This window comes from Stenotrophomonas sp. 96582_Sma, from assembly GCF_056480905.1.
On sequence record NZ_CM151122.1, the window covers coordinates 3,540,519 to 3,652,522 of the forward strand.

Consider the following 112,004-nt stretch of genomic DNA (forward strand, 5'->3'; position numbering starts at 1 on the left):
CAGACCGAAGGCGACTCCAGCGTCACGCTTGAATTCGCTGACGCCTCGCGCCTGCAGCTGCGCGAGTACTCCCGGCTGCGCCTGGACCAGCTCAGCCGCTACGGCCACACCGGTATGGTCGATACCCGCCTGCGCCTGCAGCAGGGCCGCGCCAGCAATCGGGTGACACCTGCCCGTGGCCCGGCCTCGCGCTACATCATCGATGCACCTACGGCGACCAGCAGCGTGCGCGGCACCGTCTTCCGGGTCAGCGCCGGTGACACCGGCCAGGTGGCTGCCACCGAAGTACTACAGGGCAAGGTGCAGGTTGGCAACACCCACGGCAAGCGCCTGGTCCAGCCTGGACAGGCCAGCCGCAGCAGCAGCGCCGATGCCGCACCGGACGCTGTCTCCGCCCTTCTTCCAGCGCCGCAGCTGCGTAGCGACGAGGTGCGCCTGGCGCCCCTGCCGACCCTGCTTGCCTGGGACCCCGTCGACGGCGCCGCGCGCTACCGCGTGGAAGTGGTACAGGCAGCGACGCCGGAAATCCTGCTGTTTGCCGCCACCACCGCCGACACCCGGCTGGCGATCGGTGACCTGCCCCCCGGCCAGCTGCGCATCCTGTTGCGCGCGGTGGATGCACAGGGCGTGGAAGGCCTCGACGCCAGCGCCGATTTCGAACTCAGCGACCAGCCCCCGCCGCCGCTCACCGTGGCCCCCCTGCATGGGCAGACCGTCAACAGCGACCGCCCGCGCTTCCGTTGGAGCCAGGCGCCGGGCGCGCGCAGCAGCGTGCTGCAGATCGCTGCCGAGCCGAGCTTCGTGCAGCCACTGCAGGAACAGAGCACCCCAGGTACCGACCTGCGCCTGGCGCAGCCGCTGCCGCCCGGAGAGTACTTCTGGCGGGTGGCGTCGCGCGACGGCAACGGCCATCAGGGCCGCTACGGCCAGGCCCTGCCCCTGCAACTGAGCAATGAACCGGTGGACCCTGCCCTGCAGCCGCCTGAGGCCGCGCATGGCGAACTGACCCTGCGCTGGCAGGCCGGCAGCGAAGGCCAGCAGTACCGGGTGCAGGTGGACCGTCGTGGCGACTTCAGGGCGCCCCTGGTCGACCAGACCGTGAGCGAGCCGCAGGTCAGCTTCAAGCGGCCGTGGAGCGGCACCCTGCATGTGCGTGTGCAGTACATCGACGACGATGGTCATGCGGGTGAGTACTCACCGGCCCAGCAGATCAAGCTGCCCTGCCGCCTGTGCTACGGCGCCGGTGGTGGCGCCCTGCTGCTGTTGCTGTTGTTATGAGGCGCTCGCCGCTGCCGTGGCCGAAGCGGATCCTGCTGGCACTGCTGGCCGGGGTGCTGACGGTGATCGCCAGCCAGGGCCAGTGGCTGTGGCGACAGGACGAAGCGGCCTACGACGCCATGGTCGGCAACTGGGACTACCGCCCCGACCCCAGCGTGCTGATCGTGGCCATCGACGAGGGCAGCCTGCAGCGCATCGGCCAATGGCCCTGGCCCCGCTCGATCCATGCCCGCCTGCTCGACCGGCTGACCGATGCCGGTGCCGAGCGCGTCGCACTGGACCTGATGCTGTCCGAACCTGATCGTCGCGACAGCCGCCAGGACGATGAACTGGCCGCCGCGATACGCCGCAACGGCCGGGTGGTGCTGCCGGTACTCGCGGCACCGGCCGCCGGCGACCGCATGGCCGAGGAAATGCTGCCGATTCCGCAGATCGCGGCCAGTGCCGCAGCGATCGGCCACACCGATGTGGAAGTGGATGGCGATGGTGTCGCGCGCGGCGTGTACCTGCGTGCCGGCATCGGCCAGGCCCACTGGCCAGCACTGGGCCTGGCGCTGGCCGACCTGCCGGCGGGCGCGGTGCACGGCCTGCCCGACCCCGACCCGGAGATCGGTTCGCCCTATCAATGGCGGCGCAACGACTACGTGCGGGTGCGTTATGCCGGACCGCCCGAACGCCTGCCGCAGGTGTCCTATGCCGATGTGCTGGATGGTCACGTGGACATGGCGATGCTGCACGGCCGCCGCATCGTGGTGGGCATGACCGCCAGCGGCATCGCACCGCGGCTGCTGACCCCGACCACCCGCGAGTTCTGGATGAGCGGCAGTGAGTACCAGGCCAACATCGCTTCGATGCTGCTGCAGCACAAGCAGATCGACCTGCTGCCCCGCCTCTGGCAGCACGCCATCAGTGGCGTACTGGTGGCACTGTGCGTGATCCTGCTCGGCCTGCGCCTGCCCTGGCTCTCGGCGCTGTGCTCGCTGCCGCTTCCACCGCTGCTGAGCTGGTTGCTGTTGCGCGCCGGTGACCTGTGGTGGGCACCGGCCAGCGCAATGCTGGGCATCCTGCTGGTGCTGCTGGCCTGGGCGACCTGGCGCGTCTCGGCCTGGCACCGCCTGGCCAACCGCGATGCGCTGACCGGTCTCGGCAATCGCCTGCGTTTCGAGCAGTCGCTGCAACAGGAATGCGATGCCGCGCGACGCAGTGGCAAGTCCTTGAGCCTCGCACTGATCGACGTTGACCATTTCAAGCGCCACAACGACCGCCACGGCCATCAGGTCGGCGACCGCGTGCTGCGCGATGTTGCACGCCTGATCGGTGCGCATGCGCGACGCCCTCGCGACATGGCCGCGCGCTACGGTGGCGACGAGTTCGCACTGGTGCTGCCCGATACCCCGGCCGAGGGCGCGCGCCAGGTCATCGAGGACCTGATTGCCTGCGTGCGCGCACTGCCGGCGCCCGGTGACGGCAGCGAAGCAGGCGTCACCCTCACCATCGGCGTGTTCACCCGCGTACCCGACGGCACGCTGCAACCACACCATTTCGTCGAAGGCGCCGACACCGCGTTGTACCAGGCCAAGGCCAACGGCCGCGACGGGTATGTCATCGACGGCGAGGCGTGACCCTCGCCGCCCGGGGTGCAACATACGCATGCGAATGGTTAGACTGGGCGCCTCGCCCTGCGCCCCCGGACCCGCATGAACGCCCGCCTGTTCCGCTTCGGTATCAATCTCTGGCCGCCGTTCCTGTTCACCGGCATCCACGTCACCCGGGTCTCGCCGGACTACCGGCAGATCGACGTCGAACTGCGCATGCGGCCCTGGAACCGCAACTACGTCGGCACGCATTTCGGCGGCAGCCTGTTTGCGATGACCGATCCGTTCTGGATGCTTGGCCTGCTGCACATCCTCGGCCGCGACTACTACGTGTGGGACCGTGCCGGCGCCATCGATTTCCTCAAGCCCGGCCGCGGTACCGTGCGTACCTCGTTCCGCATCGACGACGCACTGCTGGACGAACTGCGCGACGAAGCCGCCGCTGGTGACAAAGTGCTGAGATGGTTCAGCAATGATGTCGTCGATGAAAGCGGCGAGGTGGTCGCCCAGGTGCGCAAGCAGGTCTACCTGCGGTTGAAGCCGCACGCACGCTGAGCGCGCTTCAGTCGCGTCCCGCAGCAGTCGAAGCCAATTCCTTCTGCAACGGCACCGACAGCCACGGGTTCTCTTCAGCGCTGCGCGCTGGAGAGCGACGCGGCACCTGCAGGTGGCGGCCGTCGGCCGACAGCTGCGGCGCCCGCACCGGCGAGCGGAACTGCATCGGCAGCCGCTGCAGTGCGTCCACCGGATCATCCGTCTGCTGCCGCAGCCAACGCTGCGCCCCCAGCAGCCGCACCATCGCCGCGGCATCCTGTGGCCGTGACGAATAGGCAGGATAGATCGGCGCGGCGATATCGGTCAGCACGCAGCCCATTACGTTCGACAGGCAGCCGAAGTCATGCTGCGGTGGCGCCGGCACTGGCAACGGGCGATCCGCTTCCAGCGCCGACGTGGCTGCCGCGCCACAGGCCCAGCCGAAATTGCCGGCCGCGCGGGCCAGGGTGCTGCTGCGATCCAGCACCAGCACGCCGCCGAACTCCCGCGCCGATGTCTCGATCGCCGCCCGGCTCATCGCGTACTCACCCTGCATGGCACGGCACAGGCTCTGTTCCTCGGCCCGCAGCGGCTGCATGGCCTGTTCGCACTCCGCCGGCAAGGGGTGGTCGGCCGGCAGTTCGACCAGCATGTCGGCCAGCAGCTGGGCATTGGCCTGCACCAGGCTGGCACCGATGATGCTCTCGACCAGATAGCTGCTGCCGGGCAACAGCCGCCGGCCCAGTTGCAGGCCACTGCAGGCACCTCGCAGGGCACCGTCGATATCGCCCTGCACGTACGCCAGCGCGCGTGCACTGGTGGCGTCCATCACCACGCCATAGGTCGGCAACGGAACCAGAACGCCCTCGCCCTTCGGCGGGAACGGCGACATGAAGTAGTCCGCTTCGGCCAGCTGATCCAGCCGCGCATGCAACTGCTGGTGCCCAGCATGGGCCTCCACGAAGCGTTGCGGGTCCGCGCGGACCTGGGCGAGGCAGCCGCTGGCGGCCGGCCCGCAACTGGCACCGGGCCGCGAGCGCAGCTCAGCATGGTTGGCCACCAGGTGTGTCTGGCCGCCGCCGCTGCCCCGCAGGTCGGCCTCCCAACGGCGCACGTCCTCGGCCAACGCCTGCTCGCGCTGGCGGGCATCCAGATCGTCGAACGGCAGCGTCCACAACAGGGCATAACCGTTGTGGCCAGTCGCCGGCAGGCGTGCTTCCAGTCGCTGCTGCGCCTGCAGCCGCGATTCGGGCACCGGCCACATGCGCGAGGCGCACCACACCACGATGGCCAGCACCAGCAGGCCTGCCAGGGTCCAGCCCAGTCCGCGCAGAATCTTCAACACAGCTTCCCTTCCATGTGCCGTTGCCACAGTCGATTCCCCAGCGTAATCGACCGGCAGTGACCGCTACAATGCGCGCATGTCGCTCGAAGCCCCCGCCCTGGTCCCCCGCCCCTCCCTGCAGCGCCTGTTCCTGACCGGCCTGCTCACCCTGCTGCCGATCTGGCTGACCTGGGTCGTGGTCAAGTTCGTGTTCGTGCTGCTGTCGGGCATTTCCAGCCCCTTGGTGGTACCGCTGTCCGAGCAGATCGCGACAAGCTTCCCGCACTACCTCGGCTGGGTCCGCGCCGAATGGATCCAGGACACCATCGCCCTGCTGGCCACCCTGCTGGTGATCCTGGCGGTGGGCGTGGCCAGCCGCCGCGTGCTCGGCCAGCGCCTGCTGCGCTGGGTGGGCGCGGTCATCAAGCGCATTCCGCTGGCCAGCATCATCTACGACAGCGCCAAGAAGCTGCTGGACATGCTGCAGACCGAGCCGGGCAGCACCCAGCGCGTGGTGCTGATCGACTTCCCGCACCGCGACATGAAATCGGTCGGCCTGGTCACCCGCGTGATCAAGGAACACGGCACCGACCGTGAGCTGGCCGCGGTGTATGTGCCAACCACGCCGAACCCGACCTCGGGCTATCTGGAAATCGTGCCGGTGGAACTGCTGACGCCGACCGACTGGACCGTCGACCAGGCCATGAGCTTCATCATTTCCGGCGGTGCCGTGGCGCCGTCCAGCGTGCCGTTCACCCGTGCCGGCGATCGCACCGGCGAACGCACCGAATGACCCCGGCGCCGATCGAGCGCCCGCTGCAGGACCGCGCGGTCCTGCTGTTCATCGTGCTGGCCGCGTTCTTCTGCGGCAATGCGGTGCTGGCCGAGCTGATCGGGGTGAAGATCTTCGCGCTGGAAGACACCCTGGGCATCGCTCCGCTGAACTGGAACCTGTTCGGCCAGACCGGCTCGCTCAGCTTCACCGCCGGCACCCTGTTGTGGCCGGTGGTGTTCATCATGACCGACACCATCAACGAGTTCTTCGGCAAGCGCGGCGTGCGCTTCATCTCGTGGCTGGCGGTGGTGCTGATCGGCTACGGCTTCCTGTTCGCCTTCGCGGCTATTTCGCTGGCGCCGGCCAGTTGGTGGGTCACGTCGATGGATGGCCACGGCGTGCCGGACTACCAGGCGGCATTCGCAGCGGTGTTCGGCCAGGGCATGTGGACCATCGCCGGTTCGCTGGTGGCCTTCCTGCTCGGCCAGCTGATCGACGTGGCGGTGTTCCATCGCATCCGCCAGGCCACCGGAGAACGCCACGTGTGGCTGCGTGCGACCGGGTCCACCGCGATCTCGCAGGTGGTGGACAGTTTCGTGGTGATCTGGATCGCCTTCGTGCTGGGCCCGCAACACTGGCCGACCTCGCTGTTCCTGGCGGTCAGCAGCGTCAACTACATCTACAAGATGGGCTTTGCGATCGCCCTGATTCCGTTGCTGTACCTGATGCGGCGTGCCATCACCCGCTATCTGGGTGCCGAGCGAGCCGCATCGTTGCGCGCCGCCGCTGCGGCTGACTGAAGCCCCAGCAGCAAAAAGCTGACTGCGCCTTCACGCTGGCCGTACGCGGCCGGATCGTGCAAGCTCCACGGTCTGTGTTCCACGGAAGCTCCTGATGCCGCATCCCACCCGCGCCCTGGCCGCCGCCATCGCCGCGTTGTTCCTGTTCAGCGCCGTGCCGTCGGCCGAAGCAGCGAAAAAGAAGGCCAGCCGCCCTGCCGCCGCGCAGACCCGCCAGGCCGCCAAGCCCAAGGCCCGGCCTGCCCGCGCTACCGCGCCGGCCCGTGGCAGTTCGGCGCGCCGCGCCACGCCGCGTCCGGTCGCACCGGCCCGCGCCGTACCCAAGCAGGTGCAGCTGGAGCGCCTGTATGACGAATACTGGGATGCCTCGATGCGGTTGAATCCGCTGCAGGCAACCTTCCAGGGCGAGGCCCGCTACAACGACCAGCTGCCCAACATCCTGTCCGCCGCGTGGCGCCAGCAATCGCACGACTTCACCACCGAGTGGCTGGGCAAGGTCGAGAAACTCGGCAGCGACGGCCTGCAGGGCCAGGACCTGCTCAGCTACGAGATCTTCGTGCGCGACGCGCGCGCTTCGCTGGCCGCCGAGCGCTACCCGAGCTGGATGATGCCGATCAGCCAGTACTACAACGTCGGCAGCATCATGGCGATCCTCGGCGCCGGTGCCGGCGCACAGCCGTTCAACACCGTACAGGACTACGACACCTGGTCGCGCCGTTCGCTCGGCATTCCCGAGCTGTTCGACCAGGCCATCGACAACATGCGCCAGGGCATGAAGGCCGGCGTGGTGCAGCCACGCGACCTGATGGAAAAAGTGCTGCCGCAGCTGGATGCAGTGATCAAGCCGACCGCCGAAGAGAGCATCTTCTGGTCGCCGATCCGCACCATGCCGAACACCATCGCGGCCGAGGACAAGGCCCGCATCAGCGCCGAATACAAGCGCATGATCGAACTGCGCATCATGCCGGCCTATCGCGCCCTGCGCGGTTTCATCGCCACAGAATACCTGCCCGCCTCGCGCACCAGCAGCGGCCTGGGCGCACTGCCCGATGGCCAGGCCTGGTACGCCAACCTGATCGTGCAGACCACGGCCAGCGACCAGACCGCCGCGCAGCTGCACGCGCTGGGCGAACAGCGCGTGCAGGAACTGCAGGCGCAGATCGCCACGGTGATGAAGGACGCCAAGCTGCGCGGCACGCCGGCCAAGCTGCTGCGCAGCATGCGCAACGACCGCCAGTTCCAGTACGGCGACGCCAATGCGTTGATCAACCGCTATCGCCAGGTGCAGCAGCAGGTCAACGCACGCCTGCCGCAGGTGCTCGATACCCTGCCCAAGTCAACGCTGGACGTGCGCGCGGTGGAACCGGAGCGTGCACTGACCGCCGCAGCAGCGGCCTACCAGCCGTCTGCGGCCGGGCAACCGGGCGTGCTGTACGTGAACACCCGCGACCTGCCCAGCCGCAAGCGCTGGAACGTGCCGGTGCAGTACCTGCATGAAGCGATCCCCGGCCACCACGTGCAACTGGGCCTGCAGCAGGAGCTGGCCAAGCTGCCGCGCTTCCGCCGCCTGGGTGGCGATCTCGCCTTCGTCGAAGGCTGGGGCCTGTATGCCGAAACACTGGGTGAGAACCTGGGCATCTACACCGATCCCTACGACCGCATCGGCTACCTGTATTCGCGCCTGCTGCGCGCTGCCCGCGTGGTGGCCGACACCGGCGTGAACGCCCAGGGCTGGAGCAAGCAGCAGGCCGTGGCCTACCTGCAGAAGACCGTGGACATGAGCAGCGATGACGCCAACGCCGAAGTCGAGCGGATCATGGCCCAGCCCGGCCAGGCGCTGTCCAACGTGGCCGGCCTGACCACCATTGTCGCCCTGCGCGACAAGGCCAAGGCACGCCAGGGTGCCGCCTTCGACCTGCGCCGCTTCCACGCCGAACTGCTGAAGGATGGCTCGATGCCGCTGGACGTGCTGGACCGCAAGATGGAGCGCTGGATGGCGCAGCCGGCCAGCGCCACACCCGCGCCTTCACCCTGACCCCTCCGGAGCCGCCATGCGCCCTGCCGTCGCCCTGTTCGCCGCCGTGCTGGGCCTGCTGCCGCTGGCCACCTCCGCCGCACCGGTGCTGACCCCACCGGATGCGGGCATCGACGGCCTGATGCAGGCCTACGATGGCCAGGTACCCGGCGCCGCCGTGCTGGTACTGCACGACGGGCAACCGGTATTCCGCCGCGGCTACGGCCTGGCGGTGCTGGAGGACGGCACCACGGTCACCGCGGCCAGCAACTTCCGGCTGGCCTCGGTCAGCAAGCAGTTCACCGCTGCGGCGGTGCTGCTGCTGGTGGAGGATGGCCGGCTTGGGCTCGACCAGCCGGCCCGGCAGTGGCTGCCCGAGTTGCCGCCGGCTGCAGCGGCCATCACGATCCGCCAGCTGCTCTCGCACACCAGCGGCCTGCTCGACTACGAAGACCTGATGGACCCGGCGGACACACGGCAGGTACACGATGCCGATGTGCTGGCCCTGCTGTCGCGCCAGGACCGGCTGAACTTCGCACCGGGCACGCAGTACCGCTACAGCAACAGCGGCTATGCACTGCTGGCAATGATCGTCGGCCGCGCCTCCGGCCAGGATTTCGCGAGCTTTCTGCAGCAGCGCATCTTCCGCCCGCTGGGCATGGCGCATACCGTGGCCCACCAGGACGGCGAGGACACGGTCGCTGCACGCGCCTATGGCTACAGCTGGATCGATGGCCGTTGGCAACGCACCGACCAGAGCACCACCAGCGCCGTGCTCGGCGATGGCGGCATCTATTCCTCGCTGGACGACCTGGCCCGCTGGGATGCGGCGCTGTACGACGACCGCCTGCTGTCGAAAGCCTCGCGCCGCGCGATGTTCAGCCCGGCCACCGCAACACCCGAACCGGACGTGCCGCACTACGGCTTCGGCTGGCGCCTGAATGGCCCGGTGCAATGGCACAGCGGCGAGAGCATCGGCTTCCGCAACGTGATCGTGCGCCACCCGGAGAAGCACCTGACCGTGATCGTGCTGACCAACCGCAACGACCCCGAACTCTATCCGCTGGCGCTGAAGATCGCCCAGCGCTGGCTGGACACCCTGCAATGACCCGCGATGCCGACGCCCTGCTGGGCATCCACCACGCCGCACTGATCTGCAGCGACTACGCACGCTCGAAGGACTTCTACGTGCGCATCCTCGGCCTGCGCGTGCTGGCCGAGAACCACCGTGCCGCGCGCGATTCCTGGAAGCTGGACCTGGCCCTGCCCGACGGTGGCCAGCTGGAACTGTTCTCCTTCCCCTCGCCGCCGCCCCGTCCCAGCCGCCCGGAAGCCCAGGGCCTGCGCCACCTCGCGTTCCGCGTCGCCCGGCTGGAACCCTTCATCCAGCGCCTGGCCGCGCATGGCGTGGTATGCGAACCGATCCGCGTGGACGAATACACCGGCCGCCGCTTCACCTTCTTTACCGACCCCGACGACCTGCCGCTGGAGCTGTACGAAGTCGGTTGAGCGTTCTTCAATCGAGATTCATCCACGCATGGCGTGGATCTACCGTGTCGACCAAGGTCGACACCTACCAACAGCCGCAGAAATCTGTCGGAGGCGGGGCGGTTTTGCCGTTGCCGTTGCCGTTGCCGTTGCCGTTGCCGTTGCCGTTGAGGTTGCCGGCCAGCGGCCGGCACTACCGCGGGTGCAGGGCGCAGCCCTGCAAAGCCCCCCTTCCCCATACCCCGCCGAATGGGTATACAGTCGACCCATGCCGGCAGCGTGCCGGAATGAACCCTGGGAGGGGACCATGCGCAACACCTTCAAGACCCTGCTGCTGGCACTGCCGCTGTGCCTGGCCGCCCTGTCGGCACAGGCCGCCGACGGCGCCGCCGGCCGCTGGAAGACCATCGACGACAAGACCGGCAAGGTGAAGTCGATCGTCGAGATCAGCCAGGCCGCCAACGGCACGCTGACCGGCAAGGTGGTCGACATCCTGCACTCGGACAAGGGCCCGAACCCGGTCTGCGACGGCTGTGAAGGCGCCAACAAGAACAAGCCGGTGAAGGGCATGACCATTCTCTGGAACCTGAAGGCCGACGGCGCCAACAAGTGGTCCGGCGGCACCATTCTCGACCCGGCCAACGGCAAGACCTACAAGTCGAAGATGGAACTGCAGCCCGGCGGCACCAAGCTGGACGTGTCCGGTTGCATTGCCTTCATCTGCCGCGCGCAGAGCTGGCAGCGCGAATAAGCCCCCAGGCCCGCGCCGTACCCCCGTGACCCGGCCCCGGCCGGGTCACCTCGTTGCAGGCATGCGATAATCTGCGGTTCCCCTCGGCTGCACCCCGCGACCATGACCCGTACCGCGCTCGTCACCACCGCCCTGCCCTACGCCAACGGCCCCCTGCACCTGGGCCATCTGGTCGGCTACATCCAGGCTGACATCTGGGTGCGCGCGCGGCGAATGAGCGGCGGCAAGGCCTGGTTCGTCTGCGCCGACGACACCCACGGCACGCCGATCATGCTCGCCGCGGAAAAGGCCGGGGTCACCCCGGAAGCCTTCATCGCCAACATCCAGGCCGGCCATGAGCGCGACTTCGCCGCCTTCGGCGTGGCCTTCGACCACTACGACTCGACCAACTCGGCGGCCAACAAGGCGCTGACCGAGCAGTTCTACCTGAAGCTGGAAGCGGCCGGCCACATCAGCCGTCGCTCGGTGGCGCAGTTCTACGACCCGGCCAAGGGCATGTTCCTGCCCGACCGCTACGTCAAGGGCATCTGCCCGAACTGCGGCAGCCCCGACCAGTACGGCGACAACTGCGAAGTCTGCGGCGCCACCTATGCGCCGACCGACCTGAAGGAGCCGCGTTCGGTCATCTCCGGTGCCACGCCGGAAATGCGCGATTCGGAGCACTTCTTCTTCGAGGTGGGCCACTTCGATGCATTCCTGCGCGAATGGCTGGCCGGCGATGTCGCCCTGCCGGGCGTGAAGGCCAAGCTGGGTGAGTGGCTCAATGCCGAAGGTGGCCTGCGCGCGTGGGACATCTCGCGCGACGCACCGTACTTCGGTTTCCAGATTCCCGGCCAGCCGGGCAAGTACTTCTACGTCTGGCTGGATGCGCCGATCGGCTACCTGTCCAGCTTCCAGACCCTGTGCGGCAAGCTCGGCGAAGACTTCGAAGCGCACCTGCGCGCCGGCACCACCACCGAGCTGCACCACTTCATCGGCAAGGACATCGTCAACTTCCACGGCCTGTTCTGGCCGGCGGTGCTGCATGGCACCGGCCACCGCGCGCCGACCCGCCTGCACGTCAACGGCTACCTGACCGTGGACGGTGCCAAGATGAGCAAATCGCGCGGCACCTTCGTGATGGCGCGTACGTTCCTCGATGCCGGCCTGGAACCGGAAGCGCTGCGTTATTACTTCGCGGCCAAGTCCGGCGGTGGCGTCGACGATCTCGACCTGAACCTGGGTGACTTCATCGCCCGCGTCAACGCCGACCTGGTCGGCAAGTTCGTCAACCTGGCCAGCCGCTGTGCCGGCTTCATCAGCAAGCGTTTCGACGGCCAGCTGGCCGCACAGCTGCCCGATGCGGCGCAGTACCAGCGCTTCGTCGACGGCGTGGCGCCGATCCGTGAAGCCTACGAGCGCAACGATCCGGCCGCGGCGATCCGCCTGACCATGACCCTGGCCGATGAAGCCAACCGCTACATCGACGACGTCAAGCCGTGGGTGATCGCCAAGCAGGAAGGCGCCGACGCGCAGCTGCAGGCGGTGTGCAGCCAGGGCCTGAACCTGTTCCGCGTGCTGGTCACCGCACTGAAGCCGGTGCTGCCGGCCACCGCCGCACAGGCCGAAGCCTTCCTGGCCGCACCGGTGAACGACTGGACCGAACTGGCGCAGCCGCTGCTGAGCCATCGCATCACCGATTACACCCCGCTGTTCACCCGTATCGACCCGAAGAAGATTGACGCCATGAGCGACGCCTCCAAGGACACCCTGCAGCCGGCCGCCGCTGCCGCCCCCGCCGCCAAGACCGACGCCGCCAAGCCGGCCGCAGCGGCACCGGCACCGGCCAAGGACGAAGCCAAGGGTGCCGATGCTCCGGCCTACATCGGCATCGACGATTTCGCCAAGCTCGACCTGCGCATCGGCAAGGTGCTGGTCTGCGAGTTCGTGGAAGGTTCTGACAAGCTGCTGCGCTTCGAACTGGACGCCGGCGAGCTGGGCAAGCGCCAGATCTTCTCCGGTATCCGCGCCAGCTACGGCGAGCCGGAGAAGCTGGTCGGCCGCAGTGTGGTGTTCATCGCCAACCTGGCCCCGCGCAAGATGCGCTTCGGCCTGAGCGAAGGCATGATCCTGTCGGCCGGTTTCGACGGCGGCGCGCTGGCGCTGCTGGACGCCGACAGCGGCGCGCAGCCGGGCATGCCGGTCCGCTGATGCCCGCAGCGGGCGTGGTTGCGGCCACGCCCGCCGGCAGCACCGGCCTCGGGGCAACGCGATGGGAGGCAACGGAATGGAACTGGCGCTGTTCGACTTCGACCACACCGTGACCACCTGCGATACCTATGGCCGTTTCCTGCGCCGCGTGGCCACGGCCGAACAGCTGGCACAGGCGTGGTGGAAGGTCGGCCCGTGGCTGGCCGCATACAAGCTGAAACTGATCTCGGCCGAGCGCATCCGCGCGCGCGTCACCCGTTTGACCTTCAGCGACCGCCACAGCGATGACATCGCCACGCTGGCCGCCGGCTTCTCGCGTGAGTTCCTGCCCGACGTGGTGCGCCCGGAAATGCTGGAGCAGATCCGCTGGCACAAGGAACAGCAGCACACCGTGGTGATCGTGTCCGGCTCGCTGGACCTGTATCTGCGGCCGTGGTGCGAACAACTGGGCCTGCAGTTGATCTGCAACCGGCTGGAGAGCCAGGACGGCCGTCTCACAGGTCGCTATGCCGGTGGTGACTGTGGCCCGCGCAAGGTCGAGCACATCCGTCGCCAGTTCGATCTGTCACGCTACGTGCGCATCCATGCCTACGGTGACAGTTCCGAAGACAAGCCGATGCTGGCGCTGGCCCACGAGCGCTGGTTCCGTGGCAAGCCCTTGAAGTAACCCCAACGCGCAGCCTTCGCCACGCATGAGCCTGATTCCTCCCCTGACCGAACGCCTCGACCGCCTGCTGCCGCAGACCCAATGCGGGCAATGCGGCTACGACGGCTGCCGCCCGTACGCGCAGGCCATGGCGCGCGGCGAGGCAGGCGTGGACCGCTGCCCGCCGGGCGGCGACGCTGGCGCGCGCGCACTGGCGCAGGTACTGGACGTACCCGCCATTCCGTTTGATCGTTCGCGCGGCGAGCACAAGGCGCCGCAGGTGGCATTGATCGTGGAAGCCGACTGCATCGGCTGCACCAAGTGCATCCAGGCCTGTCCGGTGGATGCCATCGTCGGTGGCGCCAAGTACATGCACACGGTCATTGCCGATCTGTGCACCGGTTGCGAGCTGTGCATTCCACCGTGCCCGGTCGACTGCATCGAGCTGGTGCCAACGTAGCCACCAGACCAACCGGCAGTGGAGCGGCGGGGTAGAGTCGACTGTTTGTCGACTGCTCTTCGTTCCGGCGGCGCAAAACCCCGCGCTGCGCGCGATAGTCGACTAACCGTCGACTCTACCCTCCGCTGGTGGGACCTGACCTTGCCTGCCGTTACGGTACCGCCGCCGTCACTACGATCTCGACCTTCCAGTCAGCGTGGGCCAGCTTGGCCTCGACCGTGGCACGCGCCGGGGTCGCACCCTCGACCACCCACTCATCCCACGCCTTGTTCATGCCGTCGAAGTCAGCCATGTCGGCCAGGAACACCTCGGCGCGCAGCACGTGCTGGCGGTCACTGGCGACCAACGCCAGCAGCTTGTCGATTTCTGCCAGCACCTGCCGGGTCTGGCCGGTGACGTCCTGGCTGGTGTCTTCCGGAATCTGGCCGGAGAGATAGGCGACCTTGTTGTATACGGTCATTTCGGACATGCGCGGTCCGACGTCGTAACGCTCCATCATGGGCGTGGCTCCTGCGGTTGATCAGGCCTGCATTGTCCTCCAAACCGGTCGACGGTGGGTGCACGGGCATCCTCCGCGACACGTCACTACCGGACTCGGACGGTCCCACTGGTCAAATGACGATGACAGGCGCACGATGCGCCACGCCCGCGTTGACACCGCCCTCGCCCCTCCTGCCGCACCCTTGCGCCGATGACCGCCCCCGTCGACTCCACCACCGCCTCTTCCACGCCAACCTGGAAGCGGGTTGCCACCATCGTCATCCCCCTGCTGATCCTCGCCCTGGCCCTGCACGGCCTGGCCAACGAGTTCGACGAGCACGGCTATCGCGCCATCCGCCAGGCGTTCCGGCAGCTCAGCGGCAGGCAGATCGCGCTCACCGTGGTACTCGGCCTGGCCAGTTACGCCTGCCTGATCGGTTTCGATGCCATCGGCCTGCGCCGCAGCGGCATCCGCGTGCACCCCGCGCGCGTCGGCATCACCGCCTTCCTTGCGCACACGCTGGGCCAGACCGTGGGTTTTGCCGCGTTGACCGGCGGCGCGGTGCGCCTGCGTGGCTACCGCAGCGCCGGCCTGGACCTGGCGCAGATCGGCCAGGTGGTGCTGATGAGCACGCTCGGCTTCGTGTTCGGTGCATGGCTGCTGATCAGTGTGGCGCTGTGCATGGAACCGGCGGCGGCGGCCTTGGCCTTGCCGTTGAATCCCGATGCCGTGCGCGTGGTCGGCATCGTCGCCCTGATCGCCTATCTCGGCACCGTGCTGCTGGTCGGCCGCGAAGGACGGCAGTTCCGTGTGTTCGGTCATGCCTTGTGGCTGCCCGACCGCCGCACCATGATCGGTGTCACCGTCCTCAGCGTCATCGAGCTGGTGCTGGCCAGTGCCGCGTTCTACGTGCTGCTGCCGGACTCCACGCCGACCGGCCTGCCGGGCTTCGTCGGCCTGTACCTGGTGGCAGTGCTGGCCGGCTTGGTCTCGACGGTTCCTGCGGGCCTGGGCGTATTCGAATGGAGCCTGTTGAAGCTGTTGCCACAGGTGGCACCGGCTGCGGTGCTGGCGGCGGCACTGATCTACCGCGTCACCTACTACGTACTGCCGCTGGTGCTGGCCACGCTCCTCGCGCTCGCGCCGGCACTGCGTCAGCCGCTACAGGCCAGTGCCGGCGCAACCCGCGCCGGTTGGAACGCGCTGCGCCCGTGGCTGCCGCAGATCATCGCGCTGGCGGTGTTCAGCATCGGCGCCGCGCTGGTCATCGACGGCACGCTGCCGACGCCTCGCCGTCACCTGGTCAATGCCTCGCTGCCGATCCTGGAGACATCCCATCTGATCGGCAGCCTCAGCGGCGTTGCACTGCTGCTGATCGGCCAGGGCCTGGCCCGGCGCAGCCATGCGGCGTGGATGCTGGCGATGGCAGTGTGCGTGATCACCCCGCTGCCGCTGTGGCTGCGTGGTGGCCAGCTGTTGATCGCGGTCTCGGCAGTGCTGGTGGCGATGGCACTGTGGGCCGCACGCCGCGAGTTCTACCGCCAGGGTGCCCTGCTGGACGAAGCCTGGTCGTGGCCGTGGCTGCGCAATCTCGGCCTGGTGCTGGTCGCGGTCACCTGGCTGCTGTTCTTCACTTACAGCCACGTCGAGTACCAGAACGAGCTGTGGTGGCAGTTCGCGGTGTCCGGCAACGCGCCGCGCGCGCTGCGTGCCTTGCTGGTGGTCGCCATCGCGCTGGTGATGTTCGGCCTGGCGCGGCTGCTGCACAGCACGCGCAGTCCGCTGCCAGCCGCCGATGAGGCCACGCTGCAGTCCCTGGCGCCGGTACTGGCCGGTGCCACCGATACCCAGGCCTGCCTGGTACTGACCGCCGACAAGGCGGTGCTGCGCGATGACGCGAAACAGGGCTTCGTGATGATGCAACGCTACGGCGGTTCGCTGATCGCGATGGGCGATCCAGTCGGCCCGCCTGACGTGGCGCGCGCGTTGATCTGGCGCTTCCGCGAGGAAGCCGACCGGCTGGGCCTGCGCCCGGTGTTCTACCAGGTGGGCGAGACCTACTGGCAGACCTACCTCGACCTGGGCCTGGGCCTGGTCAAGCTGGGCGAGGAAGCGATGGTGCCGCTGCATGACTTCGGCCTGGAAGGCCGCGAACGCGCCGATCTGCGCCAAGCCTGGAACCGGGGCAAGCGCGGTGGCCTGTCCTTCCGCGTGGCACCGGTGGAGGAAATTCCCAGCCTGCTGCCGCGCCTGCACGCAATTTCCAACGCATGGCTGGAAGACAAGGCCGGCGATGAGAAGGGCTTCTCGCTGGGCAGCTACGACCCGGACTACCTGGTGCGCTTCCCGGTGGCGCTGGTTGAGGCCGAGGGCCAGATCGTGGCGTTCGCCAACCTGTGGCAGGCACCGGCCGGCGCCGAGCTGTCGGTCGACCTGATGCGCCACGTCAACGAAGCACCGAAGGGCACGATGGACTTCCTCTTCATCGAACTGTTCCTGTGGGGCCGCGCGCAGGGCTATGCGCGTTTCTCGCTGGGCATGGCACCGTTGTCCGGGCTGGCACAGCATCGGCTGGCCGGTCGCTGGAACCGACTGGCCGGTCTGCTGGCGCGGCACGGCGAACGCTTCTACGGGTTCAGTGGCCTGCGCCGCTTCAAATCGAAGTTCGATCCGCAGTGGCGGCCGCGCTATCTCGCCGCGCCCGGCGGCATGCATCTGCCGGCCGCGCTGCTGGATGCCACGCGCCTGATCTCGCTGGATCCGCGGCGGAATTGAAGCCGCGATCCGCCAGGCATGACCCGGCGCTACCTGCCACCCGGTAGGTGTCGACCTTGGTCGACACGCTCATCCCGCGGTGCCTTCAGCCCCGGCGCCGACCAAGGTCGGCGTCTACCAACAGCCGTCGAGCGTGGCTCGACGCTACATGCGCCTGGTAGGTGTCGACCTTGGTGGACACGCTCATTCCACGGCACCTTCAGCCCCGGCGCCGACCAAGGTCGGCGTCTACCAACAGCCGTCGAGCGTGGCTCGACGCTACATGCGCCGGGTAGGTGTCGACCTTGGTCGACACGCTCATCCCGCGGCGCCTTCAGCCCCAGCGCCGACCAAGGTCGGCGACTACCAACAGCCGTCGGGCGTGGCTCGACGCTACATGCGCCTGGTAGGTGTCGACCCTGGTCGACACGCTCAGCCCGCGGCGCCTTCAGCCCCAGCGCCGACCAAGGTCGGCGTCTACCAACAGCCGTCGAGCGTGGCTCGATGCTACATGCGCCTGGTAGGTGTCGACCTTGGTCGACACGCTCATCCCGCGGTGCCTTCAGCCCCAGCGCCGACCAAGGTCGGCGTCTACCGACAGCCGTCGGGCATGGCTCGACGCTACATGCGCCTGGTAGGTGTCGACCTTGGTCGACACGCTCATCCCGCGGTGCCTTCAGCCCCAGCGCCGACCAAGGTCGGCGTCTACCAACAGCCGTCGAGCGTGGCTCGACGCTACATGCGCCTGGTAGGTGTCGACCTTGGTCGACACGCTCATCCCGCGGCGCCTTCAGCCCCGGCGCCGACCAAGGTCGGCGTCTACCAACAGCCGTCGGGCATGGCCCGGCGCTACCTGCCACCCGGTAGGTGTCGACCTTGGTCGACACGCTCATCCCGCGGCGCCTTCAGCCCCAGCGCCGACCAAGATCGGCGTCTACCAAACGCTACACCCCGCCCTTCAGGATCACTTCGGCGAGGCGGTCGTAGTCGCCACCGAAATGGTGATCGCCCGGCAGCTTCACCTTCCTCACGCCGTCATTGGCCGGCAGGTCCGGGCACAGCGCGTCCTCATCCTTGTCGCCGTACACGCACAGCGTTTTTTCCGCCGGCAGCCTGGCCACTTCCGGTGCGATCGGCAGGCCGTCGCCGCCACCGCCCAGCCAGTTGCTGACATGGAATTCGAAGTCGGCCTTCCTGCCCACCGACAGCAGCACGATGCGCTCCAGCGCCTCACGGGTGCCGACGTCGAGCTGGTTGATGGTGGCCGGCAGCACGTCGGCGCCCTGCGAGAAACCGATCAACATCACCTTGTCGCGGTGCCATTGCTGGCGGTAGTGGTCGATGATCTTCTGCAGGTCGCCCGCAAAGCCCTTCGGTGTGCGCTCGCTCCAGAAGTAGCGCAGCGAATCGATGCCGACGACCGCCACGCCATGCTCGTTGAGTGACGACGCCACGTTCTTGTCCAGGCCAGCCCAGCCACCGTCACCGGAGACGAACACCGCCAGCGTATCGCCGCTGCCGGTCGCCGGCATTTCCACCACGGGCAGGCCCTTCAGTGCAGCAGGCGGCGGTGCCAGGCTGACGCCGGCCTGCGCGCCGATCACCCGTGCCGCAGCCACCAGGCCCGGTGACGCATCACCGCGCGCGGTGCGCTTGAACTCGCGAGCCATCGCGACCTGCTGCACGAACGCGCTGGCCTGGCCGACCTTGCAGCCGCGGTCACCGGCCGCGCTCAACCACGGAAAATTCAGTTCAGCCGGCTGCAGCCTGTCGTGCTTCACACCATCGCCGCAGACCATGCGCTGGTGGTTGTGGTCCGGGCAGAAGCCGGTGGTCAGTACGCCGGCGAACACCTGGGTATCGGCCTGCGCTGCCAGCGAATAGGCCATCTCGGCACCTTCGCCATCACCGCCGACCAGCGGCAGGTGGTAGCCGGGCAGATGCAGCGAGGCCTGCAGCCAACGTGAGAAATTCTCGACGTCACCGGAACCGAACGAACAGGTCGGGTCCCCCTCGCGCTTGAGCACACCGCGCAGGTGCGCAATGTCCACTGCCGCGACCAGCGCGCCATCGGCACGCAGGGCCTCGATCGGCAGGCGGCTGGTGTCACCACCGGCCGTGGGTTCGTGGAACCAGATCACCACCCGTTGCGGCGTGCCGGATGGCATGTGCACCGGAATCTGCTCGAACCGCCCATGGCTGAACTGCTGCGGGGTCACGGCCGCCGTTGCCGGCAGCGCGGCCAGCGCCAGTACCACCCCCATTGCCCTGCCCAGCCCTGCACGCTTCATATCGCATCCCCGATGGAATGCGCACACGATACGCCGCCGCCGCGTGCACGGCACGTACCGGCGCAGGCCGTTGGGGATTCAGTGGGCCGCGGCCCGACGGCTGCGACGGTACAGCGCCATCGCCAGATACAGCAGCCAGCCAACGATCACCGCGATCACCACTTTCTGTCCCAGCCCACGCGGTGGTCCACCACGCCACAGCACATGCAGCCACAGCAGCACAAAGGCCAGCCATGCCCAGCCCCAGAGCAGGCCCGCAGCGGACTGCCAACCCGGTTCGCGGCGCAGATACCAGGCCTGCAGCAGCATGCCGACGCTGGCACACAGGAACGCCGTGTTGGCTGCCAGCCCATGGATGAACGGTGCCAGCAGCGGTGTTGCTTCAGGCAGCCAGCTGTCGCCGATGGCGACCGTCGCCAGGCCCAGCGCGGAAACCGTGAACAGCAATGGTGCGGCCGCACTGCGCCGCGGGCCGATGCTGCCTCGATACAGCGCAATGCCAAGCGCCGCAATGGCCAACGCCAGCAGGCAGTAGGCAGCGCGCAATGCCAGCCCCCACGGCCCGTGCAGGTACAGGCTCAAGGTCGCCCGCACCCAGTCCAGATCACTGCGCGCGACCTGAGTCCACAGCGCGGTGGCCACGAACAGCACCAGTGCCACCAGCGCCAGCACCGCCGCCGGGCGTGCACGACTCATGGTGCGGCCTCTGGATGCCGCGTCTTCCACTCGGCCAGCGCCTTGCGGTAGCGCTGCAGCTCATCGGAATACAGGTCCAGCACACACAGTGGGCAACCACTGCCGCAGCACTCGTTGGGGCCGGGTTCTTCCGGTGGCAGCGGGCGGGGATCGGGATCAGGGACGGACACGGTCGGAAACGGCAATCATTGGAAACAGGTCACCAGTGTACCGGGCCGGCTCAACCACCCAGCTGACGTCGCAGGTTGTCACGGGCGGCCGCGTCCAGGCGCTGGTGGAAGAACCCGCTGAGGAAGATCCGAGGAGCGCGCAGCAGGCCCTGCAGGAAGCGGCGACGGCCGGCACGGTACAGGAAGCCCGGCACCACCCCTTTGTATTCTTCGGCCACGCCACGGTCATAGGCAGCGAACACCGGCTCCGGCGCGGCCAGGATGGCCATGTCGCAGTCCAGGAACAGCGCCGCCTCGGCATCCACATCCTCTGGACCAAGCGCGCCGTGGCGGGCGGTCAGCAGGATCAATTGCTCCACGCGAGCGGCGTCGACAGTGGCAAGCTCTGGCGCCTGTGCGATCGCCTGCAGAGCCAGCTGCGCCGAACGCGCCTCGTTGTCCTTGCGCCCCGCCTGGTAGATCGCATCGTGATAGAGCACGGCCAGATAGATCTCGGCCGGCTGCTTCCAGCCGGGGCCATCGGCGACCTCCTGGCAGTGCTGCAGCACCGCGCGCACATGGCCGAAGTGGTGGTAGGCCCGTGGCGGCGTTGCATAGCTGTCCTGCAGCGCCTGCCACTGCGCCGGGGCAAGCGTCAGCGGTGAGAAGTCCATGACCGGATCATCCCGCCTGTGCCGGCGCCGGGCAAGCTGGCGGTTTTTTCACCACGCACTCACAACGCTTGCCGGGCGGGGCCCGGAGCCAGTTGTCCACAGCTTTGTCGAGCGCTGGTCCACACCGGTTGTGGATGAACGCGGCGCCGACCAACGGTCGCTGCAGCCGGACATCCATGGGCATACACTCGCCACAGGCGGGAGCGCCCGCCGCTGCCGGGAACCGTCATGTACCGTTCTGCCGCCCATTGCCTCACTCTTTCGCTGCTGGCCTTCTGTGCTCCTGCCTTCGGCGCAGGCCAGGCACCGCCCGCCGATGTGGTGACGACCCCGACCATCACCGTGTCGGCCGCACGTGTGCCGACCCCGGAAGAAGTGTTCGCCATTCCCGCGGACCTGCGCGCGATGCTCCAGAAGCAGGTGATCCAGCGCAGCTACTCCCGCGACCAGCGGCTGCAGGCGCTCGTGGAGATGATCTTCGACCAGCACGGGCTGGACCTGCAGTACGACGCCAATGCGACCTACACCGTCAGCGATATCTGGCAGCACCGCCGCGCCAACTGCCTGGCCTTCACCCTGCTGTTCGTGACGCTTGCGCGGGAGGCTGGCATCCAGGCCCGCGTGCAGGAAGTCGGGCAGGTGGTGTCCTGGTACCAGGACCAAGATGCGGGCGTGGTCTACAGCGTCGGCCACGTCAACGCCGGTGTCGACGTCGGTGGGCGCTTCGGTACCGTCGATCTGGACCGCAATGTGCTCTATGACCGCCGCGGGCCGGTTCCCGTCAGCCGTGCGCGGGCGTTGGCGCATTTCTACAACAACCGGGGTGCGGAGCGCCTCGCCGACGGTGATTTCGTCGGCGCGCGTGCATTCTTCGACGCGTCCCTGGCTCAGGACAGCGGGTTCGCTCCGGTGTGGAACAACCTCGGCGTGCTCGACCACCGCGAAGGCAACAACGAGGCGGCGCGGCAGGCGCTGGACCGATCGCTGCAGCTGGAAGGCCGCCAGGATGCCGCACTGACCAATGCCTCCGCGCTGTTCCGCAGCCTGGGCTTGACCGCGCAGGCACAGTCACTTGAGCGCCGGTTGAAGTCGGTGCAGCGCGAAGACCCGTTCGCGCAGTACATGTTCGGCGCCAAGGCCGAACGTGCCGGCCAGCTGGACCAGGCGATTCGCTATTACCGGCAGGCCGTGCGCCTGTATGACACCGCGCATCAGTTCCACTTCGGGCTGGCACGCGTCTATTTCCTGGCTGGCCAGCTCAAGCGCGCCGATCGCGAACTGCTGCGTGCACAGGAACTGGGGGGCGCGCCGGAGCAGGCGCGCTACCAGGCCAAGCTGGACAGCCTGGCCCGCTGGCGCGCGCAGCAGCAGGCCAAGCGCTGAAGGCGATCAGGCCTTCTTGAGGAAGCAGGTCTTCAGGACCAGGCCCTTGATCTTGTCCGAGTTGCCTTCGATGTGCTCGGCGTCATCCTCGACCAGGCGGATGTTGCGGATCACGGTGCCCTGCTTGAGCGGGATCGAGGAGCCTTTGACCTTCAGGTCCTTGATCACGGTGACGGTGTCGCCGGCCTGCAGGGTGTTGCCGTTGCTGTCACGCACGACCAGGGTGGAACCGGCGCTTTCCTCGGCGGTCCATTCGAAACCGCAGTCGGCGCAGATCCACAGCGCACCATCGGCGTAGGTGTTTTCCAGGGTGCACTGCGGGCAGGCGGGGGCAGAAGACATCAGCAAGTACCTCAAAGTGAATCAACAGCCGCCATTGTAACCGCCTGGCTCCCTGCCCTTTTCCGGCCAACGCCCGGCGGCTCGCATGACCCGATCCGGAACCCCCACCCAGAACAGAAGGCCGCAGGAACTTGCAGTCGGCGACGAACTGCAGCAGAGTGCGCGGCCCCTGATCGCCCCCGGAACTCCCCATGCGCCTCGGCATCGACTTCGGTACCAGCAACTCCGCCGCCGCCATCGTGCATGAGGGGAAACTGCTGCCGATCCGCTTCGGCGACGCCGAGCAGTTCCGTACCAGCGTGTACTTCCCTGGCGTGGTGCCCGACCCGGACGACTTCCAGCTCGACGCCGGCCAGGAACACGAGCTGCAGCAGATGATCGACAGCGCCGCGCGCGCGGCCCGCGCCGCCGGCCAGGAACGCACGCCGCAGGCGCTGCGCCGCGAAGCCCTGCGCGCACTGCGCCGGGAATGGATGGAAGCCCGCGCCGGCAAGGAGCGCAGCGCCAGCGACCTGCTGCAGAACGCGGTCTACGGCGACGACGCGCTGGAAGCCTATTTCGAGGAACACGAAGGCAACCTGGTGCAGAGCCCGAAGTCGATGCTGGGCTACAACCTGCACCCGCGCGCGAAGCAGACCATCACCGGCATCGCCGCGCACATCCTCGAGCACATCCGCCTGACCGCCAGCGCCCAGCTTGGCCAGCCGCTGCGTGCCGCCCTGCTCGGCCGCCCGGTGCAGTTCCGCAGCTCGATCGGCGCGGCCGGCAACGATCAGGCACTGGACATCCTGCGCGAAGCCGCCACCCAGGCCGGTTTCGACCAGATCGATTTCCTCGAGGAACCGGCCGCGGCGGCCATGCATTACCACGCCGAAAGCCGCGAGCGGCACCAGGCGGTGATCGTTGACATCGGCGGCGGTACCACCGATATCGCCCACGCCGAGGTTGGTGGCGATGCTGCGCCGCGCATCCACCGCGCCTGGGGTATCGCCCGTGGCGGTACCGACATCGATCTGGCGCTGAGCCTGTCCAGCTACATGCCGCTGTTCGGCCGCGGCATCACCCGCGTGCCCGCCCACCACTATGTGGAAGCCGCCACCGTGCAGGACATGACGCGCCAGCGCGACTTCCGCCAGCACAAATACGACCACGTCGACGAACCGTGGGGCGCGCGCCTGCAGGCCCTGCAGGACACCGGCAACACCGCCCGCCTGTACCGCGATGTCGAACGCGCCAAGATTGCCCTCAGTGCCGCCAGCGAACACCGCAGCACGCTGGACTACATCGCCCGCGACCTGCATGCCGACAGCAGCGCCGACGGCCTGGCCGCCGCCGCCCATGGCTACCTGGAGCAGATCCGCGAGCTGCTGGCCCAGGTCCGCAGCGACATCGGCGGCGACCCGGACGCGGTGTTCCTGACCGGTGGCATGTCCCGTGCCGGCTACCTGCGCCAGGCCGTAGCCGAGGCCTTCCCGGGGGCCCGCATGGTCCACGGCGAGCCCTCGCTGGGCGTGGTCCAGGGCCTTGCGCTGGCGGCAGCCAGCCAGGATTAACAAAACGTTACGCGGTCTAAGTTACTCTTGGTCGGCTAGAACCACGCTGCACCTTCCGCCGGCCACGCCGGTGTGTGTCCACAGTGCAGCCTGGCCCGCCCCGCGGGCCTAGCGGCCATGCCTTCCTGGCTCGTTCATGGTCCGCGCAGCACCTGAGCCGCCATCGAGACCCGCTTTGGGCACCCGCCAGGCCCCTGTGGCCTTACAACCTGACGCAGCACCTGCACCCATCGACTGCCGCCGTTGTGACGCGGTCTGTTGCCGGCTGCCCGTGCTGCTGCAGCCCGGCGACCACGTGCCCGGCCAGTTCCTGTCACGCGACACCCACGGCCGTGCCGTGATGGCGCGCAACGAGGAAGGCTGGTGCGCGGCGATCGATCCCTATCACCTGCGCTGCACGATCTATTCGCAGCGCCCGGCGATCTGCCGCCAGTTTTCGATGGGCGGCGATGACTGCCGCCGCGAGCGGCAGGACTACCTGCGCCAGGCCGATGCCTGGGCGCTTTCCTCCCCTTCCACCTGACAGGAGCAACCATGCCCCGCAAGGCAAAGACCCCCGCGAAGGCCAGCAACAGCATCCGCAGCGAACGCAAGGGCGCGGCCGCCAGCACTGTGGTCAGCAGCGATTCGATCGCTTCGGACCTGGCAGCGTTCCGCAAGGCCGGTGGCAAGATCGAAGTCCTCGGCACCACCTGGGCGCTGAAGAAAGCCAGCTGACCCAGTACCGACCGCGGCGGCGCTGCCGCCGCGGCCTGCCGGATCGCGTTCAGCGGTCCAGGCGTACCCGCACACTGCCCGAATGCGACTGGATGCGGATGTCACCATCACCGCCGCCCAGACGCGTATCGAGGTGGCTGCCCGGCCCATAGCGCGGCCGCTCCACCTGCCCGGCGTCACTGTTGATCGAACCACTGAAGCTGTTCACCGACAGCTGTGCCGACACCGTGCGCGGCAGGCTCAGCGTGACCGAGGCACTGACCGATTCGACGTTGATGCGGCCGCCGGGAGCCAACCCGGCCGCTGCCAGATCGATGCTGCCCGAGACGGTCTCCACCGCCAGCCGCTGCACGCGCCCGGCGTCCACCTCGACCCGGCCGGACACCGTCTGCGCACCGATATCACCGGACACGCCGCCGCCGGCCTCGATCCGGCCACTGACCGTGTTCACGTCCAGCTTCGGCGTCTGCAGGCGTGCGCTGACGCTGCCACTGACCGTGTTGAGCTTGCTGTCGCCACTGCGGCCAGCCGCGCTCAGGCTGCCGCTGACCGTGTCGGCCTGCAGCCGTCGCACATCGATGCCACTGATGTCCTGGCTGGCGCTGACCGTGCTCAGCAGCAGCTCCACCGAGCGCGGCACGTTCAGTACCAGCGTCGCGCCACCATTGCTGCTGCGGCGCGGGTATTCGATCTCCCAGCGCACACGGTTGGCACTTTTCTCCTGACGCAGCTGCAGGCCGTCGCTGAGCGTGCCGGTGAGCTGCACGTCATTGCGGTCCCAGCCACGCACGGTCACCTTGCCGGCCACATTGCTCAGCTCGATGCGACCGCCCGCGGCCAGGGTGTGGCGCTCGTCGATGCGGGTGTCGGCCAGCGCCACGGCAGGGGCCAGCAGCAGCGCGACACAGCAGGAAATCAGGGTTCGGGTCATGGGGGTCTCCTCAGGTCGTCAAGCCGGACTCGGCGGCATAGGCCGCCTGCCGGGTCAGTTCCAGCCGCAGCGCGTAGGTGCGCTTGAGCTGGCCAAGCAGGTGCGGCGCACGTGGGTCCTGCGCCAAGGCGGCACGGATCTGCGCTGCGCTTTCATCCAGTTCGTGCAGCGCCGGCTGCCATTCCGGCGCCCGTCCATCGGGCAGCGAAGCGACGGCCTGCTGGTACTGCTCGGTCATCGCCGCCGCCTGCAGCTGCAGCGCTGAAGGTACCGGCACCTCCGGCTGCGCATGCCGCCACGGTGCCACCGCGTAGAGCGCCAGGCTGGCCGCCAATGCCGCACCGACCGGCAGCCACCAGCGACGCCGCGAGCGCGCTGGCAGGGCCACCACGTTGTCGCCCGGCGCAGGTGCCGCCTGCGGTTCACGCGGCGGCAGCTGCGCCGACAGGCGTGCCCAGCCATCGGTGGGTACGCCGCGTTCGGTCGGCAGCGCGCGCAGCCGGGCCAGCAGATCGTGGTCGGAATCGTGGTCGTGTGTACTCATGTCATGTCTCCCAGCCGTGCGCGCAACAGGCCGCGCGCACGATGCAACTGTGCCTTGGAACTGCCGACGGCCATCTGCAGCTGTTCGGCGATTTCCTGGTGTTTCCAGCCTTCGATGTCGTGCAGTACCAGTACCGCACGTGCCCGTGGCGGCAGTGTCGACAGTGCCCGTTCGAGGTCGCGTTCGGTGCCGGCGCAACGATCGTGCACTGCCAGCTCCTGCAACCCTCCGTCCACTTCGTCGAGGCTGTCGTGATCCTGCCCGCCCGCACGTCCGCGCAGCTCCATCAGTGCCGCGTTGACGCCCAGCCGGTGCAGCCAGGTCGACAGGCTGCTCTCGAAACGGAAGCCCGGCAGCGCCTTCCACGCCTGCAGGAACGCTTCCTGCAGCGCGTCCTCGGCGCGTGCCTGCTGGCCGCCACACAACCGCCACAGCACAGCGAATACACGGGGCGCGTGGCGCCGGTACAGCAGTTCATAGGCAGCGGTGTCACCGGCGGCCGCCGCCCGCACCAGGGCGGGTTCATCGACGGCGTCGTTGGCGGCAGGCGGCGCGGGCATGGTGGTGTCGAGCATATCGCTTGGATGCGGCGACCCGGGAAAAGGTTTAGAGCCGATCGATGATCGATGGCATGCAACCTTTTGGGTGGCTGCTGCATCCATGAAAGGTCCTTCGCGAAATTGCCGTCCAGGAGTCCTGCCATGTCCAGCCCATCCTGCGCCGCCCTGCTGGTGATCACCGCCTGTGTCCTGCTGCAGGCGCTGGGCCTGTCACTGCAGCTGCGTCCCGACAATGGCCGCGCCTGCCTGCAGCAGCACCGCCAGGAACTGGTGTGCGTGGCCTGGAACCCGGCGGTCGAATCCCCCGCACGCGCCGGGTAACATCAGGGGCCGTTCCCGCCGCCTGTTTTCGCCCCATGATGTTGTCGCTGAAGGATCACCTGCCCGCCTGGACCCACCCGTGGTTGAACTACGCCGGCGTCGCACTGCAGATCGTACTGGTGCTGCTGGTCGCATGGCTCCTGCGCGTGCTCGCCCGTCGCCTGATCCGCCGCTTCGCCGAGCACTACACGCTGCCGCCGGAAATGGTGATGGGCGCGCGCCGGATCACCAGTTTCGTGGTCTATTTCAGTGCCCTGCTGTACATCCTCAGCCTGCTCGGCGCGAAGCCGTCGGTGCTGTGGACCGCGTTCACCGGCTTTGCAGCCGTGGGCGCGGTGGCCTTCTTCGCGGCGTGGAGCGTGCTGTCCAACATCTTCTGCACGCTGCTGATCTTCACCACCCGCCCGTTCCGCCTGCACGACTACATCGAGGTGCTGGAAAACGGCGAGAAGCCGGGCCTGAAGGGCCGGGTGATCGACGTGAACCTGATCTACACCACGCTGCAGGAAACCGGCGACGGCCACGAGGGCACGGTGCTGCAGCTGCCGAACAACCTGTTCTTCCAGCGCACGGTGCGCCGCTGGCGCGACCCGGCGCAGGCCCCCGGCGGCATCCAGGGCGACGGCTGAGGGTGGTTTTCGGCAGGGCTGCGCCCTGCACCTGCTACGAGCTGGAGCAACAGCAACAGCCGAAGCAACGGCAAAAGCTGGCTTCCTGCGGGATGGCTGGGTGGGTCCGGTTGAGGGAGACGCTGCAAGTCCCCCCTCCGGGGCCCGGCCCAGCCGCTGGCGGCTGTGCGTTCGGGCGCTTGCGAAGCAGTGCTTCGCAAGCAAAGCGCCCTCACCCATGTAAGCTCGGTCGCCGCTTGCTCGTGTGCGCGTTCCTGCGCACACGGCAAGACCGGGGTTGGGCGTCCTGCCCAACCCGCCCGAGGCATGCCTCGGGCCCATGCGGCTCACGCCCCCTCAACCGGACCCACACCGCCTTCGACAGATTTCCGCGAGCTGTCGGAACGACGCATTGCCCTGGTGGGTGTCGACCTGGGTCGACACGGTAGATCCACGCCATGCGTGGATGACTCATTCGATATCTGACAGATGTGTCGACCAAAGTCGACGCCTACCTACAGCCGCGGAAATCTGTCAGAGGCGGGACGGTGTGGGTAGGCAGGACCGTTGGCGCCATGGATGGCGCCATCGAGCCCCCATGGGTGAGGGCGCTTTGCTTGCGAAGCACTGCTTCGCAAGCGCCCGAACGCCCAGCCGCCAGCGGCTGGGCCGGACCCCGGAGGGGGGTTTACGGCGTGTCCTGCCTACCCACACCGTCCCGCCTACCTGCGGAATGCCCGCTTTTGACGTTGAAGTTGCCTTGGCTTGAAGGCTTCGGCAGGTGCAGAGCTGCAAGCCCTGCCGAACAACCTTTACCTCAACTGGCTGTCCTTGCTGCCACGCCGGTTGTAGCCGGCATGCGCCTGCGCTTCGTCGTCATGCGCCTGCTGGCACGCCACGCACAGCCGTACCCCGGGCACGGCCTGGCGCCGCGCCAACGGGATCGGCGCGTCGCATTCCTCACAATGTTCCAGACCAGGCCCCTCGCGCAGCTGGCGCCGCGCGCGGGCGATCGCATCGTCGACGGTGGCGTCGATCTGGTCTTGGACCGCGCCGTCTCCCGCCCAACCGGTGGCCATGGCCATCCTCCGCAGGTGTGTCGCCTGATATGGGGACGATACACCGCGCAGCAAACGGTAGCGCCGAGCCATGACCGGCAGGCCTTCAGCAAGCTGAGCAGAAGGCAGACGGGCCGGAGCAGGCCATTTGCGACTTAATCCCCTCCGTCCCCTTTTTGGCTTACCAGACCAGGTCGTCCGGCACCTGGAACTGCGCGTAGTAGGCGTCGTCCTCGGCATTGCCGGTGGAGATCTCGGCGGTCGAGCCCGGCTGGCCGTGGTCGACGATGATCGCCTCCGGGGCGCGTTCACGCACTTTTTCGGCAGCGGCGCGCGGCAGCAGGGCGTAGCCCTCGCCGTGGGCAACGATGACCAGCACGCCCACCGACAGCGCCTTGCGCAGCTTGGGGTCGATCAGCAGGGTGCGGATCGCCGCGCCATCGCTGAAGCGGTACTCGTCGTCGCCCTTGTGAGGCACGGCATGGGCCGTGATGATCTGCCGGGCCTGGGCCTTCTGTTCAGCCTGCCTGGCCTGGGCATTGCGCTCGGCGGCCAGTGCGCGGTCGCGCTCGACCTTCTCGGCGCGGGCCCGTTCAGCCTCGCGCTGGACATCGGCCGAGGTCGATTCGGCCTTGCCCTGCCGGGCCTTGGCCTGCGCGCTCGCGGCAGCGCTGGCCTGCGACTTCTTGGCCAGGCCGGCCTTGAGCAATTGTTCCTGCAGCGCGTTGGGCTTTGCCATGGTCGATGCGTACCGCGTGTAATCTTGGATGCCCCATTCTACCGACGCCCCGCCGCCCCTGCATGGCAGTCCTGAAGTACCTCACCGGCTATCCCGAACCCCTGGTCGCCCAGGTCAGTGAACTACTGGCGCAGGGCAAGCTCGGCCCCTGGCTGCAGCAGCGCTATCCCGATCCGCACGAGGTGCGCAGCGACCGCCAGCTGTACGACTACACGCAGGAGCTGAAGGACCGCTACCTGCGCAAGTCGGTGCCGCTCAACAAGGTCTGCTACGACAACACGCTGGAAGTGATCAAGCATGCGCTGGGCACCCATACCGCCATCTCCCGCGTGCACGGCGGCCGCCTCAGGGCCAGCCGCGAGATCCGCATCGCCACCGTGTTCCGCCAGGCACCAGCGGCGTTCCTGCGCATGATCGTGGTGCATGAACTGGCCCACCTGAAGGAAGCCGATCACAACAAGGCCTTCTACCAGCTGTGCCAGCACATGGAGCCGGAGTACCTGCAGCTGGAGTTCGATACCCGCCTGTACCTGACCGAGCTGGCCAACCGCGGCCAGCGCTGACCGGCCGCAGCGGCTACACTGCGCGCCCCCTGCCTGACCTTTCCGCCATGGAACCGATCCGTCTCGACAAACGCCTGTCCGCCCTGCTCGGCATCCCGCGCGGTGAAGCGCGGCGCTACATCGAAGGCGGCTGGGTCAGCGTCAATGGCGAGGTGGTAGAGCAGCCGCAGCGCCCGGTCGATGACAGCGCGGTGATCGTCGTGGCCGAGCAGGCCAGTGATGAAAAGGCTGAGCGGGTCGGCATGCTGCTGCACAAGCCGGCAGGCGTTGCCGCTGAAACCCTGTGCGCGCTGGTCAGCAGTGACAGCCGCAGCGAACTTGATGCCAGCGACATCCGTCCGCTTCAGCGTCACTTCCACGGCCTGCAGCTGGCCGCCTCGCTTCCGGCCAGCGACAGCGGCCTGGTGGTGGTCAGCCAGGACCCGGCCACGCTGGCCCATCTGCAGCGCAATCTGGGCCGCACCGAACAGGAATACCTGATCGAAGTGGCCGAAGGCGGTCCCGAGCGCGGCCCGTGGCTGATGGCGCGGCTGCAGCAGGAATCGGGCGGCGCCAAGGTCAGCTGGCAGAGCGAGCAGCGCCTGCGCTTCGCCGGCAAGGGCCTGACGGCCAAGGGCCTGCGCGTGGCGGTCACCGCTGCCGGCCTGCAGGTCGCGGCCGTGCGTCGGCTGCGGATTGGCCGCGTGGCACTGGGACCGCTGCCTGCGGGGCAGTGGCGTTATCTGGGCAGCGACGAGCGCTTCTGACCGCGAAATCCCTGCCATCCACGCATGGCGTGGATCTACTGCAGCGGGTCTATTGGCTTTCATCCACGCACGGCGTGGATCTACCATCGGGGCATGAGCCTGCCCAAGCCCCTGTGGCGACGCCTGCTGCGCGTCGCTGCGATCATCCTCGCCGCGCTGTTGCTGCTGGTCCTGTCCGGGCTGCTGCTGGCCGACCACCTCACCCCGCAGGCACAGGGCGCACCTTCGCATGTGCTGCCACTGCAGCCGGCGCAGACCCGCATCGACCAGCAGATCGTGCCGCTGCAGGACGCACACCCCGGGCAGTCCGGCGTGGCGTTCCTCAGTGATGGCATGGACGCCTTCGCCGCGCGCGCGATGATCACCGCGCAAGCAGGCCGCAGCCTGGACCTGCAGTACTACATCTGGCACGACGACCTGATCGGCCATCTGATGGCCAAGGCGCTGTACGACGCCGCCGAGCGCGGCGTGCGCGTGCGCATCCTGCTTGACGACATGAACGCCAAGGACAAGGACGCGCTGATGATGGCACTCGATGCGCATCCGAACATCGAGATCCGCCTGTACAACCCGTTCCGCAACCGCAGCGGCATCGCGCGCACGCTGGAGCTGGTGCAACGCGCTTTCAGCGTGAACCACCGCATGCACAACAAGAGCTGGATCGCCGACGGCCGCATCGCGATCGTCGGTGGCCGCAACATCGGCGAGGAATACTTCAGCGCGCGCGACGATGTGAACTTCCAGGACCTGGATCTGGTGGTGGCCGGCCCCGCCGTGCAGCAGGCCAACCAGATCTTCGACGACTACTGGAACAGCAGCACGGCGATCCCGATTTCCGCACTGGCCTCGTATACCGATGCACAGTTGCAGCAGCTGGTACGGCAGTCGGACCTGGATGCCATGCATGCCAAGGCACAGCCCTACCTGCAACGCGTGGCCGAGTCGCGCGCGCTGCAGCGGCCCAGCCCGGAACCGCTGCACTGGAGCGCGAACGTGCGCATCGCTTCCGATCCGCCGATGAAGCACCGCGATGACGATCGCCGCGGCTGGCTGGTCAGCCGTCTCAGCGACGAGTTGCGCAGCACGCGGCGCAGTGCGCTGTTGATCTCGCCCTACTTCGTGCCCGGCAACGAGGGGGTCGAGGCGCTGTCGGCGCTGGCCGCACGCGGCGCGCAGGTGGGCGTGGTGACCAACTCACTGGCCGCCAACGATGTGGCAGCGGTACACGGCGGCTACATGGGCTACCGGGTGCCGCTGCTGAGGGCCGGCGTGCAGCTGTACGAACTGAAGGCACACGGCCAGCTGGATGCCAGCCTGTTCGGCAGCAGCGGCGCCAGCCTGCACACCAAGGCATTCGTGGTCGATGACCGCCGCGGTTTCGTCGGTTCGTTCAACCTCGACCCGCGTTCGGCCTACCTCAATACCGAAATGGGCGTGCTGTTCGATGACCCGGCGCTCGGTGCACAGCTGCGCGACGAGTACCTGCGCCTGGCCGGTCCGCAGCACAGCTGGTGGCTGGCGCTGGGGCGCGATGATGACCTGCGCTGGCTGGAGCGGCAGCCACCGCCGCACTGGGTGGAGGCCGAACCCGGGGCCAGCCTGGGCAAGCGCTGGACCGCGCGGGTGATCAGCTGGCTGCCGGTGGAATCGCAGCTGTAGCGCTCAGGGCGCAGGACCCGCCTCTTCCTGTCCGGCGTCATCCCGTGTTTCCACGCTGCGCCCATGCAGGCGCCGCCAGATCCAGCGCAGGGCATGCGGCGGCGCCGAAGGCAACTGTTCAAGCAGGGCCAGCATGCGGCTCTGGCTGGCATGTCCGTGCCGGCACAGCAGGCTGGCCGCTGCGGCCGCGCTGGCCAGGCGCAGGCTGTCGGCCAGCGGGCCATCCGCCTCGGGCGCCAGCGCCTGGTGCACCGGCTCGGGCAGCTCCCAGGCCGCAGCCACGCGTTGCGCCAACGGCAGCGACCACTGTTGGAGCAGCTGCAGCGCCAGCGCCGGTTCCACCGTTTCATCTCGTGCCTGCGCTTCCTGCAGCAGCTGGCGCATCACCAGCGCGGCCCCCAGCCCCTGTACCAGGCCCAGCCACTGGGCGGCGAAGGCATCGCCGAAAGTGACCGTGCGCGCGTGGTCAGCGGCTGCGCGCGAGGCCAGCAGTGCGTGCTCCCAGATGATCGTGCTGAACTGCGGAAACACCTCGCACTGCACCTGCATCACCGGCTGCACCAGAACTGCGCTGATGATCTGTCGCACGCCTTCGGTACCGACCAGCGTCACCGCCCGCTGCAGGCTTTCCACCGGGCGCTCGTGCACCTTGTAGGCCGGGCTGTTGGCGATGCGCAGCAGGTTGCCGGTCAGCACCGGGTCCTGGCCGATGATCGCCGCCATCACCCGCGCCGACGCAGCATCGTCGTTGACCGTCTGGATCAGCTGCGGCAGCAGTTGCGGGCGGCGCGGCAGCTGACGGGCCGCCCAGTCCCGGTCCTGCAGCGCGCGCGCCACCGCCTCGCCCAACCCCGCGGCCTGCACCGCCGTGGATTCACCGGCCAGGCGCGGGTACAGGGCCAGTGCATGCAGGCCACGCTGCAGATGTGCAGCGATCTCGGCCGAGGGCAGAGCCTCGCCCTGCAGGCTGGCCGCAGCCGCCGCCACCGCCTGCCGCGACGCCGCCGCCAACCGGGACGGTGCCGTCCCGGTCGAACGCGCCAGCCAGCCACGCAGTGATCGCCACCAGGCCGGCGTCATCGCCGCCCGCCCTGTCGTTGTGGTGCCCTTGCCGTCACTGACCGCCCTGCCTCTTCACGCGAATCCGGCCACCCGCCGTCGTCGCAGCATCGGCCGAACTTTCATCTTCTTTAACCGGAAGGCCACCGATGTCGACGGCACCGGCCGGGGGAATGGACTAGAATGGCGCCGCGCGACCCGTCCCCCTGCACCGACGACGTCGCTTTTTTTGTTTTGGGACCCTACCGTTCACTGGCCGTTCGCTGCAGTTCGCCGCTGATCGCGCCATCGGAGACGCCATGCTATTCGAAACCCTCGCCACCACCGGCCACGAACAGGTGGTGTTCTGCCACAACCACGACGCCGGCCTGAAGGCGATCATCGCCATCCACAACACCACCCTCGGCCCGGCCCTGGGCGGCGTGCGCATGCGCCCCTATGCCAGCACCGAAGAGGCGCTGGCCGATGCGCTGCGGCTGAGCCGGACGATGACCTACAAGAATGCACTGGCCGGCCTCAACGTGGGTGGCGGCAAGGCGGTGATCATCGGCGACCCCAAAGTGGACAAGACCGAGGTGCTGTTCCGTGCCTTCGGCCGCTATGTCGATTCCCTGGGCGGGCGCTACATCACCGCCGAGGACGTCGGAACCGACGTCAACGACATGGAGAACATCTACCTGGAAAGCCAGTTCGTGACAGGCGTGCACCAGGTCCATGGTGGCTCCGGCGATCCCGCCCCGTTCACCGCCTACGGTGCGCTGCAGGCACTGATGGCGTCGATGCGCTTCAAGTTCGGCCATGAGGAAGTGGGCAAGACCAGCATCGCCGTGCAGGGCCTGGGCCACATCGGCATGGAACTGGTGAAGCTGCTGCGCGACCGCGGTGCCAAGCTGTACGTCACCGACCTGGACAGCGCGCTGGTTGATCGCGCGGTCAGCGATTTCGGCGCCGAAGCAGTCAAGCCGGATGAGATCCACGAGGTGAACGCCGACGTGTTCGCACCGTGCGCGCTGGAAGGTGCGATCAACGCCGACACGCTGCCGCGGATCAAGGCGAAGATCATCTGCGGCACCGCCAACAACCAGCTGTCGAGCCTGGAGATCGGCGACGAGCTGCATGCGCGCGGCATCCTGTATGCGCCGGACTATGCAGTCAACGCCGGTGGCGTGATGAACGTGTCGCTGGAGATCGACGGTTACAACCGCGAACGCGCAATGCGCCTGATCCGCAGCATCTACCACAACCTCACCCGCATCTTCGAACTGTCGCAGCGCGAGAACATCGCGCCGCAGCGTGCCGCCGACCGCATCGCCGAAAGCCGCATCCTGTCGATCGGCAAGCTGAAGATGCCGCTGGGCCGCAGCACCCCGCGCCTGGGCAACCTGCGCGGCGGTTGAACCTGCCGATGTCGCGCCGGGCATGACCCGGCGCGAGCCGTCCTTCAGAAGCCGGTGCTGTAGCGCAAGGCGGCCTGCCGCGCACCTTCGCCACCAACACGCTGGTCGAAGCCCAGGCTCAGGCGGCCATTGCGGCCCCACCACGATTCCAGCGCCACACCGATCAGCGCACTGCCGCGCGGCGCGTTCCAGCCCGCCAATGGCGCCCAGGCATCGACGCCGACGAAGCTGGCCTGCCAGTCCGCATCCGCACCATCAAGCCGTTGCTGCCATTCGGCATGCCCACGCAGCGTCCAACGCCCCCAGCCGCGCTCGCCGCGGATACCGGCCAGCATCTGGCTGCGCTGCACGCGGTTGGCATCGCCCCGCAGGCCGAAACCAAAGCCGCCGAGTTCATTGAAGGCGTCGGTCTCCACACGCGTGGTGCTGGCACCGACGTAGGGCGTCATCGATGCGCCCGCACGCCCCAGCCGGTACCCGCCCTCCACGCTGGCACTGCTGAAACGGCCGCCGTACCGCGCGGAGACGCCATAGGCACCCGCACCGAGCAGCAGCTGACGATCCAGCGCGCGGGTGAACTGACCGCTGCCCACCTGGGCCAACGCGTAGCCACGCCCCAGATTCCAGCCGGCGTACAGCTGCGCCTGCGCCTGGCGATCACGCCCACGATCGCCGCCGAAACTGCTGCCACCAGTGCTGCGTGTCTCACCAAACGCCACGCCCATCAGGCCGTTGCTGCCCAGTGGCAGATCCTGGCCGGCCATCCAGCCCCGGCTGTCGGCAGCGTTGCCGGCAAAGCTGCCCTGCCCCGCCTCACCCAGCGCGCTCTGCCAGCTCCCGCGCATGCGCGGTGCGGCCTGTACACGATCAAAGCGTTCGGCGATCGCACGCCGCGACATGTCGATACTGTCGAAGGTCGCTGCTTCGGCTCGCGCATGCGCTTGACCGGACAGGCTCTGCAGGCTGGCGGCCAGGCCCTGCGGGCCACCGCCGGTCCACTGCAGGGCACCGGCCGCTGCACCAAAGGCCGATCCCTGCAGGCCTGCGTTTTTGTCCAGCGCTGCGAATGCACCCTCCAGGCGCTGTGCTGCCGCCTGGGCGGACGCCCCCAGCCCGCTGGCCGCTGCGGTGACGCTGACCTGGGTCAGGTTCAACCACGCATTGTTGCTGTCATAGCCATAGCTGCTCTGCAGCAGTGACAGGCCCTGCAGGCCGCTGGAGGTAGCCGGCGTACTGAAGGTGCCGCTGAGTCCGCCTGCCGCATGGATCAGGTCCTGCCGGCTGCCGTTCTGTGGCACGTAGCCGGAAACGAAGCCATGCACGCGCACGCCACCGTCGATCGTGGCATTGCCGGTGACCTGCAGCGCATTGGCGCCCAATGCGATCATCAACTGTGCGCCGGCCTGCTGCGTGTAGTTGCCCTCGATGGTGCCGGTGGTGTTGCCGGTGGTGAGGAATACGCTGCTGCCGTTGACCACATTGCCGATCACGCGGGGCGTGCCGCCATTGAACTGCAGGCCGGTCGAATCCGGATCGGACTGGCCGAGGATGGTCACGTTGGAACGGATCACGCCACCGTTCTGCAGCGACAGGATGCCGCGTTCGATGCGGGTGGCACCGGTGTAGCTGTTGTTGCCGGCCAGCACCAGGGTGCCCCCGCCCTGCTTGACCAGCCCGCCGCTGCCGACGATATCGTTGCGCCACGCCGAGCCGGTCGAGGCCAGATCCACGTTGGCGACCACATCACCCCAGTCGAAACGACCCGGACCGTTGATCGCACGACCGATGTCGAGCAGGCCGTAGCCGAACACCGGATCCACGCCCGGCGCACCGATGTCCTTGGCGGTACCCAGCAGGGTCTGCCGCACCAGATCGTTGCTGAAGTACGGGAAGCGCTCCCAGACCAGCGCCGCCGCACCGGAAATCAAGGGCGCCGCGAATGACGTTCCGTAGTTCCAGTAGTAGCTGCCACCGTTGGCATCGGGGTAGACCGCGCTGCCGGGCGCCGCCAGGCAGTAGCGGGCCGCCTGGCCACAGGCATTGGCATAGCTGGCCAGCGTACCGGGCGCATACGGATCCACGGCGGTGGCCACCAGCCAGCCGCGCTCCAGGTCGGCAGCCGGCAGCGTGCCGGCCACGCCCTGCTGGCTGGGCAGTGCGGCCAGGCTGCTCGGCTCGCTGCGGCCGTCATTGCCCGCGGCGAACACCACCAGCCCGCCATGGTTGATCACGAAGGGGCGATATTCGGCGGCCACCTGCGCGGTGGTCGGCAGGTCGGTCCAGTACAGGCCGCCCCACGAATTGTTCATCACCTTCACGTTGTAGCTGATCAGGTCCTGGTGGACCTGGGCCACGCCCAGCGGGCCGCTGAAGGAATTGCCCTTGCCGCTGCCGTCATCGACCGGCGGCTTGTCGGCAATGATCCGTGCCGACACGATCTGCGCCTTTGGCGCGACGCCACCCGGCCAGGAGCCCGTTGCCGCGCCGGCGGCGAGGCTGGCCACGGCGGTGCCGTGGCCGACCACATCATCGACACTCAGATTGTTCCTGGCCGGATCGATGTAGTTGAGGTTGGCCAGCACCCGGCCATTCAACGCCACCGCATTGCGCTGCACGCCGGAGTCGACGATGCCGATGCGCACGTTCTGGCCGGTCAGGCCGGCAGCCTGTGCGGCGCGCGCATTGGTGACTGACAGATGCGCGTCGAAGGCCGGCTCCTGCGGTTTGACCGGGGGCGGCGTCGTCGGTGGCGGGGTAGTCGGTGGCGGCGGTGGTGGCGGGGTATCGATGCGCACGTTGCCGCCCCCGCCACCTCCACCACAGGCCGTCAGCACTACCAGCAGCGCGGTTCCCAGGACAGACCTCACCATCATCGTGCGTTCCATCGATTCCTTCCCATGAACGTTGTCCTGCCTTCATCCCGGCAGGCGTGCGGCCGCGCCCAGCGGCGGCCCTCCCCGACCCTCTATACTTGGGTCGACCCCCACGCAGTCTGCCGGGAAACCGGGGCACATCCAACGGCCCCCGGTCTCCTTTCCGAACATTGCTTACGCATCAACGAGATTGCCATGTCCAACATCGTCATCGCCGCCGCCAAGCGCACCGCCATCGGCTCCTTCCTCGGCCAGTTCAACGGCGTGCCGACCCCGACCCTCGGCGCGGCCGCCATCGCTGCCGCCCTGGAACAGTCGGGCATCCCGGCCAGCGACGTTTCCGAAGTCCTCATGGGCTGCGTGCTGCCGGCCAACCTCGGCCAGGCGCCCGCCCGCCAGGCGGCGATCGCTGCCGGCATCCCGCTGTCGACCGGTGCCACCACGCTGAACAAGGTGTGCGGCTCGGGCATGAAGACCATCATGCTCGGTCATGACCTGATCAAGGCCGGTTCGGCCAGCATCGTTGTCGCCGGCGGCATGGAATCGATGTCCAACGCGCCGCACATGCTGCCGAACTCGCGCACCGGCAACCGCTTCGGCAACTTCCAGGCGGTCGATCACATGGCCCACGATGGCCTGGTCAACGCTTATGACGGCAAGGCGATGGGTGAATTCGCCGAATGCGCCGTGGACAAATACCAGTTCAGCCGCGAAGAGCAGGACGCCTACGCCATCGAATCGGTCAAGCGCGCGCAGGCGGCGCAGGCCAACGGTGCGTTCGCCGATGAAATCGTCGCGGTGAAGGTCGCCACCCGCAAGGGCGAGGTCGAGGTCGCCACCGACGAGCAGCCGGGCCGCTCGGACATCGCCAAGATCCCGACCCTGCGCCCGGCCTTCAAGAAGGACGGCAGCGTCACTGCCGCCAGTTCCTCCAGCATCTCCGACGGCGCTGCTGCAGTGGTCCTGCTGACCGAGGAAGATGCAGCCGCTCGCGGCATCACCCCGCTGGCCCGCATCGTCGGCCACGCGACCCATTCGCAGGAACCGGAGTGGTTCACCACCGCCCCGATCGGCGCGCTGCACAAACTGCTGGACAAGACCGGGTGGTCGCTGGACCAGGTCGATCTGTTCGAGATCAATGAAGCCTTCGCCGTGGTGGCGATGGCGCCGATGCGCGAACTGGGCATTCCGCACGACAAGCTCAACGTGAATGGCGGTGCCTGCGCTTTGGGCCATCCGATCGGTGCCTCCGGCGCACGCCTGGTGGTGACCCTGGTCAACGCCCTGCGCACGCGCGGTGGCAAGCGCGGCATTGCCACCCTGTGCATCGGCGGCGGCGAAGCAACCGCAATCGCCATCGAATTGATTTAAAAAGATTTAACGATGATTTCGCAAAAATGAATGCGGGATCGCTTGACACCCAATCTTGGCTTGTCATCATGTTGTCGGCGCGCAGCATGCGCGTTGCCTAATTCTAACGACGAGGATTTACACAATGAGCATCAACAAGCTGCTGGTCGCGATGTCCCTGGCTCTGGCCCTGGCCGCCTGCTCGAAGCAGGAAGCTGCCCAGGACGCCGCTGCTTCGGCCAACGAAGCCGCCACCGAAGCCCAGGCTGCTGCCGACCAGGCCGCCGCTGCTGGCGCCCAGACCGCCGACGCTGCCCAGCAGGCCGCTGACACCGCCGCCACCGCTGCTGACGCTTCGGTTGACGCTGCTGCCCAGGCTGGCGCTGCTGCCACCGACGCCGCTGCCGGCGCCGCTGCTGACGCTGCCAAGGCTGCTGAAGGCACCGCTGAGAAGGCCAAGGACGCTGCTGAAGAAGCCAAGAAGTAATAACTTCTTTCTTCACGCTGTTCTGGAAAAGCCGCTGGTTCGCCAGCGGCTTTTTTTTTTTTCGAATGCGCGCGACTGAGCCGCTGCATCGCGACCCCGTCTTCACAACGGCATGAATAGGCTGGCGTCCCCATCCATTGCAGTACCGGAGACCGCCATGAAGATTCGTCCGATCACCACCACCCTGCTGGCCGCCTCCCTGCTGCTGGCCCTGGCCGCCTGCAAGGGCCCGGAAGCCGAACAGGCCAAGCAGGACGCACAGCAGGCTGCCGACAGCGCAGGCGCTGCCGCCCGTGACGCCGTGGACAAGGCCGCCGAAGCCACCCGCGACGCCGCCGACAAGACCGCTGCCGCGTCCGAGCAGGCCGCCGCCGATACCCAGCAGGCGCTGGACAAGGCTGCAGACGCCACCGCCAACGCCGCCGACAAGGCCAAGGACGCCGCAACCGATGCCGCCGCACACGCCAGCGACGCCACTGCGAACGCCGCACAGAAGGTCGCCGACAAGGCCCGCGATGTCGCCAATGACGCCAAGGCCAACGCCGCCAAGGAAGAAGCCAAGCACTAACGGTTCGTTCGCCGGGCATGGCCCGGCGCTACCGACCAGCCGAGCATCGGCTCGGCTGCACAGGAAAAGCCGCGGCACTGCCGCGGCTTTTCTGCTTTTCGCTCTCTGCTCTTTCTGTTGATTCCGTGCTGGACGCGTACGGAAAGTGTCCACGGACGCGCGGGTAGGTTGCGCAGGGGCGTAAGCGCCATGGATGGCGCGCCCGAGCTTACATGGACGTACTTGCAGCGCCCCCTGCGCGACCTACCCGCGCGGCCCACCCATCAGTATCAGCGCCCACCACGAGGGGCTCCGCCGTTGGCCGCCTCCTACGGCAGCGCGCGCGCCAGCATCGCCGTCAGCTCCACCCCCGCCGGCAGCGTCCCGAACGCCAGCCCGTGCTCCCCTTCCAGCCGGCTACGCACGAATGCCTCCGCCATCGGGCTGCGCGCACGCAGCAGCAGCGCCGCCTGCAGCAGCAGCGCAGTGCGCTCGCAGAACAGCCGCGCCTGCGCTTCCTCCGGTGGCGGTGCCGCTGCCCAACGCTGCAATGCCGCTGCATAGCGCCCATCACGGTCAGCCACCGATGCCAGCTCACCGCGCAGCGCCGCCATCGCCTCCGGTTCACGCGCCAGCGCACGCAGCACATCCAGGCACTGGATGTTGCCGCTGCCCTCCCAGATCGAATTCAACGGTGCCTGCCGGTACAGGCGCGGCAGCATCGACTCCTCCACGTAGCCCGCACCGCCCAGGCATTCCTGCGCTTCATTGACGAAGGCGGGCGCGCGCTTGCACAGCCAGTACTTGCCCAGCGCCGTCCCCAACCGCGCCATCGCGGCTTCATTGGCATCCACACCGGCGCGATCCACCGCGCGCGCGATCCGCATCGCCAACACCGTGGCCGCTTCCGACTCCAGCGCCAGATCAGCCAGCACGTTGGTCATCAGCGGGTGCTCGACCAGCAGCTTGCCGAAGGTACGTCGATGACGTGCGTGGTGCAGCGCCTGCGCCAGCGCCATGCGCATCTCCGCCGCTGCACCCAGCATGCAGTCCAGGCGGGTCATCATCACCATGCCGATGATGGTGGCCACGCCGCGCCCCTCTTCGCCCACGCGCCATGCCTGTGCGCCGCAGAACTCGACCTCACTGGAAGCGTTGGCCCAATCGCCGAGCTTGTCCTTCAGCCGCATCAACCGGAACGCATTGCGGTCACCATCGGCCAGCCGGCGCGGCATCAGCAGGCAGGTCAGGCCTCCCGGCGCCTGCGCCAGCACCAGGAAGCCATCGCACATCGGTGCAGAAAAGAACCACTTGTGGCCGACCAGACGGTAACGCTCGCCATCGATCGGTTCGGCGCGCGTACTGTTGGCACGGACATCCGAGCCGCCCTGCTTCTCGGTCATGCCCATGCCCAGGGTGATGCCGGCCTTGTCCGCCACCGGCACGTCGCGCGGGTCATAGACCGGCGCAGCGGCCTTGCGCGCCCACTCGGCCAGATGCGGCTGCGAATGCAGTACCGCCACTGCCGCATGGGTCATGGTCAACGGGCAGCTGGTGCCCGCCTCGGCCTGGTGATGCAGGTAGCTCAACACTGCACGTGCCACGTGCGCGCCGGGCTGCGGCTCATGCCAGGACAATCCAGCGACACCGTGCGATTTTGCCGTGTCCATCAACTGGTGATAGGCCGGATGGAACTCCACGGTGTCGATGCGATGGCCCTGTGCATCATGCGTGCGCAGCCGCGGACGATCACGGTTGGCATCGAAGCCCAGCCGGTACAGTTCATCACCGGCGAGTGCACCATAGACACCCAGTCGCGGCGCGAAGCTGGCGGCGCCTTCGCGCTGTACGGCCTCCATCAGCGCCACGTCGTCGGTCCACAACTGTCGCCCTGCGAACGGCGGCGGCTGGTTCAACACCACATGGGTTTCATACGGTGCGTTGCTGCTGAAGCTGGGTCCACTCATCCGGTCCATCCTGGCGGCAAGAGGTCTGCGGCCCGATTGTGCCGCATCGCCTGCCAAGCCCGTGTTCAGGCCGGTTCTCACCCTCTGCACGAGACGCAGGCCACAGTGACCGCATGGCAGGCAACGACGATCTGGTGGTGCTGCGCCCGGAGGGGCTGTACTGCGCCGCCGGCGATTTCCATATCGACCCGTGGCGACCGGTAGCGCGCGCGGTCATCACCCATGGCCACGGCGACCATGCCCGCCCGGGCATGAGGGAGTACCACTGCAGCGAAGGCAGCCTGCCGATCCTGCGCTGGCGCCTGGGTGACGTGCCGGTGCAGGCGCATGCCGAGGGTGTGCCGTTCCGCCTCGGGCAGGTGCAGGTATCGCTGCATCCGGCCGGCCACGTGCTCGGTTCGTCACAGGTACGCATCGACGACGGGCGACAGGTCTGGGTCGCCTCCGGCGACTACAAGCGACAGCCTGATCCGACCTGCACACCGTTCGAAGTGGTGCCCTGCGATACCTTCATCACTGAAGCCACGTTCGCACTGCCGATCTACCGCTGGCCGGACACGCCGGCGGTGGCTGCAGAGATCGTGGCGTGGCGCCGCGAATGCGAACAACGTGGCGAAGCCGCGATCCTGCTGTGCTACGCACTGGGCAAGGCACAGCGGGTGCTGGCCGAGCTGCTGCCGCTGGACGATCGCCCAGCCTGGCTGCACGGCGCCATCGCCAATGGCGTGGCGGTGTACCGGCAGGCCGGGGTGCCGATGCTGGAGACGCTCACCGTGGCCGAGCAGGGCCGCCAGCCTGATGCCGCCGGCCAGCTGATCCTCGCGCCGCCGTCGGCTGCGGGCACGCCCTGGATGCGCCGCTTCGGCCGCCACCAGCTGGGCTTCGCATCCGGCTGGATGCAGCTGCGCGGCAATCGGCGGCGCCGCAATGTCGATCGCGGTTTCGTCATTTCCGATCACGCCGATTGGCCAGCACTGCTGCAGACCATCGAACAGACAGGCGCGCAGCGGGTGATCGCTACCCATGGCAATACCGATGCGTTGATTCCGTTCCTGCGCGAGCGCGGCGTGGCTGCCGAAGCCTTCCGCACCGATTTCGGGAGCGAGGAATGAAGGCCTTCGCTGCGCTCTACCAGCGCCTGGACCGCAGCACCGCGACACTGGACAAGCGTGCGGCGCTGGTCGACTACTTCCGCCACGCGCGTGCGCATGATGCGGCGTGGGCGCTGTACCTGCTCAGCGGCGGCAAAGTGGGCGGTGCACGCCGGAAGATCGCCGCCAGTGGCGAACTGCGCGCCTGGATTGCCGAAGAATCAGCGCTGCCACCGTGGCTGGTCGAAGACAGCTATGCCCAGGTCGGAGACCTGGCCGAGACACTGACCCTGCTGCTGGATGATCCAGCGCAGCCTTCGCTCGACCGGCCATTGGCCGAATGGATCGAACAGCACCTGCTGGCCGTGGCCAACCAGCCCGAACCGGTACGCCGCGAGGCGGTGGTCTCGGGCTGGCAGCAGCTGTGCAGCCGCGAACGCCTGGTGTTCAACAAACTGCTGACCGGCGCCCTGCGCGTTGGCGTTTCGCAGCGACTGGTACAGCAGGCACTGGCGGAATGGTCCGGCCTGGACATCGCACGCATCGCCCAGCGCATGCTCGGCGAGTGGGTCCCCTCGCCCGGGCTGCTGGCTCAACTGCTGTCACCGGACGAACTGCCGTCCGACCGCCAGCAGCCCTACCCCTTCTTCCTCGCCTCCCCTCTGGAAGTCGATCCTGCCGAACGCCTCGGCGCGATCGACGACTGGCTGCTGGAATGGAAATGGGATGGCATACGCCTGCAGCTGCTGCGCCGGCGTGGCGAAGTCGCGCTGTGGTCCCGTGGCGAGGAACGACTGGATGGCCGCTTCCCCGAGATCGAGCACGCCGCGATGGCGTTGCCGGAGGGCTGCGTGCTGGACGGAGAGCTGCTGGCCTGGGACGAGACCGCCAACCTGCCGCGCGCATTCACCGCCCTGCAGACCCGCATCCAGCGTCGCAAGCCAGGAGCAGCGACTCTGCGCAACACGCCGGTACGCGTGCTCGCCTATGACCTGCTGGAGCACGATGGCGCGGATCTGCGTGAGCTGCCGTTGCAGGAACGGCGTACGCGGCTTGCCGCGGTCATCGGTGCATTGGACGATGTGCGGATCCAGCTGTCGCCCGACGTTGCCGCCGTCGACTGGGCGCAGGCGGCGGCGATGCGCGATGTGGCACGCGAGCGTGGCGTGGAAGGGCTGATGCTGAAACGACGCGGCTCACCCTACCTGGCTGGGCGACGCCGCGGTGACTGGTGGAAATGGAAGGTCGATCCGCTCACCATCGATGCGGTGCTCCTGTACGCACAGGCTGGCCATGGGCGGCGCAGCACGCTGTACACCGACTACACCTTCGGCGTCTGGGACGGCGACACGCTGGTGCCGGTGGCCAAGGCGTATTCGGGCTTGGACGACAAGGAGATCCTCGCGCTTGACCGCTGGATCCGCGCCAACACCCGCGAGCGTTTCGGGCCGGTGCGCAGCGTACGCGCCGAACAGGTGTTCGAGCTGGGTTTCGAAGCGGTCAACCGCAGCAGCCGGCACAAGTCGGGGATCGCCGTGCGTTTTCCGCGCATCCTGCGCTGGCGGCACGACAAACCGGCCAGTGAGGCCGACCAGCTGGCCAGCCTGCAGGCGCTGGCACGATGACCCGCAGCCAGGCGCTGCGCCGGCTGGAAGACTGGTTCGCGACGCGAGGCTGGCGCTCACTGCCGTTCCAGCGCGCGATGTGGCGGCACTATCTCGCCGGCGAATCCGGGTTGCTGCATACGCCCACCGGCAGCGGCAAGACGCTGGCGATGTTCGGTGGCCCCCTGCTGCAGGCGATGATCGATCCGCCGTCGGCTCCCCGCCTCGCAAGTGCGGTGCGTCCGCTGCAGGTGCTGTGGGTAACGCCCTTGCGCGCATTGGCCAGTGATACCGCACGCGCGCTCCAGGCCGTCGTCGACGGCTTGGGACTGGGATGGCGTGTCGGCCTGCGCAGCGGTGACGCCAGCAACCGCGAGCGGCGCCAGGCCCGCGAAGGCCGCATCGACGTACTGGTAACCACGCCCGAATCACTGGCGCTGCTGCTGAGCTATCCGGATACGTTGCCGCGCATGCGCCAGCTGCGCTGCGTGGTGGTGGACGAATGGCATGAGCTGCTGGGCAACAAGCGCGGTGTGCTGCTGCAGTTGAACCTGGCGGTGTTGCGCGAAGCTGCGCCTGCAGTGCAGCTGTGGGGGCTTTCGGCCACGCTGGGCAACCTGGATGAGGCGCGCGACGTGCTGCTGCCCGGACAGCCCGACGCGCCGATCGTGCAGGGCGTGCGCCCGCGCGCGATCAGCGTGCGCAGCCTGCTGCCGGAACCCGGCGAACGTTTTCCGTGGGCCGGGCATCTGGGCCTGGCGCAGCTGCCGCGGGTGCTGGACGCGTTGATGCGGGCACGCAGCAGCCTGTTGTTCACCAACACCCGTGCGCAGGCAGAACTGTGGCATCAGGCGCTGGCCGCGGTCTGGCCGGAAGCCCCGGACACGCTTGCGCTGCACCACGGCTCGCTGGATCCAGCACTGCGCCAGCAAGTCGAGGATGGCCTGCGCGCGGGCGCGCTGCGCTGCGTGGTTGCCACCTCCAGCCTCGACCTCGGCGTGGACTTCCCCGAGGTTGAGCAGGTACTGCAGCTGGGCAGCCCGAAGGGCGTGGCCCGCCTGCGCCAACGCGCGGGACGTGCGCGTCACCGCCCGGGTGCCAGCGGTTCCATCCTGTGCGTGCCCAGCCATGCACTGGAGCTGGCCGAATACGCCGCGGTGCGCCGTGCATTGGCCGAGGGCGTGGTCGAAGCGCGCCGGCCGCCGACGCTGTCGCTGGATGTGCTGGCCCAGCATGCGGTCAGCCGCGCGCTGGCCGGTGGCTTCGACAGCGATGCGCTGCTGGCGCAGGTACGGCGTACACATGCCTTTGCGTCGCTCGGCGAAGACCAGTGGCAGGCCGTGCTGACGTTCATCGTGCAGGGTGGCCAGGCCCTGGCCCAGTACCCCGATTTCCACAAGGTCGTGCGTGATGCCGATGGCCGGTACCGCATGCACGACCGTCGCCAGGCGCTGCGACATCGGCTGTCGATCGGCACCATCAGCAGCGATGGCAGCGTGCGCGTGCAGTTCCTGCGCGGTGGTGGCCTGGGTGCCGTGGAGGAACAGTTCGCCAGCCGCCTGCGTCGCGGCGACCGTTTCCAGTTCGCCGGGCGCCTGCTGGAACTGGTGCAGCTGCGCGACATGACCGCCTTCGTGCGGCTGGCACGAGGGCGCGGTGATGGTGTGGTGCCGCGCTGGCAGGGAGGCCAGTTGCCACTGTCGATGCCGCTCGGCCGCGAGCTGGAGTGGGTACTGTCCGGCGCCCACGACAGTGCCGAATCACGCTGGTTGTCCCCCTTGCTGGCACTGCAGCAGCAGTTGTCGACGCTTCCCGGACCAGAGCATCTGCTGGTGGAAGAGGTGCGGCGCCGCGACGGCCAGTTCCTGTTCGTCTACCCTTTTGCCGGCCGTCACGTGCACGAGGCGCTGGCCGCCTTGCTGGCACTGCGCTGTACCCGCCGGCAGCGCAACAGCATCGGCTACGCGGTGAACGATCATGGCCTGGTGCTGGCACCGGCGCAGGCGATCGAACTGGATGCGGCGCAATGGCGAGCATTGTTCACCGCCGATCAGCTGCTGGACGATCTACGTGCCGCGGTGAACCTGGGCGAGCTGGCGCGCCGCCAGTTCCGTGGCATCGCACGCGTAGCGGGCCTGCTGGTCCCCAGCCTGCCCGGCGGTATGCCGCGATCGCTGCGCCAGCTGCAGGCCTCGGCAGGCCTGCTCTACGACGTACTGCGCGAGCATGACCCCGGCCACCTGCTATTGGCATTGGCCGAACGCGAAGTGCTGCATGACAGCCTGGACCTGCCGGGACTACAGCAGGTCCTGGCAAGGATCGGCATGCAGGCCCTCTCGGTGCAGCACCCGACATCACTCACGCCACTGGGCTTCCCGTTATGGGCCGAACGCCTGCGCGGGCAGTTCAGCAACGAGGACTGGCGCACCCGCGTGCAACGCGCGGCCCAGCAGCTGGAGCGCCGCCATGGTCGATGAACTGCCGCTGCTGCGCGCCGGCGAATCGCTGATTCTGCTTGGCGCGCGTGCGCTGTACTGGCCCGCGCGGCAGGCGCTGTTGATCGCCGACCTGCACCTGGGCAAGGCCGATGTATTCCGCCGCGCCGGCATCGCATTGCCCAGCGGCGGCACCGGCGAAGACCTGCAACGCCTGCAGGGGCTGCTGGACAGGCATGCCTGTCGCGAGCTGTGGATCCTGGGTGACATCCTGCATGGACCGGCGCATCGCGCTGCGTGGTACCAGCAATGGCTGGCATGGCGCGAACGCAATGCTTCGCTGGACGTGCATGTCCTGCGCGGCAATCACGACCGCCAGCTGCCGCATGCTCAGTTGCAGGTACAGATCCACGATGAAGTGCGGCTGCAGCCGTTCCTGCTTCGCCATGAGCCGATGCCCGATGCAGAGCTGCATGTGATCGCCGGGCATCTGCATCCGCAGGTCGCCTTGCCGCCATTGCGACGGCGCTTCCCCGCGTTCTGGCTGCGTGAGCGGATGACGGTGCTGCCGGCCTTCTCCGCGTTCACTGCCGGCATCGTGCCCGTGCCCGCCCGCGGCGAGCAAAGGGTCGCCTGCGTGGAAAACGGCCTGGTGCAACTGCCGGTGGCTTGAATCAGGCCGGACGAATGCCCAGCTGCGGCATCAACTGGAAATCAGGCGTGTCGCCCTCACGTCGTCGCGGCAACGCCTGGATCGCCGCCAGCATTTCCTGCGCGCAGGTGCGGATGCGCGCGTGGTGCTCCGCTGATGCATGACTGATCAGGCTGCCGACATGGAACTCGAACACGTCCTCCAGTACGTCGGGCTGGTCCTCGTGCAGCATCTGCAGCAATCCGCGCAGCTTGCAGATTTCCGATTCCAGCTCCTCGACCGCGAACAACATGGCGTCCTCCTCTTCAACATCAGCGGCACATCCGGGCCGCAACAGGCCGCAACGGCAGCGCCGCCCGGGCCACGCGCGATGTTGATCACGGAAAGGAAAACGGGCGACGCGCATTCGCGTGCAACCTACTTCTCGCATATCGGCGGTGAGGCAACCGTTAATTCAGGTGACGACGCGCTTCACGCATTGGCCGAAATCGCGTTGATACGAGGCATTTCCGCTGCAGTGGCCAGTGCGTCGACGAACGCCGGATCCAGTGCAAGTGCACCGAACCAGCCGTGCTGGGTGCCACTGAGCACGCGCAGCATGTGGCCACGGCCACCGGGCAGGCGCCCCATCGGGCCCAGCAGCACGTCACGCGCCTTCGCCCAGGCGTCGCGGTCGGACTGGAACAGCGGCGTCAGCCAACGACTCCAGCGCTGGTACACCGCAACGTGTGCCCTGCGTTGCGCCTGGTAGGCCTGCAGCGCGACCGTGCTGCCGCCGTAGGTGCGCACCGCATCGCGCAGCGCCAGCGCATCGAGCAGCGCCATGTTCACGCCCTGCCCCAGCTGCGGGCTCATCGCATGCGCGGCATCACCGGCCAGCACCATGCGGCCGTGGTACCAGCGCGTCATCACCGCATCACGGTAGACCGCGCGCGCCAACTGGCCGGCATCACGCAGATGGGCGAAGCGCGCACTGGCCTGCGGCCACAGTGCATGCAGTTCATCCAGCCAGGGCGTCATGCCATCGGCCTGCCAGCGTTCGAAGTCAGCGCGTGGCAGGCTCCAGAAGAAACTCAGGCGCGGCGTGTCATCACCGGGGCGCGTGCCGACCGGCAGCAGTCCGATCATCTTGCGCGCGGCCACGTAACGCTGCCGCAGCTCCTGCACGTGCGGCCAGTCCTCGGCCGGCAGCAGGCACCACAGCGCCCCCCACGGATACACGCGGTCCAGCCCGGCACCGCCGGCGATCGTGCCGCGCAGCGTCGACGCGGCGCCATCGGCGACCACTACCAGGTCGAACGGGCCATGCGTGCGCCCGTCGCTGTCGCGCAGACGGCCGTGTTCGGCATCCACCTCGGTAATGGTGGTACCGGCATGCAGCTGGCCCTCGCCTGCGCGCGCCTCGTCCAACAGCGAGAACAAGGCCCCGCGCTGCATGCCCAGGCCGTGCAGGCGCGCATCCAGTCCCTCGTAGCGCATGTCCATCACCGCGCGCTCGCACGGCGTGTCGCCATACAGGCGGTGCACCGGCGCGGCATGTGCGCGCACGGAATCAAGCAGGCCCATCTGCCACAGTACCTGCAGGCCGCTGGGCTGCAGCAGGAAACCGGCACCCACCGGCCCCGGCGTGGGCACGCGTTCGAAGATCTCCACCTCGTGGCCGTCACGGGTGAGCAGGATGGACACTGCCTGTCCAGCGGTGCCGTAGCCGATCACGGCGATGCGCAGTCGTTCCGTCATGGCCGCATTGTGCCCGAGGCGGGTGGATCGCGAGCGGGTCGCGGGCAATCCGCGCAAAAAAAACCCCGCCGAAGCGGGGTTTTCAACGCACTGTCGAGTGGATCACTCGGCCGGCGTGATGTTCGAAGCCTGGGCACCCTTCGGGCCCTGGGTCACGTCATAGGTGACACGCTGGCCTTCCTGCAGGCTGCGGAAGCCCTTGGAGTTGATGGCGGAGAAGTGCGCGAACACGTCGGCGCTGCCATCCTCCGGCGAGATGAAGCCAAATCCCTTGGCGTCGTTGAACCACTTGACGGTACCGTTCGGCATGGTGATGCGAGACCTTATGCAATGAATGGGTGGTGTACGCTGAACCCGCGCACAAGCTGAGTATGCAAAGCTTGCTCGGGGAAGACAATCACCCCCGTGCCAATTCGCCCACCAGTTCCGGAAGTCCGTTGCCGGCCGCCTGCACGTTGGCCAGCACTTCGGCCATCGTGATCTCCTCACCATCACCACAGCCGGCAGCCCAGTTGGCGATGATCGCCAGGCAGGCGTAATCCAGCCCCAGCTCGCGTGCCAGGGCGGCTTCCGGCATGCCGGTCATGCCCACCAGATCGCAGCCGTCGCGGCGCATACGGGCGATTTCAGCGATGGTTTCCAGGCGCGGGCCCTGTGTTGCGCCGTAGCAGCCACCGTCATGGACCGTGACGCCGGTCACTTTGGCCGCCGCCAGGATCTTGCTGCGCAGCATTGGTGTGTACGGGTGGCCGAAATCAACGTGGACCACGTCGGTGCCTTCTTCCTCACAGATCGTGCTGATGCGGCCCCAGGTGTAGTCGATGATCTGGTCCGGGCAGGCCAGCACGCGCGGACCAAAGTGTTCGGTGATGCCCCCCACCGTGTTCAACGCCAGCACGCGCTGCGCGCCCAGCTGCTGCAGCGCGGCCAGGTTGGCGCGGTAGTTGATCTTGTGCGGCGGCAGCGAATGGCCTTCGCCATGCCGCGCCAGGAACGCCACGCGATGGCCGAGCAGCGTACCAACGCGCACCGGGCCCGACGGACGGCCGAAGCGGGTGTCGACCTCGTGGGTCTGCACGTCGTCAAGCTTGGCCAGGTTATAGACACCGGTACCGCCGATCACGGCCAGGGCGATCTGTTGCATTCGAAGCACTCCATGAAAAGACGAACGCCGGCACCCGAGGATGCCGGCGGCAGAAGAAGACGCGCCGCGGGCGGCTGCGCCGTTATTCCTTCATCGCGTAGATGGCCGGCACGCAGCGCAGGGTTTCGTTGACGTCCATGCCGAAGCCGAACACGTAACGGTCCGGCAGTTCGATGCCGGCGTAGTCGGCAGTCACGTCCGGCAGCGCGCGGTCGTGCTTCTTCACCGTCATCGCGGCGATGCGCACGTCGGTCGCGCCTTGTTCCAGGCACCAGGTGCGCACGCCCTGCAGGGTGTAGCCCTCGTCGAGGATATCGTCGACCAGCAGCACGCGGCGACCGAACAGCGAGGTGGCCGGCTTGTGCTTCCAGACCAGGTCGCCGCCGGTGGTTTCACCGCGGTAACGGGTGGCGTGCAGGTAATCGAACTGCACGTCCTGGCCGCGCGCGCCCAGTTCCAGCGCCAGCTGGCCGGCGAACGGCAGCGCACCGTGCATGATGGACAGGAACAGCGGCACCTCGCCCTTGTAATCGCGCGCGATGGCGTCGGCGATACCAGCGATGGCCTTGTCGATGGTGGGGCGGTCGACCAGCAGGTCAGCCTGGGCCAGGGCCTGGGAAATGGTGAGGTTGGGCATCAGACGGTTCTTCCAAGGGTTTCAAGCAGACGGGATTGGGTGTCGCCATGGCGGGCATCGGCCAGCAGGCCGTCCCAGCCGAGCGCGCCGCGGCCCAGCAGGCCCAGCAGCGCAGCAGTATTGAGGGAGCGTCCCTGCACGGCGTGCAGGGCTTCATCGACCAGTTCCGGGTGGCAGACCAGCACCACGTCGCAGCCGGCATCCAGATGCGCGTGCACGCGCGCCGGCACGCCGCCGGCACTGTGCGAGGCGGCCATGCCGATGTCATCGGAGAACACCACGCCGCGGAAGCCGAGCTCGCCGCGCAGGATGTCCTGGATCCAGCGCGGCGAATAGCCGGCCGGTTCCGGTGCCACCTGCGGATAGATCACGTGCGCCATCATCACCGCGTCGGCACCGGCGGCGATGCCGGCCTGGAACGGGACCAGGTCCTGGGCGCGCAGCTCGTCCAGCGCGCGCGGGTCGATCGCGGTATCCACGTGGGTGTCTTCCAGCACGGTGCCATGGCCGGGGAAATGCTTGAGCGTGGCGGCCATGCCGACCGCATGCATGCCGCGCACGTAGGCGGCGGTGAACGCGGCCACCACCTGCGGGTCTTCACTGAAGGCGCGGTTGCCGATGGCACGGTTGCCACGGCCAAGGTCGACCACCGGCGCGAAGCTCAGGTCCAGGCCGCTGGCGCGCACTTCGCTGGCCATCAGCCAGGCGTGCTGCTCGGCCAGGGCCAGCGCCTGCTGCGGGTCGGTGGCGTACATCGCCCCGATGTCCTGCAGTGGCGGCAACTCGCTGTAGCCCTCGCGGAAACGCTGCACGCGGCCACCTTCCTGGTCCACGCAGATCAGCTGCGGGCGCGGCGCGGCAGCGCGGATCGCCGCGCTCAGATCGGTCACCTGCTGGCGCGAGGCGAAGTTGCGCTTGAACAGCACCACTCCGGCCACGGCATCGTGCTGCAGCCAGTCACGTTCCTGGGCGGTCAGTTCGGTGCCGGCAACGCCGATCAGCAGCATGGTCGATCTCCACAACGCGCGCCCGCATGGCGCAGTGCCGCATTGTCGCAGAACCGGCCGACAGGCGCAGTGGTCAGAAAAAGGGGACGGAGGGGATTAAGCCGCAATCGGCCCCTACGGGCTGGATACGTCTTAATTCCCTCCGTCCCCTTTTCGGATCCGGTCAGACCTTGCAGCCGTCCGGGCCGCAGGCCTCGTCGCCGTCAGCCGGGGCCGCAGGCGCGCCCTGCTCGGCGGCGATCTGGCGAAGGGCGTTGGCGAAGGCCTCGGGGGGCTGCGCCCCGGAAATGGCCCACTTCCCATCGATGACGAAGGTCGGCACCGAAGAAACGCCCAATGCATGAGCCTGCGCCAGCTTGGCTTCGACCTCGGCCAGGCCGCGGTCGGAGGCCAGCATCTGCGCGATTTCACCCGCGTCGAGGCCGCCTGCCGCGCCCGCCTTGATCAGCACCGAGGGGTCCGCCAGGTTCTGGCCGTGCTCGAAGTGGGCGCGGAACAGTGCTTCGCCCACCGCATCCTGCACGCCGTGCTCGCCTGCCAGCCACAACACCCGGTGCGCCGGCAGCGTGGTCACCCGCACCTGGCCCTGGCTGAAGTCCATCGGCAGGCCCTCGGCCCGCGCGGTGGTCTGGGTCTGGCCGAGGATCTGTTCGGTACGCTCAACGCCGCCGAACTTGCGCACATAGGCCTCGCGCAGCGGCACCGGGGTGGCGTCAGCATCCGGGTCGAGCTGGAACGGCTGCCAGTGGATATCGAGTTCAGGCGCGTTGGCGCCCAGCAACTGCACGCCCTGCTGGAAACGATGCTTGCCGATCCAGCACCAGGGGCAGACCACGTCGGAGTAGATGTCGATTCTCATCCTTTCCACATGGGGGCCGACACCCTCGATAAAAGGGGACGGAGGGGATTAAGTCGTTTCCCGCACAGATGGGGTAAAGACGACTTAATCCCCTCCGTCCCCTTTTTGGGTGGTTTCACCACTCTGAATACGGGTGGCTGGCCAGGGCAACGTTGTAGTAGCGGGCATCATCGGTGACTTCGGCACCCACCCAGTCCGGCAGGTCGATGGTCTGGTCAGCGCTGTCCAGCTCAACCTCAGCCACTACCAGGCCGGCGTTGTCGCCGAGGAACTCGTCCACCTCCCAGGTCAGGCCGGCGTGTTCGACCAGATGGCGGCGCTTGTCGATCAGGCCGCCCACGCACAGCGCCAGCAGTGCGCGCGCATCGTCCACCGGGATCGGATAGTCGAACTCCTGGCGGGTGTGGCCGATGGTGCGCGACTTCAGGTTCAGCGCGGCGTAGTCGCCCTCGATGCGCACGCGCACCGAGGCGTTCTGGGTGCCGCGGTCGAGCGCGCCCATGTCGTTGATGTAGCCCTGCGCCATCGGGATCACCCGGTGCGCGGCGGCGCGCCAGCCATCACTGCTGACGAGGAATTTGCGTTCGATTTCGATGCCCATCGCGCCATTATGCGCGATGGGCATGACAGCCGATCAGCGCTTCTCGAATACCGCGATGCTTTCCACGTGTGCGGTGTGCGGGAACATGTCCATGGCACCGGCACTGACCAGGGTGAAGCCCTGTTCGTTGACCAGATAGCCGGCATCGCGTGCCAGCGAACCCGGGTGGCAGCTGACGTAGACGATTCGCTTGAACTGCTTCAGCGGCAGCTGTTGCAGCACTTCGATCGCGCCCGAGCGCGGCGGATCCAAGAGCAGCTTGTCGAAGCCCTGGCGCATCCACGGCGTGCTGCGCTGGTCCTGGGTGAGGTCGGCGCTGAAGAACTGGGCGTTGGTCAGGCCGTTGCGCTCGGCATTCTCACGGGCCCGCGCGACGAGGCCAGCATCACCTTCCACACCGACCACTTCGCGCACGCGGCGCGCCAGCGGCAGGGTGAAGTTGCCCAGGCCGCAGAACAGGTCCAGCACACGCTCGTCCTCACCCGGCTCCAGCAGGTCCAGGGCGTGGGCGATCATCTTCTCGTTGAGCTTGGCGTTGACCTGGATGAAGTCCAACGGACGGAACGCCAGCTCCACGTCCCACGGCGCCAGCCGGAACGACAGCGGCACGCCCTGCCCGTCCAGCGGCTGCACGGTATCCACGCCACCGGACTGCAGGTAGATCACGAAGCCATGCTGCTGGCCGAAGGCGGCCCAGGCCACGCGGTCGGCATCGCTGAGCGGCTGCAGGTGGCGCACGGTCAGGACCACGGCCTGGTCGCCAGCGATGAATTCGATCTGCGGGATGTCACGCTTGCCATCGAGCGATTCGATGAAGGTGGACAGCGCCTCGACCTTGGTGCCGATCTCGGGGATCACGGTCAGGCACTGGCTGAGGTCGGCGACGAATCGCGGATCCTGTTCACGGAAGCCGACCAGGGTCTTGTCCTTCTTTTCGACCCGGCGCACCGAGAAGCGACCCTTGCGCCGGTAGCCCCAGCTCTCACCGACCAGCGGCGCCAGCACGGTGCCCGGCTTCACGTGGCCGATGCGCTCCAGGTTGTCCATCAGCACGCGCTGCTTGGCGACAATCTGCTGGTCTTCGTCCAGGTGCTGCAGCACGCAGCCGGCGCAGGTGCCGAAGTGCGGGCACTTCGGGGTGACGCGCTGCGGCGAGGCCTGCAGCACTTCCACCGTACGCGCTTCGTCGAAATGGCGGCTGCGGGCGGTCTGTTCGGCCATGACCACCTCGCCCGGCAGGGCGCCGCTGACGAAGGTGACCTTGCCGCCCTCGCCTTCACGGCGGGCGACACCGCGACCATCATGGCTGAGGTCGAGGATCTCGGTCTGGAACGGGGTACGGTCGATGCGGGAGCGGGATCGGGCCACGTGGCAACAGGCTGCGGGCAAAAATGGGGGCGTATTGTCGCAGATCCTGACCGGCAGGGTCCGGACCCGCTTGCGCCCGCCGCCGCTGTGCTTGATGATTGCAACAGCTGACATGGAGGCAGCCCTGATGCAGATGACCCCGCGGGCCAGCCGGCCCCGCTTCCTGCTTGTCGAGGACGACATCATCAGCCGCGGTTTTTTCAAGGCGGCGTTGGAAACGTTACCGGCGGACGTGGACACCGCAGATTCATTGGCCAGCGCCCTGGCCAGCGCCGAACCCGGCGCGCATGACCTGTGGCTGATCGACGTCAACCTGCCTGACGGCAATGGCGCGCAGCTGCTGCGCGAACTGCGCCGTTCACATCCCGACACCCCGGCGTTGGCGCATACCGCCGACGGCGATACCTCGATCCATGCGCGCCTGCGCGAGGCCGGTTTCAGCGACACGCTGGTCAAGCCGCTGGGCCGCGACCAGCTGCTGAAGGCGGTGCGCCGCGCCCTGGTCAACAGCCCGGCCGGGATCGTCATGGCCCAGGCGCCGGCCGCGGTCGAGCTGCAGGTACAGGACTGGGACGAGACTGCGGCACTGGCCGCGCTCAATGGCCAGCGCAACCACCTGATCGCGCTGCGCGAGCTGTTCCTGGCCGAGCTGCCAGGCGTACGCGATGCGGTCGAGCAGGCGGTGGACCAGCATGACGAGCGCCAGCTGCGCAGCCAGTTGCACCGGTTGCAGGCCAGCTGCGGATTCGTGGGTGCGGCACGTCTGGCCCGTGCGGTGCGCCAGTTGCATCATGCGCCGGAGTCCGGGCAGGCCCAGGCGGGGTTCCGCGACGCGGTAGCTGCCCTGCTGCATTAAGGGTTGTTCGGCAGGGCTGCGCCCTGCACCTGCCGAAGCCTTCAAGCCAGGGCAACGTCAAAGGCCAGAGCCAGAGCGGCTCTGGCTTTCTGCTTGTTGGGCGGGGCGGTGTGGGTGGGCAGGACACGCCGTAAACCCGTCCATGGGGGCTCGATGGCGCCATCCATGGCGCCAACGGTCCTGCCCACCCACACCGCCCCACCCCCGACAAATTCCTGATGACGGTTAGCAGTAGCTCCACGCCATGCGTGGATGAATCTCAATCGGAATCAAATATTTCGAATTGAAATCGAAACGCATCCACGCATGGCGTGGCTCTACTGTGTCGACCAAGGTCGACACCCACCAGAGCAGAGTGCCATTCCGACAGCTCGCGAGAAACTGTCGAAGGCGGGGTGGGTCCGGTTGAGGGGGCGTGAGCCGCATGGATGCGGCGACCGAGCTTACAGGGACGTACTTGCAGCGCCCCCCTCAACCGGACCCACCCCGCCATCCCACGGATAGCCAGCTTTTGCCGTTGACGTTGACGTTGATTCGGCAGGTGCAGGGCTGCAAGCCCTGCCGAACACCCCTCAACGCCTGGGAGCGAGCTGCTCGAGCATTTCCCAGGACTTCAGTCCTCGTGGCCCCAGGTGATGGGCCAGCACCCGCCGCATCGGCAGGCGCAGGCTGGCCAGGTCGGCGGCATCGGGCTCTTCATCGGCGGCCAGCGCCAGCAGCGCAGAACCCGTCGCGGCCGCCCGGCGTTCCCCACCGCGCTCGCTGAGCAGGCGCTGCGCGCCTTCCTGTGGGTCCAGTTCGTAGCGCGCGGCCGGGTCGATCGGCTGGCCGTCGCTGGCGCTGTCCAGATCGAAACCCAGGCCCAGCGCAGACAGCAGCTCGCGCTCAAACCGGCGCAGGGTCCAGGCCAGGCCGGCGCCCACGGCCAGCCGCGCGCGTGCCTCGCCATAGGCTAGGTACAACTCCGGCAGCGGGTCCTGGCGCGGGGCCAGGCGCAGGGTCAATTCACTCAGATAGAAGCCGGCCAGCATCGCCTGGCCGACCAGGCGCGGGGCAGCATCCAGTGCCTCGGCACCCCGCAGCTGGGCCAATTCGCCCCGCTGCTGGGCACTGAAGCGGATCCACTGCAGCGGCTGCAGGGCCGCGCGCAGCACCTGTCCCTTGGCGGTGGATACGCCACGCGCGAGCAGGCCGATCCGGCCATGCTGCGCGCTCAGCACTTCGACCAGCAGGCTGGTCTCGCGATAGGCCCGTGCATGCAGCACGAAGCCGGTGTCGTCCTCGATCATCATCGAAGCGACTGCAACGGCTTACTCGTAACCGAAGGCCTTCAGTGCGGCCTCGTCGTCGGACCAGCCTTCACGCACGCGCACCCAGGTCTCCAGGAACACCTTGGCGCCGAACAGGCGCTCCATCTGCAGGCGGGACTTGGCCCCGATCTCCTTCAGGCGGGTACCACCCTTGCCGATCACGATCGCCTTCTGGCCCTCGCGCTCGACCCAGATCACCGCACCGATGCGCAGCAGGTTGCCATCTTCGGTGAAGCGCTCGATTTCCACGGTGGTGGCATACGGCAGCTCTTCGCCGAGCTGGCGCATCAGCTGTTCACGTACCAGTTCGCCGGCCAGGAAGCGCTGGCTGCGGTCGGTGATCTCGTCTTCGCCGAACATCGGCGGCGCTTCCGGCAGCAGCGCCAGTACGTCGCGTACCAGTGCTTCCAGGCCGTTGCGCTTCTGCGCCGAGATCGGATGCACCGACGAGAAATCGCGGCCGGCCGTGACTTCCTGCAGGAACGGCAACAGCGCGCCCTTGTCCTTCAGCCGGTCGATCTTGTTGACCACCAGCACCACCGGGATACCGGCGTCGCGCAGAACATTGAAGGCCAGGCTGTCTTCCTCGTCCCAGCGACCGGCTTCGATCACCAGCAGGCCGGCATCGACGCCTTCCAGCGAGCCGCGCGCGGCGCGGTTCATCACCCGGTTCATCGCCCGCTTCTGCACCTTGTGCAGGCCGGGGGTGTCGACCAGCACCAGCTGGCCTTCCGGATAGGTGGCGATGCCCAGCAGGCGATGGCGCGTGGTCTGCGGGCGGTTGGAAACGATGCTGACCTTGGCGCCGACCAGGGCATTGGTCAGGGTCGATTTGCCCACGTTCGGGCGGCCGATGACGGCCACGCTGCCGCAATGATGGGGAGTTTGTTCGCTCACTTGGAATCCAGTTGTTCTAGGACGGCCGCAGCCGCCTGTTGTTCGGCAAGCCGCCGCGAGGCGCCTTCGCCCTCGGTGCTGGCGGCCGGGTCGGCTACGATGCAGCGTACCCGGAAGTGCTTGGCATGGTCGTCACCGGATTCTGACACCAGTTCATACTGCGGCAACGCCTTCTGTCGGGCCTGCAGCCATTCCTGCAGGCGGGTCTTGGGGTCCTTCTCGGGCCGACCGGAAGCCGGCAGTGCCTCGATCGAAGCGCTGAACCAGGGCAGTACCACCGCCCGGCAGGCCTCGAAGCCGGCATCCAGGTAGATCGCGGCCACCACGGCTTCCACGGCGTCGGCCAGAATCGAGTCGCGACGATGACCGCCGGACTTCATTTCGCCCGGGCCCAGGGTCAGCCGTTCGCCGAGTTCCAGGGTGCGCCCGATCACCGCCAGCGCGCCTTCACGCACCAGCTCGGCACGGGCACGGGTCATCGCGCCTTCGTCGGCCTTGGGCCAGCGTCGGTACAACGCCTCGGCCGCCATCATGTTGACGATGCTGTCGCCGAGGAACTCCAGGCGCTCGTTGTGCGGCGCACCGGCACTGCGATGCGTCAGCGCCTGCTTGAGCAGGGCCGGGTCGCTGAAGGCATGACCGATCAGGTCGCCACGTTGGATGAATTTACTGGGCACCGCTTCGTGTCAGGTCCTGGGAAGAATCGAATTTGCCAACCACATCGAGGTTGCCGATCAGCTGACGGCGCACTTCGTAGTTGACCTTGAGGGTCCAGCCATTGTCGCGACGGTCGAACTTCACGTTGGCCGGCTTCACGTTGTCCGAATAGTTGATGTACAGGCGCTTGAAGAACAGATCCTGGATGCGCGCCGGCTCCATGCTGCCCACGCCCGGCTCGTTGGCCAGGCTCTTCATCGCCGAGCGCACCGCGTAGTACTCCTGGTACATCGGGAACAGCTTCATGCCGATGTAGAGGAAGAAGCCAACCACGATCAGGACCGTCAGGAACGAGGTCAGGGTCATGCCACGCTGCGTGTTCATCGTCTTCATTGCGTTCTCCCCAGATACGCGTTGGATGTGAAAATACTCAGTTGGTGCCCGCTCAGTTGATGCTCGAGCCGATCCGCGACGGCTCGAAGCCATCCTTGCAGAACCAGCCCTGGCAGTTCAGCCAGATCAGGAACGCCTTGCCACGCAGGTTCTCTTCCGGCAGCAGGCCCCAGAAACGGCCATCGTCGCTGTTGTCGCGGTTGTCGCCCATCACCAGGTACTTGCCGGCCGGCACGGTCCACTGGCCCTGGCCACGCGGATAGTCGGTCTCCAGCACCGTGTGGGTGCGGCCCGGCAGGTGCTCGACCAGCAGGTTGGCGCCCTCGCCCTGGCCCTTGTGGCCGGCGTAGATGCCCTTGTTGTCGTACTTCAGCGGCTCGCCGTTGAGGATCACGCCGTCGCCTTCGAAGACCACGGTGTCACCCGGCACGCCGATCACGCGCTTGATGAAGTTCTCGCCCTTGGCCGGATCGTTCTCGCCATGGCCGGGGAAGTGGAACACCACCACGTCACCACGCGAGGGCTCGCCCACCGGCACGAACTTGGTGTTGCTGATCGGCAGGCGCAGGCCGTAGGAGAACTTGTTGACCAGGATGAAATCGCCGATCAGCAGGTTCGGCATCATCGAGCTGGACGGGATCTTGTACGGCTCGGCAATGAAGCTGCGCACGATCAGCACGATCGCCAGCACCGGGAAGAACGCACGTGAGTAGTCCACCAGCACCGGCTCGGAATCGAGCAGACCCGCGCGCTGGGCGCGACGCTTGGCGAGGTACAGCTTGTCCGCGAGCAGGATCAGGCCCGAGGCCAGGGTCAGCACGACCAGGAGGATCTCAAACAGTTTCATTCAGGGTCCTTTGCAACGTCACCAGACGACCGGCCCCGCAGGGCCGGTGCGGGCTTACTTGTTGTCCATCTGCAGCACGGCCAGGAACGCTTCCTGCGGGATCTCCACGCGGCCGACCTGCTTCATGCGCTTCTTGCCTTCCTTCTGCTTTTCCAGAAGCTTCTTCTTGCGCGAAACGTCGCCACCATAGCACTTGGCCAGCACGTTCTTGCGCATGGCCTTGACCGTGGTACGGGCGATGATCTGCGAGCCGACGGCGGCCTGGATGGCCACGTCGAACATCTGGCGCGGGATCAGGTCCTTCATCTTTTCGCACAGCTCGCGGCCGCGACGGTCGGCATGGCTGCGGTGCACGATCAGCGACAGTGCATCGACCTTGTCACCGTTGATCAGTACGTCCACGCGCACGAACGGGCCTGCGTCGAAGCGCACGAAGTGGTAGTCCAGCGAGGCATAGCCACGGCTGACCGACTTCAGCTTGTCGAAGAAGTCCAGCACCACCTCGGCCATCGGCAGCTCGTAGCTGATCTGCACCTGGCTGCCCAGGTAGTTGATGCCGATCTGGCTGCCGCGCTTCTCTTCGCACAGCTTGATGATGTTGCCGATGTACTCCTCGGGGGTGAGCACGTTGGCACGGATGATCGGCTCGCGGATCTCCTCGACCTGGTTCACCGGCGGCAGCTTGGCCGGGTTGTCCATGTTGATGATCGAGCCATCGGTCTTCAGGACTTCATACACCACCGTCGGCGCGGTGCTGATCAGGTCCAGGTTGTATTCGCGCTCCAGGCGCTCCTGCACGATTTCCATGTGCAGCATGCCGAGGAAGCCGCAGCGGAAGCCGAAGCCCATCGCCTCGGAGCTTTCCGGCTCGAAACGCAGCGCGGCATCGTTCAGGCGCAGCTTGTCCAGCGCTTCGCGCAGGTCCGGGTAGTCCTCGGCATCGACCGGGAACAGGCCGGCGAACACGCGCGGCTGCATTTCCTGGAAGCCCGGCAGCGGCTTCGGTGCCGGGTCGCCGGCCAGGGTAAGGGTGTCGCCGACCGGCGCACCGTGCACGTCCTTGATGCTGGCGGTGACCCAACCCACTTCACCTGCACGCAGCGCTGGCAGCACCTTGCGCTTCGGGGTGAACACGCCGACGTTGTCGACCTGGTGGTTGCGGCCGGTGGACATCACCTGCAGCTTGTCACCTGCCTTGATCTCGCCCTGCATCACGCGCACCAGCGAGACCACACCCAGGTAGTTGTCGAACCAGGAGTCGATGATCAGCGCCTGCAGCTTGTCGGTGTCGCGCGGCTTCGGCGGCGGGATGCGATGCACGATCGCTTCCAGCACGTCCTGCACGTTCAGGCCGGTCTTGGCACTGACCGGCACGGCGTCGGAGGCGTCGATGCCGATCACGGCCTCGATCTCGGCCTTGGCGCGCTCGATGTCGGCGGTGGGCAGGTCGATCTTGTTGATCACCGGCACCACTTCCAGGCCCTGCTCCACGGCGGTGTAGCAGTTGGCCACCGACTGCGCTTCCACGCCCTGGGCCGCATCGACCACCAGCAGCGCGCCTTCGCAGGCGGCCAGCGAGCGGCTGACTTCATAGGAGAAGTCGACGTGGCCGGGGGTGTCGATGAAGTTCAGATGGTAGGTCTGCCCGTCCTTGGCCAAGTACGGCAGCGACACCGACTGCGCCTTGATCGTGATGCCACGCTCGCGCTCGATCGGGTTGGAGTCGAGCACCTGCGCTTCCATCTCGCGGGCCTGCAGGCCACCACAGAGCTGGATGATGCGGTCGGCCAGCGTGGACTTGCCGTGGTCGACATGGGCGATGATGGAGAAGTTGCGGATGTTCCGCATCGAATCAGAAGACATAGGTGGCGGCGGCGCGCGGCGTCGTCAGGGTAACGGTCGATTATCGCATGCCCGGCGCCCGCCCGCGAAAACGGCCTCATCGGACCGGGCCCGGAATGGCCGAAGCCCCGCCAGGGCGGGGCTTCGGGGAAAAGCCGGGGCCGCCGAAGCGGCCCCGGCAGGCCTTACTGGCCGGCCTTGACCGCGACGAACGCGCTGTTGCCGCTGCCGGTGCGCACCAGCAGCATCACCACGTCGCCCTTCTTGTAGCTGGAAAGCGCACGGTTCAGCGCGTCCACGCTGCCGACCTGGGTGCTGGCCACCTGCAGGATCACCATGCCCGGAGACAGGCCCGCATCACGCGCGCCCTGGCCCTTGACCCCGGTGATGCGCACGCCTTCGCCCGATTCCAGGCCCAGCTGCTTGCGCTGCGGTGCGGTCAGGTCACTGACGTCCAGCCCCAGCAGGGCATTGGCGCCGGCCTGCGGAGCCGCATCGCTGTCGCCGGTGGCCGGGCCACGTGAACCGGCCTGCCCGTCTTCGGTCAGTGCGGTCAGGGTGGCGCTGAGGTCGCGCGGCTTGCCATCACGGATCACGCCCAGGGTGACCCGGCTGCCCGGTGCCATCGCGCCGATCAGCGGCGGCAGGTCGGACCAGCTGTTGACCGGCGCGCCGTTCACCGAACGGATCACATCGCCGATCTTCACCCCGGCCCGGGCTGCAGCCGAGTCCGGCACGATCTGGTTGACCAGGGCGCCGCGGCTGTCCGGCAGGCCCATCGCCTGCGCCTTCAGGCCGTCGATTTCCTGCACCACCGCGCCGAGCTGGCCACGGGTGACCTTGCCGGTCTTCTTGATCTGCTCGACCGCGCTCATCGCCAGGTCGATGGGGATCGCGAAGCTGATGCCCATGTAGCCGCCCGAGGCGGAGAAGATCTGCGAGTTGATGCCGACCACTTCGCCACGGGTGTTCAGCAGCGGGCCACCGGAGTTGCCCTGGTTGATCGCCACGTCGGTCTGGATGAAGGGCACGTAGCGCTGGTCCGGACCACCTGTGCTGCGGCCGAGGGCGCTGACCACGCCGGCAGTGACCGAGTGGTCGAGGCCGAACGGCGAACCGATCGCGACCACCCACTGACCCGGCTTGAGGGAGTTGGAGTCGCCAACGCGCACGGTCGGCAGGTTCTTGCCGTCGATTTTCAGCAGTGCCACGTCGTACTGCTGGTCGCTGCCCACCACTTTCGCGGTGAACTCACGGCGGTCACCCAGCTTGACCTTCACCTCGCTGGCATCGGCCACCACGTGGTAGTTGGTCAGCACATAGCCATCGGGCGAGATGATGAAGCCCGAGCCCATGCCGCGGCCCTTGATGCTGGGGCCACCGTCCGGACCGCCCGGGCCCTGCCCCGGCATCGGGAAATCCGGGCCGAAGAAGCGGCGGAAGAACTCCGGCATGTCATCGTCGCCGCCCATCGGGCCCCGCGAGGCCTGGCGGTTGTTGCGGACGATGGTGGTGTCGACGTTGACCACGCCAGGCCCGACCTGTTCGACCAGATTGGTGAAGTCAGGCAGGCCCGTGACCAGCGGCTGGGCCGGGGCCCGCGGCGCGGCGGCCGGCGCGGCCTGGGTCTGGGCGGCCGGAGCCGGGGCCTGCGCGCAGGCCACCAACGGCAGGGTCAGGGCCAGCAGGCCCATGGCCTGCGTGCGGAGTCGGGGAGTCATCGGACGGCAACCTCCGGATCGGATGGAAAGAGGAATACGGGCCCCGCCGACGGCGGGGCGGTGAAAGCGCCCGGCTCAGTCGCGCGGGCGCGGCGGCACCGGCAGGTCGTCCTGCAGGCGCGGCTCGAACGGGTAGAACGCGGCGCCCCCGGCGTGGGCCGGGAAGCTCGCATTGAGCGCGCCACCGCCAGCGGGCGCCAGGCTGGAGCGCGGCCACGGTCGCGCCTGCAGGCCACCAACCTCACCGAACGGCATGTTGCGGCTGGCATTGTTGGCCGGCACGGTCGGGGTCAGCGGCGCCTGTGCAGCGGCCACAGCGCGTTGCGGCATGTCCTCGCGCTGGGCGGCACGCGCGGCCTGCTGGCTGCGGGTAGCGCTGGCGCGACGGGTGTCCTGGCGTCGGCTGGCCGCGGCCATGGCCACTGCCGGTACACCGGCCACGGCCATTGCGGCGGTATCCACCGAGGCTTCGGTTACCGGAGCCGGCGTCGTCGGCGCCGGAGCGGGCGCAAGTTCGGCCTGGCTGGCGATCACCTGCGGTGCCAGCGGCTCGCCCGGGGTGGCTTCCTTCAGCTTCTCGCCGCCCATGAACAGCGCCACCGCCGCCACCGAGGCGGCCAGTGCGGCGCCACCGCCCCAGGCCCGCCAACCGCTGCGGCGCACCTCGCGGCGCGGCTCGGCCTGCGGCGCCGGTTCGGCAGCGATGGCGGCGGCCACGGCCGCGCTGAAGCCGGCCGGCGCCAGCGCCGAGGCCTGCCCGCGCATCACGTCACCCAGCAGCTGCCAGCGTTCCTGGCAGCCGGCCAGCTCGGGGTCGTGCTCCATCCGGCGCAGCAGGAAGCGCGCTTCGTCGGCGCCCAGCTCGCCATCGACCAGGGCCGACAGCTGTTCGCGATGGCGCTGGTCCAGGCGCTGCCCGGCGGGCGATTGGTGGTTCTGCGATTCGTTGAACGGATTACTGGTCATACGCGGCTCTTCTCACGGGTGGCGCTGCCGATGTCCAACAGCGGCCGGAGTTCGGTGTCGATCGCCTCGCGCGCCCGGAAGATCCGTGAACGCACGGTGCCGATCGGGCACCCCATTTTCTGCGCGATATCTTCGTAACTCAGGCCTTCCACCTCGCGCAGGGTGATCGCCAACCGGAGTTCTTCCGGCAGCGCATTGACGGCCTTCATCACCGTCTGTTCCAGTTCCTGGCGCATCAACTCGCGTTCGGGCGTATCGGTGTCGCGCAGGCGCGTCCCGCTGTCGAACTGTTCGGCGTCACCGATGTCGATGTCATCGGTCGGCGGCCGTCGATTGTGTGAAGCCAGGTAGTTTTTGGCGGTATTCACGGCGATTCGATGCAACCAGGTTGAGAACTGGGCATCGCCGCGGAAACTTCCGATCGCGCGGTACGCACGGATGAAAGTGTCCTGGGCGACGTCCTGACATTCGCTCCAGTCGGCGATGTAGCGACCGACCAGGGCCACCACGCGATGCTGGTACTTGCGCACCAGGACATCGAACGCGGCGCTCTCGCCGTGCTGCACGCGCCGGACCAGTTCCAGATCCAGCTCCTGAGGTGTATCAACATCGGCCATGAGGGGCCGCACTCCTGTCAGCCCAACCGACGTCGGGCAATGAGACTGCCAATCCCGGGAAAAGTTCAGTCGCCGATCACCTGGCGCCGCACCAGCTTTTAACCACCGTTCCGTTAGCGTCCCGGTCCACGGCCATGGATCCGGGGTCGCCACTCCCCTGCTATTGGGATTTGACGCGGGGGAAACAACCTCTGGATCATAGCCGCTTCTCCATACACAACCGGATGGAACGTCCATGCTCTCAGGCTTCGATGGTCTCCGCTTCAGCCACTGGCACCCCGAGATCCGCGACGACGGCGTGGTGGTTCTCTCCCTGGATCGTCAGGACAGCAGCGTCAACGCCATGTCGCAGGACGTGCTGCTGGAACTGGGCGACCTGCTCGAGCGCATTGCACTGGACCCGCCCAAGGGCGTGGTGATCCAGTCGCTGAAGAAGGCCGGCTTCATTGCCGGTGCCGACCTGAAGGAGTTCCAGGAGTTCGACCGCCGCGGCACCGTCAACGACGCCATCCGTCGCGGCCAGGCCACCTACCAGAAGCTGGCTGAACTGCCCTGCCCGACCGTGGCAGCCATCCACGGCCACTGCCTGGGCGGCGGTACCGAGCTGGCGCTGGCCTGCCGCTACCGCGTGGCCTCCAATGACAGCAGCACCCGCATCGGCCTGCCGGAGACCCAGCTGGGCATCTTCCCGGGCTGGGGTGGCAGCGCGCGCCTGCCGCAGCTGGTCGGCGCACCGGCGGCGATGGACATGATGCTGACCGGCCGCACCCTGTCGGCCTCGGCCGCGCGCGGCATCGGCCTGGTCGACAAGGTGGTGGCACCGGCGGTGGTGCTCGACACCGCCGTCGCGCTGGCGCTGTCCGGCACCACCCGCCCGTTCAAGCAGCGCGCGACGGCCTGGGCCACCAACACCTGGCTGGCCCGCACCCTGCTGGCACCGCAGATGGTCAAGCAGGTCGCGCGCAAGGCCAAGAAGGACCAGTACCCGGCGCCCTACGCGCTGATCAGCACCTGGCAGCGCAGCGGCGGCAAGCCGATCCAGGCGCGCCTGGATGCCGAGCGGCGTGCCGTGGTGAAGCTGGCCAGCACGCCGACCGCGCGCAACCTGATCCGCATTTTCTTCCTGACCGAGCGCCTGAAGGGCCTCGGCGGTGGTGATTCCGGCATCCGCCACGTGCACGTGGTCGGCGCCGGCGTGATGGGCGGTGATATCGCCGCGTGGGCCGCCTACAAGGGCTTCGAGGTGACCCTGCAGGACCGCGAGCAGCGCTTCATCGACCCGGCCATGGAACGCGCGCAGGCGCTGTTCGCCAAGAAGGTGCGCGACGAGAGCAAGCGTCCCGCGGTGGCCGCGCGCCTGCGTGCCGACCTGGAAGGCAGCGGCGTGGCCGAGGCCGATCTGGTGATCGAGGCGATCATCGAGAACCCGGAAGCCAAGCGCGCGCTGTACCAGACGCTGGAACCGAAGATGAAGCTGGATGCGCTGCTGACCACCAACACCTCGTCGATTCCGCTGGTGGAGCTGCGCGACCACATCCAGCGCCCGGCACAGTTCGCTGGCCTGCACTACTTCAACCCGGTCGCGCAGATGCCGCTGGTGGAAATCATCCATCACGACGGCATGGCGCCTGAGACCGAACGTCGCCTGGCCGCGTTCTGCAAGGCACTGGGCAAGTTCCCGGTGCCGGTGGCCGGCAGCCCGGGCTTCCTGGTCAACCGCGTGCTGTTCCCGTACATGCTGGAAGCCGCCACTGCCTACGCCGAAGGCATCCCGGGCCCGGTGATCGACAGGGCGGCGGTGAAGTTCGGCATGCCGATGGGCCCGATCGAACTGATCGATACCGTGGGCCTGGACGTAGCCGCCGGTGTCGGCCGCGAACTGGCACCGTTCCTGGGCCTGCAGATTCCGGCCGCGCTGCAGACGGTGGAACCGGACAAGCGCGGCAAGAAGGATGGCCAGGGCATCTACACCTGGGAGAACGGCAAGCCGAAGAAGCCGGACGTGGCCAGCGATTACCAGGCCCCGGCCGATCTGGAGGACCGCCTGATCCTGCCGCTGTTGAACGAAGCGGTGGCCTGCCTGCACGAAGGCGTGGTGGCCGATGCGGACCTGCTGGATGCCGGCGTGATCTTCGGCACCGGCTTCGCACCGTTCCGCGGTGGTCCGATCCAGCACATCCGCGCGGTGGGTGCCGACGCGATCGTCGAGCGGTTGAAGGCGCTGCAGCAGCGCCATGGTGACCGTTTCGCACCGCGCCCGGGCTGGGACAACCCCGCCCTGCGCGAACCGGTGGTGTGAGTTGATCGGCCGGGCCTGCGGCCCGGCACCCGCAGAGGCAACCGCCGAAGCAAAAGCCAGAGCCAGAGCCGGAGCAACAGCCGGCTCTGGCTTTTCTGTTTGCTGGGCGGGGCGGTGTGGGCAGGCAGGACACGCCGTAAACCCGTCCATGGGGGCTCGATGGCGCCTTGCTCGTGTGCGCTGTCCTGCGCACATGGCAAGACCGGGGTTGGGCGTCCTGCCCAACCCGCCCGAGGCATGCCTCGGGCCCATGGCGCCAACGGTCCTGCCTGCCCACACCGCCCCACCCCTGACAGTTTCCCGGTGACGGTCAGTGACCTTCGGGAGCTGGTAGGTGTCGACCTTGGTCGACACGCTTGGTCCACGCCATGCGTGGATGCGAGCGAAGCGACCGGCGTTTGATTTTGATTTTCTTTTTTTCTTCTCCGTGGCTGGACGCACACGGAAACTGTCAGAGGCCGGGCGGGGTGGGTTCGCGGGGGTGTCCGCGGCATGGATGCCGCGGCCAAGCCTCCAAGGACGGATTCACGGCGTCCCCCGCGAACCCACCCCGCCCGGCCAAGCGCAAGTCGACTAACAGTCGACTCTACCGATCGTTCAGCCACGAGGGGCTGCGCCGTTGGCTGGAACCCCAGTCGAGCAAGCTTGTATGTTCCTCCCGGCTCCTACGAGGTATGTAGGAGCCAGGGTGGAGGGACCGTCAAGCATGCATCTGCGGATACTAGCCGACAGACGAGTCGAGCGATCCCCATCCCGCACACGAACGTCGATAAAGGATCGTACGGCCCCCAAAGGGGATCGTCGATGTAGGCAAGCTAACGTCGGTGCGGTACCACCCCAGCCCCTTAAAGATAGCTGGGAGCCGTACAAATGTCTGATTCTCTCGATATTGGCGTGGACGTGGACTCCAAGGAGTTCGTACCGGCAGTGGCCGACCGCAAGGCCGGCGACAGGATCGCCAACACCCGGGCCGGCATAGCCCAGTGGCTCAACACCTTGCCCCAGCGATGCCGGATTGGCATGGAGGCGACGGGGCGGTACTACGAGTTGTTGGCTCGGATGGCTGGCCAAGCAGGCCACGTTGTCTATGTGATCAATCCACGTCTGATCAAGCACTACGGCCGGGCGACGGGCTCGCGTGGCAAGACGGACGCCATGGACGCCGAAGCGATCGCCCGGTACGTGAAGAAGGAGAACGATCGCCTGCGTGAATACGTACCGCGTACCGACGAGCAGCAGCAGATGCACGATTTGCTGCGCAAGCGGCAGACGCTGGTAAAGACACGCGCGCGCCTGGAGCAATCCTTCGGGGTAAGCAAAAGTGCCCCCGGGGAGCTGTCAGATCTGTTCTGCGCTCTGGCTGGGACGCTGTCCGAGCTGGAAAGCGAACTGCAGCGCTTGGGTCGCGATGGCGAGCATGGCACGCTCTACAAGCGCCTGTTGACCATCCCTGGTGTCGGCCCTGCCGTCGCCGCTCACCTGATCTACTACATGACGCGCTGGCCGTTGGCCAGCGCCAACGCGTGGATCGCCTGCACCGGCCTGGATCCCCGGCCTAACGAGTCTGGCGGCAGAACGGGACGGCGTCGGCTGTCCAAACAGGGCGCGCCAGTGCTGCGCCAGATGCTCTACATGGCCGCCATGGGGCTCAAGCGGTGTCGCCAGGGGCAACCGCTCTACGACGAGCTGTCAAAACGCGGTCACCCCAGCACCGCCGTCTTCAACATCCTGGCCAGAAAGCTGGCCAGGATCGCCTGGGGTGTCTTCAAAAGCGGCCGGGACTTCGATCCGGCCATGCTGAAGGTGGGTCAAGCCTGCTTCCAGCAGGCTTGACCACGAACATAGGATCTCGACTCTACGGAACAACCTGTTACCCATACGGGGCATGTCCCCGTCACCGCTGCATGCGATGCTGATCACCTGATCCCTGCCAGCGAGAACGCCCGCATGACCACCATCATCGCCCCGCGCGTGCACGACATCGGCGGCCTCGAAGTCCGCCGGGCCGTCCCGACCCTGCAGGCCCGCAGCATCGGCTCGTTCGTGTTCGTCGACCAGATGGGCCCGGCACTCATGCATCCCGGCACCGCCATCGACGTGCGCCCGCATCCGCATATCGGCCTGGCCACCGTCACCTATCTGTGGTCGGGCGCGATCGGCCACCGCGACACGCTGGGTTCGGACCAGGTGATCCGTCCCGGTGACGTCAACTGGATGACCGCCGGCCGCGGCATCGCCCATTCCGAGCGCACGCCGCAACCTGACCGCGATCACGACAACCCGATCCACGGCATGCAGACCTGGGTCGCGCTGCCGAAGTCGCACGAGGAAATCGAACCGGCGTTCTACCACCACGCCGCTGCCACCCTGCCCGAGCAGCGCCGCAATGGCGCATGGCTGCGCGTCATTGCCGGCCGCGCCTACGGCGAAGAATCGCCGGTGAAGGTGTTCGCCGATACGCTCAACGTGGCGATCGACCTCGACCCGGATGCGGAAATCGATATCGACAACGGCCACCGCGAGCGCGCGCTGTACATCCTCGAAGGCGACGCGCAGCTGGATGGCGTGGACATCCCTGCCCAGCACCTGGTGATCCCCGAGGCTGGTGCGCGTGGCCGCCTGCGCGCAAAGACGCCGGTGAAGGCGATGTTGTTCGGTGGCGAGCCGCTGGATGGCCCGCGTCACCTGTGGTGGAACTTCGTGTCCAGCTCGAAGGAACGTATCGAACAGGCCAAGCACGACTGGGAGGCCGGCCGCTTCGGCACCATTCCGGGCGACGACAAGGAATTCATCCCGCTGCCGCAGTACTGAACATCGCGTGTTGCACACATCCGAAGGTGTATCCCTGCACCCGGCGTTGACACTACAGTCACCCGCTGATCATTGAAATGTGACATAAATCACACTTTCGACCGTCAAAGGAGTGCAACACATGAGCATGGGTAAACGCTTGTCCGCCGAGTTCCTCGGCACGTTCTGGCTGGTTCTGGGTGGCTGTGGCAGTGCCGTGCTGGCCGCCAAGTTCGGCGGTGACGGCAATCCGCTGGGTATCGGTTTCCTCGGCGTTGCGCTGGCCTTCGGCCTGACCGTGGTAACCGGCGCCTATGCGTTCGGCCATATCTCCGGCGCGCACTTCAATCCGGCGGTCAGTGTCGGCCTGTGGGCCGGCGGTCGTTTCCCGACCAAGGACCTGATCCCGTACATCATCGCCCAGGTCGCCGGCGGCCTGCTGGCCGGCTTCATCCTGCTGCAGATCGCATCGGGCGCCAGCGGCTTCGCCATTGATGGCAGCCAGGCCGGTGCATTCGCCAGCAACGGCTACGGCGCGCTGTCCCCCGGCGGCTACAGCGTGGCCGCGGCCTTCCTGTGCGAAGTGGTGCTGACCGCCGTGTTCCTGATCGTGATCATGGGCGCCACCCACGGCAAGGCACCGGCCGGGTTCGCCCCGCTGGCGATCGGCCTGTCACTGACCCTGATCCACCTGATCAGCATCCCGGTCACCAACACCTCGGTGAACCCGGCCCGTTCCACGGCGGTGGCCTTCTTCGCCGGCAGCGGCGCGGTCAGCCAGCTGTGGCTGTTCTGGGTTGCCCCGCTGCTGGGCGGCGCGATCGGCGGCATCATCTACAAGTGGATCGGCAACGACCGCTGAGGCCCGTGCGGACCATTGCGGCCGACCATCGGTCGCAATGGTTACGCGTGTAACCGCGATTTGTGCGATCGCTCACGTTCCGTTAAGGTTGAGTTGACCGTCCGTGCACATGCCGGCCGGGGCGGCATCCGGGGATGGGATGCCAAGGCTGCCGGTCCATCCGGCGGAGCCAACGACTCACCACCTTGGGGGATGCATGAAGTTCGCGCCTGTAGTGTTGTCGAGCCTGCTGTTCGCGGTGGCCCAGGCCGCCGCGCAGGCTCCCACCGAATGTCCTTCATTGCCGGCCAGCAGCGGCCTGCAGTGGCAACAGCAGGCACAGGCCGATTTCCTGGTCTGCCGCGCCAGCACCGGCGATGGTCGCGAGGTACTGAGCCTGATGCTCAGTGCGCGCGATCCCAACCTTCCATTGAACCGCTCGCTGCGCCAGGAAAAGGGCAGCTTCGGCGGTGAATCGCTGTACTGGTACCAGCCAGATCTGGGTGGCCAGCAGCCGCCGGGCTATGCCGAGCGTCGCATCAGTGTGGTCAAGCTCGACAAAGGGCGTTACGCGCAGATTTCGCTGTATCCGGACAGCGCGCAGGAACTGGGCTCGCTGCAGCAGCTGGCGCAGGGCATGAGCCTGACTCCGTCGGCCGTGGCCGCGGGGCGCTGAAGGTGACGGGGATGACTGCCTGGCAGCATCCCCGCCGCATCCAATGCGCTGGACATCCGCCGGGCATGGCCCGGCGTCCCCCCTCAGAACTTGCCTTCCTGGAAATCGACGAAGGCCTGCATCAGTTCCTGCCGCGTGTTCATCACGAACGGGCCATGCCGCATCACCGGCTCGCGCAGCGGACGGCCGGCCACCAGGATCAACCGCGCACCTTCGCTGCCGGCCGAGAGGTGCAACTGCTCGCCACCGCCCAGCACCGCCAGTTCCTGGCGTGCAACGTCGCGCGCGGCGTCCTGCTCACCCACGGTCATCGCACCTTCGAACACGTAGGCGAACGCGTTGTGCCCCTCCGGCAGCGCATAGGTCCAGGCCCGGTCGGGCGACAGCGTGATGTCGAGGTAGAGCGGATCGGTGGCCGGCTGCACGATCGGGCCATCGGTGCCGTCCACGCTGCCGGCAATCACCTTCACCTCCACGCCCGGCTCCGGGTGCACCACGGGAATGCGCTCGGGTGCGAATTCCTGGTACTTCGGCTCGGTCATCTTCTCCTTCGCCGGCAGGTTCACCCACAGCTGGAACCCGCGCATCTGCCCGCTTTCCTGCTCGGGCATTTCCGAATGCACCAGGCCACGGCCAGCGGTCATCCACTGCACGCTGCCCGGGGTCAGCAGGCCTTCGTTGCCATGGTTGTCGCGATGCCGCATGCGCCCGTCGAGCATGTAGGTGACGGTCTCGAAACCACGGTGCGGGTGTTCCGGGAAGCCGGCGATGTAGTCCTCGGCGCGGTCGGTACCGAACTCATCAAGCAGCAGGAACGGATCCAGGTCGGGCAGCGTCGGGCCGCCGATGACGCGGGTCAGGCGCACGCCGGCACCGTCGGAGGTGGGCATGCCACGGATGGTGCGCAGTACGCGGACCGGTTCGGGAAAGCTCATGGCGACTCCTGTTGGATGGGTGCCACTGAAGATGGACGCCACACGGCCGTAGGCCAATGGATGGCTCCGCAACCGATTGTTCCATCCCTGATGTTCGCTGCACGTCAGCGCAGCCGCCGTACGACCAAAGTACTACCGCCGATTCGTCCTGTGCCAATTGACCCTGTCGTGGGCAAGCAGGACTCTTTGTCTGTCTTTCCGGGAGAGAGCACCTCATGAAAGGGTTTTCCAAACTGGGCTGGGCGGTACTCGCTCTGCTCGGCGCGTTCTGTCTGGGCACCGTGGCGCTGCGCCGCGGCGAACACATCAATGCCCTGTGGATCGTCGTCGCGGCGGTGTCGCTGTACCTCGTCGCCTATCGCTTCTACAGCCTGTTCATCGCCAACAAGGTGATGCAGCTGGATCCGACCCGGGCCACCCCGGCGGTGATCAACAACGATGGCCTGGACTACGTTCCGACCAACAAGCACGTGCTGTTCGGCCACCACTTCGCCGCCATTGCCGGCGCCGGCCCGCTGGTCGGCCCGGTCCTGGCCGCGCAGATGGGCTACCTGCCCGGCCTGCTGTGGCTGGTGGTGGGCGTGGTGTTGGCCGGTGCGGTGCAGGACTTCATGGTCCTGTTCCTGTCCAGCCGCCGCAATGGCCGCTCGCTGGGTGACCTGGTAAGAGAAGAGATGGGCCAGGTGCCCGGCACCATCGCGCTGTTCGGTGCGTTCCTGATCATGATCATCATCCTGGCAGTGCTGGCGATGGTGGTGGTCAAGGCGCTGGCCGAAAGCCCGTGGGGCATGTTCACGGTGATCGCGACGATGCCCATCGCGATCCTGATGGGCGTGTACATGCGCTACATCCGCCCCGGCAAGATCGGCGAGATCTCGGTGGTTGGCCTGATCCTGCTGCTCGCCGCGATCTGGTACGGCGGCAAGGTCGCCGCCGACCCGGTCTGGGGCCCGGCGTTCACCTTCACCGGCACCCAGATCACCTGGATGCTGATCGGCTACGGCTTCGTCGCCTCGGTGCTGCCGGTGTGGCTGCTGCTGGCCCCGCGTGATTACCTGTCGACCTTCCTCAAGATCGGCACCATCATCGCGCTGGCCATCGGCATCCTGGTGGTGATGCCGGAACTGAAGATGCCGGCGCTGACCCAGTTCGCCGCCAGCGGTGATGGCCCGGTGTGGAAGGGCGGCATGTTCCCGTTCCTGTTCATCACCATCGCCTGCGGTGCGGTCTCCGGCTTCCATGCGTTGATTTCCTCCGGCACCACGCCGAAGCTGCTGGCCAATGAAGCGCACATGCGTTACATCGGCTACGGCGGCATGCTGATGGAATCGTTCGTGGCGGTGATGGCGCTGGTGGCGGCCTCGATCATCGATCCGGGCATCTATTTCGCGATGAACAGCCCGGCGGCGGTGATCGGTGCCGATGCGGCCTCGGCCGCGCACTACATCACCAACACCTGGGGCTTCACCATCACCCCCGAGCAGCTGACCGCGACCGCGGCGGCCATTGGTGAACCCACCATCCTGCATCGTGCAGGTGGCGCGCCAACACTGGCGGTAGGCATCGCGCAGATCCTGCACGAAGCGATTCCCAGTGGCAGCGACGCGATGATGGCGTTCTGGTACCACTTCGCGATCCTGTTCGAAGCGCTGTTCATCCTCACCGCGGTGGACGCCGGTACCCGTGCGGGCCGCTTCATGCTGCAGGACCTGCTGGGCAACTTCGTGCCGGCCCTGAAGAAGACCGAATCGTGGACCGCCAACATCATCGGCACCGCCGGCTGCGTGGCGCTGTGGGGCTACCTGCTCTACACCGGCGTGGTCGATCCGTTCGGCGGCATCCAGACGCTGTGGCCGCTGTTCGGCATCTCGAACCAGATGCTGGCCGGCATCGCATTGATGCTGGGCACGGTGGTGCTGTTCAAGATGAAGCGTGACCGCTATGCATGGGTGACTGCGGTACCGGCGGTGTGGCTGCTGATCTGCACCACCTACGCCGGCTTCATCAAGATCTTCGACAGCAATCCGGCACAGGGCTTCCTGGCACAGGCACACAAGTTCCAGGCCGCGCTCGCCAGCGATACCATCACTGCACCGGCCAAGTCGGTGGCGCAGATGAAGCAGATCGTGGTCAACGCCTACGTCAACACCGGCCTGACCGCGCTGTTCCTGCTGGTGGTGGGCGCGGTGCTGGTGTATTCGATCAAGACCATCCTGGCGGCCCGCCGCAATCCGCAGCGCACTGACCGCGAGACCCCGTACGTGGCGCTGAAGCCGCATGAAATGGTGGATCTGTGATGAGTACCCAACTGGTTCCCGCCGGCCAGTACCAGGCGCACCGCCGCATCTGGCGGCGCCTGGTGCAGACCGCACGACTGTGCTGTGGCATTCCTGATTACGACAACTACGTCCGGCATATGCTGGAGAAGCATCCGGACCAGGAGCCGATGGACTACAAGACGTTCTTCCGCGAGCGCCAGGAAGCGCGTTATGGCGGACGCAACGGTGGCCGCTGCTGTTGAGGGTTCGGTTCAACAGCGCTCGAGTGACGTTGAGTAGATCCACGCCATGCGTGGATGAAACCTGGCAGATATCGAGTTGAGTCCGGGGTCAGATCCGTTTCCTCCGGGAAACAGATCTGACCCCTTCCTTGTTCATGGAGACCCATGAAATGCATCCACGCATGGCGTGGATCTACGGAAGCATGACGCCAGGGCGGTCCGAACTCAGCCGGTGGCCATCCACTTCAGGATCAGGCCGGTGACGTAGGCCAGGCCCGTGCCGGTGGCATAACCCACCGTACCCAGCAGCACGCCCACCGGCGCCAGCGTCGGATGGAACGCCGCCGCCACCACAGGGGCCGAAGCGGCTGCGCCGATGTTGCCCTGCGAACCAATGGCGAAGAAGAACAGCGGCGCGCGCAGCAGCTTGGCCACCACCCACAGCACCAGCACGTGCGTGGCCATCCAGATCGCGCCGAGCAGGAACAGCCACGGCCGATCCAGCAGCGACAGCAGGTTCATCTGCATGCCGATGCAGGCGATCAGGAAGTACAGGAACACCGTGCCCAGCCGCGACGCACCGGCCGCTTCCAGCCGGCGGGCACGGGTGAAGCTCAGGCCCAGGCCCATCGCCGTGGACAGCAGGATCACCCAGACGAACTGGCTGTCGAGGCTGAACTGGCTGGCCCAGCTGACATTGGCCTTGAACCAGCCCGCCAGCGGCGCGGCGATGGCATGGGCCAGGCCGACGCCGCCCAGTGCCACGCCAACGATCACCATCAGGTCGGTCATGCTGGGAATGCGCGCGTTCTGCGCCTCGTAGGCACTGATGCGCGCCTTCATCTCGTCGATGGCACGGGTGTCGGCACCATTGCGGGTGTCGATCTGCTGTGCGCGGTTGGCCAGGAACAGCAGGATCGCCATCCACAGGCTGGCACAGGCCACGTCAACCACCGCGAACTGGCCGAACGTGGTGGCATCGGTGCCGAACACCTCGCGCATGGCGACCATGTTGGCGCCGCCACCGATCCAGCTGCCGGCCAGCGCCGCCATGCCGGCCCAGGTATCACCGGCCACGGTTTCCGGATGGATCAGCTTCATCAGCTGGAATGAAACGATGGCGCCGAGCATGATGCCGGCGGTACCGGCACAGAACACGATCAGCAGTTTCGGGCCGAGCTTGATGACGCCTTTCAGGTCGATCGACAGGGTCAGCAGGACCAGCGCGGCCGGCAGCAGCACGTCACGCGCGACCGGGTTGTACAGCGAGGTATTGTGGCCATCGATGACACCGGCGGTGTTGTAGATGGCGGGGATGAAATAGCACAGCAGCAGGGCCGGCACCCAGGCGAAGATCTTCTTCAGCAGCGGGGTTGGACCACTGGCGGCCCAGAAGATCAGGGCCAGGGTGGCGGCAATCAGGCCCAGTCCAACGATGTCGTTGCTGATCAGGGCAGTAGCGGGTTCGGTCGGCATGGGATCCTCTGTCGATCGAAAGAGCGGAGAAAAAAAAGCGCCGCATAAGGCGGCGCAGATCGAGATTAACATTGTCTTCACGCCCGGTCATGCTGCAGTGCCGACACCCCCCATCCCGTCAGGGAGCCCACTCATGCAGCTTGGTGCCTTTTCGGTCAGCCTCTCGGTGAAGGATCTCGCGGCCTCCCGTGCCTTCTACGAAGCCCTGGGCTTCTCGGTCACCGGCGGCGATCCGGCACAGAACTGGCTGGTGATGCGCAGCAACGGCACGGTGATCGGGCTGTTCCAGGGCATGTTCGAGGGCAACCTGCTGACCTTCAACCCCGGCTGGGACCAGCACAAGCAGGAACTGCCCCACTTCCAGGATGTGCGTGAGCTGCAGGCAGAGCTGGACGCCAGGGGCATCGAACTGGCGGTCCGCACCGATCCTGATGGCCAGGGGACCGGCTACCTGCAGTTGGCCGATCCCGACGGCAACGTGATCCTGATCGACCAGCACGTGGCGCGACCGAACGGGCGTTGAGGGGGACAGCCATTGCCTGGGTGGGCGTCGACCTTGGTCGACGAACGGCATGCCAACCAAGGTTGGCATCTACCAGAGCACGGACAGCCACCGCCGGGGCATGCCAACCAGGGCTGGCACCTACCAGAACACGGACAGCCACCGCCTGGGTAGGCGTCGACCTTGGTCGACGAACGGCATGCCAACCAAGGTTGGCATTTACCAGGACGGCCGGATCAGCGCGGTCGCGAGGCACCGAAATCGAGCGTGACACGTGTGCCACGCGGCTCGCAGGGCTGCAACTGCAGGGTCCATCCCAGGTGCTCGCACAGCCGCGCGATCAGATCCAGTCCGATGCCGCCGCCACGATCGGCGCGTTCGCCACGGGCCATCCGCGCATGGATCGCCGCGATCTCTTCCGGGCTCATGCCATGTCCCGGGTCCTGCAGGGTCAGCACCGCCGACGAACTCAGGCGCAATTCGATGTGGCCACGGCCACTGTTCTCGATGGCGTTGCGCAGCAGGTTGCCGATCGCTGCCTGCACCACCGCCAGCGGCGCGACGATGTCCACCGGTGCGGCCTGGATGCCGATGCTCAGGTCCTTGTCGCCCAGCAGGTGGCGATGGTCGTCGACGATCTCCGGCAGCAGCTGATCCAGCGCGATGCGCTCGGCACGCGCCGCCAGTCGCGCCGGATCACGCGCCAGCACCAGCAGCAGTTCGATCAGCTGCTCCACGCTCTGCGCGGTGCGCAGTACCCGTTGCATCTGCTGGCGCGCACGCTCGGGCAGGCCCGGTTGCTCCAGCGCCAGTTCGGCGGCACCGGTCATAACCGCGATCGGCGTGCGCAGTTCATGGCTGGCGGTGCTGATGAAGACCCGCTCGCGTTCGACGAACTGCTCGTTGCGATCCAGGTAGTCGTTCAACGCATTAGCAATGGTGTGCAGCTCTGAGCTGCCGCGCGGGTCGACCTCGATGCGCTGCCCCTGCACGCCCGGCCTGAGCGCGGCGATGTGTTGTGCCAGCAGGCTCAGCGGACGCACCATCCGCTCCATGCCGAACGAAGCCATCAGCACGGTAACGAAGATCATGATCACCCCGGCCAGCATCACCCAGCGCGTGGCGAACTGTTCCAGGTCATGGAAGTCGGAGATGTCCAGTACCAGCGCGACCCGTCCCATCGACTGGGTTTCACGCACCATCACCGCCGTCTCGCGGCCCTTGACCATTACGCCGTCGTGCAGCCCTGGATGCAGGGTACGCAGGCTATCGGGAAGGTTGACCGCGTCGAAGCGGTACAGGCTCAGCGTGTCCGAATCCTGCCAGCGATAGTGCGGTTCGTGCTCGACATGCTCGACGATGCTGTCGAGCTCGGAGTTGAGCAGCGCGCGCCAGGCGGCATGCTCGGCGTGCTCGTGCACGTAGTTGCCGACGCTGAACACCGCGATCGACAGCAGCGCCAGATAGCCCAGCAACCACCACACCACGCGCCGGTACAACGGCCCCGGCTTACGCGCCCTCATCAGCATTCCTGCCGGCGTCGGCACCCTCCACTACCGCCAACCGGTAACCCACGCGCGGCAGGGTGTGGATCAGCTTCTCGGCAAACGGACCGTCAACGCTGCGACGCAACTCGTAGACATGCGAACGCAGCAGGTCGCCATCCGGCGGCTCGTCACCCCACAGGGCGAACTCCAGCTGCTGTCGCGTCACCGCACCCGGGCTGGCCCGCATCAGCACTTCCAGCAGTTTGCGGCAGGCCGGGTACAGGTGCAGCACCTGGCCCTCACGCTGGGCCTCCAGCGTCGCCAGATCCAGCACCAGATCGCCCACCTGCAGGCGCTTGCGCGGGTTGCGGCCCTGCGCACGCAGCAGCAGCGCTTCCAGCCGCACCTCCAGCTCGGGCAGGGCGAACGGCTTGGTCAGGTAGTCGTCGGCACCGGCGCGGAAACCGGCGATCTTGTCCGGCAGTTCATCGCGCGCGGTCAGCATGATCACCGGCACCTCCGACGCGTGCTCGGCACGCAGCCGGCGCAGCACTTCCGGTCCCTCCATGCGCGGCAGCATCCAGTCCAGGATCACCGCATCGTAGGGGTGGCTGCCGGCCAGGTGCAGGCCGGTGATGCCATCCGGGGCCACGTCCAGCACATGCCCGCGCGACTCGAAATAGTCGAACAGGTTGGCCACCAGCTGGCGGTTGTCCTCGATCACCAACAGACGCATGCACGAAACATCCACGGAAGTTCGTACCATGGTAGCGCCGCCCATGTCGGAATGCGGTCGTCCCGCCCCCTTCTGACGCTTTTCCCACCCCCGCCACCTCAGAATGGCCGTTTTGCTCCCGGAGCCTGCCGTGCCCGTAGCCCTGCCCCGCCGTTGGCGACTGCCCCTGTTGTGGCTGCTGATCATTGCTGCATTGGCAGCGGGCATCGGCCTTCGGCAGCCGCAGCCACCGGACGAGCCGCGCTTCGTGCTGGCCGCACGGACCATGGTCGAGAGCGGGCAATGGCTGCTGCCGCATCGTGGCAGCGAGCTGTATGCCGAGAAACCACCGGTGTTCATGTGGCTGCAGGCGGCCGCCTACGAGGTGGTCGGCAGCTGGCAATGGTCGTTCCTGCTGCCGTCATTGCTGGGCGCCCTGCTGAGTCTGTGGCTGGTGTCGGATCTGGCACGGCGGCTGTGGTCGCCGCGGCATTCCATCTATGCCCTCGCGGCGCTGTTCTGCACCCTGCAGTTCGGGCTGATGGCCAAGCGTGCGCAGATCGACATGGTGCTGGTGGGGATGACCACCGTCGCCCTGTGGGGCTTGATGCGGCACCTGTGCGAACGTCGCAACCTGCCCGCGTTGTGGCTGGCCGGTTTCGCCGCCGGTGTCGGCACGGTGACCAAGGGCGTGGGTTTCCTGCCGCTGCTGCTGGTGCTGCCCTGGTTCGGCTGGTGGCTGTACCAGCGCCGTCGCGGGCACCGTGTGGAGGGTCCGCACCCGGCAACGCTGCTGTGGTTGATCCCGGCGTTCCTGCTGGGCGTGGGCGTGTGGCTGGCGCCGCTGGGCTGGGCCCTGCTGCATACGCCCAGCGCCGAACTGCAGGCCTACGCGCACGAGCTGTTGTTCAAGCAGACCGGCACCCGCTACGCCAATGCCTGGCACCACCGGCAGCCGGCCTGGTACTACCTGCAGGTGATCCTGACCCTGTGGCTGCCGGGCAGCCTGCTGCTGCCGATGCTGTTCAAGCCCTGGTGGCGCCGCATCCGTCGTGGCGATCGCCGCCAGTGGCTGCTGCTGGGCTGGGCCGTACTGGTACTGGTGTTTTTCAGTGCCAGCCCGGGCAAGCGCGAGGTGTACCTGCTGCCGATGCTGCCGGCGATGGCACTGGCCGTGGCGCCGCTGCTGCCCGGCCTGCTGCGCCGCGTGTGCGTGCGCCGCTACCTGTTCGGCTACAGCGTGGTGCTGATGCTGGCCACCGGCGTACTCGGCGTGATGCTGATGACCGAGCACCCATGGGCGTTGGCGCAACTGCAACGCCGCGCCATGCCCGAGACGTTGCTGCCGGTGCTGGGCGATGGCCTGCTGACCTTCGCCATTGCCCTGGCCACGCTGATCGTGTGGCTGCGGGTACGCCGTGCCGCGACGCTGGTACTGCTGACCCACGGCATGCTGTGGATGCTCTACGGCCTGGTGCTGATGCCTGCACTGGACCCCTTCGCTTCGGCGTCGGCACTCATGCGCCGGGTGGGCGCGCGGATCGGACCCGACGCCGAACTGGCGCTGGTGGCCTGGCGCGAGCAGAACCTGTTGCAGGCCGACCGGCCGGTGCGCGAGTTCGGCTTCAAGCGGCCCTGGGCCGAGCAGTGGCACGACGCCGGCCCGTGGCTGGCCGAGGCACCGGACAAGCGCTGGCTGCTGGTGCTGGACGATGCGATGAGCCCGTGCGTGGACCCGAGCAAGGTGATCGATATCGGTATTGCCAACAGGAATCGCTGGCAACTGCTTCCCGGTACCGCGTGGGACGCGGAATGCCACGCCGAACGGGCCGGCGCGACCGCTGAAGAAGACTGAACGCTGACCCGTGCCGGGCAAGCATTAACCCGGCACGAACGAGCGTCCGACCCTTCTCCGACATCCAGGTGACGAGCATGGCCGCGGATTCCCGACCCGCCCTTTCCCAGCATGCCCGTCCGTCCCCTTGATTCGGTAGCGCCGCTTGCGACATCGCCACTGGCGTCAAAATTCGCCGTAACTCACCTCTGGCTGCCTGTCGCAATCGGTCTGCCCGTGTTTACGCTGCTGATGGGTTTCGGCGGCGACCAATGGGTGGCCGATCACCTGTTCCGCCTTGAGGGTGGCCATTGGGCGCTGCAGGACGCCTGGGTCACCCGCACGGTGGTGCACAAGGCCGGCAAGTGGCTGAGCACGGCTGCTGCGCTCGTGGCGATCCTGCTGTGCTTCCACCACTGGCGTAAGGGTCGCGATCACACCCTGCGGTGGGCGCTGCTTTATGTCGTAATCGCCATGGCCCTGGGCACCGGTGTGATCTCCCTGCTGAAGTCGCTGGTGCCGATGGAATGCCCCTGGGACCTGCTGCGCTACGGCGGCCACCAGCCGTTCATCGGGCTTTTCACGGCACGCCCCGCAGGCATGGCCGCGCAGGCCTGCTTCCCGGCCGGCCACGCCAGCGCGGGTTATGCATGGTTGTCCCTGTACTTTTTCGCCTTGCTGTGGCGCCCTTCATGGCGCTGGGCCGGGTTGTGGATCGGCCTTGGCACCGGCCTGGTATTCGGCGTGAGCCAGCAACTGCGGGGCGCGCATTTCCTTTCGCATGACGTTGCTACTGCGTTGATCTGCTGGCTGCTTTCGCTGGGCCTGTATCTGATCGTCAAACGCGTCCTGGCCCGCCGTCAGCTGGACCGTCCCCACCGCCAGGAGGCAAACGCATGAGTGCATCGGTCCAACGCCCCGCCCGCCTTCCCGCGTTGGCGAACCTTCGCCGCTGGCGGCCGCAGCTGTCCACCGAAGCACTGATCGCACTGACCAGCCTGTTCTTCGCAGTGGCCGGCAACGGCCTGTTCTGGCACAGCGCGATGGCCAGCCATCCGGGCAGCCTGCGCTACGCGCTGTCGCTGCTGCTGTTGCTGCTCGGTGCGCACGGCGTGCTGCTGGGCATCCTGGTCTGGCGCTGGAACGCCAAGGTGGTGATCAGCCTGCTGCTGCTGGTGACCGCATTCGCTGCGCATTACATGAGCCGTTACCACATCTACCTGGATGCGGACATGCTGCGCAACGTGCTGGCGACCGATCCCAAGGAAAGCCGTGAGCTGATGACCGTGTCGCTGCTGTGGCCGGTGTTGTTGCTGGCAGTGCTGCCGATGGCGGTGCTGTGGCGCGTGCAGCTGCGCCGCCGCAGCTGGGGCCGCAGCCTGCTGTGGCGCCTCGGCTTCCTGGTGGTGGCGGCGGTGACTGCGGTCGGCGGCGCGTTGATCTCGTTCCAGGACGTCTCGGCACTGATGCGCAACCAGCGCGAAGTGCGCTACCTCGCGACACCGGCCAACGTACTGCTGGGCATGCCGCGTGCACTGCGTGGCGACAACCCGGTGCAGCGCGCACCGAAGCTGCCGATCGGCACCGATGCCAAGGCTACCCCGCGCGCGCCGGCCAGCAAGCCGCGCCTGCTGGTGATCGTCATGGGCGAGACGGTGCGCGCGCAGAACTGGGGGCTCAACGGTGGCCGTAACACCACCCCGGAACTGGCGCAGGCCAGCGTGATCAATTTCCCGGACATGCACTCGTGCGGCACCAGCACCGAGGTTTCACTGCCGTGCCTGTTCTCGCCATGGGGCCGGCACGACTACGACGAGAAGAAGATCCGCGCGCACCAGTCGCTGCTGCACGTATTGAACCGTGCCGGCATCGCGCCGCTGTGGCGTGACAACCAGTCCGGCTGCAAGGGCGTGTGCGAAGGCCTGGACTTCCAGTCATTGTCCGATGCGACCACCCCGGGCCTGTGCGCTGACGGCCGCTGCATGGACGAAATCCTGCTGCAGGACCTGGCCACCCAGGTGCGTGCAAAGCCGGGCGACCGGGTGGTGGTGCTGCATCAGCTGGGCAACCACGGCCCGGCCTACTTCGAGCGCTACCCGCCCGCGTTCCGCCGCTTCACCCCCACCTGCGATACCCGCGACATCGGCCGCTGCTCGCGCGAAGAGATCACCAACAGTTACGACAACGCCGTGCTGTACACCGATCACTTCCTGACCAAGACCATCGGTACGCTGCAGGGCATGCAGGACTACGACACGGCGATGATCTACCTGTCCGACCACGGCGAGTCGCTGGGCGAGAAGGGCCTGTTCCTGCATGGCGTGCCCTACGCCATCGCCCCGGCCGAGCAGACGCGGGTACCGATGACGATGTGGTTCTCGCAGGGCTTCGCCAGCAGCCGCGGGCTTGACCTGCAGTGCGTGCGCAAGCGTTCGGCGGCCTACACCGACCATGACAACCTGTTCCCGTCGGTGCTGGGCCTGATGCAGGTGAAGACCTCGCTGTACGAGCGCGATCGCGACGTGTTCGCCAACTGCGAGGGTTGAGGGTTGTTCGGCAGGGCTTGCAGCCCTGCACCCGCGGTAGTGCCGGCCGCTGGCCGGCAGCCTCGACAGCAACAGCAACAGCAACAGCAACAGCAACAGCAGAAGCTGGCTATCCGTGGGTTGGCGGGGTGGGTCCGGTTGCGGGGGACGCCGTAAATACATCCCTGTAGCAACTGTGTTGCTGGAGAGTCTCAGGCCCGTCAGGTAAACGGGCACGGTAGTGCCGGCCGCTGGCCGGCAGCCTTTGGTCTTTCGCCCTGGCTCGCCTCAGGCGGGGACTAGCCCGCTTTCAGCGTCGCGCACACGGGCGTTGAGGATGACCAGCATCTTCCGCATCACTGCCACGATGGCCACCTTGCCTTCCTTGCCGCGGGCTCGTAGCGACTGGTAAAAATCGCGCAGCCGAGGTTCATGCCGCATGGCCGACATTGCCGCCATGTAGAGCACTTGCCGGATTTCGGCTCTTCCACCGTGGATGCTTCGTTTTCCTCTCATCGTGCCGCTGTCGTGGGACATCGGGGCTACCCCGACCAGGCTGGCGATGCGCTTGCCAGTGATCCTGCCAAGCTCTGGCAGATAGCTGGCTAGAACTGCCTGCAGCACAGGCCCTACGCCCTTCATCGACTTCAGCATCTTCAGTTGAGGCTGCTGACCAACCTGCTCGACGATCTGCTTGCCCAGACGCTCAACCAACGTTTGTAGGCGGGTGATGTTGCCCTGCAGTAGTCGGCGCAGTTCACGATCAAGCACCATTTCCTGCTGTTGCCGCGCGATGGTCAGGGCGTCCATCGCCTGCCGACGTGCCCGAACGAACTCCCGCATCTTCTGCTGCCAAGACTGCAGCGGCTGATAGGGAGGCAGCTTCACCAGGGCGGCCATCTGCGCCAACGCGTAGGCATCCAAACGGTCGGTTTTGGCAGTCTGACCCAACCCCTGAGCCAGTTTCCGGGCGCGCAAGGCATTGGCACGGGCCACCGGATGACCGGCCTTGTGCAGGAAATCCAGCACCGGCTGCTCATAGCCACCCGTGGCTTCAAGCACGATCTGGCGGGTCGGACGCTTCTTCAGCCAAACATCCAGTTCAGAAAACCCGGAGCGGTTGTTGCTGACCTGCAGGGTTTCTCCGTCCGTCGTACCGATATCCAGCTGACGCTTGCTGACATCAATCCCGATCCCGTTCATCACCTGACTCCGTATAGTCTGGAAGGGTCGAGAGCTCCCCCGCTTGCCCAGTCTTATCGCTTCGAGTGGTCGCTCCAGCAACTGTTCGGGCGGATCAAGGGAGATTCCGGCGTGGGCGCCAAGCTACATGGCGATCGTCGCGATCCTGGTTACGGATCGTCGAGATCTAGGCTCGCACGGCGGCCCACGCCGGCTCTCGACGCCTACGCTGCCAGATTCCGATCAGATAAGGCTCGGTCGCGCCATCCATGGCGCTCACGCCCCCGCAACCGGATCCACCCCGCCTTCGACAGTTTTCCGCGATCTGATGGAACGGCCTTGGGGTCAGATCCGTTTTCCGGAGGAAACCGGATCTGACCCCAGATTCCTTTCGATATCTGACAGATGTGTCGACCAAGGTCGACACCTACCAACAGCCGCCACGATCTGTCAGAGGTGGGGCGGTGTGGGCTTGCAGGACCGTTGGCGCCATGGATGGCGCCATCGAGCCCCCATGGACGGGTTTACGGCGTGTCCTGCAAGCCCACACCGCCTCGCCACCCCACGGAATCCTCGCTTTTGAAGTTGACGTTGCCCTTGCTTGAAGGCCTCTGCGGGTGCCGGGCGCCGCCCGGCCGACTTCCGCCACTTGCGGTGGCAGCCACTGCCCACTAGCCTTCGGCCGTCGTTCACCACCCAAGGACCGCCCGTGAAACACCGTCATCTCCTGCTGGCCTCGGCAATCGCCGCCGCCACGCTGGCCCTGGCCGCCTGCAAGAAGGAAGCTGCCCCAGGCACCGATACCGCCAGCAGCAGCGCCCCGGCCGGCGAAACCGCCGACCAGTTCGTGGCCCGCATCAATGCCGAATTCAAGGCCGCCTACCCGGAGATGACCTCGGCGCAGTGGCTGTCCTCCACCTACATCAACAGTGATTCGGAACGCATCGCGGCCAAGGCCAACGAGCGCTCGCTGACCCAGCTCAACAGCTGGATCGAACAGGCCTCCACGTTCGACGGCAAGCCGATGAGCGAGGACAGCAAGCGCGCGATCCACCTGCTGAAGCTGATGTCCTCGATGCCGGCACCGCGTGACCCGGCCAAGCTGGCCGAGCTGACCCAGATCGCCACCCGCATGGAAGGCAGCTACGGTGCCGGCAAGTACTGCACCGATGCCAACGATCCCAACTCCTGCCGCCAGCTGGGCGAGCTGGAGCAGGTGCTCGCGCGCAGCCGCGACTACGACAAGCAGCTCGATGCCTGGCAGGGCTGGCACAGCACCACCAAGAGCATGCGCGGCGACTACCAGAAGTTCGTCGGCCTGGTGAACGAAGGCGCCAAGGGCATGGGCTTCACCGATGCCGGCCAGATGTGGCGCAGCGGCTATGACATGCCGCCGGAACAGATCGGCCCGGAAACCGATCGCCTGTGGGAACAGGTCAAGCCGATGTACGAGCAGCTGCACTGCTACGCACGCGGCAAGCTGGACAAGACCTACGGCAAGGACAAGGCCGAAGTAGGCAACGGCCTGATCGCCGCGCACCTGCTGGGCAACATGTGGCAGCAGGACTGGTCGAACCTGTGGGACCAGCTGGAACCGTACCCGGGTGCCGGCAGCCTGGACATCACCGCTGCGCTTGAAAAGCAGTACCAGACCAATCTGAGCGCGGCGCTGGCCAAGGCCGGCAAGGATGCCAACGTAGCGGCGCAGTACAAGGCACAGCGCGAGGCCGAACTGCGTACCGCCAGGCAGATGACCGAGCGCGCACAGGACTTCTACGTGTCGCTGGGCATGCCGTCGCTGCCGCAGTCGTATTGGGAAAAGACCCAGTTCATCAAGCCCGACGATCGCGACGTGGTCTGCCACGCCAGCGCCTGGGACATGAACATGGAAGGCGACGTGCGCACCAAGATGTGCATCAAGCCGAACGAAGAGAACTTCACCACCATCTACCACGAGCTGGGCCACATCTATTACGACCTGGCCTACAACCCGTTGCCGCCGCTGTTCCAGGGCGGTGCCAACGATGGTTTCCATGAAGCGATCGGCGACACCATCGTGCTGGCGATGACGCCCAAGTACCTCAGCTCGATCGGCCTGGTTGATGCGCCGACCGAGAGCCGCGAAGCGGTCATCAACAACCAGATGCGCATGGCGCTGTCGGGCGTGTCGTTCCTGCCGTTCGGGCTGATGATCGACCGCTGGCGCTGGGGCGTGTTCGATGGCTCGATCACCGCCGACAACTACAACAAGGCGTGGTGGGACCTGAAGGCCAAGTACCAGGGCGTGGCGCCGGCCAGCACCCGTGGCGAAGAGTTCTTCGATCCGGGCGCGAAGTACCACGTGCCGGGCAACACCCCGTACACCCGCTACTTCCTGGCGCGCATCCTGCAGTTCCAGTTCTACAAGGGCCTGTGCGACGCGTCCGGCTACAAGGGCCCGCTGCATGAGTGCACCTTCTACGGCAACAAGGAAGCCGGCCAGAAGTACTGGGCGATGCTGAGCAAGGGTGCCAGCCAGCCGTGGCAGGCCACACTGAAGGAACTGACCGGCACCGACAAGCTCGATGCCGGCCCGATGATCGAGTACTTCAGCCCGGTCAACGAATGGCTGAAGCAGCAGAACGAAGGCCAGATGTGCGGCTGGCAGGCCAACGCGGCCCCGGCGGCGAATTGAGAAAAGGGGCGGGTCCGCAAGGATCCGCCCCTTTCCGGTAGTGCCGGCCGCTGACCGGCGACTACGCGATGAAGACCCAACGGGCAGCCGGCCAGCGGCCGGCTCTACCGAAACAGCAATCAAACGAAGGCCAGATGTGCGGCTGGCAGGCCAACGCGGCCCCGGCGGCGAAATGAGAAAAGGGGCGGGTCCGCGAGGATCCGCCCCTTTCCGGTAGTGCCGGCCGCTGGCCGGCAACTGCACGGTGGACATCTGTCTGGCAGCCGGCCAGCGGCCGGCTCTACCGAAATGCCTGTCAGCTGTTCTTCTTCGCCGCCATCGCTGCAGCCAGCTCGGCCTTGAATTCCTCGAAGGTCTGGCCCTTCTCCTTCGCTTCGGCCTGTGCGGCATCGCGCAGCGCATCGGAGTACATCAGGCGCACCGGCGTGCCGTTGCGCTCGTGCAGTTCACCGGCCTGCATGATCAGCGCCAGCACCTGCGCAGCGCTCTCGCTGTGGCCAGCGATGCGGCCGTCCATGCCCAGCACCCATTCGCCGTCACGGCGCACGACACCGGCCAGCAGGGTGCGCTGCGCATCGCGCAGCTCGGCATGCGGTTCCACCGGCGATGCCTGCGCGGCGGCCTTGTTGGCGGCCTGCTTTTCCTGGCGACGGCGCTGGTCGCGGCGGGTCTTGGAGCTGGTGGACATGGTGCGGTACCGCTGCGAAGGGGGGCGCAAGGATAGCGCACCCCGCCCGCAGCGCTGCTTCACGCGTGCTCGATCCAGCATGGTCAGTCCAGCACCTTGCCGTGCCGCCAGTAGCCCATGAAGGTGATCGCGCGGCGGTCCAGCCCGCAATCGCGCACCAGGTGGCGGCGGATCGCCATCGCCGCCCCCGCCTCGCCCGCCACCCAGGCGTACAGCGGCCCGGCCACGCAGGTGTCGGCCTGCTCCCAGAGGATCTGCGTATCGACGTCGATCTCCTCCAGCGCATCGCCAGCAGGCACGCTCGAGGTCGCTGACAGCCGTTCCTGGACCGCCTGCAGCAGCGGCTGGCCATAGGCGGCCTGCCCACGCGGCAACCACACCAGCTCGGCCGTGGCCGGCGCCTTCAGGGGAACCGCATCACCGGCCTGCGCCACTTCCAGCAGGGCCAGCGCGCGCGGCGGATCCACCATGGCAGCCAGTTCCTCGAGGATGCCGGCTACCGCAGGCAACGCGGTTTCATCGGCCACCAGCAGCACCTGGCCGACACCGACCGGTGGCTTCCACTCCCAGCCTTCGCTGCTCTCGGCGCAGTCGGCGTCCGGGGCCAGCAGCACCACGCGATCGCCCGGCCGTGCATGCATGGCCCAGCGCGAAGCGGGTCCGGTCACCCCGTGGATGACGAAATCGACGTCGACCTCGCCCTGCTCCGCACGCAACTGGCGGATGGTGTAGGTGCGCATCGGCGGGCGCTGATCGTCCGGCAGGGCCCGATAGCGTGGGTACCAGTCGTCACCGCTGGGGACCTGCGGCACCTCCTGGCCGGGCAAGGGGAAGAACACCTTGATGCGCTGATCCGGGCCTTCGGTTTTCATCCGCGTCACGTCGGCACCGGTGAACACCATGCGGTCCAGGGAAGGGGAAAGAACGCGGCGCTCCTTCAGCGCCACCTCGAACAGGCGGTAGGTCTGCTGCGCAGCCATGGGGGAACCTCATGCAACGACATCGGATTGGCTGGCTGTCGTGCATCCACGCACCGGCTGGCTGGAATGCCCAGCCTAGTCCGGTTGTCCGCGGCTGCAAGGATGTGCCGGCATCCCCGTCCGCCCTACCCCTGCGCGCTGCTCAATGGCCCGTGCAGGCTGCCTGCGCCGCGCGCTCGCGCTGGTGTTCCCAGTACCAGAACACGAAGCCGGCGCCGAAGAACGCGGCCTGGCCCAGGGCCAGGTGCAGCGGGCTGGCGCTGAGCAGCGGCGACACCACGCCGGCCACCACGGTACTGATCATCAGCTGCACGAACGCCTGCAGCGACGAGGCCAGGCCGCGCTGGTGCGGGTACATGTCCAGCACCGCCAGCGCCAGGATCGGGAAGATCAGCGCCATGCCCATGCCGCCCAGGAAGATCGGCAGCACTGCCCACGGCAGCACGAACTGCGGCGACAGCGCCACGTAGCCGACGTTCAGCAGCACCGACAACGCGCACAGGCCGAACCCAATGGACACCTGGCGGGTGGGCGTAGTGTGCCCAGCCATGCGCCCGGACAGGAACGAGCCGGTGGTCATGCCACCGATGGTGGGAATGAACAGCCACGCAAAGCCGCCCTCGCCCAGGTGCAGGTGCTGCATCACGAACACCGGCGCCGAGGAGATGTACAGGAAGATGCCACCGAAACCGATGCTGCCGGCCAGCGCCAGGCGCAGGAAGCGCGGATTGAAGCCGATGCGTACGTAGTCACGCATCAACGTGCGCGGCGACAACGGCACGCGTGCTTCGACCGGATGGGTCTCCGGCAGGTAGCGCGCAGTGGCCGCCAGCAGGACCAGCCCGAACACCACCAGGAACCAGAAGATCAGCGGCCAGCCGGCGCCACTGAGCAGGATCCAGCCACCGATGATCGGCGCGATGGCCGGGGCGATACCGAACAGCATCGACACCTGGCTCATCAGCCGCTGCGCGTCGTGGCCGTGGTACAGGTCGCGGATCACCGCGCGGCCGACGATCATGCCGACACCCGCCGACAGGCCCTGCAGCGCACGGAACGCCAGCAGCGTGGTCAGGTCGGTGGACAGCGCGCAGCCAACCGAAGCGCCGACGAACACCACCAGGCCACCGAGGATCACCCACTTGCGGCCCCAGGCATCGGACAGCGGGCCGTGCGCCAGGCTCATCAGGCCGTAGAACAGCAGGTACACGCTGATGGTCTGCTGCACCGCCACTTCGTCCACCGCCAAGCGCTGGGCCAGCTGCGGGAACGCCGGGAAGATGGTGTCGATCGAGAACGGACCGAACATGGCCAGACCGGCGAGCAGCAGGGCCATGCGGCGGGTGGAGGGAGCAACAGCGGCGGTCATGGGGAAGGCGTCCGGCAGGGCCATGCGCGGCACGCACGGCGGGCGCCGGTCCCCTTCTGCAGGGACGGCGCCAGATGAATTCGGGTATCCGCTCATCATAGGTGGGGATTGCGCCCGATGCCATGCAGCGGTGCACAAAACGCACGACATGGCCATCGGCCATTCAGGCGCGGCGGCCATGTCTGGAGGCGGCCGGCGGGCCCGCAACGGGCTATAATCAGCGGGCAACACGGTGGGAGAAGCGGAACACCGCTGCCGAAGGCGCAACGCCCGTAATCGCTCAGGCCCGATACCACCCGTAACAGAACTCTGGAGAGACCGGTTCGATCCGGCGCCGAAGGGGCACGAAGCTGCGGTCCGCCGCGCTTTTAAACTCTCAGGCAAAAGGACAGAGGGGCGCCCCGCAGACCGCCGACCGGCGGCTTGTGCCCGTGCGTGTGCCCTTTCCTGACGGATCCTTCGCCATGTCCCAGAACACCCCTTCCCTGCGTGAGCTCGAGCACCACAATGCGTTCGTCGAGCGCCACATCGGCCCCAACGACGCCGAGATCGCGCAGATGCTCGATGTCGTCGGCCACGCGTCGCTGGATGGCATGACCGATGCCATCGTACCGGCCAAGATCAAGTCGCCGGCGCCGCTGGCGCTGCCGGAGTCGATGACCGAAGTGCAGGCACTGGCGAAGATCCGTGCGATCGCCGACAAGAACACCGTGCTGCGCAGCTTCATCGGCCAGGGCTACTACGGTACCCACACGCCGAACGTGATCCTGCGCAACATCCTGGAAAACCCGGCCTGGTACACCGCCTACACCCCGTACCAAGCGGAAATCTCGCAGGGCCGCATGGAAGCGCTGATCAACTTCCAGACCCTGTGCGCCGACCTCACCGGCATGGAAATCGCCAACGCCTCGCTGCTGGACGAAGCCACTGCCGCCGCCGAAGCGATGACCCTGGCCAAGCGTTCGGCCAAGTCGAAGTCGGACACCTTCTTCGTGCACGACGCCGTGCACCCGCAGACGCTGGAACTGCTGCGCACCCGCGCCGAGCCCATGGGCATCGTGCTGCGCGTGGGCACCCCGGCCGAAGCGCTGGAAGCGGAAGCCTTCGGCCTGCTGCTGCAGTATCCGGATACCTTCGGCCAGGTCGGCGACTACAAGGCGCTGGTCGATGCCGTGCACGCACGCGGCGGCCTGGTGGCCGTGGCCACCGACCTGCTGGCCCTGACCCTGCTGGCCGCCCCGGGCGAATGGGGCGCGGACATCGTGGTCGGCAACAGCCAGCGTTTCGGCGTGCCGTTCGGCTTCGGTGGCCCGCACGCCGCCTTCATGGCGTGCCGTGACGCCTACAAGCGCTCGATGCCGGGCCGCCTGATCGGCGTCTCGATCGACGCGCAGGGCAACCCGGCCTACCGCCTGACCCTGCAGACCCGCGAGCAGCACATCCGCCGCGAGAAGGCCACCTCCAACATCTGTACTGCACAGGTGCTGCTGGCGGTGATGGCGTCGATGTACGCCGTCTACCACGGCCCGGAAGGCCTGACCCGCATTGCCCGCCGCACCCATCGCCTGGCCTCGATCCTGGCCGCAGCGCTGCGCAATGCAGGCGTGCAGGTCGGTGGCGACTTCTTCGACACCCTGCATGTCACCGGCGTGCACGCCGATGAGATCCACGCCAAGGCCCGCGCCGCCGGCTACAACCTGCGCGCGATCGACAGCGACTCGGTCGGCATCAGCCTGGACGAAACCACTACCCGCGCCGACATCGTCGCCGTGGCTGCCGTGTTCGGTGCCTCGCTGGACGTCGACGCACTGGATGCCAGCACTGCCGATGCGCTGCCGGCCGGCCTGCTGCGCCAGTCCGCGTTCCTGACCCACCCGGTGTTCAACACCCACCATAGCGAGCACGAGCTGCTGCGCTACCTGCGTTCGCTGGCCGACAAGGACCTGGCAATGGACCGCACGATGATCCCGCTGGGCTCGTGCACCATGAAGCTCAACGCCACCGCCGAGATGATTCCGGTGACCTGGCCGGAGTTCTCGCAGATCCACCCGCTGGTGCCGGCCGACCAGGCGCTGGGCTACAAGGAACTGATCGACACGCTGGAAGCGATGCTGGTGGAATGCACCGGTTACGACGCGGTCAGCCTGCAGCCGAACTCCGGCGCGCAGGGCGAGTACGCCGGCCTGCTGGCGATCCGCGCCTACCACCGCTCGCGCGGTGAGGAACATCGCGATATCTGCCTGATTCCGGACTCGGCGCACGGCACCAACCCGGCCTCGGCACAGATGTGCGGCATGAAGGTGGTGGTGACCAAAACCGATGCCAACGGCAACGTCGACGTCGAGGACATCCGCCTCAACGCCGAGAAGTACAGCGACCGCCTGGCCGCGATCATGATGACCTACCCGTCCACGCACGGCGTGTTCGAGGAAGAGGTGGTGGAGATCTGCGAGATCATCCACAAGCACGGCGGCCAGGTGTACACCGACGGTGCCAACATGAACGCCCTGGTCGGCGTGGCCAAGCCGGGCAAGTGGGGTTCGGATGTTTCGCACCTGAACCTGCACAAGACCTTCTGCATCCCGCATGGCGGTGGTGGCCCGGGCGTCGGCCCGTGCGCGGTCAAGGAGCACCTGGCGCCGTTCCTGCCAGGCAAGCTGGGTGACAACGGCCCGGTCGGCATGGTCAGCGCGGCCAGCTTCGGCAGCGCCTCGATCCTGCCGATCAGCTGGATGTACATCGCGATGATGGGCCGCGACGGCCTGCGCAAGGCCACCCAGGTCGCGCAGCTCAACGCCAACTACATCGCCAAGCGCCTGGCCCCGCACTTCAAGACCCTGTACACCGGCCGCAACGGCCTGGTGGCACACGAGTGCATCCTGGACGTGCGCCCGCTGGAGAAGACCAGCGGCATCGGCGCCGAGGACGTGGCCAAGCGCCTGATCGACTTCGGCTTCCACGCCCCGACCCTGAGCTTCCCGGTGGCCGGCACGCTGATGGTCGAGCCGACCGAGAGCGAGTCGCTGCACGAGCTGGATCGCTTCATCGACGCGATGATCCAGATCCGCGAGGAAATCACCGCGATCGAAGACGGCCGCCTGGACCGCGAGGACAACCCGCTGAAGAACGCGCCGCATACCGCGACCGCGGTGACCGCCAGCGAGTGGACCCACGCCTACCCGCGTGAACTGGCTGCGTTCCCGCTGCCGAGCCTGAAGCTGCAGAAGTACTGGCCGCCGGTGGCACGCGTGGACAACGTGTACGGCGACAAGAACGTGATGTGCGCCTGCATCCCGGTCGATGCCTACAAGGATGATGAAGTCGAGGCGTGATTCCTCGCTGCATCGGTAAAGAAAACGGCCCGCGCAAGCGGGCCGTTTTCATAAGCGCGTGTGGACCAAGGTCCACACCCACAAACATCCGATCACGGATCCGGCATCTGCCCCAGGCTCAACTGCCACGATACGCCGAAGCGGTCCTGCACCCAGCCGTAGCGGTTGCTGAAGTCATAGTCGCCCACCGGCATCAACCAATGGCCGCCCTCGCCCAGCACGCGTGCGGCACGTTCGAACTGCTCGGCGCCGGAACACTCGACGAACAGCGAGATCGACGGTGAGAAGGTGAAATCGTGCACGTCCAGGCTGTCGAAGCACAGGTAGTGGGTTCCACCGAGCAGGAAGATGGCCTGGCGGACCTGCCCGGGCACGCCGGCACCGGCGCCGTCCGGATGGCGCTGCATTGCCAGCAGGCGGAAATCGGCGAAGGCCTCGGCATACAGAGCCAGGGCCGCTTCGGCCTGGCCGGTGAACATCAGGAAGGGGCGGCTGCGCAGCATGCGGTACTCCTGGTCGACGGGCCGCGGGCGGCCCACACGATCAGGATGGCACGGCGCATGTGCAGCCCCCGTGGTAGTGCCGGCCGCTGGCCGGCAGCTTCAGTCACGCCTCGCGCATGCGCCGGGCGATGGCGCTGCTGGCGGCGATGGTGGCAGTCAGTGCCACCATCGACAGGAACTGCAGGCGGGTGTGCGACTCGCTCAGCAGCAGGCCGAAGATCAGTGCCAGGATCGCCAGCGCACAGACGGTCAGCCACGGGAATCCGGCCATGCGGAACGGCAGGCGGGTGCCGAGGCGGTCGGCCCGGCGGCGCAGCACCAGCTGCGAAACCAACGACAGCGTCCAGACCAGCAGGCAGGTGGAACCGACGATGTTCAGCAGCACCGGCAGTACCCGGTCCGGGAACAGCAGTTCCATCACCGTGGCGGCAAAGCCGAACAGCACGCTGGCCAGCACGGCGATCACCGGTACCTGGCGCGGGTCGGTCCAGCCCAACACGGCCGGGGCTTCGCGGCGCTGCGCCAGCGAGTACATCATGCGCGAGGCGCCATAGAGGTTGGCATTGAGCGCCGACAGCAGCGCGATCACGGCGATGAGGGTGATGGCCGTACCCGCGCCCGGGATGCGGGCAATATCCAGCACCGCAGCGAACGGCGACTTCAGCGCCTCGCTGGTCCATGGCACCACGGCGATGATCACGCTCAGCGAGCCGATGTAGAACACCAGGATGCGCCAGGCCACGGTGCGGATGGCACGGGCAATGCTGCGCTCGGGATCTTCGGTTTCGGCCGCAGCGACGGCTACGATCTCGGTCCCGCCAAAGGCAAAAACGACAACCAGCAGTGCCGCGCCAATACCGGCCAGCCCCTTCGGCGCGAAGCCGCCATGCTCGGTGAAGTTGCTCAGGCCCGGCGAGGTCACCTGCGGCAGCCAGCCCATCAGCAGCGCCACGCCGATGGCGATGAAGGCCAGGATCGCCACCACCTTGAGGATGGCGAACCAGAATTCGAACTCGCCGAAGTTCTTCACTCCCAGCAGGTTGATCGCGGTGAAGAACAGCATGAAGGCCAGCGCCGCCATCGGTACCGGTATCGCCGGCCAGACCGTGGCAAGAAGCCCGGCCGCGCCTACCGCCTCGGCGGCGATCACGATCACCAGCTGCACCCACCACAGCCAGCCCACGGTGGCGCCGGCGGTGGCTCCCATGGCATCAGCGGCATAGACCGAGAACGCGCCACTGGTCGGCTTGGCCGCCGCCATCTCGCCCAGTGCGTTCATCACGATGATCACCAGCGCACCAGCGACCAGATACGACACCAGAACCGCCGGGCCGGCCGCCTGTACACCCACGCCCGAGCCGAGGAACAGGCCGGCGCCGATGGCGCTGCCCAGGCCCATCATGATCAGCTGGCGGGGCTTGAGCGAGTGCCCGAGGCGGGACGGCGAAGCGGTCGGAATCGAGTTGGGCATCGGCAGGGCTGGCGGCGGCTACAGGGGCGACACCTTACCCTGTCCCGTGCCCACGGGGATAGGCACAGCGCAGCAGGCGGCTCAGGCCAGCGCCGGCTCGCCGACGTTGCCACCAATACGGGCGCGGTAGGCGCGCGGCGAGAAACCGGTTTCAGCCTTGAACTTGCGGGTAAAGGCGCTCTGGTCGCTGAAACCGCAGGCCTGGCCGATGCAGGCGATGCTGTCGTCACCGTGCAGCAGGTGCATGGCCATCTGGATCCGCAGCCGGGTCAGCACCTGCTGCGGGGTCATCTGGAACACCTTGCGGAAGCTGCGCTCCAGCTTGGACAGCGAGAAGCCGGTGATGTCCAGCAGGGTCTGCATGCGCACGTTTTCGGCGTAGTGCGCATTGAGGTGGGCCAGGGCCAGCCGCAGCTGCTCGTACTGGGTGCCCAGGCTGTCCTTCTGGCCAAGGTCGCGGGATATGCCGATCAGGCCCTCGATGGCCCCATCGACCACCAGCGGGCGCTTGCAGGTCAGGCACCAGCCCGGTTCGCGGTTGGCGAACAGGTGCAGCTCCATCAGGTTCTCGATCACCTCACCGGACAGCACGCGGGCGTCCTGGTCGACGTAGTCCGCACTGAGGCCGGTCGGGTAGATTTCAGCAGCGGTACGCCCGATCACGTCCTTGCGCGCGCGCAGGCCCAGCCGCCGCAGCATGGTCTGGTTGACGTGGGTGTAACGCCCCTGAAGGTCCTTGATGAAGAACAGCACATCCGGGATGGCGTCGAACAGGGCTTCGATGTCGGCGGGCTCGACTCGCATGCCACAAGCATAGCCGAGGCCCCTTGCCGGTGCGATCACCCTTGCGGGACTTGCGCTTAACGCCGCCAGGCCCACCGTGGGGGCCAGCCCCCACCGGAGAACCGGCCATGCCCCGCGGTGACAAGTCCGCCTATACCGAAAAGCAGAAGCGCCAGGCCGAGCACATCGAAGAGAGCGAGCGCGAGCGCGGTGCCAGCGAAAGCACCGCAGAGCGCATCGCCTGGGCCACTGTGAACAAGCAGGACGGCGGCGGCAAGCGCAGTGGCAGTGGACGCAAGGTGGCAAAGAAGGTCACCACCAGGAAGGTGGCTGCCAAGAAGACTGCTACGAAGAAGGCGCCGGCCCGCAAGACGGCCACGAAGAAGGCAACAAAGAAGACGGTGGCGAAGAAGGCCACCACCCCTGCATCGCGTAGTGCTGCCGCGAAGAAAGCGGCGAAGACCCGTGCGGCGAGGAAGACCGCGCGAAAGGTGGCGGCGAAGAAAGCGGCACGTACCCGCGCCAGCAGCTGAGCCCGTCAATCGGGATTGACGCCCGCAGATCAGCCATACTTCTCCAAGCCGCTGGACGCGGCAAAGGGGAATCATCCATGAATGTCCAATGCTCCGCAGCTTTGGCAGCCCTGCTATCGATGGCACCCGCTGCGCATGCGATCACCGCCTCTGACCCACCCCACGAATCCCGTCAGGCTGCGACCGCGACTGCGGACGCCGATATTGCGCGGATCGAATCTCTCGGCCGGTCATTGTTCGAACATGATCTTGCCGCCGAACGCGCAACCGACGCACTCGTAGCGAAGGGAATGCGCAAGGATGACCGCGTTGCTGGATGGGTCACCGAACAACGCGACAACCGCTATGTCGTCAGTATCCTCGGAGGTGACAGTAGCGTGCTGTATCGGGTAGTCACCGACGACAAGGGAACGCTTGCCGGTCCTGTACAGACCCTGTCGCCACCCGAGCCACTATCGCCTTATGAGGCCGGCGCGGCAGCTGCGCGTGCACTGGCATTGAGCAGCAAGTTTCAAGCGTGCTCGAAGAACTACAACACGGTCGTGCTACCGAACGTGGACGGCACGGCAAATGCCTGGAGTGTCTACCTGCTTCCCGGCACATTCGATCCTGCAGCGGTGCCTCTGGGGGGAAGCCATCGCGTGGAAATCGCGGATGAAAAGATCACTTCCAGCCGGCCTTACACCCTCTCCTGCATCACGCTGCAGCGTCCACCGCGGAAGGGTGCCATGATGGTGACCCATCTACTCGATCCAACGCCGACCGAGATCCACGTTTACTGGAGTCTCTGGGCACGCGCGCCACTGTTCGTGAGTACGGCCAAGGACGTGATCTGGAAGATTGAGAACGGACATATCAGCAAAGTCGTGGACTGACATCCGGTCACACCATGGACGCCCATGGTGTGACCGGCACCACAACGCTTACCGCGCAGCAGCTCAGGCTGCGCGACGCGGCACAACCGAAGCTGTGTCGCCTTCCACCTTGAACACCGACACCGACGTGGTCAGTGCATGCGCCTGTTCTTCCAGCGCGCGGCTCGCCGCGGTGGCTTCTTCCACCAGCGCAGCGTTCTGCTGGGTCACCTGGTCCATCTGCACCACCACCTGGTTGACCTGCTCGATACCGGCGGCCTGTTCCTTGCTTGCCGCTGCGATGTCGCTCATCAGCTGGGTGGTGCGCGAACTTGCCTGGGCTACGCGGGCGATCGCGGCTTCCGATTCAACGGTCACTGCCAGGCCGCTCTTCACCTTGGCAGCGGCATCTTCGATCAGTTCCTTGATCTCCTTGGCGGCGACACCGGCACGCTGCGCGAGCGTCCGCACTTCACTGGCGACCACGGCGAATCCACGCCCCTGCTCACCTGCACGCGCCGCTTCCACCGCAGCATTCAGCGCCAGGATGTTGGTCTGGAACGCGATGCCATCGATCACCGTCGAAATTTCCGAGATGCGTGCCGAGGACTGGTCGATCTCACCCATGACCGAGGCCATCTGTGCCATCGCCTGCTCGGTCTCGCGCACGGCGGCACCGGCCGCATGCGCTTCACTGTCGGCCTGACGCGCCAGCTCGGCGTTCTGGCGCACGGTGGAGGTCAGTTCCTCCATCGATGCGGCCGCTTCTTCCAGATTGGCTGCCTGCTGCTCGGTACGGCGCGACAGGTCGTTGTTGCCGGCGGCCAGTTCCTGCGCCGCGTTGTTGATGCTGTCGGCAGCCACCTGGATGCCACGCACGATGCCGGTCAGCTGTGCGGTGGTGGTGTTGGCATCGTCGCGCATGCGTGCGAACACGCCGTCGTACTCGCCGTCCATGCGTGCGGTCAGGTCGCCGTGCGAGATCGCGCGCAGCACGTCGGAGACATCGGCGATGCTGGCCTGTGAACTGGCCATCATGCCGTTGAGATGTTCGACCATCGCCTTGAACTGGTACTGGAACGCAGCGGCATCACCACGCATGCTGAAATCACCGGCGCGTGCGGCGCGGGCCAATTCATCGATCTGCGCGTTGATCGCCATCAGGCTCTGCTTCACTGCCGCCAGGGTGCGGGTCAGCGTGCCCTTCTCGCCCGGGTAGTCGGGCAGGTCGCGGCTGAGGTCGCCGATGGCGTAGCGCTGCATCACTTCGGCCATCAGCAGCTCCACCTGCACGTGCGATTCGACCAGGCTGTTGGTGGCCTGCACCATGCGGCCGAAGTCACCGGGGAACGCCGTGGCGTCCATGCGATAGCGGATCGCGCCCGCCTCATGCTGCTCAGCCATCTGCAGCTGTGCGCCGATCGCCGCCTGCACGCTCTGCCGCACGCTGGCCATCGCCTCGCCCAGCTGAGTCAGTTCGTCACGGCCGCCAAGGCGGAACTCCTGGTCCAATTGTCCCTTGGACAGGCGCTCGGCCAGGTTCACCGCGCGGGCCAGCGGACCGGTCAGGCTGCGGCCGATCATCACCGAGGCACCAATGCCCACCAGCAGCGCGACGCCGCCCAGCACCAGCAGCTGCAGCAGGCTGCGCTCACCCAGGCGGATCGCCTCGGCGGCGGCATCACGGCTTTCCTTCTCTTCGAAGTCTACGCCATCGGACAGCGCCTTGTTCCAGCCGTTTGCCGCTTCCTGCACCGGGCCCAGGGTCAGCGCTACGGCGCCCGGGTAGTCGCCATGCTCCATCAGTTCGCTGGTCTGCTTGTTGAGTGGACGCGCAATGGCACGCTTGGCGGCGATGGTTTCCGCGATGGCCTTGCCGTCGGCGTCGCTGGGCAGCGCCTGGTAGGCGGTCCAGCTGGCCTCGTAGCGCTTGACCAGGTCGGCAATGCGCTTCTCGTCGCTGCCACGGTCTTCGCCCTGGCGAATCAGCATTTCGCGGCGCACGACCATCATCTGGTTGTTGGCATCGAGCATCTGCGACAGCAGACGCACCTTGGCCACGCTGACGTCGACCACCTGCTGCATCGCGCGCTTCTGCACGACACTGGCGGTGGCGCCGGTGGCCACCACGGCGGCAACCAGCAGCAGCAACAGGCCAAAGCCCAGCCCAAGACGCCAGGCAACCCTGACGTTCCTCAAGTAGTTCATGGGGGTATCCAAAACGGGGGGATGCGCCCTTATCGGCGGCCCGGCAGGCAATCTTGATCGCCGTCCGTCGACGGCGTCGGCCACCGTTCACCTTGGTGAGCCCCCTGCGCAGCAGCACCTGCGCGCTGGACACGGCTGCAATACCTATGGCTGCTCATGCGGCATCAGATCCCTTTCACGGTGGCTCGGCGGCTGCTGCGGGCAAGGTGGTGGCGTGACCTGCTGGAGATCCCAATGCCCTTGCCCGTGTCCCGATCCACCCTGCTCGCTCTCTCGCTGCTGGCGTCGCCAGCCTTCGCGCAGGCGCCGCCGCCCCACTTGCCCGCACCCATTGCCGAAACGGCCGGACCGGACACCGCACCCCACTCCGCGCTGCACGCCCAGGTGCTGCTGGATCGCGCGAACTTCTCCCCTGGCCAGATCGATGGCGAAGTGGGCAGCAACCAGCGGCGCGCGGTGTCGGGTTTCCAGGCAGCGCACGGGCTGGACGTAACGGGTGAACTGGACGACGCCACCTGGAAGGCCCTGCAGGCCGATACCGTTGGGCCGCTGGCCAGCTACACGCTGACTGCTGAGGATGTCGCCGGTCCGTTCCAGGCCACTCCGAAAGGGCCCGCCGCCCAGGCCAAGCTCACATCGCTGGGCTACGGCAGTGTGGAAGAAGCCCTCGGCGAGCGCTTCCATGCCTCCCCTGAGCTGATGAAGGCGCTCAATCCCGACGTGGACCTGACCAAGGCTGGCAGCCGCATCCAGGTACCCAACATCGCACTGGCCGCATTGCCGAAGGCGGCGAAGATCGTGGTCGACAAATCCGATTCCACTCTGCAGCTGCTTGATGCAGTGGGCAAGCTGATCGCACAGGTCCCCGTGTCTTCGGGCAGCCAGCACGATCCGCTGCCGATCGGCGAATGGAAGATCCTCGGCGTGTACCGCGACCCGCCGTTCCACTACAACCCGAAGCTGTTCTGGGATGCCCGCAAGGGCGAGAAGAAAGCCACCCTGCCACCGGGCCCGAACAATCCGGTCGGGCGCGTCTGGATCGACCTGTCCAAACCGCATTACGGCCTGCACGGCACGCCTGAACCCGGCCACGTGGGCAAGACCGAATCGCATGGCTGCGTACGCATGACCAACTGGGATGCGCTGCGTGTGGCCGATGCAGTGGACACTTCGGTCCCCGTGGTGATGCAGGAGTGAGCCGATGCGCCTTCCGCAGCTGATCGTACTGGGCGTTCTGCTGGGACTGAGTGCAGGTTGGTGGCTGCGCCGCGACGCGAGTGAGCCGGTAGCCGCCTCGCTGCCGGCAGCGCCATCGACGATGGCCGCCGCGCCGGTGACGGAACCAGCAGCGCCGCGCGCAACAGCCCCACCCGCCGCCACCGCGCCGTCAGCCGCGCAGGCTCCGGATGCACCGTCCGGTCTGCTGCTGCCGGTGCAGGGTATCCAGGCGTCCCAGCTGCGCGATACGTTCACCGATGCACGCAGCGAGGGTCGCGTGCACGATGCCATCGACATCATGGCTGATACCGGTACGCCGGTGCTGGCGGTGGCCGATGGAACGGTGGAAAAACTGTTCGACAGCGAGCGCGGCGGCTTGACGATCTACCAGTTCGAACCCAGCGGACGCTGGTGCTACTACTACGCGCATCTGCAGCGCTATGCCGATGGCCTGGCGGAAAAACAGGTGATCAAACGCGGGGATGTGATCGGTTACGTCGGCAGCACAGGCAATGCCAGTGCCGACGCGCCGCACCTGCATTTCGAAGTACACATGCTCGGACCGGAAAAACAGTGGTGGAAGGGAGAGTCGATCAACCCCTATCCCCTGCTGAAGTCGGCGGCACTGACGCCCGGCGCTGCCAGCGCCTCAACACCAGAGTAAAGACAGCCAACGCAGCCCCTGGAATCAGCAGGAACAGCGCCGCCATCTTCCAGAAGAAGAACGGCCACAGCCAGATGTAATCCAGGTCGGTCAGCTTCAGCAGGTCCAGCGGTGGCTGCAGCTCGATGTCTGCCGCGTGCCCGGCCAGCGCCGGGTCCACCTCCAGCACGGTGACCCGTAGCCATGAGCGGCCGCGTGGCAATGCGTCGCCGCGGCCATAGCCAAAGTAGAACGCCGTAAGGCCGCTGGACTCAACCGAAGCCAGCGCGCGATTGATGCCCTGCCCGGCCACTCCCGAACGCTCCCCTGCGCGGAAGTCTCTCTGATCGGTCGGAGTTTCGATGTGCAGCAGCACCTCGGGGTCAGCCTCTGTACCGTCCGCGGCATAGCGCAGGCGCAACCGCAGTTGGTCATCGATAAGGCGGTAGACGGTGATCTGGGCGGTTGCGCCAGGACTCAGCACCAGCGGCACCGTCTGCGTGCGCGACGCCAGGGCATTGGCGGCCGCACCCAGCAGCAGTACCAGGCAGGCGATGCCCCACAGGCTCCACAGCACCCACAGGGTGATCCGCACCACCGTTACGCCCTTCACGCTGACATCCGGGTCATCACGTCACCTCCCTGCTGGCCGTGCCGACACAGTAACGAAAAAGCCCCGCTTTCGCGGGGCTCTTCCTGTCACCTACGCCGGGCAGCGCCCGGCGCTACCTCAGGCGAACGGATCCTGCAGGACCATGGTGTGGTCGCGGTCCGGGCCGGTGGAGACAATGCTGATCGGGCAACCGGCCAGCTCTTCCAGCGAACGCAGGTAGGCACGTGCGGCCGGCGGCAGGTCGTCCCAGTTGGTGATGCCGTGGGTGTTCTCACTCCAACCCGGGAACTCCAGGTACACCGGGGTGCAGTCTTCCCAGCCCTGCGCGTCCAGCGGCGCGTACTCGGTGCGCTTGCCGTTGTATTCGTAGGCGATGCAGACCTTCAGCTTTTCCATGCCATCCAGCACGTCCAGCTTGGTGATGCACAGGCCGCTGATGCCGTTGATGGCCACGGCGCGCTTCAGCGCGACGATGTCCATCCAGCCGCAGCGACGCGGACGGCCGGTCGAGGCACCGTACTCGGCGCCGCGGTCACGGATGCCCTGGCCGACTTCGTCGTCCAGTTCGGTCGGGAACGGGCCGCCGCCGACGCGGGTGGCGTAGGCCTTGGCGATGCCCAGCACGTAGTCGATCGAATCGGCACCGACGCCGGAACCGGCCAGTGCACCACCGACGGTGGTGTTGGAGCTGGTGACGTACGGGTAGGTGCCGTGGTCGATGTCCAGCAGCGCACCCTGCGCGCCTTCGAACAGCACGCGCTTACCCTGCTTGCGCAGGTCGTGCAGGATGCCGGCCACGTCGGACTTCATCGGCTGCACGTATTCGCCGAAGGCCAGCGCTTCGTCGAAGGTCTTCTGGAAATCGACCGCATCGGTGTTCAGATACTTGGTCAGCACGAAGTTGTGGTAATCCAGCGCGGTGCGCAGCAGTTCTTCCAGCTGCTTCGGGTAATGCAGGTCGGCGATGCGGATGCCGCGACGCGCCACCTTGTCTTCGTAGGCCGGGCCGATGCCACGGCCGGTGGTGCCGATCGCCTTGCCGCCGGCAGCGCGCTCGCGCGCCTGGTCCAGGGCGATGTGGTACGGCATGATCAGCGGCGCGGCCGGGGAGATCTTCAGGCGCGAACGCACTTCCACGCCGGAGGCTTCCAGCTCGGCGATTTCCTTCTGCAGCGCGGCCGGCGAGATCACCACGCCGTTGCCGATCAGGCACAGCGCGTCGTCACGCAGGATGCCCGACGGGATCAGGTGCAGGACGGTCTTCTTACCGTTGATGACCAGGGTGTGGCCGGCGTTGTGACCGCCCTGGAAGCGCACCACGGCGCCGATTTCCTCAGTGAGCAGATCGACGATCTTGCCCTTGCCTTCATCGCCCCACTGGGCACCCAACACTACGACAGACTGACCCATGACGGGCTCCTCGATTTGTTGCGGCCATCGGGGCCGCGGACGGGTAAACCGTGGCGGGGCTGGCCAGCACCTGCAAGGCGGCTCCAAACGGGGAGCGGCCGGCGATGGAAGGCCCAGACACGGAAAAAGCCGAACGGGGAGGCCCGTCCGGCTTTTGTGCATTATCCGGGTTTCCGGGGTCGGGTGCCACCTTTCCGACGGGCGGCTTCACCGGCCGGTCAGCCGCCCCGCCCGGTCGTGCCGGCCGCTGGCCGGCAATGCCAACCAAGGTTGGCATCTACCAGAGCCGGGCCACGCATGTGAACGCAGGCGGCCGCTGGCCGGCAATCCCAGGATGCCGGCCAGCGGCCGGCACTACCCTGCTAGTGGCGGGCCCACCACAGCAGGCTCAGGCCGGCCAGCAGCACCAGCCCGCCGAAGCTGCGCAGGGCCGGGCTGGGCAGGTCCAGCAGGCGCTCGGCCATGCGCTTCCAGGCGAACGGGGCGACGAACAGGAACAGGCCTTCCAGCACCGCCACCAGGCAGACGGCGGCGAACAGATCTTTCATGGGGGACTCCGGAAAAAGCACGGGGCCCGGCATCTGGCCGGGCCCCGTGGGGTACTGCCCTGCGACCTCAGCGGTCGTTCTTCAGGTACTGCAGGAACGGGTCGTTCTTGTCGAGCACGATCACGCCGTTGCCGTCGGTCATGGAGCCACGGTAGGCCTCCAGGCTGCGGTAGAACGCATAGAACGACGGGTCGGCCGAGCCGGCCTTGCCGTAGATGCGCGCCGCATCGGCATCGCCTTCACCGCGCAGGCGCTGTGCATCACGCTCGGCTTCGGCGATCAGCACGGTGCTGTCACGGTCGGCCTGGGCGCGGATGGTCAACGACTGCTCCTCGCCCTCCGCACGCAGTTTGGCCGCTTCCTGCTTGCGCTGGGCGCGCATGCGCTCGTACACATCATTGATCACCTGGCTGTCGGTGGGCAGGTCCACCTGCTTGATGCGCAGGTCGATCATCTGCATGCCGAGGCCGGCCACCGCTTCGTTGATCCCCTTCAGCTGCTCGGCGATCAGCTCGCTGCGGTCGCCGGAGACCAGCTGCTGCAGGGTGCGCGAGTTGATCTGGTTGCGCAGCGAGTCGGTGATGATCGGTGCCAGGCGGGCATTGGCGATGCGCGGATCGCCACCGGTGGCACGGAAGTAGTCACCCACGTTGGAGATGTAGCCGATGGCGAAGAAGTCGACGCTGACGTCCTTCTGCTCGGCGGTGAAGTAACGCGCCGGGGCGGTGTCGAGCACCTGGAAGCGGCGGTCGAAGACCTTCACCGTTTCCACCACCGGCACCTTGAAGTGCAGGCCCGGCTTGATGTCCGAACGCACCACCTTGCCCAGGTTCAGCACCATGGCGGTCTGGTCCTCGCGGACCACGTACACCGAGCCAAGCAGGCCCAGCACCACCGCCACGATCACGGCGATCCAGATAGGACTCTTCATCGGCTGCCCTCCTCACGGCCGCTCGGTCGCCCGGTCGGGCGGCCCACCGGCCGGCCCGGATCACGGGAAGCTTCCGCCGCTGCACCCGGCAGCGACGGCATCACCACCTCCGGATTGGTCACTCCCGGCGGCGCCGAGGTGGTGGGACGGGTATCGCCGGTCATCGGCACGTAGATCAGCTGGCGGCCATCGCCACCGATCACCTTGCGGTTCTCGCTCAGCACCTGCTGCACGGTCTCCAGCCACAGGCGCTTGCGGGTCACTTCCGGGGCGTCCTTGTACTGGGCCTGCAACAGGCTGAAGCGCTGCGCGTCACCCTCGGCCTTGGAGACCACGGCCTGCTTGTAGCCTTCGGCGGTGGTACGGGCGCGCGAGGCCTGGCCTCGGGCTTCCGGCACGACCTTGGCGGCATAAGCCTGGGCTTCGTTGATCAGGCGTTCCTTGACCTGCTGGGCACCGTTGACCTCGTCGAAGGCCGGCTTCACTTCTTCCGGCGGACGGGCGTCCTGCAGGGTCAGGCCGGTCACCGTCAGGCCGGTCTTGAACGCCTTCAGCAGCGCCTGCAGGCGCTCCTCGGCGGCCACGGCCAGCGGGCCACGGTTGTTCAGTACCGCGTTGAGGTCGGCACGGCCGACTTCCTCGCGCACCGCGCTCTGCGCCGACTGCTCCAGCACCTGGTTGGCATCGACCGTTCCGAACAGGTATTGCTGCGGGTCGTCGATGCGGTACTGGACGTTCAGCGAGACGTTGACGATGTTCTCGTCGCGGGTCAGCACCGGCACCTGGATCGAGAAGGTCTTGATCTCGGTGGCATTGACCTTGGTGACCGATTCGATCGGCCACGGCAGCTTGAAGTTCGGGCCAGGCTGCAGGATGCGCGAGAACTGGCCGAAGCGCAGCACCACGCCACGCTGCTGTTCGCCGATCAGCTGGAAGCTGGAGAACAGCACCAGCAACACCACCGCTGCCACCACCCAACGCATGATGCCGCCGTCGAACAGGTCCTTCAGCGGCCCGGGCAGTCCGCCCCAGCCACCACCATTGCCACCGCCGCGCGACCCGAAGGGCCCGCGTCGATTGTCCTCGGGGCCTTGTCCGCCCTTGTTGCCGCCGGGTGTATTCCAGGCCATGCACGCTCCATCAAGATTTGGGCTGCGGCGCGGGCCCTTCCCGCACCACCAGCCGTGAAACCATCACCGATCATACAAGATGGGGCGGATCGGCAGGATCGAAAGGGGGGCAACGGGGTAAGGTGGCGTTTTCCTCGAAGTCAGGCAACGCCGATGGCCCCCACCACCCCGTTCACCGCATTCCGCATCGAAAACGACGCCGCCGGTTACCGCAGTGGCCTGGCCCAGCTCAATGTCGACGACCTCAACCCCGGCCAGGTACTGATCCGCGCCCACTGGTCTTCGGTCAACTACAAGGATGCCCTGGCCGGCACCGGCAAGGGCAGGATCCTGCGCCGTTTCCCGCTGGTCGGCGGAATCGATGTGGCCGGCACCGTGGTGGCATCCACCGACCCGGCCTGGCGTGAAGGCGATGCGGTGCTGGCCACCGGCTGCGGCCTCAGCGAAACCCGCGATGGCGGCTACAGCCAGTATGTGCGGCTGGAGTCGCGTGCGGTGATTGCCCAGCCGGCCGGGCTCAGCCCGCGCGAGGCGATGGTGCTGGGCACCGCCGGCTTCACGGCGGCGCTGGCGCTGCTGCGCATGCAGGACAACCGGCAGGTGCCGGAACTCGGCCCGTTGGCGGTCACCGGCGCCAGCGGCGGTGTCGGCGCGCTGGCGCTGTCGATCTTCAGTCGTGCCGGCTACACCGTGCACGCAGTCAGCGGCAAACCGGACCAGGCCGAGTTCCTGCATGGTATCGGCGCCACTGAAGTACTACCGCGCGAGGCACTGTCCGACACCGGCCCGCTGCAGTCGGCCCGCTTCGGCGGGGGCCTCGACAATGCCGGAGGCGACATGCTGGCCAGCCTGCTGGCGCAGACCGTGCCCTATGGCAGCGTGGTCAGTGCCGGCCTCGCGGCCAGCCCGAAACTGGACATGACGGTGATGCCGTTCATCCTGCGCGGCGTGTCACTGCTGGGCGTGTCCTCGGCCAATGCACCGCGCGGGCTGCGCGAAGAAGTGTGGTCGCGGCTGGGCAATGAGTGGAAGCCGCAACACCTGGACCGCATCTGTACCGCCGAAGTCGGCCTGGACGGCCTGCCGGCGGTGTTCGAGCGGATGCTGGCCGGCGGTTCGCTGGGCCGCACCGTGGTGCGGATCGACTGAACGTCGCAGGCAGGCGACGGACGGCAGACGCGCCCCTCCCGCCGGTAATGGGCCCGCACTACACTGCGGGCATTACATGGGGAACAACATGGCACGCATTCTGATCGTCGACGACTCACCGTCGCAGCTGTTGGGGATACAGCGCATCGTCGAGAAGCTCGGGCACCAGATCCTGACCGCCACCGATGGCGCCGCCGGGGTCGAAACCGCCAAGGCCGAGCTGCCCGACCTGGTCCTGATGGACGTGGTGATGCCCAACCTCAATGGCTTCCAGGCCACCCGCACCCTCGCCCGCGACGAGGCGACCCGGCATATCCCGGTGATCCTGGTGACCACCAAGGACCAGGACACCGACCGCATGTGGGGCATGCGCCAGGGCGCCAAGGCCTACATCACCAAGCCGTTCTCGGAAGACGAGCTGTCCGAGGTGCTGGAACGGGTGTTCGCCGGGCAGGGCTGAGCCCGTCCTGGCGGTGCCAACCCTGCTTGGCCCACCGCTCTGGTAGGTGCCAACCTTGGTTGGCACGCTTCTGTAGAGTCGAGATCCTATGTTCGCGGTCAAGCCTGCTGGAAGCAGGCTTGACCCACCTTCAGCATGGCCGGATCGAAGTCCCGGCCGCTTTTGAAGACACCCCAGGCGATCCTGGCCAGCTTTCTGGCCAGGATGTTGAAGACGGCGGTGCTGGGGTGACCGCGTTTTGACAGCTCGTCGTAGAGCGGTTGCCCCCGGCGACACCGCTTGAGCCCCATTGCGGCCATGTAGAGCATCTGGCGCAGCACTGGCGCGCCCTGTTTGGACAGCCGACGCCGTCCCGTTCTGCCGCCAGACTCGTTGGGCCGGGGATCCAGGCCCGTGCAGGCGATCCACGCGTTGGCGTTGGCCAACGGCCAGCGCGTCATGTAGTAAATCAGGTGAGCGGCGACGGCAGGGCCGATACCAGGGATGGTCAACAGGCGCTTGTAGAGCGCGCCATGCTCTCCATCGCGACCCAAGCGCTGCAGTTCGCTTTCCAGCTCGGACAGCGTCCCAGCCAGAGCGCAGAACAGATCTGACAGCTCCCCGGGGGCACTTTTGCTTACCCCGAAGGATTGCTCCAGGCGCGCGCGTGTCTTTACCAGCGTCTGCCGCTTGCGCAGCAAATCGTGCATCTGCTGCTGCTCGTCGGTACGCGGTACGTATTCACGCAGGCGATCGTTCTCCTTCTTCACGTACCGGGCGATCGCTTCGGCGTCCATGGCGTCCGTCTTGCCACGCGAGCCCGTCGCCCGGCCGTAGTGCTTGATCAGACGTGGATTGATCACATAGACAACGTGGCCTGCTTGGCCAGCCATCCGAGCCAACAACTCGTAGTACCGCCCCGTCGCCTCCATGCCAATCCGGCATCGCTGGGGCAAGGTGTTGAGCCACTGGGCTATGCCGGCCCGGGTGTTGGCGATCCTGTCGCCGGCCTTGCGGTCGGCCACTGCCGGTACGAACTCCTTGGAGTCCACGTCCACGCCAATATCGAGAGAATCAGACATTTGTACGGCTCCCAGCTATCTTTAAGGGGCTGGGGTGGTACCGCACCGACGTTAGCTTGCCTACATCGACGATCCCCTTTGGGGGCCGTACGATCCTTTATCGACGTTCGTGTGCGGGATGGGGATCGCTCGACTCGTCTGTCGGCTAGTATCCGCAGATGCATGCTTGACGGTCCCTCCACCCTGGCTCCTACATACCTCGTAGGAGCCGGGAGGAACATACAAGCCATGCTCGACTCATCAAGAGCAGTCGAGCATGGCTCGACTCTACATGTTAAAGCCGCCGGGCATGGCCCGGCGCTACCTTCAGATCGTTTCGCCGAAGGCCTTGGCCAGATTGCGGTAGGCCTTCTTCTGCGCCTCGTCGGTCGCGGCCGGGGCCACGATCTCGATTTCAACAATCTGGTCGCCATCCGGGCTGCCTGGCAGCCCACGGCCACGCAGGCGCAGCTTGCGGCCGGCATCGGAATCGGCCGGAATCTTCAATTCCACCGCTCCACCCAGGGTCGGCACGCTGATGCTGGTACCCAGCGCGGCCTGCCACGGGGTCACCGGCAGCGTATAGAGGATGTTGCGGCCATCGACCTCGAACTGTGGGTGGGCGGCATATTCCACTTCCAGCAGCAGGTTGCCGCCATGGTTGCCCTGCCCCGCCAGGCGGATCACCTGGCCCGGGCGGATGCCCTTGGGCACGCGTACATCCAGCTGCTTGCCGTTGACCGTGATGCGCAGGCTGTCGCCACTGTAGGCCGCTTCCAGCGGCACCGACAGCTTGGCGCGGGTATCACGGTTGGGCGCATGGCCCTGGCTGCTGAAACCCGGCCCCGGACCAGCGCCACCACCGCCACGCTGGCGCGCGAACAGGCTCTCGAAGAAGTCGCTGAAGCCGCCATTGGGGCCGCCACCGCCGAATACTTCCTCGAAATTGAAACCGCCAGCACCACCATAGTTCGGCGGCACGTTGAACTCCTCGCCCGGGCGATAGCCCTGCGCGCGCAGCTGGTCGTAGGCCGCGCGCTTTTCCGGATCGCGCAGCGCCTCGTAGGCCTCGTTGACCGCCTTGAACTTGTCTTCGGCCCCGGCCTCCTTGCTGACGTCCGGGTGGTACTTGCGTGCCAGCCGGCGGTAGGCGGTCTTGATCTCCGCCTCGCCCGCGCTCGGTTCCACCCCCAGGGTGGCGTAGTAATCCTTGAATTCCATCCAGCTACCTCGATCTGCTTCGGCCGCGCCGGTGGCGCCGCCCCAGGTTCATTCTACGCGCCGGCGATGCTACGCCGCCCCTCGTGCGGCCCCGGTGAGGCCGACTGATCCTGCGCAATGCGGCTGCCATCCCCATGCCCCACGCTGTGGCTGGAAGCCCCTGCCACAAAGCCTGAAGATGGGGCCTGCACACGGGTTTTCCAATGTCTTGACGCCCCTGTCCCATCCGGCCCACTAGCCTGCCCCAGCAAGGAGTTCCCCATGACCATCCATGTCGGCGACCGCATTCCGGAAGTGACCCTCAAGCGCATCCGCGAGGGCATCGAAACGCTCGATACGCATTCGCTGTTCGACGCACGCAAGGTGGTGCTGTTCGCCGTGCCCGGCGCGTTCACCCCGACCTGCTCGGCGCGCCACCTGCCCGGCTACGTCGAGAAATTCCAGGCGTTCCGCCAGCGCGGCATCGATGTCTACTGCATGGCGGTCAACGACCCGTTCGTGATGAAGGCCTGGGCCGCCGACCAGAGCGTGCCCGACGGCCTGCTGATGCTGTCCGACGGCAATGCCGAACTGACCCGTGCGCTCGGCCTGGAGCTCGACGCCAGCGCCTCGGGCATGGGCATCCGCTCACGCCGTTTCGCCCTGTACGTGGTGGATGGCGTGGTGCGTGCGGCCTGGATCGAGCAGCCCGGCCAGTTCGAAGTGTCTTCGGCCGAATACGTGCTGGAGCACCTGCCAACCTGATCTTCCACCGCAAGAGGAAACGGCCAGCCATGTCCACCAAGCCAGCCAAAGCCGCAAAGCCTGCCGCAAAGGTGCCCGGTATCAGTGACCGCAAGACCCTGCGCGAACGCGCGCGGCGCAACATCGAAGACGGTGCGATCACCGACAGCTACAGCGCCGACCGCAAGGTCGTGATCAAGCTGCTCAACGATG

The 112,004-nt window shown here is 67.1% G+C and carries 104 protein-coding genes and 1 riboswitch (2 of these 105 cut by a window edge); of the genes, 52 read left to right on the forward strand and 52 right to left on the reverse strand.

The window, feature by feature from the left end:
* The 3 genes from ACZK2R_RS16610 to ACZK2R_RS16620 form a co-directional block, all read left to right on the forward strand.
* Positions 1-1,278, forward strand: partial view of a FecR family protein gene (locus tag ACZK2R_RS16610; protein WP_049421053.1) — the 3' portion only. Its footprint begins 423 nt before the window's first position; the window shows 1,278 of its 1,701 coding nt (coding positions 424-1,701); the start codon falls outside the window, past its left edge; it ends in the stop codon at positions 1,276-1,278.
* The gene (locus ACZK2R_RS16615; RefSeq protein ID WP_180836605.1) at positions 1,275-2,900 is read left to right on the forward strand and encodes a CHASE2 domain-containing protein; all 1,626 of its coding nucleotides are present in this window, start codon (positions 1,275-1,277) and stop codon (positions 2,898-2,900) included. The genes ACZK2R_RS16610 and ACZK2R_RS16615 overlap by 4 nt, the downstream gene beginning before the upstream one ends.
* 75 nt (positions 2,901-2,975) lie before the next feature.
* Positions 2,976-3,428, forward strand: coding sequence for a DUF4442 domain-containing protein (locus tag ACZK2R_RS16620; protein WP_154353097.1), 453 nt, complete (start codon positions 2,976-2,978; stop codon positions 3,426-3,428).
* Between the two features lie 7 nt (positions 3,429-3,435).
* Here the strand turns inward: ACZK2R_RS16620 and ACZK2R_RS16625 are convergent, their stop codons facing one another.
* Positions 3,436-4,752 carry a hypothetical protein gene (locus ACZK2R_RS16625; protein ID WP_180836604.1) on the reverse strand — a complete coding sequence of 439 codons (1,317 nt, stop codon included), beginning with the start codon at positions 4,750-4,752 and terminating at the stop codon, positions 3,436-3,438.
* Between the two features lie 76 nt (positions 4,753-4,828).
* Between ACZK2R_RS16625 and ACZK2R_RS16630 the strand changes: the two genes are divergently transcribed.
* The 9 genes from ACZK2R_RS16630 to rnfB all read left to right on the forward strand — a co-directional run bounded on the left by ACZK2R_RS16630 (position 4,829) and on the right by rnfB (position 13,855).
* The gene (locus tag ACZK2R_RS16630) at positions 4,829-5,524 is read left to right on the forward strand and encodes a DUF502 domain-containing protein (RefSeq protein ID WP_049463210.1); all 696 of its coding nucleotides are present in this window, start codon (positions 4,829-4,831) and stop codon (positions 5,522-5,524) included.
* Complete coding sequence (locus ACZK2R_RS16635; RefSeq protein WP_049437362.1) at positions 5,521-6,306, forward strand: queuosine precursor transporter; 786 nt, start codon at positions 5,521-5,523, stop codon at positions 6,304-6,306. Before ACZK2R_RS16630 ends, ACZK2R_RS16635 begins: the two co-directional genes overlap by 4 nt.
* Before the next feature lie 94 nt (positions 6,307-6,400).
* The gene (locus ACZK2R_RS16640; protein ID WP_071228705.1) at positions 6,401-8,341 is read left to right on the forward strand and encodes a DUF885 domain-containing protein; all 1,941 of its coding nucleotides are present in this window, start codon (positions 6,401-6,403) and stop codon (positions 8,339-8,341) included.
* Positions 8,342-8,357: 16 nt separating this feature from the next.
* Positions 8,358-9,428 carry a serine hydrolase domain-containing protein gene (locus tag ACZK2R_RS16645; RefSeq protein ID WP_125893962.1) on the forward strand — a complete coding sequence of 357 codons (1,071 nt, stop codon included), beginning with the start codon at positions 8,358-8,360 and terminating at the stop codon, positions 9,426-9,428.
* Entirely contained in the window at positions 9,425-9,829 is a 405-nt protein-coding gene (gene gloA2 / locus ACZK2R_RS16650) for an SMU1112c/YaeR family gloxylase I-like metalloprotein (protein WP_125893960.1), read from the forward strand. Before ACZK2R_RS16645 ends, gloA2 begins: the two co-directional genes overlap by 4 nt.
* Positions 9,830-10,115: 286 nt before the next feature.
* Positions 10,116-10,559, forward strand: a complete 444-nt coding sequence (locus tag ACZK2R_RS16655) for a DUF2147 domain-containing protein (protein WP_180836603.1) — start codon at positions 10,116-10,118, stop codon at positions 10,557-10,559.
* A 102-nt stretch (positions 10,560-10,661) separates the two neighbouring features.
* Complete coding sequence (gene metG, locus ACZK2R_RS16660) at positions 10,662-12,749, forward strand: methionine--tRNA ligase (protein WP_180836602.1); 2,088 nt, start codon at positions 10,662-10,664, stop codon at positions 12,747-12,749.
* A 76-nt stretch (positions 12,750-12,825) separates the two neighbouring features.
* The gene (locus ACZK2R_RS16665) at positions 12,826-13,416 is read left to right on the forward strand and encodes an HAD family hydrolase (RefSeq protein ID WP_049463206.1); all 591 of its coding nucleotides are present in this window, start codon (positions 12,826-12,828) and stop codon (positions 13,414-13,416) included.
* Between the two features lie 25 nt (positions 13,417-13,441).
* A complete protein-coding gene (rnfB, locus tag ACZK2R_RS16670) occupies positions 13,442-13,855 on the forward strand; it encodes an Rnf electron transport complex subunit RnfB (RefSeq protein ID WP_080291848.1) in 414 nt (137 codons plus the stop codon).
* 151 nt (positions 13,856-14,006) lie between these two features.
* On the opposite strand, the gene ACZK2R_RS16675 is transcribed toward rnfB, so the two are convergent.
* Positions 14,007-14,354, reverse strand: a complete 348-nt coding sequence (locus ACZK2R_RS16675) for a RidA family protein (RefSeq protein ID WP_180836601.1) — start codon at positions 14,352-14,354, stop codon at positions 14,007-14,009.
* Positions 14,355-14,546: 192 nt separating this feature from the next.
* Between ACZK2R_RS16675 and mprF the strand changes: the two genes are divergently transcribed.
* The gene (mprF, locus tag ACZK2R_RS16680) at positions 14,547-17,111 is read left to right on the forward strand and encodes a bifunctional lysylphosphatidylglycerol flippase/synthetase MprF (RefSeq protein ID WP_180836600.1); all 2,565 of its coding nucleotides are present in this window, start codon (positions 14,547-14,549) and stop codon (positions 17,109-17,111) included.
* A gap of 923 nt (positions 17,112-18,034) precedes the next feature.
* On the opposite strand, the gene ACZK2R_RS16685 is transcribed toward mprF, so the two are convergent.
* The 4 genes from ACZK2R_RS16685 to ACZK2R_RS16700 form a co-directional block, all read right to left on the reverse strand.
* Complete coding sequence (locus tag ACZK2R_RS16685; protein ID WP_275943022.1) at positions 18,035-19,381, reverse strand: virulence factor family protein; 1,347 nt, start codon at positions 19,379-19,381, stop codon at positions 18,035-18,037.
* Between the two features lie 78 nt (positions 19,382-19,459).
* Positions 19,460-20,077 (reverse strand): DUF998 domain-containing protein, encoded by a 618-nt coding sequence (locus ACZK2R_RS16690; protein ID WP_032130397.1) that lies wholly within the window; start codon positions 20,075-20,077, stop codon positions 19,460-19,462.
* Complete coding sequence (locus tag ACZK2R_RS16695) at positions 20,074-20,247, reverse strand: oxidoreductase-like domain-containing protein (protein WP_049398321.1); 174 nt, start codon at positions 20,245-20,247, stop codon at positions 20,074-20,076. Before ACZK2R_RS16695 ends, ACZK2R_RS16690 begins: the two co-directional genes overlap by 4 nt.
* A 50-nt stretch (positions 20,248-20,297) precedes the next feature.
* Positions 20,298-20,900: an HD domain-containing protein gene (locus ACZK2R_RS16700; protein WP_180838495.1), complete on the reverse strand. Its 603-nt coding sequence runs from the start codon at positions 20,898-20,900 to the stop codon at positions 20,298-20,300.
* Between the two features lie 228 nt (positions 20,901-21,128).
* On the opposite strand from ACZK2R_RS16700, the gene ACZK2R_RS16705 reads away from it, so the two are divergent.
* A complete protein-coding gene (locus ACZK2R_RS16705; protein WP_032129363.1) occupies positions 21,129-22,283 on the forward strand; it encodes a tetratricopeptide repeat protein in 1,155 nt (384 codons plus the stop codon).
* Positions 22,284-22,289: 6 nt separating this feature from the next.
* On the opposite strand, the gene ACZK2R_RS16710 is transcribed toward ACZK2R_RS16705, so the two are convergent.
* The gene (locus tag ACZK2R_RS16710) at positions 22,290-22,625 is read right to left on the reverse strand and encodes a zinc ribbon domain-containing protein YjdM (RefSeq protein WP_010482882.1); all 336 of its coding nucleotides are present in this window, start codon (positions 22,623-22,625) and stop codon (positions 22,290-22,292) included.
* 191 nt (positions 22,626-22,816) lie between these two features.
* On the opposite strand from ACZK2R_RS16710, the gene ACZK2R_RS16715 reads away from it, so the two are divergent.
* The 3 genes from ACZK2R_RS16715 (at position 22,817) to ACZK2R_RS16725 (ending at position 24,895) form a co-directional block, all read left to right on the forward strand.
* Entirely contained in the window at positions 22,817-24,178 is a 1,362-nt protein-coding gene (locus ACZK2R_RS16715) for an Hsp70 family protein (protein WP_032129362.1), read from the forward strand.
* Positions 24,179-24,449: 271 nt separating this feature from the next.
* Positions 24,450-24,701, forward strand: coding sequence for a YkgJ family cysteine cluster protein (locus tag ACZK2R_RS16720; RefSeq protein ID WP_005410565.1), 252 nt, complete (start codon positions 24,450-24,452; stop codon positions 24,699-24,701).
* 11 nt (positions 24,702-24,712) lie between these two features.
* Positions 24,713-24,895, forward strand: a complete 183-nt coding sequence (locus ACZK2R_RS16725) for a hypothetical protein (protein WP_005410566.1) — start codon at positions 24,713-24,715, stop codon at positions 24,893-24,895.
* A 49-nt stretch (positions 24,896-24,944) separates the two neighbouring features.
* Here the strand turns inward: ACZK2R_RS16725 and ACZK2R_RS16730 are convergent, their stop codons facing one another.
* The 3 genes from ACZK2R_RS16730 to ACZK2R_RS16740 are packed head-to-tail and all read right to left on the reverse strand — an operon-like array spanning position 24,945 to position 26,945.
* Positions 24,945-25,826, reverse strand: a complete 882-nt coding sequence (locus ACZK2R_RS16730; protein WP_032129361.1) for a DUF4097 family beta strand repeat-containing protein — start codon at positions 25,824-25,826, stop codon at positions 24,945-24,947.
* 10 nt (positions 25,827-25,836) lie between these two features.
* Positions 25,837-26,370, reverse strand: coding sequence for a hypothetical protein (locus ACZK2R_RS16735; RefSeq protein WP_032129360.1), 534 nt, complete (start codon positions 26,368-26,370; stop codon positions 25,837-25,839).
* Complete coding sequence (locus tag ACZK2R_RS16740; RefSeq protein ID WP_032129359.1) at positions 26,367-26,945, reverse strand: RNA polymerase sigma factor; 579 nt, start codon at positions 26,943-26,945, stop codon at positions 26,367-26,369. Before ACZK2R_RS16740 ends, ACZK2R_RS16735 begins: the two co-directional genes overlap by 4 nt.
* A gap of 126 nt (positions 26,946-27,071) precedes the next feature.
* On the opposite strand from ACZK2R_RS16740, the gene ACZK2R_RS16745 reads away from it, so the two are divergent.
* A complete protein-coding gene (locus ACZK2R_RS16745; protein ID WP_049398314.1) occupies positions 27,072-27,251 on the forward strand; it encodes a hypothetical protein in 180 nt (59 codons plus the stop codon).
* Between the two features lie 35 nt (positions 27,252-27,286).
* On the forward strand, positions 27,287-27,880 hold the full coding sequence (locus ACZK2R_RS16750; protein WP_080291803.1) for a mechanosensitive ion channel family protein: 594 nt from the start codon (positions 27,287-27,289) through the stop codon (positions 27,878-27,880).
* Between the two features lie 791 nt (positions 27,881-28,671).
* Here the strand turns inward: ACZK2R_RS16750 and ACZK2R_RS16755 are convergent.
* Positions 28,672-28,938, reverse strand: coding sequence for a DksA/TraR family C4-type zinc finger protein (locus ACZK2R_RS16755; RefSeq protein ID WP_032129365.1), 267 nt, complete (start codon positions 28,936-28,938; stop codon positions 28,672-28,674).
* Between the two features lie 160 nt (positions 28,939-29,098).
* Positions 29,099-29,656, reverse strand: coding sequence for a DUF2058 domain-containing protein (locus ACZK2R_RS16760; protein ID WP_032129357.1), 558 nt, complete (start codon positions 29,654-29,656; stop codon positions 29,099-29,101).
* A 62-nt stretch (positions 29,657-29,718) separates the two neighbouring features.
* On the opposite strand from ACZK2R_RS16760, the gene ACZK2R_RS16765 reads away from it, so the two are divergent.
* The 3 genes from ACZK2R_RS16765 (at position 29,719) to ACZK2R_RS16775 (ending at position 32,624) form a co-directional block, all read left to right on the forward strand.
* Positions 29,719-30,219: a M48 family metallopeptidase gene (locus ACZK2R_RS16765; RefSeq protein WP_049421271.1), complete on the forward strand. Its 501-nt coding sequence runs from the start codon at positions 29,719-29,721 to the stop codon at positions 30,217-30,219.
* Positions 30,220-30,266: 47 nt separating this feature from the next.
* Positions 30,267-30,965 (forward strand): RNA pseudouridine synthase, encoded by a 699-nt coding sequence (locus tag ACZK2R_RS16770; RefSeq protein WP_180838496.1) that lies wholly within the window; start codon positions 30,267-30,269, stop codon positions 30,963-30,965.
* A gap of 93 nt (positions 30,966-31,058) precedes the next feature.
* Positions 31,059-32,624, forward strand: a complete 1,566-nt coding sequence (locus tag ACZK2R_RS16775) for a phospholipase D family protein (protein WP_125895920.1) — start codon at positions 31,059-31,061, stop codon at positions 32,622-32,624.
* 3 nt (positions 32,625-32,627) lie between these two features.
* Here the strand turns inward: ACZK2R_RS16775 and ACZK2R_RS16780 are convergent, their stop codons facing one another.
* Complete coding sequence (locus tag ACZK2R_RS16780) at positions 32,628-33,704, reverse strand: HDOD domain-containing protein (protein WP_032129353.1); 1,077 nt, start codon at positions 33,702-33,704, stop codon at positions 32,628-32,630.
* Between the two features lie 278 nt (positions 33,705-33,982).
* Here ACZK2R_RS16780 and ACZK2R_RS16785 point away from each other — a divergent pair, with 278 nt between their 5' ends.
* Positions 33,983-35,080 carry a Glu/Leu/Phe/Val dehydrogenase dimerization domain-containing protein gene (locus ACZK2R_RS16785; RefSeq protein WP_125895918.1) on the forward strand — a complete coding sequence of 366 codons (1,098 nt, stop codon included), beginning with the start codon at positions 33,983-33,985 and terminating at the stop codon, positions 35,078-35,080.
* A gap of 44 nt (positions 35,081-35,124) precedes the next feature.
* Here the strand turns inward: ACZK2R_RS16785 and ACZK2R_RS16790 are convergent, their stop codons facing one another.
* Positions 35,125-37,965 (reverse strand): S8 family serine peptidase, encoded by a 2,841-nt coding sequence (locus ACZK2R_RS16790; protein WP_180838497.1) that lies wholly within the window; start codon positions 37,963-37,965, stop codon positions 35,125-35,127.
* Between the two features lie 183 nt (positions 37,966-38,148).
* On the opposite strand from ACZK2R_RS16790, the gene ACZK2R_RS16795 reads away from it, so the two are divergent.
* The 3 genes from ACZK2R_RS16795 to ACZK2R_RS16805 all read left to right on the forward strand — a co-directional run bounded on the left by ACZK2R_RS16795 (position 38,149) and on the right by ACZK2R_RS16805 (position 40,358).
* The gene (locus ACZK2R_RS16795) at positions 38,149-39,324 is read left to right on the forward strand and encodes a thiolase family protein (protein ID WP_121504604.1); all 1,176 of its coding nucleotides are present in this window, start codon (positions 38,149-38,151) and stop codon (positions 39,322-39,324) included.
* Between the two features lie 124 nt (positions 39,325-39,448).
* Positions 39,449-39,790: a hypothetical protein gene (locus tag ACZK2R_RS16800; RefSeq protein ID WP_004153024.1), complete on the forward strand. Its 342-nt coding sequence runs from the start codon at positions 39,449-39,451 to the stop codon at positions 39,788-39,790.
* A 157-nt stretch (positions 39,791-39,947) separates the two neighbouring features.
* Entirely contained in the window at positions 39,948-40,358 is a 411-nt protein-coding gene (locus tag ACZK2R_RS16805) for a hypothetical protein (protein WP_014647982.1), read from the forward strand.
* A 308-nt stretch (positions 40,359-40,666) separates the two neighbouring features.
* On the opposite strand, the gene ACZK2R_RS16810 is transcribed toward ACZK2R_RS16805, so the two are convergent.
* Positions 40,667-42,304 (reverse strand): acyl-CoA dehydrogenase family protein, encoded by a 1,638-nt coding sequence (locus ACZK2R_RS16810; protein ID WP_049398306.1) that lies wholly within the window; start codon positions 42,302-42,304, stop codon positions 40,667-40,669.
* Between the two features lie 113 nt (positions 42,305-42,417).
* Here ACZK2R_RS16810 and ACZK2R_RS16815 point away from each other — a divergent pair, with 113 nt between their 5' ends.
* From ACZK2R_RS16815 to pdeM, 4 genes are read left to right on the forward strand one after another with little or no spacing between them, the layout of a single operon-like run.
* Complete coding sequence (locus ACZK2R_RS16815) at positions 42,418-43,416, forward strand: ligase-associated DNA damage response exonuclease (protein WP_180838498.1); 999 nt, start codon at positions 42,418-42,420, stop codon at positions 43,414-43,416.
* Positions 43,413-45,020 (forward strand): ATP-dependent DNA ligase, encoded by a 1,608-nt coding sequence (locus ACZK2R_RS16820; RefSeq protein WP_180838499.1) that lies wholly within the window; start codon positions 43,413-43,415, stop codon positions 45,018-45,020. The genes ACZK2R_RS16815 and ACZK2R_RS16820 overlap by 4 nt, the downstream gene beginning before the upstream one ends.
* Positions 45,017-47,476 carry a ligase-associated DNA damage response DEXH box helicase gene (locus tag ACZK2R_RS16825; RefSeq protein WP_180838500.1) on the forward strand — a complete coding sequence of 820 codons (2,460 nt, stop codon included), beginning with the start codon at positions 45,017-45,019 and terminating at the stop codon, positions 47,474-47,476. Before ACZK2R_RS16820 ends, ACZK2R_RS16825 begins: the two co-directional genes overlap by 4 nt.
* Entirely contained in the window at positions 47,466-48,107 is a 642-nt protein-coding gene (pdeM, locus tag ACZK2R_RS16830; RefSeq protein WP_180838501.1) for a ligase-associated DNA damage response endonuclease PdeM, read from the forward strand. The genes ACZK2R_RS16825 and pdeM overlap by 11 nt, the downstream gene beginning before the upstream one ends.
* A 1-nt stretch (position 48,108) precedes the next feature.
* Here pdeM and ACZK2R_RS16835 read toward each other — a convergent pair whose 3' ends face one another.
* The 9 genes from ACZK2R_RS16835 to rlmD form a co-directional block, all read right to left on the reverse strand.
* Positions 48,109-48,378: a hypothetical protein gene (locus tag ACZK2R_RS16835; RefSeq protein ID WP_032129345.1), complete on the reverse strand. Its 270-nt coding sequence runs from the start codon at positions 48,376-48,378 to the stop codon at positions 48,109-48,111.
* A 179-nt stretch (positions 48,379-48,557) separates the two neighbouring features.
* Complete coding sequence (locus ACZK2R_RS16840; RefSeq protein ID WP_125895833.1) at positions 48,558-49,826, reverse strand: FAD-dependent oxidoreductase; 1,269 nt, start codon at positions 49,824-49,826, stop codon at positions 48,558-48,560.
* A 102-nt stretch (positions 49,827-49,928) separates the two neighbouring features.
* Positions 49,929-50,135 (reverse strand): cold-shock protein, encoded by a 207-nt coding sequence (locus tag ACZK2R_RS16845; protein ID WP_005410590.1) that lies wholly within the window; start codon positions 50,133-50,135, stop codon positions 49,929-49,931.
* Between the two features lie 88 nt (positions 50,136-50,223).
* Entirely contained in the window at positions 50,224-50,970 is a 747-nt protein-coding gene (locus tag ACZK2R_RS16850) for an S-methyl-5'-thioinosine phosphorylase (RefSeq protein WP_010482830.1), read from the reverse strand.
* An 82-nt stretch (positions 50,971-51,052) separates the two neighbouring features.
* Positions 51,053-51,607: a hypoxanthine-guanine phosphoribosyltransferase gene (locus ACZK2R_RS16855; protein ID WP_005410592.1), complete on the reverse strand. Its 555-nt coding sequence runs from the start codon at positions 51,605-51,607 to the stop codon at positions 51,053-51,055.
* Positions 51,607-52,614, reverse strand: a complete 1,008-nt coding sequence (gene nagZ, locus ACZK2R_RS16860) for a beta-N-acetylhexosaminidase (protein ID WP_032129343.1) — start codon at positions 52,612-52,614, stop codon at positions 51,607-51,609. The genes ACZK2R_RS16855 and nagZ overlap by 1 nt, the downstream gene beginning before the upstream one ends.
* Positions 52,615-52,777: 163 nt before the next feature.
* Entirely contained in the window at positions 52,778-53,473 is a 696-nt protein-coding gene (locus ACZK2R_RS16865) for a DsbA family oxidoreductase (RefSeq protein ID WP_121504611.1), read from the reverse strand.
* 115 nt (positions 53,474-53,588) lie between these two features.
* A complete protein-coding gene (locus ACZK2R_RS16870; protein ID WP_125895839.1) occupies positions 53,589-54,074 on the reverse strand; it encodes a CYTH domain-containing protein in 486 nt (161 codons plus the stop codon).
* Positions 54,075-54,107: 33 nt separating this feature from the next.
* Complete coding sequence (gene rlmD, locus ACZK2R_RS16875; RefSeq protein WP_125895832.1) at positions 54,108-55,442, reverse strand: 23S rRNA (uracil(1939)-C(5))-methyltransferase RlmD; 1,335 nt, start codon at positions 55,440-55,442, stop codon at positions 54,108-54,110.
* A gap of 127 nt (positions 55,443-55,569) precedes the next feature.
* Between rlmD and ACZK2R_RS16880 the strand changes: the two genes are divergently transcribed.
* Entirely contained in the window at positions 55,570-56,298 is a 729-nt protein-coding gene (locus ACZK2R_RS16880; protein ID WP_125895831.1) for a response regulator, read from the forward strand.
* Between the two features lie 572 nt (positions 56,299-56,870).
* Here the strand turns inward: ACZK2R_RS16880 and recO are convergent.
* The 9 genes from recO to rpoE form a co-directional block, all read right to left on the reverse strand.
* Positions 56,871-57,590, reverse strand: coding sequence for a DNA repair protein RecO (gene recO, locus ACZK2R_RS16885; RefSeq protein WP_032129846.1), 720 nt, complete (start codon positions 57,588-57,590; stop codon positions 56,871-56,873).
* An 18-nt stretch (positions 57,591-57,608) separates the two neighbouring features.
* Positions 57,609-58,505, reverse strand: coding sequence for a GTPase Era (era, locus tag ACZK2R_RS16890; protein ID WP_006382863.1), 897 nt, complete (start codon positions 58,503-58,505; stop codon positions 57,609-57,611).
* Complete coding sequence (gene rnc / locus ACZK2R_RS16895; RefSeq protein WP_012511808.1) at positions 58,502-59,182, reverse strand: ribonuclease III; 681 nt, start codon at positions 59,180-59,182, stop codon at positions 58,502-58,504. The genes era and rnc overlap by 4 nt, the downstream gene beginning before the upstream one ends.
* On the reverse strand, positions 59,172-59,555 hold the full coding sequence (locus ACZK2R_RS16900; protein ID WP_010482821.1) for a DUF4845 domain-containing protein: 384 nt from the start codon (positions 59,553-59,555) through the stop codon (positions 59,172-59,174). The genes rnc and ACZK2R_RS16900 overlap by 11 nt, the downstream gene beginning before the upstream one ends.
* Positions 59,556-59,607: 52 nt before the next feature.
* Entirely contained in the window at positions 59,608-60,402 is a 795-nt protein-coding gene (lepB, locus tag ACZK2R_RS16905) for a signal peptidase I (protein WP_032129848.1), read from the reverse strand.
* A gap of 54 nt (positions 60,403-60,456) precedes the next feature.
* Positions 60,457-62,250, reverse strand: coding sequence for a translation elongation factor 4 (lepA, locus tag ACZK2R_RS16910; protein ID WP_032129849.1), 1,794 nt, complete (start codon positions 62,248-62,250; stop codon positions 60,457-60,459).
* Positions 62,251-62,429: 179 nt separating this feature from the next.
* Positions 62,430-63,965 carry a DegQ family serine endoprotease gene (locus ACZK2R_RS16915; RefSeq protein WP_032129850.1) on the reverse strand — a complete coding sequence of 512 codons (1,536 nt, stop codon included), beginning with the start codon at positions 63,963-63,965 and terminating at the stop codon, positions 62,430-62,432.
* 75 nt (positions 63,966-64,040) lie between these two features.
* Positions 64,041-64,931 (reverse strand): sigma-E factor negative regulatory protein, encoded by an 891-nt coding sequence (locus ACZK2R_RS16920; protein ID WP_125895916.1) that lies wholly within the window; start codon positions 64,929-64,931, stop codon positions 64,041-64,043.
* Positions 64,928-65,548: an RNA polymerase sigma factor RpoE gene (rpoE, locus tag ACZK2R_RS16925; protein ID WP_010482816.1), complete on the reverse strand. Its 621-nt coding sequence runs from the start codon at positions 65,546-65,548 to the stop codon at positions 64,928-64,930. Before rpoE ends, ACZK2R_RS16920 begins: the two co-directional genes overlap by 4 nt.
* A 235-nt stretch (positions 65,549-65,783) precedes the next feature.
* On the opposite strand from rpoE, the gene ACZK2R_RS16930 reads away from it, so the two are divergent.
* The 5 genes from ACZK2R_RS16930 to ACZK2R_RS16950 all read left to right on the forward strand — a co-directional run bounded on the left by ACZK2R_RS16930 (position 65,784) and on the right by ACZK2R_RS16950 (position 72,154).
* On the forward strand, positions 65,784-67,847 hold the full coding sequence (locus ACZK2R_RS16930) for a 3-hydroxyacyl-CoA dehydrogenase NAD-binding domain-containing protein (RefSeq protein WP_049401338.1): 2,064 nt from the start codon (positions 65,784-65,786) through the stop codon (positions 67,845-67,847).
* 870 nt (positions 67,848-68,717) lie between these two features.
* A complete protein-coding gene (locus ACZK2R_RS16935) occupies positions 68,718-69,680 on the forward strand; it encodes an IS110 family transposase (RefSeq protein ID WP_478487309.1) in 963 nt (320 codons plus the stop codon).
* 114 nt (positions 69,681-69,794) lie between these two features.
* Positions 69,795-70,658 carry a pirin family protein gene (locus ACZK2R_RS16940; RefSeq protein WP_032129853.1) on the forward strand — a complete coding sequence of 288 codons (864 nt, stop codon included), beginning with the start codon at positions 69,795-69,797 and terminating at the stop codon, positions 70,656-70,658.
* 121 nt (positions 70,659-70,779) lie between these two features.
* Entirely contained in the window at positions 70,780-71,499 is a 720-nt protein-coding gene (aqpZ, locus tag ACZK2R_RS16945; RefSeq protein ID WP_032129854.1) for an aquaporin Z, read from the forward strand.
* A 196-nt stretch (positions 71,500-71,695) separates the two neighbouring features.
* Positions 71,696-72,154 (forward strand): hypothetical protein, encoded by a 459-nt coding sequence (locus ACZK2R_RS16950; RefSeq protein ID WP_032129855.1) that lies wholly within the window; start codon positions 71,696-71,698, stop codon positions 72,152-72,154.
* Positions 72,155-72,237: 83 nt separating this feature from the next.
* Here ACZK2R_RS16950 and ACZK2R_RS16955 read toward each other — a convergent pair whose 3' ends face one another.
* Positions 72,238-73,089, reverse strand: a complete 852-nt coding sequence (locus ACZK2R_RS16955; RefSeq protein ID WP_125895857.1) for a pirin family protein — start codon at positions 73,087-73,089, stop codon at positions 72,238-72,240.
* A gap of 215 nt (positions 73,090-73,304) precedes the next feature.
* Here ACZK2R_RS16955 and ACZK2R_RS16960 point away from each other — a divergent pair, with 215 nt between their 5' ends.
* The gene (locus tag ACZK2R_RS16960; RefSeq protein WP_049401342.1) at positions 73,305-75,386 is read left to right on the forward strand and encodes a carbon starvation CstA family protein; all 2,082 of its coding nucleotides are present in this window, start codon (positions 73,305-73,307) and stop codon (positions 75,384-75,386) included.
* Complete coding sequence (locus ACZK2R_RS16965) at positions 75,386-75,610, forward strand: YbdD/YjiX family protein (RefSeq protein ID WP_005410613.1); 225 nt, start codon at positions 75,386-75,388, stop codon at positions 75,608-75,610. Before ACZK2R_RS16960 ends, ACZK2R_RS16965 begins: the two co-directional genes overlap by 1 nt.
* 204 nt (positions 75,611-75,814) lie before the next feature.
* On the opposite strand, the gene ACZK2R_RS16970 is transcribed toward ACZK2R_RS16965, so the two are convergent.
* Complete coding sequence (locus ACZK2R_RS16970; RefSeq protein WP_125895856.1) at positions 75,815-77,065, reverse strand: DUF819 family protein; 1,251 nt, start codon at positions 77,063-77,065, stop codon at positions 75,815-75,817.
* 133 nt (positions 77,066-77,198) lie between these two features.
* On the opposite strand from ACZK2R_RS16970, the gene ACZK2R_RS16975 reads away from it, so the two are divergent.
* Complete coding sequence (locus ACZK2R_RS16975) at positions 77,199-77,588, forward strand: VOC family protein (protein ID WP_032129859.1); 390 nt, start codon at positions 77,199-77,201, stop codon at positions 77,586-77,588.
* 215 nt (positions 77,589-77,803) lie between these two features.
* Here the strand turns inward: ACZK2R_RS16975 and ACZK2R_RS16980 are convergent, their stop codons facing one another.
* Together ACZK2R_RS16980 and ACZK2R_RS16985 are read right to left on the reverse strand one after the other, a co-directional pair.
* Positions 77,804-79,090 (reverse strand): sensor histidine kinase, encoded by a 1,287-nt coding sequence (locus ACZK2R_RS16980; RefSeq protein ID WP_049461542.1) that lies wholly within the window; start codon positions 79,088-79,090, stop codon positions 77,804-77,806.
* Positions 79,077-79,790: a response regulator transcription factor gene (locus tag ACZK2R_RS16985; protein WP_032129861.1), complete on the reverse strand. Its 714-nt coding sequence runs from the start codon at positions 79,788-79,790 to the stop codon at positions 79,077-79,079. Before ACZK2R_RS16985 ends, ACZK2R_RS16980 begins: the two co-directional genes overlap by 14 nt.
* Before the next feature lie 130 nt (positions 79,791-79,920).
* On the opposite strand from ACZK2R_RS16985, the gene ACZK2R_RS16990 reads away from it, so the two are divergent.
* The 3 genes from ACZK2R_RS16990 to ACZK2R_RS17000 all read left to right on the forward strand — a co-directional run bounded on the left by ACZK2R_RS16990 (position 79,921) and on the right by ACZK2R_RS17000 (position 84,149).
* The gene (locus ACZK2R_RS16990; protein WP_121504620.1) at positions 79,921-81,624 is read left to right on the forward strand and encodes an ArnT family glycosyltransferase; all 1,704 of its coding nucleotides are present in this window, start codon (positions 79,921-79,923) and stop codon (positions 81,622-81,624) included.
* A 111-nt stretch (positions 81,625-81,735) separates the two neighbouring features.
* Positions 81,736-82,503: a phosphatase PAP2 family protein gene (locus ACZK2R_RS16995; protein WP_180838756.1), complete on the forward strand. Its 768-nt coding sequence runs from the start codon at positions 81,736-81,738 to the stop codon at positions 82,501-82,503.
* Complete coding sequence (locus ACZK2R_RS17000; RefSeq protein ID WP_134950779.1) at positions 82,500-84,149, forward strand: phosphoethanolamine transferase; 1,650 nt, start codon at positions 82,500-82,502, stop codon at positions 84,147-84,149. The genes ACZK2R_RS16995 and ACZK2R_RS17000 overlap by 4 nt, the downstream gene beginning before the upstream one ends.
* Positions 84,150-84,416: 267 nt before the next feature.
* Here ACZK2R_RS17000 and ACZK2R_RS17005 read toward each other — a convergent pair whose 3' ends face one another.
* Positions 84,417-85,331 carry an IS110 family RNA-guided transposase gene (locus ACZK2R_RS17005; RefSeq protein WP_180838801.1) on the reverse strand — a complete coding sequence of 305 codons (915 nt, stop codon included), beginning with the start codon at positions 85,329-85,331 and terminating at the stop codon, positions 84,417-84,419.
* A 688-nt stretch (positions 85,332-86,019) separates the two neighbouring features.
* On the opposite strand from ACZK2R_RS17005, the gene ACZK2R_RS17010 reads away from it, so the two are divergent.
* On the forward strand, positions 86,020-87,984 hold the full coding sequence (locus ACZK2R_RS17010; RefSeq protein ID WP_180838653.1) for a M2 family metallopeptidase: 1,965 nt from the start codon (positions 86,020-86,022) through the stop codon (positions 87,982-87,984).
* Positions 87,985-88,279: 295 nt separating this feature from the next.
* On the opposite strand, the gene ACZK2R_RS17015 is transcribed toward ACZK2R_RS17010, so the two are convergent.
* The 3 genes from ACZK2R_RS17015 to ACZK2R_RS17025 form a co-directional block, all read right to left on the reverse strand.
* Entirely contained in the window at positions 88,280-88,672 is a 393-nt protein-coding gene (locus ACZK2R_RS17015; RefSeq protein WP_008265644.1) for a hypothetical protein, read from the reverse strand.
* Positions 88,673-88,755: 83 nt separating this feature from the next.
* Positions 88,756-89,652: a siderophore-interacting protein gene (locus ACZK2R_RS17020; RefSeq protein ID WP_478487428.1), complete on the reverse strand. Its 897-nt coding sequence runs from the start codon at positions 89,650-89,652 to the stop codon at positions 88,756-88,758.
* 142 nt (positions 89,653-89,794) lie between these two features.
* A complete protein-coding gene (locus tag ACZK2R_RS17025) occupies positions 89,795-91,021 on the reverse strand; it encodes a multidrug effflux MFS transporter (protein ID WP_126928402.1) in 1,227 nt (408 codons plus the stop codon).
* A gap of 299 nt (positions 91,022-91,320) precedes the next feature.
* Positions 91,321-91,423: riboswitch (glycine riboswitch) on the forward strand.
* 62 nt (positions 91,424-91,485) lie between these two features.
* Between ACZK2R_RS17025 and gcvP the strand changes: the two genes are divergently transcribed.
* Positions 91,486-94,353, forward strand: a complete 2,868-nt coding sequence (gcvP, locus tag ACZK2R_RS17030) for an aminomethyl-transferring glycine dehydrogenase (protein ID WP_180838655.1) — start codon at positions 91,486-91,488, stop codon at positions 94,351-94,353.
* A 92-nt stretch (positions 94,354-94,445) separates the two neighbouring features.
* Here gcvP and ACZK2R_RS17035 read toward each other — a convergent pair whose 3' ends face one another.
* The 3 genes from ACZK2R_RS17035 to ACZK2R_RS17045 all read right to left on the reverse strand — a co-directional run bounded on the left by ACZK2R_RS17035 (position 94,446) and on the right by ACZK2R_RS17045 (position 97,131).
* Positions 94,446-94,856 (reverse strand): VOC family protein, encoded by a 411-nt coding sequence (locus tag ACZK2R_RS17035; RefSeq protein ID WP_005410627.1) that lies wholly within the window; start codon positions 94,854-94,856, stop codon positions 94,446-94,448.
* A 103-nt stretch (positions 94,857-94,959) separates the two neighbouring features.
* On the reverse strand, positions 94,960-96,327 hold the full coding sequence (locus ACZK2R_RS17040) for an amino acid permease (RefSeq protein WP_134951366.1): 1,368 nt from the start codon (positions 96,325-96,327) through the stop codon (positions 94,960-94,962).
* 81 nt (positions 96,328-96,408) lie between these two features.
* Positions 96,409-97,131 carry an AraC family transcriptional regulator gene (locus ACZK2R_RS17045; RefSeq protein ID WP_032127825.1) on the reverse strand — a complete coding sequence of 241 codons (723 nt, stop codon included), beginning with the start codon at positions 97,129-97,131 and terminating at the stop codon, positions 96,409-96,411.
* 107 nt (positions 97,132-97,238) lie between these two features.
* Here ACZK2R_RS17045 and ACZK2R_RS17050 point away from each other — a divergent pair, with 107 nt between their 5' ends.
* On the forward strand, positions 97,239-97,643 hold the full coding sequence (locus ACZK2R_RS17050) for a hypothetical protein (protein WP_121504627.1): 405 nt from the start codon (positions 97,239-97,241) through the stop codon (positions 97,641-97,643).
* A gap of 77 nt (positions 97,644-97,720) precedes the next feature.
* Complete coding sequence (locus tag ACZK2R_RS17055; protein ID WP_180838656.1) at positions 97,721-98,518, forward strand: hypothetical protein; 798 nt, start codon at positions 97,721-97,723, stop codon at positions 98,516-98,518.
* Positions 98,519-98,581: 63 nt separating this feature from the next.
* Here ACZK2R_RS17055 and ACZK2R_RS17060 read toward each other — a convergent pair whose 3' ends face one another.
* Positions 98,582-100,705 (reverse strand): methyl-accepting chemotaxis protein, encoded by a 2,124-nt coding sequence (locus ACZK2R_RS17060; RefSeq protein ID WP_180838657.1) that lies wholly within the window; start codon positions 100,703-100,705, stop codon positions 98,582-98,584.
* A 234-nt stretch (positions 100,706-100,939) separates the two neighbouring features.
* On the opposite strand from ACZK2R_RS17060, the gene ACZK2R_RS17065 reads away from it, so the two are divergent.
* Both ACZK2R_RS17065 and ACZK2R_RS17070 read left to right on the forward strand, forming a co-directional pair.
* Entirely contained in the window at positions 100,940-101,902 is a 963-nt protein-coding gene (locus tag ACZK2R_RS17065; protein WP_180838658.1) for a L,D-transpeptidase family protein, read from the forward strand.
* A gap of 4 nt (positions 101,903-101,906) precedes the next feature.
* The gene (locus ACZK2R_RS17070; protein WP_180838659.1) at positions 101,907-102,587 is read left to right on the forward strand and encodes a M23 family metallopeptidase; all 681 of its coding nucleotides are present in this window, start codon (positions 101,907-101,909) and stop codon (positions 102,585-102,587) included.
* On the opposite strand, the gene ACZK2R_RS17075 is transcribed toward ACZK2R_RS17070, so the two are convergent.
* From ACZK2R_RS17075 to hflK, 5 genes are all read right to left on the reverse strand, one after another.
* Positions 102,517-103,179 (reverse strand): hypothetical protein, encoded by a 663-nt coding sequence (locus ACZK2R_RS17075; protein WP_180838660.1) that lies wholly within the window; start codon positions 103,177-103,179, stop codon positions 102,517-102,519. The genes ACZK2R_RS17070 and ACZK2R_RS17075 overlap by 71 nt on opposite strands.
* A 117-nt stretch (positions 103,180-103,296) precedes the next feature.
* Positions 103,297-104,589, reverse strand: a complete 1,293-nt coding sequence (locus ACZK2R_RS17080) for an adenylosuccinate synthase (RefSeq protein ID WP_014038120.1) — start codon at positions 104,587-104,589, stop codon at positions 103,297-103,299.
* 362 nt (positions 104,590-104,951) lie between these two features.
* On the reverse strand, positions 104,952-105,137 hold the full coding sequence (locus ACZK2R_RS17085) for a DUF2065 domain-containing protein (protein ID WP_005410640.1): 186 nt from the start codon (positions 105,135-105,137) through the stop codon (positions 104,952-104,954).
* 67 nt (positions 105,138-105,204) lie between these two features.
* A complete protein-coding gene (gene hflC, locus ACZK2R_RS17090; RefSeq protein WP_010482785.1) occupies positions 105,205-106,068 on the reverse strand; it encodes a protease modulator HflC in 864 nt (287 codons plus the stop codon).
* The gene (gene hflK, locus ACZK2R_RS17095) at positions 106,065-107,198 is read right to left on the reverse strand and encodes an FtsH protease activity modulator HflK (protein WP_049401370.1); all 1,134 of its coding nucleotides are present in this window, start codon (positions 107,196-107,198) and stop codon (positions 106,065-106,067) included. The genes hflC and hflK overlap by 4 nt, the downstream gene beginning before the upstream one ends.
* Before the next feature lie 153 nt (positions 107,199-107,351).
* Here hflK and ACZK2R_RS17100 point away from each other — a divergent pair, with 153 nt between their 5' ends.
* Both ACZK2R_RS17100 and pilH read left to right on the forward strand, forming a co-directional pair.
* A complete protein-coding gene (locus ACZK2R_RS17100) occupies positions 107,352-108,347 on the forward strand; it encodes a YhdH/YhfP family quinone oxidoreductase (protein ID WP_125895320.1) in 996 nt (331 codons plus the stop codon).
* Between the two features lie 88 nt (positions 108,348-108,435).
* Positions 108,436-108,807, forward strand: coding sequence for a twitching motility response regulator PilH (gene pilH, locus ACZK2R_RS17105; protein WP_005410644.1), 372 nt, complete (start codon positions 108,436-108,438; stop codon positions 108,805-108,807).
* 98 nt (positions 108,808-108,905) lie between these two features.
* Here the strand turns inward: pilH and ACZK2R_RS17110 are convergent, their stop codons facing one another.
* Positions 108,906-109,868 carry an IS110 family transposase gene (locus ACZK2R_RS17110; RefSeq protein WP_107314971.1) on the reverse strand — a complete coding sequence of 321 codons (963 nt, stop codon included), beginning with the start codon at positions 109,866-109,868 and terminating at the stop codon, positions 108,906-108,908.
* Positions 109,869-110,174: 306 nt separating this feature from the next.
* Entirely contained in the window at positions 110,175-111,068 is an 894-nt protein-coding gene (locus tag ACZK2R_RS17115; RefSeq protein ID WP_180838652.1) for a DnaJ C-terminal domain-containing protein, read from the reverse strand.
* A gap of 261 nt (positions 111,069-111,329) precedes the next feature.
* Here ACZK2R_RS17115 and ACZK2R_RS17120 point away from each other — a divergent pair, with 261 nt between their 5' ends.
* A complete protein-coding gene (locus tag ACZK2R_RS17120; protein ID WP_032127816.1) occupies positions 111,330-111,812 on the forward strand; it encodes a peroxiredoxin in 483 nt (160 codons plus the stop codon).
* Positions 111,813-111,841: 29 nt separating this feature from the next.
* Positions 111,842-112,004, forward strand: the 5' end (the start) of a protein-coding gene (locus tag ACZK2R_RS17125) for a ferritin-like domain-containing protein (protein WP_049421227.1). The gene runs 413 nt beyond the window's last position; 163 of the gene's 576 nt are visible here — the first part of the coding sequence; it begins with the start codon at positions 111,842-111,844; its stop codon lies beyond the right edge, outside the window.

Coding starts and splice junctions, on each gene's coding strand:
- ACZK2R_RS16615 (WP_180836605.1), top strand. CDS start 1,275: ATGAGGCGCTCGCCGCTGCCGTGGCCGAAGCGGATCCTGCTGGCACTG.
- ACZK2R_RS16620 (WP_154353097.1), top strand. CDS start 2,976: ATGAACGCCCGCCTGTTCCGCTTCGGTATCAATCTCTGGCCGCCGTTC.
- ACZK2R_RS16630 (WP_049463210.1), top strand. CDS start 4,829: ATGTCGCTCGAAGCCCCCGCCCTGGTCCCCCGCCCCTCCCTGCAGCGC.
- ACZK2R_RS16635 (WP_049437362.1), top strand. CDS start 5,521: ATGACCCCGGCGCCGATCGAGCGCCCGCTGCAGGACCGCGCGGTCCTG.
- ACZK2R_RS16640 (WP_071228705.1), top strand. CDS start 6,401: ATGCCGCATCCCACCCGCGCCCTGGCCGCCGCCATCGCCGCGTTGTTC.
- ACZK2R_RS16645 (WP_125893962.1), top strand. CDS start 8,358: ATGCGCCCTGCCGTCGCCCTGTTCGCCGCCGTGCTGGGCCTGCTGCCG.
- gloA2 (WP_125893960.1), top strand. CDS start 9,425: ATGACCCGCGATGCCGACGCCCTGCTGGGCATCCACCACGCCGCACTG.
- ACZK2R_RS16655 (WP_180836603.1), top strand. CDS start 10,116: ATGCGCAACACCTTCAAGACCCTGCTGCTGGCACTGCCGCTGTGCCTG.
- metG (WP_180836602.1), top strand. CDS start 10,662: ATGACCCGTACCGCGCTCGTCACCACCGCCCTGCCCTACGCCAACGGC.
- ACZK2R_RS16665 (WP_049463206.1), top strand. CDS start 12,826: ATGGAACTGGCGCTGTTCGACTTCGACCACACCGTGACCACCTGCGAT.
- rnfB (WP_080291848.1), top strand. CDS start 13,442: ATGAGCCTGATTCCTCCCCTGACCGAACGCCTCGACCGCCTGCTGCCG.
- ACZK2R_RS16675 (WP_180836601.1), bottom strand. CDS start 14,354: ATGATGGAGCGTTACGACGTCGGACCGCGCATGTCCGAAATGACCGTA.
- mprF (WP_180836600.1), top strand. CDS start 14,547: ATGACCGCCCCCGTCGACTCCACCACCGCCTCTTCCACGCCAACCTGG.
- ACZK2R_RS16685 (WP_275943022.1), bottom strand. CDS start 19,381: ATGAAGCGTGCAGGGCTGGGCAGGGCAATGGGGGTGGTACTGGCGCTG.
- ACZK2R_RS16690 (WP_032130397.1), bottom strand. CDS start 20,077: ATGAGTCGTGCACGCCCGGCGGCGGTGCTGGCGCTGGTGGCACTGGTG.
- ACZK2R_RS16700 (WP_180838495.1), bottom strand. CDS start 20,900: ATGGACTTCTCACCGCTGACGCTTGCCCCGGCGCAGTGGCAGGCGCTG.
- ACZK2R_RS16705 (WP_032129363.1), top strand. CDS start 21,129: ATGTACCGTTCTGCCGCCCATTGCCTCACTCTTTCGCTGCTGGCCTTC.
- ACZK2R_RS16710 (WP_010482882.1), bottom strand. CDS start 22,625: ATGTCTTCTGCCCCCGCCTGCCCGCAGTGCACCCTGGAAAACACCTAC.
- ACZK2R_RS16715 (WP_032129362.1), top strand. CDS start 22,817: ATGCGCCTCGGCATCGACTTCGGTACCAGCAACTCCGCCGCCGCCATC.
- ACZK2R_RS16725 (WP_005410566.1), top strand. CDS start 24,713: ATGCCCCGCAAGGCAAAGACCCCCGCGAAGGCCAGCAACAGCATCCGC.
- ACZK2R_RS16730 (WP_032129361.1), bottom strand. CDS start 25,826: ATGACCCGAACCCTGATTTCCTGCTGTGTCGCGCTGCTGCTGGCCCCT.
- ACZK2R_RS16735 (WP_032129360.1), bottom strand. CDS start 26,370: ATGAGTACACACGACCACGATTCCGACCACGATCTGCTGGCCCGGCTG.
- ACZK2R_RS16740 (WP_032129359.1), bottom strand. CDS start 26,945: ATGCTCGACACCACCATGCCCGCGCCGCCTGCCGCCAACGACGCCGTC.
- ACZK2R_RS16745 (WP_049398314.1), top strand. CDS start 27,072: ATGTCCAGCCCATCCTGCGCCGCCCTGCTGGTGATCACCGCCTGTGTC.
- ACZK2R_RS16750 (WP_080291803.1), top strand. CDS start 27,287: ATGATGTTGTCGCTGAAGGATCACCTGCCCGCCTGGACCCACCCGTGG.
- ACZK2R_RS16755 (WP_032129365.1), bottom strand. CDS start 28,938: ATGGCCACCGGTTGGGCGGGAGACGGCGCGGTCCAAGACCAGATCGAC.
- ACZK2R_RS16760 (WP_032129357.1), bottom strand. CDS start 29,656: ATGGCAAAGCCCAACGCGCTGCAGGAACAATTGCTCAAGGCCGGCCTG.
- ACZK2R_RS16765 (WP_049421271.1), top strand. CDS start 29,719: ATGGCAGTCCTGAAGTACCTCACCGGCTATCCCGAACCCCTGGTCGCC.
- ACZK2R_RS16770 (WP_180838496.1), top strand. CDS start 30,267: ATGGAACCGATCCGTCTCGACAAACGCCTGTCCGCCCTGCTCGGCATC.
- ACZK2R_RS16775 (WP_125895920.1), top strand. CDS start 31,059: ATGAGCCTGCCCAAGCCCCTGTGGCGACGCCTGCTGCGCGTCGCTGCG.
- ACZK2R_RS16780 (WP_032129353.1), bottom strand. CDS start 33,704: ATGACGCCGGCCTGGTGGCGATCACTGCGTGGCTGGCTGGCGCGTTCG.
- ACZK2R_RS16785 (WP_125895918.1), top strand. CDS start 33,983: ATGCTATTCGAAACCCTCGCCACCACCGGCCACGAACAGGTGGTGTTC.
- ACZK2R_RS16790 (WP_180838497.1), bottom strand. CDS start 37,965: ATGGAACGCACGATGATGGTGAGGTCTGTCCTGGGAACCGCGCTGCTG.
- ACZK2R_RS16795 (WP_121504604.1), top strand. CDS start 38,149: ATGTCCAACATCGTCATCGCCGCCGCCAAGCGCACCGCCATCGGCTCC.
- ACZK2R_RS16800 (WP_004153024.1), top strand. CDS start 39,449: ATGAGCATCAACAAGCTGCTGGTCGCGATGTCCCTGGCTCTGGCCCTG.
- ACZK2R_RS16805 (WP_014647982.1), top strand. CDS start 39,948: ATGAAGATTCGTCCGATCACCACCACCCTGCTGGCCGCCTCCCTGCTG.
- ACZK2R_RS16810 (WP_049398306.1), bottom strand. CDS start 42,304: ATGAGTGGACCCAGCTTCAGCAGCAACGCACCGTATGAAACCCATGTG.
- ACZK2R_RS16815 (WP_180838498.1), top strand. CDS start 42,418: ATGGCAGGCAACGACGATCTGGTGGTGCTGCGCCCGGAGGGGCTGTAC.
- ACZK2R_RS16820 (WP_180838499.1), top strand. CDS start 43,413: ATGAAGGCCTTCGCTGCGCTCTACCAGCGCCTGGACCGCAGCACCGCG.
- ACZK2R_RS16825 (WP_180838500.1), top strand. CDS start 45,017: ATGACCCGCAGCCAGGCGCTGCGCCGGCTGGAAGACTGGTTCGCGACG.
- pdeM (WP_180838501.1), top strand. CDS start 47,466: ATGGTCGATGAACTGCCGCTGCTGCGCGCCGGCGAATCGCTGATTCTG.
- ACZK2R_RS16835 (WP_032129345.1), bottom strand. CDS start 48,378: ATGTTGTTCGCGGTCGAGGAGCTGGAATCGGAAATCTGCAAGCTGCGC.
- ACZK2R_RS16840 (WP_125895833.1), bottom strand. CDS start 49,826: ATGACGGAACGACTGCGCATCGCCGTGATCGGCTACGGCACCGCTGGA.
- ACZK2R_RS16845 (WP_005410590.1), bottom strand. CDS start 50,135: ATGCCGAACGGTACCGTCAAGTGGTTCAACGACGCCAAGGGATTTGGC.
- ACZK2R_RS16850 (WP_010482830.1), bottom strand. CDS start 50,970: ATGCAACAGATCGCCCTGGCCGTGATCGGCGGTACCGGTGTCTATAAC.
- ACZK2R_RS16855 (WP_005410592.1), bottom strand. CDS start 51,607: ATGCCCAACCTCACCATTTCCCAGGCCCTGGCCCAGGCTGACCTGCTG.
- nagZ (WP_032129343.1), bottom strand. CDS start 52,614: ATGCTGCTGATCGGCGTTGCCGGCACCGAACTGACCGCCCAGGAACGT.
- ACZK2R_RS16865 (WP_121504611.1), bottom strand. CDS start 53,473: ATGAGAATCGACATCTACTCCGACGTGGTCTGCCCCTGGTGCTGGATC.
- ACZK2R_RS16870 (WP_125895839.1), bottom strand. CDS start 54,074: ATGGGCATCGAAATCGAACGCAAATTCCTCGTCAGCAGTGATGGCTGG.
- ACZK2R_RS16880 (WP_125895831.1), top strand. CDS start 55,570: ATGCAGATGACCCCGCGGGCCAGCCGGCCCCGCTTCCTGCTTGTCGAG.
- recO (WP_032129846.1), bottom strand. CDS start 57,590: ATGATGATCGAGGACGACACCGGCTTCGTGCTGCATGCACGGGCCTAT.
- ACZK2R_RS16900 (WP_010482821.1), bottom strand. CDS start 59,555: ATGAAGACGATGAACACGCAGCGTGGCATGACCCTGACCTCGTTCCTG.
- lepB (WP_032129848.1), bottom strand. CDS start 60,402: ATGAAACTGTTTGAGATCCTCCTGGTCGTGCTGACCCTGGCCTCGGGC.
- lepA (WP_032129849.1), bottom strand. CDS start 62,250: ATGCGGAACATCCGCAACTTCTCCATCATCGCCCATGTCGACCACGGC.
- ACZK2R_RS16915 (WP_032129850.1), bottom strand. CDS start 63,965: ATGACTCCCCGACTCCGCACGCAGGCCATGGGCCTGCTGGCCCTGACC.
- ACZK2R_RS16920 (WP_125895916.1), bottom strand. CDS start 64,931: ATGACCAGTAATCCGTTCAACGAATCGCAGAACCACCAATCGCCCGCC.
- rpoE (WP_010482816.1), bottom strand. CDS start 65,548: ATGGCCGATGTTGATACACCTCAGGAGCTGGATCTGGAACTGGTCCGG.
- ACZK2R_RS16930 (WP_049401338.1), top strand. CDS start 65,784: ATGCTCTCAGGCTTCGATGGTCTCCGCTTCAGCCACTGGCACCCCGAG.
- ACZK2R_RS16935 (WP_478487309.1), top strand. CDS start 68,718: ATGTCTGATTCTCTCGATATTGGCGTGGACGTGGACTCCAAGGAGTTC.
- ACZK2R_RS16940 (WP_032129853.1), top strand. CDS start 69,795: ATGACCACCATCATCGCCCCGCGCGTGCACGACATCGGCGGCCTCGAA.
- aqpZ (WP_032129854.1), top strand. CDS start 70,780: ATGAGCATGGGTAAACGCTTGTCCGCCGAGTTCCTCGGCACGTTCTGG.
- ACZK2R_RS16950 (WP_032129855.1), top strand. CDS start 71,696: ATGAAGTTCGCGCCTGTAGTGTTGTCGAGCCTGCTGTTCGCGGTGGCC.
- ACZK2R_RS16955 (WP_125895857.1), bottom strand. CDS start 73,089: ATGAGCTTTCCCGAACCGGTCCGCGTACTGCGCACCATCCGTGGCATG.
- ACZK2R_RS16960 (WP_049401342.1), top strand. CDS start 73,305: ATGAAAGGGTTTTCCAAACTGGGCTGGGCGGTACTCGCTCTGCTCGGC.
- ACZK2R_RS16965 (WP_005410613.1), top strand. CDS start 75,386: ATGAGTACCCAACTGGTTCCCGCCGGCCAGTACCAGGCGCACCGCCGC.
- ACZK2R_RS16970 (WP_125895856.1), bottom strand. CDS start 77,065: ATGCCGACCGAACCCGCTACTGCCCTGATCAGCAACGACATCGTTGGA.
- ACZK2R_RS16975 (WP_032129859.1), top strand. CDS start 77,199: ATGCAGCTTGGTGCCTTTTCGGTCAGCCTCTCGGTGAAGGATCTCGCG.
- ACZK2R_RS16980 (WP_049461542.1), bottom strand. CDS start 79,090: ATGAGGGCGCGTAAGCCGGGGCCGTTGTACCGGCGCGTGGTGTGGTGG.
- ACZK2R_RS16985 (WP_032129861.1), bottom strand. CDS start 79,790: ATGCGTCTGTTGGTGATCGAGGACAACCGCCAGCTGGTGGCCAACCTG.
- ACZK2R_RS16995 (WP_180838756.1), top strand. CDS start 81,736: ATGCCCGTCCGTCCCCTTGATTCGGTAGCGCCGCTTGCGACATCGCCA.
- ACZK2R_RS17000 (WP_134950779.1), top strand. CDS start 82,500: ATGAGTGCATCGGTCCAACGCCCCGCCCGCCTTCCCGCGTTGGCGAAC.
- ACZK2R_RS17005 (WP_180838801.1), bottom strand. CDS start 85,331: ATGAACGGGATCGGGATTGATGTCAGCAAGCGTCAGCTGGATATCGGT.
- ACZK2R_RS17015 (WP_008265644.1), bottom strand. CDS start 88,672: ATGTCCACCAGCTCCAAGACCCGCCGCGACCAGCGCCGTCGCCAGGAA.
- ACZK2R_RS17020 (WP_478487428.1), bottom strand. CDS start 89,652: ATGGCTGCGCAGCAGACCTACCGCCTGTTCGAGGTGGCGCTGAAGGAG.
- ACZK2R_RS17025 (WP_126928402.1), bottom strand. CDS start 91,021: ATGACCGCCGCTGTTGCTCCCTCCACCCGCCGCATGGCCCTGCTGCTC.
- gcvP (WP_180838655.1), top strand. CDS start 91,486: ATGTCCCAGAACACCCCTTCCCTGCGTGAGCTCGAGCACCACAATGCG.
- ACZK2R_RS17035 (WP_005410627.1), bottom strand. CDS start 94,856: ATGCTGCGCAGCCGCCCCTTCCTGATGTTCACCGGCCAGGCCGAAGCG.
- ACZK2R_RS17040 (WP_134951366.1), bottom strand. CDS start 96,327: ATGCCCAACTCGATTCCGACCGCTTCGCCGTCCCGCCTCGGGCACTCG.
- ACZK2R_RS17045 (WP_032127825.1), bottom strand. CDS start 97,131: ATGCGAGTCGAGCCCGCCGACATCGAAGCCCTGTTCGACGCCATCCCG.
- ACZK2R_RS17050 (WP_121504627.1), top strand. CDS start 97,239: ATGCCCCGCGGTGACAAGTCCGCCTATACCGAAAAGCAGAAGCGCCAG.
- ACZK2R_RS17055 (WP_180838656.1), top strand. CDS start 97,721: ATGAATGTCCAATGCTCCGCAGCTTTGGCAGCCCTGCTATCGATGGCA.
- ACZK2R_RS17060 (WP_180838657.1), bottom strand. CDS start 100,705: ATGAACTACTTGAGGAACGTCAGGGTTGCCTGGCGTCTTGGGCTGGGC.
- ACZK2R_RS17065 (WP_180838658.1), top strand. CDS start 100,940: ATGCCCTTGCCCGTGTCCCGATCCACCCTGCTCGCTCTCTCGCTGCTG.
- ACZK2R_RS17070 (WP_180838659.1), top strand. CDS start 101,907: ATGCGCCTTCCGCAGCTGATCGTACTGGGCGTTCTGCTGGGACTGAGT.
- ACZK2R_RS17080 (WP_014038120.1), bottom strand. CDS start 104,589: ATGGGTCAGTCTGTCGTAGTGTTGGGTGCCCAGTGGGGCGATGAAGGC.
- ACZK2R_RS17085 (WP_005410640.1), bottom strand. CDS start 105,137: ATGAAAGATCTGTTCGCCGCCGTCTGCCTGGTGGCGGTGCTGGAAGGC.
- hflC (WP_010482785.1), bottom strand. CDS start 106,068: ATGAAGAGTCCTATCTGGATCGCCGTGATCGTGGCGGTGGTGCTGGGC.
- hflK (WP_049401370.1), bottom strand. CDS start 107,198: ATGGCCTGGAATACACCCGGCGGCAACAAGGGCGGACAAGGCCCCGAG.
- ACZK2R_RS17100 (WP_125895320.1), top strand. CDS start 107,352: ATGGCCCCCACCACCCCGTTCACCGCATTCCGCATCGAAAACGACGCC.
- pilH (WP_005410644.1), top strand. CDS start 108,436: ATGGCACGCATTCTGATCGTCGACGACTCACCGTCGCAGCTGTTGGGG.
- ACZK2R_RS17110 (WP_107314971.1), bottom strand. CDS start 109,868: ATGTCTGATTCTCTCGATATTGGCGTGGACGTGGACTCCAAGGAGTTC.
- ACZK2R_RS17115 (WP_180838652.1), bottom strand. CDS start 111,068: ATGGAATTCAAGGATTACTACGCCACCCTGGGGGTGGAACCGAGCGCG.
- ACZK2R_RS17120 (WP_032127816.1), top strand. CDS start 111,330: ATGACCATCCATGTCGGCGACCGCATTCCGGAAGTGACCCTCAAGCGC.